General features: G+C 67.1%; 107 protein-coding genes, 2 tRNA genes and 1 pseudogene (1 of these 110 cut by a window edge). 69 read left to right on the top strand and 41 right to left on the bottom strand.

What is annotated here, in order from left to right; genetic code table 11:
* Positions 1–104: 104 nt before the first annotated feature.
* Complete coding sequence (locus tag KV110_RS36530) at positions 105–956, bottom strand: GNAT family N-acetyltransferase (protein WP_218471686.1); 852 nt, start codon at positions 954–956, stop codon at positions 105–107.
* 81 nt (positions 957–1037) lie between these two features.
* A complete protein-coding gene (locus tag KV110_RS36525) occupies positions 1038–1640 on the bottom strand; it encodes a hypothetical protein (RefSeq protein ID WP_218471685.1) in 603 nt (200 codons plus the stop codon).
* A 189-nt stretch (positions 1641–1829) separates the two neighbouring features.
* On the opposite strand from KV110_RS36525, the gene KV110_RS36520 reads away from it, so the two are divergent.
* The 3 genes from KV110_RS36520 to KV110_RS36510 all read left to right on the top strand — a co-directional run bounded on the left by KV110_RS36520 (position 1830) and on the right by KV110_RS36510 (position 4098).
* Positions 1830–2222: a nuclear transport factor 2 family protein gene (locus KV110_RS36520; RefSeq protein WP_218471684.1), complete on the top strand. Its 393-nt coding sequence runs from the start codon at positions 1830–1832 to the stop codon at positions 2220–2222.
* 194 nt (positions 2223–2416) lie between these two features.
* Positions 2417–2875: a MarR family winged helix-turn-helix transcriptional regulator gene (locus tag KV110_RS36515; protein WP_246634190.1), complete on the top strand. Its 459-nt coding sequence runs from the start codon at positions 2417–2419 to the stop codon at positions 2873–2875.
* Positions 2872–4098, top strand: a complete 1227-nt coding sequence (locus KV110_RS36510; protein ID WP_218471683.1) for an epoxide hydrolase family protein — start codon at positions 2872–2874, stop codon at positions 4096–4098. Before KV110_RS36515 ends, KV110_RS36510 begins: the two co-directional genes overlap by 4 nt.
* Positions 4099–4112: 14 nt before the next feature.
* Here KV110_RS36510 and KV110_RS36505 read toward each other — a convergent pair whose 3' ends face one another.
* Together KV110_RS36505 and KV110_RS36500 are read right to left on the bottom strand one after the other, a co-directional pair.
* Entirely contained in the window at positions 4113–4802 is a 690-nt protein-coding gene (locus tag KV110_RS36505) for an HAD family hydrolase (protein WP_218471682.1), read from the bottom strand.
* A complete protein-coding gene (locus tag KV110_RS36500; RefSeq protein WP_218471681.1) occupies positions 4799–6034 on the bottom strand; it encodes a cation:proton antiporter in 1236 nt (411 codons plus the stop codon). Before KV110_RS36500 ends, KV110_RS36505 begins: the two co-directional genes overlap by 4 nt.
* 298 nt (positions 6035–6332) lie before the next feature.
* On the opposite strand from KV110_RS36500, the gene KV110_RS36495 reads away from it, so the two are divergent.
* The 8 genes from KV110_RS36495 (at position 6333) to KV110_RS36460 (ending at position 15988) form a co-directional block, all read left to right on the top strand.
* Positions 6333–7118: an SDR family oxidoreductase gene (locus KV110_RS36495; RefSeq protein WP_218471680.1), complete on the top strand. Its 786-nt coding sequence runs from the start codon at positions 6333–6335 to the stop codon at positions 7116–7118.
* 10 nt (positions 7119–7128) lie between these two features.
* Positions 7129–8307, top strand: a complete 1179-nt coding sequence (locus KV110_RS36490) for an acyl-CoA dehydrogenase family protein (protein WP_218471679.1) — start codon at positions 7129–7131, stop codon at positions 8305–8307.
* Positions 8308–8336: 29 nt separating this feature from the next.
* Positions 8337–9596: a KasA/KasB family beta-ketoacyl-ACP synthase gene (locus KV110_RS36485; RefSeq protein ID WP_218471678.1), complete on the top strand. Its 1260-nt coding sequence runs from the start codon at positions 8337–8339 to the stop codon at positions 9594–9596.
* A 33-nt stretch (positions 9597–9629) separates the two neighbouring features.
* Positions 9630–10832 (top strand): acyltransferase family protein, encoded by a 1203-nt coding sequence (locus KV110_RS36480; RefSeq protein WP_218471677.1) that lies wholly within the window; start codon positions 9630–9632, stop codon positions 10830–10832.
* Positions 10833–11365: 533 nt separating this feature from the next.
* On the top strand, positions 11366–12385 hold the full coding sequence (locus tag KV110_RS36475) for an L-tyrosine/L-tryptophan isonitrile synthase family protein (protein ID WP_218471676.1): 1020 nt from the start codon (positions 11366–11368) through the stop codon (positions 12383–12385).
* Positions 12382–13191, top strand: coding sequence for a TauD/TfdA dioxygenase family protein (locus KV110_RS36470; protein WP_218471675.1), 810 nt, complete (start codon positions 12382–12384; stop codon positions 13189–13191). Before KV110_RS36475 ends, KV110_RS36470 begins: the two co-directional genes overlap by 4 nt.
* An 18-nt stretch (positions 13192–13209) precedes the next feature.
* Positions 13210–15009, top strand: a complete 1800-nt coding sequence (locus tag KV110_RS36465) for an NAD(P)/FAD-dependent oxidoreductase (protein WP_218471674.1) — start codon at positions 13210–13212, stop codon at positions 15007–15009.
* Positions 15010–15049: 40 nt separating this feature from the next.
* On the top strand, positions 15050–15988 hold the full coding sequence (locus tag KV110_RS36460; RefSeq protein ID WP_218471673.1) for a GlxA family transcriptional regulator: 939 nt from the start codon (positions 15050–15052) through the stop codon (positions 15986–15988).
* 8 nt (positions 15989–15996) lie between these two features.
* On the opposite strand, the gene KV110_RS36455 is transcribed toward KV110_RS36460, so the two are convergent.
* Positions 15997–16728, bottom strand: coding sequence for a uracil-DNA glycosylase (locus KV110_RS36455; protein ID WP_218471672.1), 732 nt, complete (start codon positions 16726–16728; stop codon positions 15997–15999).
* Between the two features lie 5 nt (positions 16729–16733).
* Entirely contained in the window at positions 16734–16871 is a 138-nt protein-coding gene (locus KV110_RS36450) for a hypothetical protein (protein ID WP_218471671.1), read from the bottom strand.
* Positions 16872–17061: 190 nt separating this feature from the next.
* Here KV110_RS36450 and KV110_RS36445 point away from each other — a divergent pair, with 190 nt between their 5' ends.
* The 6 genes from KV110_RS36445 to KV110_RS36420 all read left to right on the top strand — a co-directional run bounded on the left by KV110_RS36445 (position 17062) and on the right by KV110_RS36420 (position 23644).
* Positions 17062–17505, top strand: a complete 444-nt coding sequence (locus KV110_RS36445; RefSeq protein ID WP_218471670.1) for a GyrI-like domain-containing protein — start codon at positions 17062–17064, stop codon at positions 17503–17505.
* Complete coding sequence (locus tag KV110_RS36440) at positions 17502–17936, top strand: effector binding domain-containing protein (protein WP_218471669.1); 435 nt, start codon at positions 17502–17504, stop codon at positions 17934–17936. Before KV110_RS36445 ends, KV110_RS36440 begins: the two co-directional genes overlap by 4 nt.
* 712 nt (positions 17937–18648) lie before the next feature.
* A complete protein-coding gene (locus tag KV110_RS36435) occupies positions 18649–20466 on the top strand; it encodes a putative bifunctional diguanylate cyclase/phosphodiesterase (RefSeq protein WP_218479333.1) in 1818 nt (605 codons plus the stop codon).
* Entirely contained in the window at positions 20463–21488 is a 1026-nt protein-coding gene (locus tag KV110_RS36430; RefSeq protein WP_218471668.1) for a GAF domain-containing protein, read from the top strand. Before KV110_RS36435 ends, KV110_RS36430 begins: the two co-directional genes overlap by 4 nt.
* Before the next feature lie 97 nt (positions 21489–21585).
* On the top strand, positions 21586–22713 hold the full coding sequence (locus KV110_RS36425) for a glycosyltransferase (RefSeq protein WP_218479331.1): 1128 nt from the start codon (positions 21586–21588) through the stop codon (positions 22711–22713).
* A 106-nt stretch (positions 22714–22819) separates the two neighbouring features.
* A complete protein-coding gene (locus KV110_RS36420; RefSeq protein WP_246634189.1) occupies positions 22820–23644 on the top strand; it encodes an SDR family oxidoreductase in 825 nt (274 codons plus the stop codon).
* On the opposite strand, the gene soxR is transcribed toward KV110_RS36420, so the two are convergent.
* Positions 23613–24098, bottom strand: a complete 486-nt coding sequence (gene soxR / locus KV110_RS36415; protein ID WP_218471667.1) for a redox-sensitive transcriptional activator SoxR — start codon at positions 24096–24098, stop codon at positions 23613–23615. The genes KV110_RS36420 and soxR overlap by 32 nt on opposite strands.
* A gap of 175 nt (positions 24099–24273) precedes the next feature.
* Between soxR and arcA the strand changes: the two genes are divergently transcribed.
* Positions 24274–25572, top strand: coding sequence for an arginine deiminase (gene arcA, locus KV110_RS36410; RefSeq protein ID WP_246634188.1), 1299 nt, complete (start codon positions 24274–24276; stop codon positions 25570–25572).
* Between the two features lie 6 nt (positions 25573–25578).
* The gene (locus tag KV110_RS36405) at positions 25579–25938 is read left to right on the top strand and encodes a GntR family transcriptional regulator (protein ID WP_218471666.1); all 360 of its coding nucleotides are present in this window, start codon (positions 25579–25581) and stop codon (positions 25936–25938) included.
* On the opposite strand, the gene KV110_RS36400 is transcribed toward KV110_RS36405, so the two are convergent.
* A complete protein-coding gene (locus tag KV110_RS36400) occupies positions 25935–27539 on the bottom strand; it encodes a dolichyl-phosphate-mannose--protein mannosyltransferase (protein ID WP_218471665.1) in 1605 nt (534 codons plus the stop codon). The two genes, KV110_RS36405 and KV110_RS36400, sit on opposite strands and share 4 nt — an antisense overlap.
* A gap of 334 nt (positions 27540–27873) precedes the next feature.
* Between KV110_RS36400 and rsmI the strand changes: the two genes are divergently transcribed.
* Genes rsmI through KV110_RS36385 form a run of 3 tightly spaced genes read left to right on the top strand, consistent with a single transcriptional unit; the run spans position 27874 to position 30098 of the window.
* The gene (gene rsmI, locus KV110_RS36395; protein WP_246634829.1) at positions 27874–28683 is read left to right on the top strand and encodes a 16S rRNA (cytidine(1402)-2'-O)-methyltransferase; all 810 of its coding nucleotides are present in this window, start codon (positions 27874–27876) and stop codon (positions 28681–28683) included.
* A gap of 22 nt (positions 28684–28705) precedes the next feature.
* Positions 28706–29458, top strand: coding sequence for an isocitrate lyase/PEP mutase family protein (locus tag KV110_RS36390; RefSeq protein WP_218471663.1), 753 nt, complete (start codon positions 28706–28708; stop codon positions 29456–29458).
* A 55-nt stretch (positions 29459–29513) separates the two neighbouring features.
* Positions 29514–30098 carry a short chain dehydrogenase gene (locus KV110_RS36385; protein WP_218471662.1) on the top strand — a complete coding sequence of 195 codons (585 nt, stop codon included), beginning with the start codon at positions 29514–29516 and terminating at the stop codon, positions 30096–30098.
* A 22-nt stretch (positions 30099–30120) separates the two neighbouring features.
* Here the strand turns inward: KV110_RS36385 and KV110_RS36380 are convergent, their stop codons facing one another.
* Together KV110_RS36380 and metG are read right to left on the bottom strand one after the other, a co-directional pair.
* Complete coding sequence (locus KV110_RS36380; protein WP_246634187.1) at positions 30121–30762, bottom strand: TetR/AcrR family transcriptional regulator; 642 nt, start codon at positions 30760–30762, stop codon at positions 30121–30123.
* Between the two features lie 651 nt (positions 30763–31413).
* Positions 31414–33012: a methionine--tRNA ligase gene (metG, locus tag KV110_RS36375; RefSeq protein WP_281427708.1), complete on the bottom strand. Its 1599-nt coding sequence runs from the start codon at positions 33010–33012 to the stop codon at positions 31414–31416.
* A gap of 80 nt (positions 33013–33092) precedes the next feature.
* On the opposite strand from metG, the gene KV110_RS36370 reads away from it, so the two are divergent.
* From KV110_RS36370 to rsmA, 4 genes are all read left to right on the top strand, one after another.
* Entirely contained in the window at positions 33093–33920 is an 828-nt protein-coding gene (locus KV110_RS36370) for a TatD family hydrolase (protein ID WP_218471659.1), read from the top strand.
* Positions 33921–34114: 194 nt separating this feature from the next.
* Positions 34115–35242 (top strand): resuscitation-promoting factor, encoded by a 1128-nt coding sequence (locus KV110_RS36365; protein WP_218471658.1) that lies wholly within the window; start codon positions 34115–34117, stop codon positions 35240–35242.
* Between the two features lie 235 nt (positions 35243–35477).
* Positions 35478–36641, top strand: a complete 1164-nt coding sequence (locus KV110_RS36360) for an alpha/beta fold hydrolase (RefSeq protein ID WP_246634186.1) — start codon at positions 35478–35480, stop codon at positions 36639–36641.
* 35 nt (positions 36642–36676) lie between these two features.
* Entirely contained in the window at positions 36677–37558 is an 882-nt protein-coding gene (rsmA, locus tag KV110_RS36355; RefSeq protein ID WP_218471657.1) for a 16S rRNA (adenine(1518)-N(6)/adenine(1519)-N(6))-dimethyltransferase RsmA, read from the top strand.
* Positions 37559–37593: 35 nt separating this feature from the next.
* On the opposite strand, the gene KV110_RS36350 is transcribed toward rsmA, so the two are convergent.
* The 4 genes from KV110_RS36350 to KV110_RS36335 all read right to left on the bottom strand — a co-directional run bounded on the left by KV110_RS36350 (position 37594) and on the right by KV110_RS36335 (position 41905).
* Positions 37594–39813: a heavy metal translocating P-type ATPase gene (locus KV110_RS36350; protein ID WP_218471656.1), complete on the bottom strand. Its 2220-nt coding sequence runs from the start codon at positions 39811–39813 to the stop codon at positions 37594–37596.
* 253 nt (positions 39814–40066) lie between these two features.
* Positions 40067–40273 (bottom strand): heavy-metal-associated domain-containing protein, encoded by a 207-nt coding sequence (locus tag KV110_RS36345; protein ID WP_218471655.1) that lies wholly within the window; start codon positions 40271–40273, stop codon positions 40067–40069.
* Between the two features lie 103 nt (positions 40274–40376).
* Positions 40377–41246: a CPBP family intramembrane glutamic endopeptidase gene (locus KV110_RS36340; RefSeq protein ID WP_218471654.1), complete on the bottom strand. Its 870-nt coding sequence runs from the start codon at positions 41244–41246 to the stop codon at positions 40377–40379.
* 59 nt (positions 41247–41305) lie between these two features.
* Positions 41306–41905, bottom strand: a complete 600-nt coding sequence (locus tag KV110_RS36335) for a TetR/AcrR family transcriptional regulator (RefSeq protein WP_218471653.1) — start codon at positions 41903–41905, stop codon at positions 41306–41308.
* 79 nt (positions 41906–41984) lie between these two features.
* Between KV110_RS36335 and KV110_RS36330 the strand changes: the two genes are divergently transcribed.
* Both KV110_RS36330 and KV110_RS36325 read left to right on the top strand, forming a co-directional pair.
* Complete coding sequence (locus tag KV110_RS36330) at positions 41985–42740, top strand: SDR family oxidoreductase (protein ID WP_218471652.1); 756 nt, start codon at positions 41985–41987, stop codon at positions 42738–42740.
* A gap of 76 nt (positions 42741–42816) precedes the next feature.
* Positions 42817–43752 carry a 4-(cytidine 5'-diphospho)-2-C-methyl-D-erythritol kinase gene (locus KV110_RS36325; RefSeq protein WP_218471651.1) on the top strand — a complete coding sequence of 312 codons (936 nt, stop codon included), beginning with the start codon at positions 42817–42819 and terminating at the stop codon, positions 43750–43752.
* On the opposite strand, the gene KV110_RS36320 is transcribed toward KV110_RS36325, so the two are convergent.
* Complete coding sequence (locus tag KV110_RS36320; RefSeq protein WP_218471650.1) at positions 43753–44601, bottom strand: LLM class flavin-dependent oxidoreductase; 849 nt, start codon at positions 44599–44601, stop codon at positions 43753–43755.
* 268 nt (positions 44602–44869) lie between these two features.
* On the opposite strand from KV110_RS36320, the gene KV110_RS36315 reads away from it, so the two are divergent.
* Complete coding sequence (locus KV110_RS36315; protein WP_218471649.1) at positions 44870–46660, top strand: ABC-F family ATP-binding cassette domain-containing protein; 1791 nt, start codon at positions 44870–44872, stop codon at positions 46658–46660.
* Here the strand turns inward: KV110_RS36315 and KV110_RS36310 are convergent.
* Together KV110_RS36310 and KV110_RS36305 are read right to left on the bottom strand one after the other, a co-directional pair.
* Positions 46657–47544, bottom strand: a complete 888-nt coding sequence (locus tag KV110_RS36310; RefSeq protein ID WP_218471648.1) for an Abi-alpha family protein — start codon at positions 47542–47544, stop codon at positions 46657–46659. The genes KV110_RS36315 and KV110_RS36310 overlap by 4 nt on opposite strands.
* Complete coding sequence (locus KV110_RS36305; protein WP_246634185.1) at positions 47535–48857, bottom strand: DUF445 domain-containing protein; 1323 nt, start codon at positions 48855–48857, stop codon at positions 47535–47537. Before KV110_RS36305 ends, KV110_RS36310 begins: the two co-directional genes overlap by 10 nt.
* Before the next feature lie 264 nt (positions 48858–49121).
* Between KV110_RS36305 and KV110_RS41710 the strand changes: the two genes are divergently transcribed.
* Positions 49122–50015, top strand: coding sequence for an Abi-alpha family protein (locus tag KV110_RS41710; RefSeq protein WP_246634184.1), 894 nt, complete (start codon positions 49122–49124; stop codon positions 50013–50015).
* 150 nt (positions 50016–50165) lie between these two features.
* Positions 50166–50765, top strand: a complete 600-nt coding sequence (locus KV110_RS36295; protein ID WP_218471647.1) for a nuclear transport factor 2 family protein — start codon at positions 50166–50168, stop codon at positions 50763–50765.
* Positions 50766–50790: 25 nt separating this feature from the next.
* Here the strand turns inward: KV110_RS36295 and KV110_RS36290 are convergent, their stop codons facing one another.
* Entirely contained in the window at positions 50791–52410 is a 1620-nt protein-coding gene (locus KV110_RS36290) for a peptide chain release factor 3 (RefSeq protein WP_218471646.1), read from the bottom strand.
* 303 nt (positions 52411–52713) lie between these two features.
* Here KV110_RS36290 and KV110_RS36285 point away from each other — a divergent pair, with 303 nt between their 5' ends.
* Both KV110_RS36285 and pth read left to right on the top strand, forming a co-directional pair.
* Complete coding sequence (locus KV110_RS36285) at positions 52714–53328, top strand: 50S ribosomal protein L25/general stress protein Ctc (RefSeq protein ID WP_218471645.1); 615 nt, start codon at positions 52714–52716, stop codon at positions 53326–53328.
* 22 nt (positions 53329–53350) lie between these two features.
* Complete coding sequence (gene pth / locus KV110_RS36280; protein WP_218471644.1) at positions 53351–53932, top strand: aminoacyl-tRNA hydrolase; 582 nt, start codon at positions 53351–53353, stop codon at positions 53930–53932.
* Positions 53933–54013: 81 nt separating this feature from the next.
* Here pth and KV110_RS36275 read toward each other — a convergent pair whose 3' ends face one another.
* On the bottom strand, positions 54014–55666 hold the full coding sequence (locus KV110_RS36275) for a fatty acyl-AMP ligase (protein ID WP_218479319.1): 1653 nt from the start codon (positions 55664–55666) through the stop codon (positions 54014–54016).
* 134 nt (positions 55667–55800) lie between these two features.
* Positions 55801–56487, bottom strand: coding sequence for a lysophospholipid acyltransferase family protein (locus KV110_RS36270; RefSeq protein ID WP_218471643.1), 687 nt, complete (start codon positions 56485–56487; stop codon positions 55801–55803).
* Positions 56488–56568: 81 nt separating this feature from the next.
* Here KV110_RS36270 and KV110_RS36265 point away from each other — a divergent pair, with 81 nt between their 5' ends.
* On the top strand, positions 56569–57231 hold the full coding sequence (locus KV110_RS36265; protein WP_246634183.1) for a TetR/AcrR family transcriptional regulator: 663 nt from the start codon (positions 56569–56571) through the stop codon (positions 57229–57231).
* A gap of 44 nt (positions 57232–57275) precedes the next feature.
* Here the strand turns inward: KV110_RS36265 and KV110_RS36260 are convergent, their stop codons facing one another.
* A complete protein-coding gene (locus KV110_RS36260) occupies positions 57276–58460 on the bottom strand; it encodes an aminotransferase class V-fold PLP-dependent enzyme (protein WP_218471642.1) in 1185 nt (394 codons plus the stop codon).
* A 223-nt stretch (positions 58461–58683) separates the two neighbouring features.
* Between KV110_RS36260 and egtA the strand changes: the two genes are divergently transcribed.
* The 4 genes from egtA (at position 58684) to egtD (ending at position 63351) form a co-directional block, all read left to right on the top strand.
* The gene (gene egtA, locus KV110_RS36255) at positions 58684–60039 is read left to right on the top strand and encodes an ergothioneine biosynthesis glutamate--cysteine ligase EgtA (protein ID WP_218471641.1); all 1356 of its coding nucleotides are present in this window, start codon (positions 58684–58686) and stop codon (positions 60037–60039) included.
* 113 nt (positions 60040–60152) lie between these two features.
* Entirely contained in the window at positions 60153–61496 is a 1344-nt protein-coding gene (egtB, locus tag KV110_RS36250) for an ergothioneine biosynthesis protein EgtB (RefSeq protein WP_218471640.1), read from the top strand.
* Positions 61496–62383, top strand: coding sequence for a class II glutamine amidotransferase (locus KV110_RS36245; protein WP_218471639.1), 888 nt, complete (start codon positions 61496–61498; stop codon positions 62381–62383). Before egtB ends, KV110_RS36245 begins: the two co-directional genes overlap by 1 nt.
* The gene (egtD, locus tag KV110_RS36240) at positions 62380–63351 is read left to right on the top strand and encodes an L-histidine N(alpha)-methyltransferase (RefSeq protein ID WP_218471638.1); all 972 of its coding nucleotides are present in this window, start codon (positions 62380–62382) and stop codon (positions 63349–63351) included. The genes KV110_RS36245 and egtD overlap by 4 nt, the downstream gene beginning before the upstream one ends.
* On the opposite strand, the gene KV110_RS36235 is transcribed toward egtD, so the two are convergent.
* From KV110_RS36235 to KV110_RS36210, 6 genes are all read right to left on the bottom strand, one after another.
* Entirely contained in the window at positions 63348–64010 is a 663-nt protein-coding gene (locus tag KV110_RS36235; RefSeq protein ID WP_218471637.1) for a DUF2461 domain-containing protein, read from the bottom strand. The genes egtD and KV110_RS36235 overlap by 4 nt on opposite strands.
* A gap of 27 nt (positions 64011–64037) precedes the next feature.
* A complete protein-coding gene (locus KV110_RS36230) occupies positions 64038–65042 on the bottom strand; it encodes a DUF4190 domain-containing protein (RefSeq protein WP_218471636.1) in 1005 nt (334 codons plus the stop codon).
* Positions 65043–65214: 172 nt separating this feature from the next.
* Positions 65215–65475: a hypothetical protein gene (locus tag KV110_RS36225; RefSeq protein ID WP_218471635.1), complete on the bottom strand. Its 261-nt coding sequence runs from the start codon at positions 65473–65475 to the stop codon at positions 65215–65217.
* A gap of 100 nt (positions 65476–65575) precedes the next feature.
* Complete coding sequence (locus tag KV110_RS36220) at positions 65576–66556, bottom strand: ribose-phosphate diphosphokinase (RefSeq protein ID WP_218471634.1); 981 nt, start codon at positions 66554–66556, stop codon at positions 65576–65578.
* The gene (glmU, locus tag KV110_RS36215; RefSeq protein WP_218471633.1) at positions 66553–68043 is read right to left on the bottom strand and encodes a bifunctional UDP-N-acetylglucosamine diphosphorylase/glucosamine-1-phosphate N-acetyltransferase GlmU; all 1491 of its coding nucleotides are present in this window, start codon (positions 68041–68043) and stop codon (positions 66553–66555) included. Before glmU ends, KV110_RS36220 begins: the two co-directional genes overlap by 4 nt.
* A gap of 90 nt (positions 68044–68133) precedes the next feature.
* Positions 68134–68204: transfer RNA gene (locus KV110_RS36210), tRNA-Gln, on the bottom strand.
* Between the two features lie 262 nt (positions 68205–68466).
* Between KV110_RS36210 and KV110_RS36205 the strand changes: the two genes are divergently transcribed.
* The 6 genes and pseudogenes from KV110_RS36205 to KV110_RS36180 all read left to right on the top strand — a co-directional run bounded on the left by KV110_RS36205 (position 68467) and on the right by KV110_RS36180 (position 76769).
* Positions 68467–69081 (top strand): TetR/AcrR family transcriptional regulator, encoded by a 615-nt coding sequence (locus KV110_RS36205; RefSeq protein WP_218479315.1) that lies wholly within the window; start codon positions 68467–68469, stop codon positions 69079–69081.
* A gap of 182 nt (positions 69082–69263) precedes the next feature.
* Positions 69264–69912, top strand: a pseudogene (locus KV110_RS36200) (TetR family transcriptional regulator).
* Between the two features lie 81 nt (positions 69913–69993).
* Positions 69994–73608 carry a transcription-repair coupling factor gene (mfd, locus tag KV110_RS36195; RefSeq protein WP_218471632.1) on the top strand — a complete coding sequence of 1205 codons (3615 nt, stop codon included), beginning with the start codon at positions 69994–69996 and terminating at the stop codon, positions 73606–73608.
* Between the two features lie 137 nt (positions 73609–73745).
* On the top strand, positions 73746–74393 hold the full coding sequence (locus tag KV110_RS36190; RefSeq protein ID WP_246634828.1) for a nucleoside triphosphate pyrophosphohydrolase: 648 nt from the start codon (positions 73746–73748) through the stop codon (positions 74391–74393).
* Between the two features lie 100 nt (positions 74394–74493).
* Positions 74494–75591 carry a glycerol dehydrogenase gene (locus tag KV110_RS36185; RefSeq protein ID WP_218471630.1) on the top strand — a complete coding sequence of 366 codons (1098 nt, stop codon included), beginning with the start codon at positions 74494–74496 and terminating at the stop codon, positions 75589–75591.
* Positions 75592–75815: 224 nt separating this feature from the next.
* Positions 75816–76769 carry a phosphodiesterase gene (locus KV110_RS36180; RefSeq protein ID WP_218471629.1) on the top strand — a complete coding sequence of 318 codons (954 nt, stop codon included), beginning with the start codon at positions 75816–75818 and terminating at the stop codon, positions 76767–76769.
* On the opposite strand, the gene KV110_RS36175 is transcribed toward KV110_RS36180, so the two are convergent.
* Positions 76717–78180, bottom strand: coding sequence for a stealth family protein (locus KV110_RS36175; protein ID WP_218479313.1), 1464 nt, complete (start codon positions 78178–78180; stop codon positions 76717–76719). The two genes, KV110_RS36180 and KV110_RS36175, sit on opposite strands and share 53 nt — an antisense overlap.
* A gap of 647 nt (positions 78181–78827) precedes the next feature.
* Between KV110_RS36175 and KV110_RS36170 the strand changes: the two genes are divergently transcribed.
* The 3 genes from KV110_RS36170 (at position 78828) to KV110_RS36160 (ending at position 80550) form a co-directional block, all read left to right on the top strand.
* Entirely contained in the window at positions 78828–79280 is a 453-nt protein-coding gene (locus KV110_RS36170) for a flavodoxin domain-containing protein (protein WP_218471628.1), read from the top strand.
* Between the two features lie 122 nt (positions 79281–79402).
* Positions 79403–79897 (top strand): pyridoxamine 5'-phosphate oxidase family protein, encoded by a 495-nt coding sequence (locus KV110_RS36165; protein ID WP_218471627.1) that lies wholly within the window; start codon positions 79403–79405, stop codon positions 79895–79897.
* A gap of 77 nt (positions 79898–79974) precedes the next feature.
* A complete protein-coding gene (locus KV110_RS36160; RefSeq protein WP_218471626.1) occupies positions 79975–80550 on the top strand; it encodes a TerD family protein in 576 nt (191 codons plus the stop codon).
* A 43-nt stretch (positions 80551–80593) separates the two neighbouring features.
* On the opposite strand, the gene KV110_RS36155 is transcribed toward KV110_RS36160, so the two are convergent.
* Genes KV110_RS36155 through KV110_RS36135 form a run of 5 tightly spaced genes read right to left on the bottom strand, consistent with a single transcriptional unit; the run spans position 80594 to position 86640 of the window.
* The gene (locus KV110_RS36155; RefSeq protein WP_218471625.1) at positions 80594–82006 is read right to left on the bottom strand and encodes an MATE family efflux transporter; all 1413 of its coding nucleotides are present in this window, start codon (positions 82004–82006) and stop codon (positions 80594–80596) included.
* Positions 82007–82049: 43 nt separating this feature from the next.
* Positions 82050–83084: a PLP-dependent cysteine synthase family protein gene (locus KV110_RS36150; RefSeq protein ID WP_218471624.1), complete on the bottom strand. Its 1035-nt coding sequence runs from the start codon at positions 83082–83084 to the stop codon at positions 82050–82052.
* Between the two features lie 34 nt (positions 83085–83118).
* On the bottom strand, positions 83119–84465 hold the full coding sequence (locus tag KV110_RS36145; RefSeq protein WP_246634182.1) for an alanine racemase: 1347 nt from the start codon (positions 84463–84465) through the stop codon (positions 83119–83121).
* Positions 84456–85466, bottom strand: coding sequence for an ornithine cyclodeaminase family protein (locus tag KV110_RS36140; protein ID WP_218471623.1), 1011 nt, complete (start codon positions 85464–85466; stop codon positions 84456–84458). The genes KV110_RS36145 and KV110_RS36140 overlap by 10 nt, the downstream gene beginning before the upstream one ends.
* On the bottom strand, positions 85438–86640 hold the full coding sequence (locus tag KV110_RS36135; RefSeq protein ID WP_218471622.1) for a TauD/TfdA family dioxygenase: 1203 nt from the start codon (positions 86638–86640) through the stop codon (positions 85438–85440). The genes KV110_RS36140 and KV110_RS36135 overlap by 29 nt, the downstream gene beginning before the upstream one ends.
* A 267-nt stretch (positions 86641–86907) precedes the next feature.
* Here KV110_RS36135 and KV110_RS36130 point away from each other — a divergent pair, with 267 nt between their 5' ends.
* The 11 genes from KV110_RS36130 (at position 86908) to KV110_RS36080 (ending at position 97591) form a co-directional block, all read left to right on the top strand.
* Complete coding sequence (locus KV110_RS36130) at positions 86908–88425, top strand: ABC transporter substrate-binding protein (protein WP_218471621.1); 1518 nt, start codon at positions 86908–86910, stop codon at positions 88423–88425.
* Entirely contained in the window at positions 88422–89453 is a 1032-nt protein-coding gene (locus KV110_RS36125) for an ABC transporter permease (protein WP_343224145.1), read from the top strand. Before KV110_RS36130 ends, KV110_RS36125 begins: the two co-directional genes overlap by 4 nt.
* Positions 89450–90364, top strand: coding sequence for an ABC transporter permease (locus tag KV110_RS36120; RefSeq protein ID WP_246634181.1), 915 nt, complete (start codon positions 89450–89452; stop codon positions 90362–90364). Before KV110_RS36125 ends, KV110_RS36120 begins: the two co-directional genes overlap by 4 nt.
* On the top strand, positions 90361–92043 hold the full coding sequence (locus KV110_RS36115; RefSeq protein ID WP_246634180.1) for an ABC transporter ATP-binding protein: 1683 nt from the start codon (positions 90361–90363) through the stop codon (positions 92041–92043). Before KV110_RS36120 ends, KV110_RS36115 begins: the two co-directional genes overlap by 4 nt.
* 66 nt (positions 92044–92109) lie before the next feature.
* Positions 92110–92847: a lytic transglycosylase domain-containing protein gene (locus KV110_RS36110; RefSeq protein WP_218471620.1), complete on the top strand. Its 738-nt coding sequence runs from the start codon at positions 92110–92112 to the stop codon at positions 92845–92847.
* A 112-nt stretch (positions 92848–92959) separates the two neighbouring features.
* Complete coding sequence (eno, locus tag KV110_RS36105) at positions 92960–94246, top strand: phosphopyruvate hydratase (RefSeq protein WP_218471619.1); 1287 nt, start codon at positions 92960–92962, stop codon at positions 94244–94246.
* 92 nt (positions 94247–94338) lie between these two features.
* On the top strand, positions 94339–95007 hold the full coding sequence (locus tag KV110_RS36100) for an FtsB family cell division protein (RefSeq protein ID WP_218471618.1): 669 nt from the start codon (positions 94339–94341) through the stop codon (positions 95005–95007).
* On the top strand, positions 95004–95555 hold the full coding sequence (locus KV110_RS36095; RefSeq protein WP_218471617.1) for a DUF501 domain-containing protein: 552 nt from the start codon (positions 95004–95006) through the stop codon (positions 95553–95555). Before KV110_RS36100 ends, KV110_RS36095 begins: the two co-directional genes overlap by 4 nt.
* Positions 95552–96499, top strand: coding sequence for a Ppx/GppA phosphatase family protein (locus tag KV110_RS36090; protein ID WP_218471616.1), 948 nt, complete (start codon positions 95552–95554; stop codon positions 96497–96499). The genes KV110_RS36095 and KV110_RS36090 overlap by 4 nt, the downstream gene beginning before the upstream one ends.
* 221 nt (positions 96500–96720) lie before the next feature.
* Entirely contained in the window at positions 96721–97377 is a 657-nt protein-coding gene (locus KV110_RS36085) for a HemK2/MTQ2 family protein methyltransferase (protein WP_218471615.1), read from the top strand.
* Entirely contained in the window at positions 97355–97591 is a 237-nt protein-coding gene (locus KV110_RS36080; RefSeq protein ID WP_343224144.1) for a CDGSH iron-sulfur domain-containing protein, read from the top strand. The genes KV110_RS36085 and KV110_RS36080 overlap by 23 nt, the downstream gene beginning before the upstream one ends.
* A 108-nt stretch (positions 97592–97699) precedes the next feature.
* Here KV110_RS36080 and KV110_RS36075 read toward each other — a convergent pair whose 3' ends face one another.
* Together KV110_RS36075 and KV110_RS36070 are read right to left on the bottom strand one after the other, a co-directional pair.
* Positions 97700–98707 (bottom strand): iron-containing redox enzyme family protein, encoded by a 1008-nt coding sequence (locus KV110_RS36075; RefSeq protein ID WP_218471614.1) that lies wholly within the window; start codon positions 98705–98707, stop codon positions 97700–97702.
* Positions 98704–99171, bottom strand: a complete 468-nt coding sequence (locus KV110_RS36070; protein WP_218471613.1) for an SRPBCC family protein — start codon at positions 99169–99171, stop codon at positions 98704–98706. The genes KV110_RS36075 and KV110_RS36070 overlap by 4 nt, the downstream gene beginning before the upstream one ends.
* 266 nt (positions 99172–99437) lie before the next feature.
* Here KV110_RS36070 and KV110_RS36065 point away from each other — a divergent pair, with 266 nt between their 5' ends.
* The 4 genes from KV110_RS36065 (at position 99438) to KV110_RS36050 (ending at position 103700) form a co-directional block, all read left to right on the top strand.
* A complete protein-coding gene (locus tag KV110_RS36065; protein WP_218471612.1) occupies positions 99438–100904 on the top strand; it encodes a peptide MFS transporter in 1467 nt (488 codons plus the stop codon).
* Positions 100905–100959: 55 nt separating this feature from the next.
* The gene (locus KV110_RS36060) at positions 100960–102459 is read left to right on the top strand and encodes an amino acid permease (RefSeq protein ID WP_218471611.1); all 1500 of its coding nucleotides are present in this window, start codon (positions 100960–100962) and stop codon (positions 102457–102459) included.
* A 110-nt stretch (positions 102460–102569) separates the two neighbouring features.
* Complete coding sequence (locus tag KV110_RS36055; protein WP_218471610.1) at positions 102570–103487, top strand: ribonuclease Z; 918 nt, start codon at positions 102570–102572, stop codon at positions 103485–103487.
* A 139-nt stretch (positions 103488–103626) separates the two neighbouring features.
* Positions 103627–103700 (top strand) — tRNA-Leu (locus KV110_RS36050).
* Here KV110_RS36050 and KV110_RS42140 read toward each other — a convergent pair.
* The 6 genes from KV110_RS42140 to KV110_RS36020 form a co-directional block, all read right to left on the bottom strand.
* Positions 103660–103944 carry a thioredoxin family protein gene (locus KV110_RS42140; protein WP_357939923.1) on the bottom strand — a complete coding sequence of 95 codons (285 nt, stop codon included), beginning with the start codon at positions 103942–103944 and terminating at the stop codon, positions 103660–103662. The two genes, KV110_RS36050 and KV110_RS42140, sit on opposite strands and share 41 nt — an antisense overlap.
* Positions 103945–104097: 153 nt before the next feature.
* Positions 104098–104649, bottom strand: coding sequence for an EF-hand domain-containing protein (locus KV110_RS36040; protein ID WP_218471609.1), 552 nt, complete (start codon positions 104647–104649; stop codon positions 104098–104100).
* The gene (locus KV110_RS36035) at positions 104646–105812 is read right to left on the bottom strand and encodes a cytochrome P450 (RefSeq protein ID WP_218471608.1); all 1167 of its coding nucleotides are present in this window, start codon (positions 105810–105812) and stop codon (positions 104646–104648) included. The genes KV110_RS36040 and KV110_RS36035 overlap by 4 nt, the downstream gene beginning before the upstream one ends.
* Entirely contained in the window at positions 105813–106358 is a 546-nt protein-coding gene (locus tag KV110_RS36030) for an EF-hand domain-containing protein (RefSeq protein ID WP_218471607.1), read from the bottom strand.
* 475 nt (positions 106359–106833) lie between these two features.
* Positions 106834–107862 (bottom strand): TRM11 family SAM-dependent methyltransferase, encoded by a 1029-nt coding sequence (locus KV110_RS36025; protein WP_218471606.1) that lies wholly within the window; start codon positions 107860–107862, stop codon positions 106834–106836.
* Positions 107863–107945: 83 nt separating this feature from the next.
* Positions 107946–108755 (bottom strand): AfsR/SARP family transcriptional regulator, encoded by an 810-nt coding sequence (locus KV110_RS36020; RefSeq protein WP_218471605.1) that lies wholly within the window; start codon positions 108753–108755, stop codon positions 107946–107948.
* Between the two features lie 439 nt (positions 108756–109194).
* Between KV110_RS36020 and KV110_RS36015 the strand changes: the two genes are divergently transcribed.
* The 7 genes in view from KV110_RS36015 to KV110_RS35985 are tightly spaced (at most 1 nt apart) and all read left to right on the top strand, a layout consistent with a single transcriptional unit that may run on beyond the window.
* Positions 109195–110364 (top strand): aldo/keto reductase, encoded by a 1170-nt coding sequence (locus KV110_RS36015; protein ID WP_218471604.1) that lies wholly within the window; start codon positions 109195–109197, stop codon positions 110362–110364.
* Positions 110361–110951 carry a 5' nucleotidase, NT5C type gene (locus KV110_RS36010; RefSeq protein ID WP_218471603.1) on the top strand — a complete coding sequence of 197 codons (591 nt, stop codon included), beginning with the start codon at positions 110361–110363 and terminating at the stop codon, positions 110949–110951. Before KV110_RS36015 ends, KV110_RS36010 begins: the two co-directional genes overlap by 4 nt.
* A gap of 1 nt (position 110952) precedes the next feature.
* Positions 110953–112110 (top strand): glycosyltransferase family 4 protein, encoded by a 1158-nt coding sequence (locus KV110_RS36005; RefSeq protein WP_218471602.1) that lies wholly within the window; start codon positions 110953–110955, stop codon positions 112108–112110.
* Positions 112107–113300 carry a glycosyltransferase gene (locus KV110_RS36000; protein ID WP_218471601.1) on the top strand — a complete coding sequence of 398 codons (1194 nt, stop codon included), beginning with the start codon at positions 112107–112109 and terminating at the stop codon, positions 113298–113300. Before KV110_RS36005 ends, KV110_RS36000 begins: the two co-directional genes overlap by 4 nt.
* Positions 113290–114519 (top strand): DegT/DnrJ/EryC1/StrS family aminotransferase, encoded by a 1230-nt coding sequence (locus KV110_RS35995; RefSeq protein WP_218471600.1) that lies wholly within the window; start codon positions 113290–113292, stop codon positions 114517–114519. The genes KV110_RS36000 and KV110_RS35995 overlap by 11 nt, the downstream gene beginning before the upstream one ends.
* Entirely contained in the window at positions 114516–115316 is an 801-nt protein-coding gene (locus KV110_RS35990) for a PIG-L deacetylase family protein (protein ID WP_218471599.1), read from the top strand. The genes KV110_RS35995 and KV110_RS35990 overlap by 4 nt, the downstream gene beginning before the upstream one ends.
* On the top strand, positions 115313–115343 hold the start of the coding sequence (locus KV110_RS35985) for a carbamoyltransferase family protein (RefSeq protein ID WP_218471598.1). The gene runs 1643 nt beyond the window's last position; only the first 31 of its 1674 coding nucleotides appear in the window; its start codon is at positions 115313–115315; its stop codon lies off the right edge, out of view. The genes KV110_RS35990 and KV110_RS35985 overlap by 4 nt, the downstream gene beginning before the upstream one ends.

Genomic DNA, 115343 nt, shown 5'->3' with positions numbered 1-115343 from the left:
ACCTCCGGCTCGCCGCGATCCGCCGAAGGGTGGACCCGGAGAACCGAATACGCACGGTCCTGCTCAGCTGAATCTCGAACGCACTCAACAGGATTCGATGAAGGCTAGGGGGCTTCGCGGACGAGGAGGGCGCGGACGTAGACGAGTTGGAAGCCGATTGCTTGGACGTTCTGCTGGGATTTCGAGCCGGGCAGGGTGGTTACCACGGCGAGGTCGCAACCTTCGGCGGCGGCGTAGGCCAGGCGGGTCGACAAGAGCGAGGCCTGTACCCCGCGGCGGCGGAAGGCGGGCAGGGTTGTCGCTCCACAGAGTTGGGCGACACCTTCGGTGCGGCGCAGGCTGGCACCGCCGACGGGGACACCGTCGAGGTGAGCGAGGGAACCGGTGAAGCCGGTCGTCGCGGCGAGGTCGCGCATCGCGGCGTCGAAGGCTTCGCGAGGGAACTCCTCGGTGGCGGTGACGCCCTGGGTGTCGGGTGCGGCGAAACCATCGATGAAGACGTTCATCCAGGTTTCGAACTGTTCGGGGCCGACGGCGGAGATCTCGACTCCTTCGGCCGGATTCGCCTGCCTGCCTTGGTCCAGACGCGACGCGAGTACGTTCTCGAAACCGGTCAGCAGGTAACCGCGCCGGGTCAGGCGTTCGACGACGGTGGGGTCGGCCAGGGTCGAGACCTCGAACTGCACCGGCGCGTCCCGCTCGGCGTAAGCCTGCTCCACGGCCTTCAGCTCACTGTCGTCGAAGTCGCCGGTCATGCCGACACCGACGACCTTGTTCAGCGGCGAACCCGCGCCCGCCCACACCGCGAGGCCGCTGCCGATGGGGTGCACGAGCACCTGCTCCTTCGGGTTCCGCCGTGCGGCCGCGCGGGCACCCTCTTCCATCATCGATCGTTCGACGCGCTCGATGCGGGCCGAAAGGTCGGTTCCGGCAAACAAGCTCAGTTCAGGCAGCATGGATGCATTCCTACCAGGGTAGGCGCAGAATTCGAGACGATTTTACTGTGGCCCATCGGTCCGCCCACGGCGCTGGCTCGACTACAACTGGGCGGAGTCCCGGAACGCTCGCGCAAGCGAATCGGATTCGTCACCGGCCCTTCGCAATGGCACCACCGCGGCGAGAATGCCGAGACCCGCCAGCGGAAGCAGATCCAGCGTGAGCACGGGCGCCACGGCGCTGACCGTCATCACGATCGGGCTCCACCAAGGCAGTCGTCCGGCCCGCGCGAGCAGGATGGTCAGCACGACCAAGCCGAGGAAGAACAGCGGCGGCCCGACCGTGTAGAACGCGAGCCGAACACCAGGGGTATCCGAGAACTCATGGCTGAGCCGGGACATGCCCGCCTTGTCCGCGGCCTGTGCGGCGAACACGATGTCGGCGCCGAATTGGACGATTGAGGTAACCAATCCGACCAACGTGACGGTCACCGCGGCGGTCCGCAGGCCGCCGGGGCCGAGCAACTGTCCGAGCCCGAGTACGGCCGGGACGAAGAGCACCATGCCGATCAGGCCGACGATGTGCGCTGCCTGCCAATCGAGGCCCGGCCCGTAAACACCATCCGCCAAACCGAACAGCCGGAGCACTCCGTACCCGGAAACGAACAGGGGCGCGATAAACAGCAGCACTCCAGGGGATTTCACGCTCATAAGCTTGGCAGGGCGGGCGCGCGGAGACCTCCGGGAAAACCCTGGTTCCGGATATCCGGGTGACCGTGGCGCGTGTTGGGCCAACCGATACCAAAGTGTCGCCTTCTTCCGGTCGCGACCGGGCCGACCGACGGTGATGATGTTGGTGTTCAACACGTTTCATCCCACGAGGAGCCCGTTTCAGTGTCACAAGCCAATCTCGACCTGGTCGCGCAGGTGTACCGCGCCTTCGACGAAATCGATTTCACGGCCATCGAGCGACTGTTCGACCCCGATATCGAGATAACGATGACCGCGCAATTACCGTGGGGCGGAAAACACGTAGGACACGAGGGCGCCATCACATTCTTCGGCACGATGCTGTCGAGCATCGAAGCCAAGTCCATTCCCGAACGCAGCTTCGCCGCGGGCGACGACGTGGTCGTGATCGGTCGCGGTGTCGGTGCCACCAGGCAAGGTGTCGCCTTCGACCTCCCCCAGGTGCACGTGTGGCACGTGCGGAATGACCGCATCGCGGGATTCACCACCTACCTCGACACCCCGGGCATGCTCACGGCACTCGGCGAGGCGCGCTAACCGAATCGCCCGAACCACCGCTGGCCCACCGCCTGCCGCGGTCGGCTGGCTTGAAACTGCACACCCTTGAGTGAGCCGCACACCCCGTATACAGGGTGTGCGGCTCACGCCGTAGTCAGGTGTGTTGTCGTGGACGGCGGCGATACTCGCGAAGTAGATAAGTAGATTAAATAAATTGGTGATATATTTTGGGGGTGGCAGGACAGCGGCACGGGCTTGATGTCGACGAGCTGGTCAGGGTGATGGGAGCGTTCACGAGGGCGTCCATCCGGTTGCCCAGCGCTGAGAAGCACACGTTCACGACGCTTTCGGTGTTGCACACGCTGGTCCATCGGGGGCCGATGCGGTTGTCCGCGCTGAAGGTGACCGAGCAGATCACTCAGCCCGCGATCACCCAGTTGGTGAGTCGGTTGGAACGGGACGGGTTGGTCGAACGCCGGCCGGATCCGGCGGATGGCCGGGCGGTGCTCGTCCGGGTGACCGACGCCGGAGCGCGGGTCGTCCAGACGCGACATCGGGAGCGGGTCCGCCGGATCACCGAGCTGGTCGCGGCATTGACGCCCACGCAACGACAAAGCATCAGCGCGGCACTGCCCGCGCTCGAGCGGATGGCCACGCTGATGGACTCGCCTATCTCGGAAGGACATTCATGACATCGCAGTTCCCGCTCGAGGCCGCGCCCATCCACGTCACCGACGACGTACTGGACGATCTCGCGGCACGGCTCCGGCTCACCAGATGGCCGGACGACGCGGGCAACGAGGACTGGTACTACGGCGTCGGCCGCGGGTACCTCCAGGAACTCGTCGAGTACTGGTTGAACGAATACGACTGGCGCACAGCCGAAGCCGCGATCAACGCCTACGAGCACTACCACGTGAGCGTCGAGGGCGTGCCGATCCACTTCTTGCGCAAACCGGGTGTCGGACCCAACCCGACGCCGCTGATCCTCACCCACGGCTGGCCATGGACCTTCTGGCACTGGGCCAAGGTGATCGACCCGCTGGCCGATCCCGCTGCCTTCGGCGGCGACCCGGCCGACGCCTTCGACGTCATCGTCCCCTCACTGCCCGGCTTCGGCTTCTCCACGCCGTTGCCGAAGCACCCCGACATGAACTTCTGGAAGGTCGCCGACCTCTGGCACACGCTGATGACCGATACCCTCGGCTACCGGAAATACGCCGCCGCAGGCTGCGACGTCGGCGCACTCGTCACCGGTGAGCTCGGCCACCGATACGCCGACGAACTGCACGGCATCCACATCGGGTCCGGCCAGAAACTCACCCTCTTCAACGGCGACCGGGCCTGGGATCTCGCTGGCGGCCAACCGATCCCGCCGGATCTGCCCGAGCCCGCTTACCGGCAGCTCCTCTCCTTGGAGCACCGGTTCGCCGTTCACCTGGCGGCGCAGGTCCTCGCGCCGAGCACCCTCGCCTACGGCCTCACCGATTCGCCCGTCGGCCTGCTCGCCTGGATCCTCGAGCGCTGGGTCAAGTGGAGCGACAACCACGGCGACATCGAGTCCGTCTTCACCAAAGACGACATCCTCACCCACACCATGATCTTCTGGGTCAACAACGCCATCGGAACCTCGATCCGCTACTACGCCAACGCGAACCGCTACCCATGGACTCCCGCGCACGACAGAATTCCGGTCATCGAAGCCCCCACCGGCATCACGTTCGTCGGCCACGAAAACCCGCCCGGCGTAACCACTCCTGAGCAACGGGTGCAGAGCTGGCTCGCCAGCGACCGCGCCGAGTGGTACAACCACGTCAACCTCACCGCCCACGAAGCAGGTGGCCACTTCATCCCTTGGGAACTCCCTGACGCCTGGGTTGATGATTTGCGCCGCACGTTCCGCGACCGCCGTTGAGTGTCCGCGACCGGTCAGCCGGGTAGTCGCTCGGCGGGATAGTCGTCCAGTGCGCGGTCCGCGTTGCCGACGATGACCGGATGACCGACCAGATCGAACATCGCGATATCGGAGTGGTGGTCGCCGAAGGCCGCGCAAGCGGCCAAGTCCACATCGGCGCGATCGGCGTAACTACGCAGTGCCGCCGACTTGTCGTCGCCGACCATGGTTGAGATGACTTCGCCTGTGTAACAGCCATTTTCGACACCGAGCACGGTGCACAGGATGGTGTCGGCGCGCAGCAGGGTCGCGATGGGGCGCAGCGCGGCGTCGAAGGAGCCGGACACCAGGACGATTCGGGTGCCGGAACCGGCGAGTTCGTGCAGGCGATGGCGCACTGCGGGATTGAAGAAGCCCGAGGTCGCGATGCGGGAGGTGAACCAGGCGCGGCCGACGCGATGGACCTCCGCCACGTCGCGATTGGCCCAGTGGCGATAGAACCAGCGGTGCGACTGAGCGCGGCTCATGCCTTGCGCACGTAGCGCGTAGAACTCGCGGATCGTCGCCGCGCCGTCGACATCGGTCCGGCCGTTGGCGTCGAATGCGAACAGGGACAGGAAAGTGATCTCCCGGACCAGGGTTTCGTCCACATCGACGAATGCCGCGGGCACCTCGCTGGCCGGGAGATCTTGCGCGGGAAGGGATTCGAGCGGCCCGCTGATCATGACGCCAGCCGCGACGCGCGGGCGGCGGGGGCTGGAAGCTGCCGCACCTCCGACGTCACCCCGAACAGCCGCAGCAGCGGCGAGGTCATCGCGGTGGTCACCAGCGCCATCACGACAAGGATCGAATAGAGCTGCACGCCGATGAGTCCGGTGGTCAGGCCGACATTCAGGATGATGAGTTCGGTGAGCCCGCGCGTGTTCATCAGACTCGCCAGCGCACCGGCCGCACGCGGTTCGATCCCGGTGGCGCGCGCGGCGAAATAGGTACCACCGAGCTTGCCGACCAGGGCGGTCAGCAGAATCGCGGCCAGCTCGAATACCCCGGCCCGGTCGAGCGAGCCGAGATCGACCTGCAGTCCCGCGACGACGAAGAAGGCGGGCAGAAAGACCGAACTCAGCAGTTGCGCACCGGCTTCCACGGCGGGCCGGTGGGTGCGCGGGAAGATGACGCCGAACAGGAAGGCGCCGAAGATCAGGTGCAGACCGATCCATTCGGTGGCCGCACCCCACAGCAGGGCGCCGGAGACGGCAAGGAAGATCATCGTATTGGTGGTGGTCGCGGCGGTGGATCGCGCGGCACGAGCCAGCAACGGGCGCACGATCCACCACATCGCCGCCACCAGCGGTACGAACAGCAGCAGCCGCCACTGATCGCTGACACCCGGTCGGGCGATGCCGATGACGAAGGCGAGCACGATCCAGGCCAAGATGTCGTCGATGGCCGCGCTGGCCAGGCTGAGCTGCCCGATCCGGGTGCCCATCAGGCCGCGATCGTGCAGGATCCGCGCCAGCACCGGGAACGCGGTCACCGCAAGGGCACAGCCGATGAACAGGGCGAAGCCCAGTGCACCGCCGTCCTGGTGTCGTGACAGAACCGCAAGGGCGACACAGCAGCCGAGCACGAACGGGACGAAGTAGGCCGACAGCGACACCGCGGCCACGACGCGCCGGTTGCCGTCGAACGATCCGCGATCGATCTCCAGCCCGGCCAGGAACATGAAGATCATCACGCCGACATTCGCGAACGCGCTCAGATAAGAGCGGATGTCGTGTGGAAAGACCATTCCGGATAAGTGTGCCCCCAGAATTGTGGGCCCCACGATGATGCCGGCCGCTATTTCGCCGATTACCGCGGGCTGACCCAGACGCTCGGCCAGCCTGCCGAGCACGCGCGCGGCCGCCGCGATGAGCACGAGATCCACCAGCAGAAACACCATCTGGTTACTGGACAACGTCAGCTCCGTTCGAAATGGGCGCACGCGGTGGCCGCCCGGTTCCTCCGTCGGAGCCGCGCCGGAAGACCTGTCGATCCAGATTTCCCGGTTAGGACCCCGACTCCCCGGGTACAACGATAACGTGCATCGCTGAGTGCGCGGATCTGTGTGATTCACGGCACACTGTCGTCGATCCGGTCATCCGTGCTGGCGGAAAGTTGCACCTTCTTGTCGCGGATCGCGCTGGTCAGAGGCGGGTCCGAGTGACGATACTTCGAACCTAGGCTCGAGTTGCCCCAGTGAGGGGAGGCACTAGTTGTTCGACGGTAAGACAGTTCTGATCACCGGCGCCGCAACAATTATCGGCACCGAAGTGGCCCGCGTATTCGCCGATCAGGCCGCAGACATTGTGCTCGGGGATATCGATGAAGACGGGGGTCCTCGCGCCGCGGCCGACGTGGGGGAGCGGGCGACTTTCCTACCCCTGGACATTCGCGACGACGAATCCATAGCCCAATTCATCACGAAGGCCGCCGGAAATACCGGCCGTATAGACGCATTGGTGAATATCGCCTGCATTTACGGCGACGACGAAACGACGAACCCGCGAGCGCAATGGCTCGAGGTGCTGAACACGAACGTGATCGGCACGGCACTGATGTGCGAAGCCGCGCGGCCACACCTGAGGGAGTCGGCGGGGTCCATCGTCAACTTCACCTCGCCGAGCGGCCACGTCGCTCAGCACGGCCGCCTGCAGTACCCGGTGAGCAAGGCCGGAATCGCGCAGCTCACCCGCAGTCTCGCGCTGGCATACGCGCCCGACGGGATTCGGGTGAACAGCCTCGCGCCCGGCTGGACCTGGTCCCGGGTCATGCACGACATCACCGGCGGCGACCGGGCGCGCACGAACAGCGTGGCGGCGCCGTTCCACATGCTCGGCCGGGCGGCCGACGCGAGCGAGGTCGGCGAGGTCGCCGCCTTTCTCGCCTCGGCCAAGGCGAGTTTCGTGACCGGCGCGGAATGGGCCGTCGACGGCGGATACACCGCACTGGGGCCGGAGCAGACGTTCTCGGCGATCGCCCTTCTCGTGCAAGAGAATTAGGAACACGACGGTGAACAAAGAAACGTTATCGGCCACCACTCTGCTGGCCGCGGCCCGTTCGGTAGCACCCAAACTGGCCGAGCGCCGCAGCGAGATCGACACGGCACGGCGCATTCCCGACGATATCGTCGAACTGCTGCGTACCCTCGGCATCTATCGCATGTGCTTCAGCACCGAACACGGTGGGCCCGGACTCACCTCGCTGGAACAGCTGGAAATCGTCGAAGCACTCTCCTACGGTGACACCGCGACCGGCTGGTGCGCCATGATCGGCGCGGCCACCGGCATCTACGCCGGATACCTGAACGACAAGGCCGTCGCCGAGCTGATGCCGACACTGGACCTGGTCACCGCGGGCCTGATCTTCCCGGCGGGCCGCGCCGAACGGGTCGACGGCGGCTATCGACTGTCCGGGCGCTGGAAGTTCGGCAGTGCGATCACCCACGCGGACCTGGTGATCGGCGGCGCCTTCGTGCTGACCGACGGCCGGATGGAGACGACACCGGCGGGCAAGCCGGTGGTCCGGATCTTCTTCATGCGCCGCGACCAGGTCGAGGTCTTCGACACCTGGGACACCATGGGTCTGCGCGGCAGTGGCAGCAACGACTATGCGGTCGAGAACCTCTTTGTGCCGGAACATCATTCCTTCAGCTTCAGCGAACGCAAAAGCGGCACAGGTAAATTGGCCGAACCGGAGGCGCTGGCCCGCATCATGCCCGGCGTTCCGCTCGGCACGGCTCGTGCCGCCCTCGACTATGTGCGCGACCTCGCCGCGGGCAAGGTCATCGCCGCGACCGGGCAGAAATGGGCCGACAACTACCGCGCCCAATACATTCTCGGCGAATGCGAAATGGAATACATCGTCGCGCGCAGCGCTGTCGTGGAAACCATTGACACGCTGTGGGGTTCGCTCGACAAAGAGCGTTTCGCGAATCTGTCGCCGGACGCGCGGATCAGCACCGCGCTCGCGCGCACGCACGCGTTCCGCGCCGCCCGCCGCATCATCGCCCGCCTGTGTGAGCTGGTTGGCACGGATTCGATCTACAAGCCGAATCCGCTCGATATCTGGCAGCGCGACATCAACACCATGGCGACCCACATCATCGCCCACGACGCCGTGATCCAGTCCACCGGCGCATTCCTGCTCGGTGGTCAACCCGAATTCCCGTTCGTTCTCGGCCTCGGCTGAGCGAAAAACACGAAAGGACCGCAACCGGCATGCGCGATCTCACGGAGTTCTCGACTCGCAACGGTGGCTTCCGCAGCGTAGTCGTGACTGCGGTCGAGGTTTCCTCCGCACTCGGCGCCGATACGGAGTCGACCTGGAAGGGACTGCTCGCGGGCGAAAGCGGGATCACCGCCATCGACGACCCGGAGATCGCCGAGCACAACCTGCCCATCGCCATCGGCGGCCAGTTCATGAGCGACCCGACCGACGAACTCGATCGGGTGCAGAAGCGCCGGATGTCGTACGTCCAGCAGGTCGCGTACGTGATGGGTAAGCGCATCTGGGCCGGCCTCGGTGAGCCGGAGGTAGACAAGGACCGGCTCGGCGTCTCGATCGGCACCGGTCTCGGTGGCGGCGACGTCATCGTCGAGTCGCACGACAGGATGCGCGAACTCGGTTACCGCAAGGTCTCGCCGTTCGCGGTGCCGATGAGCATGCCGAACGGGCCTGCCGCGGTGCTCGGGCTGGAGATCGGGGCGCGAGCGAGCGTGGTCACCCCGGTGTCGGCGTGCGCGTCAGGGTGCGAATCGCTGGTGCACGCGTGGCGCGCGCTTATCCTCGGTGAGGCGGACATCATCGTCGCGGGCGGCGTCGAAGGGCATATCAATGCCCTTGCGCTGGCAGGCTTTTCGATGATGCGCGCGCTGAGCTCCCGGGTCGCGGAACCGGCGCGGGCATCGCGCCCGTTCGACCGGGACCGGGACGGCTTCGTCTTCGGCGAGGCCGCCGCACTGCTCGTGCTGGAAACCGAGGAGCACGCGCTGGCCCGCGGCGCGAAGCCGCTGGCCCGGCTGCTCGGCGCGGGCTTGACCGCGGACGGCTACCACATGGTGGTGCCCGATCCGGAAGGCAACGGCAATGCGCGCGCCATGCGCCGAGCCCTCGAAACCGCCGGTGTCGCAGGCTCGGAGGTCGATCACGTCAACGCGCACGCGACCGGGACCCCGATCGGCGACGTGGCCGAGGCCAAGGGCATCGCCGCCGCGATCGGCAGCCACCCGGCCGTCTACGCACCCAAATCCGCACTCGGCCATTCGGTGGGTGCGGTCGGCGCACTGGAGGCGGTGATCTCGGTGCTCAGCCTGCGCGACGGGGTGATCCCGCCGACGCTCAATCTGGAGAATCAGGACCCCGAGGTCGACCTGGATATTGTCAGCGGCGCCGCGCGCTACACCGATCTGAATTTCGTCATGAACAATTCGTACGGCTTCGGCGGACACAATGCCGCCGTGCTGTTCGGGAAGTATTAGCCGCATGTCCGGCTAAGAGGGGAATGTACTGCAGTGGACGTCGTACACAATCGCCCACGGCTGCCATCGTTGACCGGACTCCGGTTCTTCGCGGCACTCTCGGTATTCATCTTTCATGCCATGCTGCCGAACTCACCCATACCGCCCTTCCTGCCGGTAAATTTCTTCGCGGATCCCCAGCTCGCGCACAACAGTGCGGTCGTGGTCGGCAAATTGGGGTTTCTCGGCGTTTCCTTCTTCTTCATCCTCAGCGGGTTCGTGCTGACCTGGTCGTGGAAGGAGGGGCAGAGCAAACTGCTGTTCATTCGACGGCGCATTGTGAAGATCTTCCCGAACCACCTGACGCTATGGGTGGTGTGCATGGTCTTGTTCGCCGCGGCCATCACGCCGTGGAAGTCATGGTTGCCGAACTTCTTCCTCATCCACGCGTGGTTCCCGCAGAACTATATCAATGCGGGCGTCAATACCCCTTCCTGGACATTGTCGTGTGAGTTTCTGTTCTACGTGCTGTTCCCGTTCCTGGTGCCGCTGATCCTGCGGATACCCGCGAAATACCTCTGGTACGGCGCCGCCGCGATGGTATTGGGCATGGCGGCGGTCGAGTTGGTGAACGTCCATCTGATACCCAGTTCGGAGAAATCCGAGTTGACGCCCATTCCCGTCCTGCAGCTGTGGTTCGGCTATCTGTTTCCGCCGGTGCGACTGTTCGAGTTCTTCCTCGGTGTGTTCATCGCGCGGATCGTGGCGGAGGGCCGGTGGCTCCGGGTGCCGATCTGGGCCACCCTCCTCGGCTGCCTCGCCGGGTACCTCGTGGCCATGTACACCCCGTTTGTCGTGGGGTTTTTCCTCGCCACGGCCATCCCGCTCGCCCTGCTGATCGGTGCGGCGGCAACCTCGGATATCGAGGGTCGGTCGCGATTCCTGTCCAGCCGGTTCGTCGTCTGGCTCGGGGACATCTCGTTCGCCTTCTACATCTGCCAAGGGGTGGCACTGTTCTACGTCCGGCATCAAATGGGTGACGTGGCATTCAGCGCCCCGATCGCGATACTGGTGATTCTCGCGCTGTTCTTCCTGAACATCCTGATGGCTTGGCTGCTGCACACCTTCGTGGAATCGCCGGCAATGCGTCACCTGGCCAGGCCGAAGCGTAAACCGAAACCAGCGGCGCCCGCGTCCGTCCCCGTCGGCGTTCCGGTGAAGCCCGCTATACCGCAAACACACGTTGCGGGGGATTAGTAAGTATTTGTCACGTCGTGTTCGCTGTGCGCGAAACCCGAAGACCCGGTATGCAAACCGGGTCTTCGGCGTTCTCATAATGCCGATTTGCAGAAAGAATCTTGCTTGCAGGCGCACTCGAACAGAGTTACGATGATGATGTTATTCGAGATGAGCGTGTAGAGATTGGGGGGCCGTCTTCCGGCCGCACGCGGGACATGGATCACATCCCGCGCTCCGATGGCCGAAGTCCTAGTTCGACAATTCTTCGGTGCATGCTGTTCAGGCGCTTGCGGAGCTGGGCGAAACTAAAACACCCAGGCAGCGCGATACTCGATGAGCTGGTGCGGACGGTTCCGCAGCGTTCATTTCCATATTGAATGCAGCCGATGTCAGCTTGGGTCCGATATCGATGTAAACGACATGCGGTGGCCAGGCGATCTTTTCAGTACAGGTGCTCGGACGGACACGGGCGGCACGCCGTCAGGCGAGCCGCGAACTTGCTGTGCCGACCGTATTCGTCCGTGCTGTCATAAGTCACCGGAAGGTAGTAAATGAGCACAACCGTCGGTAGCAGTTCAGAATTCGTTCACCAACAATTATCGAAGCCGCCGGCGCCGCCGCTCCCGGTGCCCGCCGAGGCGATCGCCGCGGATGTGCTGCGCCTGGTGTTCGCCAGGCGGCGGTGCGCCGAGCCGGACACGCTCTGCGACGTCGTCCCATGCGACGACTGCTTCGCACCGCATCTGAAGAAGGTGATCGGCTACGTCGAGGCGGGCAAGCCGGTGCATTTCGTGATCCCCGCGTTCCCCGCCAAGTCGCGCAACCGCCGCAAAACCCTTGGGCGACTGCCGGATATGGCCGAAACCCTCGCGATCGAATCGCTGCAGGGGTTCTGCGATCAGGTCTCGGCGGTCTACGCACCCGGCGCGATCGTGACGATCTGCTCGGACGGCCACGTGTTCAGCGATTCATTGGAGATCCCGGATCACCACGTCGACGAGTATGCCGTCGAGTTGCGCCGGGTGATCCGATCCACCGGCGGCGGTTCGATCGGCCTCTACGGATTGCGCGACGCCATGCCCGAGATGACCTGGGACCAGCGGCGTCGTGCCCTGCTGGACGAGTTCGCCACCGGCATCGACGCCATTCGCGAGGCGGTGAAGACCGATCCGGCGATGCGGCGGATGTTCAACGGCATCCACCGATTCATGGTGGAGGACAACGCGGCACTGATGCCGGAACTGAGTGCGACACAGCGCCGGAACAGGTCGAAGGACACCGCCTACGAGGTGGTACAGCGCAGCCAGGCGTGGAGCAGGCTGGTCGCCGGCGTGTTCCCCGACGCGGTGCGGCTGTCCATCCATCCGCAAACCCATCACAGCGACAAGATCGGCTTCCACCTGCTGCGGACCCAGGACAACTGGCTGACCCCGTGGCACGGCGTCGTGCTCGACGACGGCACGAAATACACGCTGATCAAACGCGCCAAGGCGGAGGACCTCGGCGCCCGGCTGGTCTGGCGCAACAGCCGCCCGAGCCATTTCGTACTCGCCAATCGAGGAGCATCATGACAAACACCCTGCGGCCGGCCCCGCTGGATGGTACCGACCTGCAACCCTTCGCCCGGATCGTGACCGCCCCGACAGCCGGGCAGAGCCTGGCCGACGTGCCGATCGACGACCTGCTCGCGACGGTCCTGGCCACCAAGGTCACTGTGCTGCGCGGCTACGGCCTGCTCGACAAGGCGGAGCTGGAACAGTACTGCCGGGCAGCGGGCGAGCTGCTGCGGTGGGACTTCGGCACGATCCTGGACCTGGTGGTCCGCGACGATCCGCAGAACTACCTGTTCGACAAGGGCGATGTGCCGTTCCACTGGGACGGCGCCTTCGCGGCGCAGGTGCCGCGCTTCTTCCTGTTCCAATGCCTGCGGGGTAGCTCGCCCGGCGCTGGCGGGGAAACCGTGTTCTCCGACACCACCCAGGTCTACCGCGAGGCACCCGAGGACCTGCGGAAATTGTGGGCGCAGACCACGATCACCTACCGCACCGACAAGCTCGCTCACTACGGCGGGCTGGCCAAGTGGCCGCTGCTCGGGACGCATCCGGTGACGGGTGCGACGACCATCCGCTACGCCGAACCTCTCGATCCCGCAAAGTATCTCAATCCGCTCTTCCTCACCCTGGAGGGCATCGCGCCCGAGGACGGCGTCCGGGTGATGGAGGACCTGCGGGAGCGACTGCACGACCCGCGCTACTGCTACGCGCATCCCTGGGAGACCGGCGACATCGTCGTCGTCGAGAACCACGCTCTGCTGCACGGCCGCAACGGATTCAGCGGATCCGCCGAGCGCCACGTCCAGCGCATCCAGATCGTCTGATCGTCGAAGGAACGTGTCATGCCAACACCTGTTACCGAAATTGCCACCGAGTACGACGTAGTGATCATGGGCGGCGGTCCGGCCGGGTCGACGCTCGCGGCCATGCTGTGCCGCGACACCGATCTGCGCGTCGCCGTTTTCGATCGAGAGGAGTTCCCCCGCGAGCACATCGGCGAGTCCGGTGCGCATCCGCTGGTGCCGGTTCTGCAGGCCAGCGGGGCGTTGGAGAAGGTGCTCGCGAGCGAGTGCTGGATCCAGAAGTTCGGCGGAATCTACCAGTGGGACAACGATCGTCCGTTCGTGTCGTTCTTCGAACACGCCGACTACCTGGTCGACGGCGTGTACCGCTGGTCGATCCATGTCAATCGGGCCGAATTCGACACTGTCCTGCTCGACCACGCCGAAGACAGTGGGGCGCAAGTCTTCCAGGGCGTGCGGGTCACCAAATTCTTCCCCGGCGACGGACATACGACCGTCGTACTGGAAGACGGCACCGAGATCAGGGCGGGGTACTTCGTCGACGCCTCGGGTCGGGCGAACCAGGTTGCCGCCCGCGGCTCCCGGCGCGACAAGCAGTGGCTCTCGGAGTACCGCAATATCGCCATCTGGTCGCACTTCCGCAATTGCCTGCCCGCGCAGCAGGCGGCGGGCGAGTGGAATATGTTCCGGGAGAACAATTTATCGCCCATCTACGCGGTGGCGTTCGAGCACGGCTGGGTGTGGTACATCCCGACGCCGCGGCTGGTGGACGGGGTGCGCGAAACCGTGTGGTCCATCGGCATCGTGACCAACCCGGACTCGCTGGCCAGGGTGGATCTTCGGGACGCGGAGATCTTCCGCAAGACGATCCACTCGATCCCGGTGCTGCGGGAGCTGATCGCCGACGCCGAGCCGATCCGCCCGGAAATGCTGACAGCGACCAACTATTCGCGGATCAGCGACTGCTTCGGTTCCTACGACGAACGCTGGCTGGCGGTCGGCGACGCGTCCTACTTCGTGGATCCGCTGTTCTCGTCCGGGATGTCGTTCGCGGTGACCCAGGCGTGGGCGGCGGCACTGGTGCTGCGCAAGAGCTTCGACACCGCAGTCGACGAGCAGACCAAGCGGGATCTGTGGCGCGACTACGACGTCGAGTGGCGCGGGATGGCCGAGACCTGGGCGCTCGGCATCGACCAGTGGTATCACGAGATCTCGCGCACCCACCCGGACAGCATGTACTGGCAGCGTCAGAAGCGCGGCACCGCACTGGCGAACGCGACCGAGGGCACCTTCCAGGCGCTACTCAACACGGCGCTGGTCCCCGACCTGCTCAATGTGATGACCAACGGCAGCCGCGATCCGCGGGATCTGGCGACCGAGGGTCCGTACCTGACCGCGCTCACCGCCGCCGACGCGGTGGAACTCGGTGCGCAGGACCGGATTTCGCTCGCGCCGCACACTCGGATCCGGGCTGGGCTCGGCGCCGATATGCCCGGCTTCAAAGGCATGTCGCCGCCGTTCGAGGTGCCGCAGGAGGTGCGCGACGGCCTCGGTCACTATTGGCGTGACCCCATCGCCAATGCCGACGCGGCCCCGGAACCGCTCGCCGACACGGTGCCGTGTCATCGCTTCTACTCCAGCGTCGATCCCGAGATCGAGGTGCGGTGCCTGGAACGCGATGGCGGGCAAGGGCTCTGGGACGCGCTCGCGGGTGGGCCGGTGCGTTGGTCCGAGCTGGCGCCGACACTCTCGGTGCTGCAGGGGCGGGCGCTCAAGCGGTTGCTCCGGGCCGGGCTGGTTGTTATCGAAGCAGCTGGTGAGCGCGATAACGCTAGGTGAGACCCGGAAATTGGTCAGAGGGGAGATCTAGGGTAACCCTATGAGGTCTGTGGCGGTCCTTGCGGTCGACGACGTCATTCCGTTCGACCTGTCGGTCCCGATCGAAATCTTCGGCCGGGCCCGGCTCAGCGATGGCACCGCGGGCTACGACGTTCGTGTTTGTGGCGAGAATTCCGATGTCTCATCGAGGTTCTTCGCGATATCCGCGGTCCGGGATATCGAATTCCTCGACGAGGCGGACACGATCATCGTTCCCGGCTCGCTCGCCTATCGCTCGGCACCGTCACACCGTTTGAAAGCCGCCCTGCGCCGCGCCCATGAGCGCGGCGCACGGGTGGCCTCGATCTGTCTGGGCGCGTTCACCTTGGCCTCGGTCGGGCTGCTCGACGGCATGCGGGTCACCACGCATTGGATGGCGGCCGCCGAACTCGCCGCCGACTATCCGCTGGTCCGGGTGGATCCGGCGGTGCTGTTCGTGGACAACGAAAGTGTGCTCACCTCGGCGGGGGCGGCCGCGGGGTTGGATCTGTGCCTGCATATGGTCCGCCGCGACTACGGTTCGGCCGTCGCGGCGGAAACCGCGCGGCTTTCGGTGATGCCGTTGACCCGCGACGGTGGTCAGGCGCAATTCATCGCCGACCGCCCGCGCTCGGAGGCCGACCACAAATCGATCAACCCCACCCTGGAGTGGGCGGAATCCGCACTCGGCGCCCGGATTACCGTGTCGGATCTCGCCGAACGCGCCGGTGTCAGTCAGCGCACGCTCATCCGGCGATTCAACGAACAGGTGCGTATGACGCCCAACGAATGGCTGCAAACGGTGCGGGTGCGCAAGTCGCAGGAATTGCTGGAGCAGACCGATGCCACCATGGAGAATATCGCCGACCAGGCGGGGTTCGCGTCGGTGGCGGCGCTGCGCAAGGCATTTCGGAAAACCACCGGGGTCACGCCCCAGTCGTATCGGAAAGCCTTTCTCTGACAGCGGAACTAGTCGGCTGTCGGTCCGGTGACTTCGAGCCCGGCCGCCTGCGCCGCCTCGCTGAGCACCGCCTCGACCATCGCGGGCGTGAGTCGGCCGGTGAAGGTGTTCTGCTGGCTCACGTGGTAGCAACCGAACAGATGCAGTGGAGCGCGGTCGGCGCCGTCGGGTGCCAGCTCGATGTGGGTGCCGTGCCCGAACTTCGGTCGCGGGCGCGGAATTATCCAGCCGGCCTCGGCCAGCACGGGCAGCAGTGCCTGCCAGCCGAAGCCACCGAGCACCACCACGGCGCGGACAGTCGGTGCGAGCAAGGCGAATTCGGTGGCCAGCCAGTGCCGGCAGCGATCGCGCTCGCCCGGTGTCGGCTTGTTGTCCGGCGGTGCGCAGTGCACCGGTGAGGTGACGCGGACGCCGTACAGGCGCAATCCGTCGTCACGATGCGTCGCGGTCGGCTGGCTGGCCAGGCCGACCGCGTGCATGGCGGCGTAGAGCACGTCACCGCTGCGGTCGCCGGTGAACATGCGCCCGGTCCTGTTGCCGCCGTGCGCTGCCGGTGCCAGGCCGACGACGAACAACCGCGCGTCATCCGGTCCGTAGCCGGGAACCGGGCGGCCCCAATAGGTTTCGTCACGGAAAGCGGCACGCTTCTCCCGCGCCACCAGTTCGCGCCAGGCAACCAGTCGAGGGCAGGCGAAGCAATCGGCGACGGCGGCGTCGAGCTCGGCAATGGAATGGCACACCGAATTCACCCTAGGTGTGGCAGCAGGGCGCCGGTGAGGTGGTCGCGAGCCACGCCCTCGTGGATCGTGCTGTCGGTCATCAGGACTCCATTCGGTGTCGTCGGTGCGGCCGGTTGATCAGCGAGCTGGACGATCATGTTCACTGTGCATCAGTGTTCATACCGGGGTGTCGGATCCGCCTTCGCAGGTCGTCTGTCCAGTTCAGCACCGTCGTGAGGATAGATAACGACCGGGACATGTGATCGTTACCACGGGGTCTGTGTTGATAGCATGGCCTTTCTGACCGACCGGATGCGGGCTTCGCCCCCGGATTCACCTCGAAAGAGTCTTTCCATGCAGTTTGAAATCGTCGAGCGGGACGAAACGTGGGTTGCCGGGTTACCGGTGCGCAGCCCCAAGCGTGCGCTCGGAGAACTGCGTGACCACGACCTGGAGGCCGCCTGGGCGGCCGTGCTACACCAAGAGCTCGGCGGCCCGCTGGCCAGTGCCTACACCGACTACACCGGTGAGCTCGGCACCTACAACACCCAGATCGTCGGCTACGAGTGCGCGTCCTTCGCTGATGTCACCCGCGGCCACCTGGTGGCCCGGCTGCCGCGCGGCACCTATGCGAGGTTCTCCTCGGTGGGTAACTTCCCGCAGGTGATGACCGACCTCTGGACCCAGATCGCCTACGCCGAGGAGCACAACCAGATCAAGCGGACCTACACCGGTGACTTCGAGTGTTACCCGCACGCCTACAAGATCGAGCTGTACTTGGCGGTAGACGCCCGATGACCTATGCGATCGCAGTGCGTAACGAGGCGATTTACGGCGGCCTGGTGGTGCCGAGGGTGCGTCCGAGTTTCAAGGTCAGCAACAGCGACCTGATCGAATTCCTCAAGGACCGGCTGCGCGACCGCAAGGGCGCGGACCGTCCGATGTACACGGTGTACGTGCCGGACCCGGCGGGCAACTACAACGCCGTGGTCTGCTTCGAATACCACGAGCCCGAGTCGGTGCCGATCGGTGACGTCCTGGTTCGTGTCCCGAAGGGCGTCTACGCCCGCTTCGCGCCGAACGGGGACTATCACGATCCGGTCGAGGACGTATGGGCCCAGGTCGACGACGCGACGGCGTCGGCCGAGATCACCCGCGCCTACCGGGAAGAAATCGAGATCTGGCAAGGGCCGGATTCGGTGGAGCTGTTCATCTCCATCCTGGTCTAGCTAGCTGGAAGTTAGCTGCGCTAGAACCGACCAGTCCCCCCGAAATGCTGTTCGACCGTGAGGTGGGTTCTGACCAGGGGGAATTTGCGAGGGTCCATCCAGTTTTCGGAAGATTAACCAGACGTCTGGTCAATTCTTGCCGGATGACGGATACTGCCCTAGGCAAACTCGTCCGTAAGCGGGATTCGGGTGGAGATGTCGGCCCCGGTTCGACGACCGCGTAAGGATGCGGAGCAACGGAGTAGGAACAGTATGGCTGTCGAGGCGTCGCACGATTGCTACCGGGCCGAACCGATCTGGTGGGATAATCGGCCACGTCGGGCAATTGCCGATGAATTGCAAGGCTCGCCGATTCGAGACGGACAGCACGGGCGCCGAGCGTCGGATACCTACCCCGGAATGGTGGGGTGACGGATGGGTGATGACAGCAGCCGAAAAGCGCGACTCCCCAGCGCACCGGCCACGATTTTCCCGGATTTCGTGGATACACTGGCGTCGCTTCGATTCTCGGACCTACTCGGAGTACCTGAGCATGAGACCATGGCGTTGGTGCTATGCCTGAGCGATTCGGCCGCGACCCGGGTGGGGAACCGGCGGCTCCGTAGCAGGCGGCGTCCGATGCCGGGCGTGGACACCCGTGGATAGCGTGATCGGAGACAAGGTGCCTCGGCGGACGCTCGACTCATTGGTGACCCAGGTCGCCTCCGAGCTGATGGGCGTCGACGCCACCACCATGGCCGAGGCGACCGAGCGCGTCCTTGCCCAGCTGGTCGAATACTTCGACGTCGACTTCAGCTATGTGCGGCACACCGACCGTGAGCGCCGGGCTTCGGTACTGATCGCCGAGTGGCCGCACCGGCCGCAGGTGCCTGATCCGGATCCGCTCGAGATCGTCTACTTCGAGGGCGCCGATCCGGTGTTCCGGGCGTTCGAACACGCGACCGAGCCGATGATCGCCCGGCCGACACCGGAGTTCGCCGACTACCAGGAAACGATGCGCCGGGCCTCCGGCATCCCCGTCGTCACCACCGCGGCGGTGCCCTTGCTCTCCCGCGGCGAGTCGACCGGCGTGCTCGGCTTCATCAAAACCGGCGATCGGGAGTGGAGTACCCGCGAACTCAACGTCCTCAAGGCCATCGCCGCGCTGTTCGCCCAGCTGCAGGCGCGGGTCGTCGCGGAGGAGCGGTTGCGCTACATCGCACTGCACGACGACCTCACCGGGCTGGCGAATCGCCGCGCGCTGCTCGAGCACATGGAAGAGCGGCTGCGCCCGGGCAGCCCGGGGCCGGTCGCGGCGTTCTTCCTCGACCTGGACCGGCTCAAGGCGCTGAACGACTTTCTCGGGCACACCGCGGGCGACAACTTCATCCGCACGCTCTCGTCGCGGCTGCGCGAGCATCTCGATCCGGACGACATGATCGCGCGCCTCGGCGGCGACGAGTTCGTCATCGTGCCCGCCAAGCCGATGGACGCGGTCGCGGCCGAGGAGGAGGGCACCCGGATCCAGCAGCTCATCGGCCGCCGGGTCACCGTGGGCGGTGAATCGGTGAGTCGCGCGGCGAGCATCGGCGTCGCCGTCGGCATCCCCGGCGAGACCACCGTCGCCGACGTGCTGCGCCGGGCTGATCACGCGCTGCTCTCGGCCAAGTCGGGCGGCGGCAATGGCGTCGCCGTGTTCACCGACGCCATGCGGGCCCAGTTCGAACTGCAAGACGATGTGGAGCTCAATCTGCGCGGCGCCGTGTCCGACGGCTCGCTGCTGCTGCACTATCAACCCGAGGTCGATCTGCGGACCGGCCGGATCGTCGCGCTGGAGGCGCTGGTCCGCTGGCTGCATCCGACCAGGGGCCTGCTGCCGCCCGCGGCGTTCGTCACGGTGGCGGAGGCAACCAACCTGGCCGGTGAGCTCGGGCGCTGGGTGATCAGATCGGCCTGCGCCCAGTTCGCCGAGTGGCGCAGGCGTGGGCTCGCCGCGAACGTGGTGATGCGGATCAATGTCTCGCCGGTGCAGCTGGTCAGCCTGGACTTCGTGGAGCGGATCGAAGACATCCTGCGGCTGTTCGGCATCGACGGCAGCTCGATCTGCCTGGAGATCACCGAGCATGTCGTCGTGCAGGATCTGGCGCGTACCCAGGTCACGCTGCGCGGATTGAAGCGGATGGGCGTGCAGATCGCGATCGACGATTTCGGTACCGGTTACAGCTCGCTGTCGCATCTGAAGGCGCTGCCGGTGGACGCGGTGAAGATCGACCGCGGCTTCGTGCAGCGCCTCGGTGCCAGCACCGACGATCTCGCGATCGTGAAATCCATTATCGGACTTGCCGGTTCGTTCGGCCTCGGGGTGGTCGGCGAGGGCGTCGAGACGGCGGTGGCCGCGCGCACCCTGGTCGGGCTGGGTTGCTATCGGGCACAAGGCTTTTTGATCGCCAGGCCGATGCCCGCCGATGAAGTGGAAGCGCATTTGGCGGTGGGCCGCATCCCACTCGATCTCGATCTGCCGCGGGCGAGCCGGGGTACCGCGGGGATATGACCGGCGGCGGTGTGCCCGAACACAAGCTGTCCGAACATGATTGGCTATTGATCGAGGCGCTTGGCCGCACCCGGACCGGGCGATCCGAGGTACCGACGGTGGTTGCCGACGGGCCCAAGGTCAAGGACTGGGCAAGTCTGCTGCGGGTCCGCCGGGAACTGCATGCCGCCGCGCCGCAGCGCATCGTCGAGGTGGTGCAGAGCTGTGCCGAGACCGGCGAGTTCGTTGCCCATCGCGAGTCCGGGCTGGTGGTGGTCGGCGTGCCCATTCGGTGCGCGTTCGACGAGGTGCACGGGGTGCAGGTGTGGGCGGGGCCCGACGACGTGCGGTTGCCCGAGCGTCCTCGGGTCGCCGCATGGGACTGGCAGGCCGATACCGAATTGGCGCACCACGGCCCGGGTTTGGAGGAATTGGTGTTCGCGCGGGCGCCCGAGGATGTTCGGGTGATCCGGACACCGCCCGAGGCGTTCGGTCGGATGGTCCGTTTCGAGGGGCGGATCGACTATTTCGAGATGGTCGGCACCCTCGACGGCAGGCACCAGAGCGCCGTCGACATGATCGGCGACGACGACCTGGTGCGCAGCTTCCAGATGGTGACAAGGGCCGATCCCGTCGCCCGCCGGATCAGGGCGCTGATGCGCGAATTCACCGATGCGGTACCGGCGCAACCCGATGTCGACATGACGATGCTGCGTGCCGTGTCGCAGCGCGCGGACGAAGGGGTCGGCTTCATCTGGCTGAGCTCCGGCCTCATCTACGAATGGACTCGGATCCCGACGCCGCCGCTGGACCGCTGGGGTATCGAACGTCCGACGGTGCATCCCGACGACCTCGCGGACTTCCGCACCGCCTGCGCCGATCTGGCCGAGGAACGCGCGGCCGACGCCGCTGCCAGACACCTGCGCCTGCGCGTGCGGTTCACCGATACCGACTGGATTCCGGTGCGCGCCGAGCTGCTGCCGGTGCTGCCCGCCGAGAGTGGGCACGGGCTGATCAGGGTGTGGCGCGAGCTCGCGAATTGACCCTGGAAACCCGGTTTTCCGGGTCTTTCACGGCTGTTCATGCCGCGTTCGGCGCATCGGTCCCGAAGATAACCCGATGGGCTGCACCATCGGCGAGGTGCGCATAGTTCAGCTTGCGAACTTCTACGGCCCGCGCTCGGGTGGGTTGCGCACAGCCTTGCATCATCTCGGCGAGGGCTATGTGGCGGCCGGGCACGAGGTGGTGCTCATCGTGCCGGGCGCGCGCCGATCCGAGGAGTTGCTACCGACCGGTGTTATGCGAATAACCTTGCCCGCCTTGGCTATTCCGTGGACCGGCGGCTACCGCGCGGCGGACCCGCGGCGGGTCGCCGACGTGCTGACCGGGCTGCGTCCCGATGTGCTCGAGGTATCGGACCGGCTGACCCTGCGCGGATTCGGCCGCTGGGCCCGGCGGCGCGACGTGGCGGGCGTGATGATCTCGCACGAACGGCTGGACCGACTGCTCGGTCAGTTCATGCCCCGCCAGGCCGCTCGCCGCTGCGCCGACGTGGCCAACGGCCGCACCGCCGCCGACTACGACATCGTCGTCTGCACCACCCCATTCGCCCGCGAAGAATTCCTGCGCATCGGTGCCCCGAACGTCGAGCTGGTGCCGCTCGGGGTGGATCTGGAGCTGTTCAGCCCGCGCAGGCACGACGGCAGGCTGCGCGCCGATCTCGGTGCGCCGGGGCATCCGCTGCTGGTGCACTGCGGCAGACTGTCGGTGGAGAAGCGGGTGGAGCGCAGCATCGAGGCGGTCGCGGCATTACGCGAGACCGGCACCGAGGTCCGGCTGGTCGTCGCCGGGGACGGGCCGCGGCGCGACGCGCTGGAGCGCCGGGCAAAGGCGTTGCCCCCGCTGACCGGCGGACTGGCTCCCGTGCACTTCACCGGATTCATCTCCGAACGCGCGATGGTGGCGAAACTGCTTGCCACCGCGGATGTTTCGCTGGCCCCGGGTCCGCACGAGACCTTCGGTCTCGCCGCGCTGGAGGCCCTGGCGGCGGGCACGCCGGTGGTGGCGAGCCGGTCCTCGGCGCTGGCCGATATCGTGACCGCCGAGTGCGGCGCGGTCGCCGACGACCGAGGGTCCGCGTTCGCGCAGGCGGTCACCGACGTGCTCGCGCTGCCGACGGCCGGACGCAGGCGAGCGGCCCGCACCCGAGCCGAGCAGTACACCTGGCCGCGGGCGGTGGCCGGAATGCTCGCAGTACTGGGCCGCTGAGCGTCGTCCAAGTACCCTGCGGTGAGCCGATTCGAGCAATTCGAGATGGGGATACGCAGTGCGAGGTAGTGGGCGACCGGGCCGCAGGACCGTGCGGGACGCGAAGGTGCTGATCACAGGTGCCGCCAGCGGTATAGGCCGGGCCACCGCGCAGGCCGCCGGCGCGGCGGGGGCGAAACTGATCCTCACCGATATCGATGCCGCCGGGCTGGACGAGACGGTGGCGGGCATCCGGCGCGACGGGGGCGTCGTGCTGGCCGCCGAGGCCTTCGACATCACCGACTACGACGCCGTCACCGCCTTCGCCAAGAAGGTGCACGAGGCGCACGGCAGCCTGGACGTGGTGATGAACATCGCGGGCACCTCGGCCTGGGGCACGGTGGAGAACCTGGAGCACAAGCACTGGCAGCGGATGGTCGACGTCAACCTGATGGGCCCGATCCACGTGATCGAGAACTTCGTGCCGCCCATGGTGCGGGCGGGCCGGGGCGGATCGCTGGTCAACGTCTCCTCGGCGGCCGGGCTGCTCGCGCTGCCATGGCACGCGGCCTACAGCGCGAGCAAATACGGCATCCGCGGCGTCTCCGAGGTGCTGCGATTCGATCTCGACCAGCACGGCATCTCGGTGCACCTGGTGGTGCCCGGCGCGGTGGACACGCCGCTGGTGCACAGTGTCGAACTGGTCGGCGTCGACCGGGAGTCCCCGAAGATCCGCAGGCTGACCGAGTCGTTCACCAAGCACGCGGTGTCGCCGGAGCATGTGGCGGCGTCGATCCTGCGCGGCATCGAGCGCAACCGGTTCCTGATCTACACGTCGTTCGACATCCGATTCGGCTACTGGTGGGCGCGGAAGTTCGCGCTGCCCTACGAGATCGTGATGCGGCGTGCCAGCGCCCGATTCAGCAGGTTGCTGGCCGCGCAGCACAGTTGAGCTGCACGTCGAGCACGCGCGCGCCGGGCCCCTCGGTGCCGAGCCGGTCGTGCTCGTTGACCAGCTTGCAGCTGCCGAGCGACAGGCAGCCGCAGCCGATGCAGCCGGTGAGGTTGTCGCGCAACCGAATCAGCTGGGTGATGCGGTCGTCGAGATCCGCGCGCCAGGTGGTGGACAGGGTCTCCCAGTCGCGCCGGGTGGGGTTGCGGCCTTCCGGCAGCTGATCGAGGGCGGCGCGAATCTCGCTGAGCGGGATGCCGACCCGCTGGGAAATGCGGATGAAGGCGACCCGCCGCAGCGTCTCTCGCGCATATCTGCGCTGATTCCCGCTGGTACGGCGGCTGGTGATGAGTCCTTCGCGTTCGTAGAAGTGCAACGCGGAAACTGCTACTCCGCTACGCTCGGAAAGCTGACCGGGGGTCAGCTCCTTTGCTCGCCAATCGGCTGTCGACATGCACGCTCCTCCATTCCCCTCAACAATACTTGAGGTTAGGGTGTGCTGGGGGAGGAATCGCCGCAACGGCACGTCGGCCCGGGAAACCGGGCCGTGCGAGGCCGTTGCGCGGCAAGAACGCATCGAAGGCGATGAATTACGTGCTCTTGTGGCCGCGGCGAACTACGGTCTGAGCATGGGAGCAGACGCTGTGCCCGCACGGCACGGAGAGGACTCGGACGCGGACGGGTTGGACCCGGACAGTTCGGATACCCGGTTGCGAGTGACCTCGGAGGTCGGCACGCTGCGCACGGTGCTGCTGCACCGGCCCGGCGACGAACTGCGCAGACTCACCCCGCGCAACAACGACCAGTTGCTGTTCGACGGCATCCCCTGGGTCGAGCGGGCGCAACAGGAGCACGACGCGTTCACCGGCGTGCTGCGCGCCCGTGGCGTCGAGGTGCTGCTGCTGGCCGACCTGCTCGCCGAGACCCTCGCGGTCAGCGGCGCCGCCCGCATCCAGGGCATCTCCGCCGCCGTGGACGCGCGCAGGCTCGGCCACTCGCTGGCCGACCAACTCGCCGCCTTCCTGCGCGGTGTGCGGGCCAGGGACCTGGCCAATATCCTGATGGCCGGGATGACCTTCGACGAACTGCCGTTCGGGCCCGACGCCACCTCGCTGGTGCGGCGGATGCACCACGGCGCCGACTTCGTCATCGACCCGCTGCCCAATCTGCTGTTCACCAGGGACTCCTCGTTCTGGGTCGGCCCGAGGGTGGCGATCACCTCGCTGGCGCTGCCCGCCCGGATCCGGGAGACCTCGCTCACCGATCTGATCTATGCCTTCCATCCCCGGTTCCTCGGGGTACGCCGGGCCTACGAATCACACACCGCGCCCATCGAGGGCGGCGATGTGCTGCTGCTTGCGCCCGGTGTCGTCGCGGTGGGCGTCGGCGAACGCACCTCGCCGGCCGGCGCGGAAGCGTTGGCGCGCAGCCTGTTCGACGACGATCTCGCGCATACCGTGCTGGTCGTCCCGATCGCGCAGAACCGGGCCACGATGCACCTGGATACCGTCTGCACCATGGTGGACGCCGATGCGCTGGTGATGTATCCCGCGGTGCGTGACTCGTTGTGCGCGTTCACCATTCAACGCGAGGACGACTACGGCGGCCGCAACGGCGACGGCCGGGTGGCGATGAGCGGACCCGATCCGTTCCTGGTCGCCGCGGCCAAGGCCATGGGTATCGACAAGCTGAGGGTCATCGACACCGGGCTGGACGGCGTCACCGCCGAACGCGAACAGTGGGACGACGGCAACAACACCCTCGCGCTGGCGCCGGGCGTGGTGGCCGCCTACGAACGCAACGAGATGACCAACGCACGCCTGGAAGACGCGGGCATCGAGGTGCTGCGCATCCCGGGCTCCGAATTGGGTTCCGGTAGAGGGGGACCCCGTTGCCTGTCCTGTCCGCTCTCTCGGGATGACTTGTGAGACAAAATGTTCAATATCAGCGTGTCGCATGAGTCGACCGTGCCGCCCTACGAGCAGTTACGCATGGGGATCATCGCCAAGGTGCGCTCCGGCGAGCTGACCGCGGGCACGAAGATTCCCACCGTCCGGGCGCTGGCGGCCCAACTCGGCCTGGCCCCCAATACGGTGGCCCGCGCCTACCGCGAGTTGGAGGCGGACGGGGTGGTCGAAACCCGGGGCAGGCAGGGCTCTTTCATCGCCTCGTCCGGCGATCCGACCCGCGATGTCGCGGGTCGCGCCGCCACCGCCTATGTCGCCACCGTCCGCCGTCTCGGCCTCGACGACGCGGCCGCGCTGCGTTACGTCAAGGCGGCGCTGGAGGGTTAGCGCCAGCTGGGCAGCCAGAGGTGGTCGTGCCAGTTGGCGGGTGTGATCGGCAGTGCGGTGAGGATCGGCCAGAGCCAGATGAAGTTGGCGATCACCAAACCGAGGTAGAGGCATACCGCGAGCAGGCCGAGCGCGTGCCGTTCGTCGGGCGCGACCGGTAGATAGGTTCCGACGGGACTGCGCGGCACCGCTATTCGCCGGGACGGGCCGAGAATATCGCCGAGCACCAAGGCCATTCCCATCACCAGGAACGGTGCGAGGGCAACCGCGTAGAAGTAGTACATCTGCCGGTCCAGGGTCAGGAACCAGGGCAGCAGCGCCGCGCCGTAGCCGACGAGCACCGCGGCATAGCGCCAGTCGCGGCGAACCACGCTGCGCCACAGCATCCAGGCGATCACCGGGAGGGCGAGCCACCAGATCGCCGGCGTGCCGATCAACATGACGGCCTTGACGCACTGGTTCTGTCCGCACCCGGTGACCCCGGTGTCCACGTAGTGGTAGAGCATCGGCCGCAAACCCATCGGCCAGGTCCACGGTTTGGATTCCCACGGATGGTGGTTGCCCGCCGCATTGGTCAGACCCTCATGGAATTTGAGCGTCTCGCCGCTGTAGTACCACAGCGAGCGCAAGGGCGCGGGGACCCACCCGAACGGACCACCGGTGCCCACCTGGTTGCCGACCGCGTACCGATAGACGCCGGTTTCGCTGCTGAACCAGGCCCAATAGGTGGCCAGATACACCCCGAGCGGCACCAGCACCAGCGCGTACAAGGCGGGTCCGACGTCACGGATCGCGGTCCCGAACCACGGCCTACGGACGCCGTACGCACGCCGCGCGGCCACATCGAAGCACACGCTGAGGATGCCGAAGGCGACGATGAAATAGACGCCGGACCACTTTGTCCCGCAGGCCAATCCGAGCAGCACCCCGGCGCCGAAACGCCACCAGCGCACCCCGAGCCGTGGACCAAAGGGGCTCACCTCGACCCGGCCTTCGGCATCGACCCGCGCCATCCGGGCCCGCACCTCGTCGCGGTCGACGATCAGACAGCCGAAAGCCGCGGTGACGAACAGCGCGACGAAGATGTCGAGCATGCTCATCCGCGACGAGACGAAGGTGAGCCCGTCGGCGATCAGCAGGATGCCCGCGATCGCCCCGATCAGGGTGGAGCGCGCCATCCGCCGCACGATGCGGATCACCAGCAGCACCAGCACCGTCCCGGCCGCCGCTGAGGCGAAGCGCCAGCCCCAGCCGGTGTAACCGAACATCGCCTCGCCGATCGCGATGAGCTGCTTGCCGACGGGCGGGTGCACCACTACCCCGTAACCGGGGTTGTCCTCCAAGCCGCCATTGTGCAGCATCTGCCACGCGTGCGGCCCGTAGTGCTTCTCGTCGAAAACGGGAGTTCCGCCAACCGTCGGATAGTTGAGCATGGTGAACCGGGTGACCGCCGCGATCGCGGTGAGGAACGCGGTGACCAGCCAGCCACGCAAGGTGTCGGTCGGCCCGAAATCGGGTGCGGGGCGCAGCGGCGCGGGGCTCGACCTGGAGGGCACGGCCCCGAACGAAGGGGTCACGCGCTGGTCGGTCACCTGTGTCACGCCCCGATCGTATGCTGTGCGCGTCGCCCGGCCCCGCATCGGTGAACGCGACACCGCCTGAATCACATACCACGCCGCAGACTCCCGCGTTATCACGATCACATATCGACCCACCTAGCCGCCGGAGCGGCACCGCCGCGCACCTCTCGGATAGTCGCGCACGGAACCGCCGAGGAATTCGGGTGCGTGCCGCGGGTGGGGCCGCGGCCGAGGGTGCGGGCGGCGGGGCTCGATAGGCTGCGAAGGTTCGGTGGTTGCCGGGCATGGTCGAGACGGGAGTGCGGTGGCGGACGAGGCGACAGGACCGGGCAGGTTGGTGCTTGCGGCGACGCCGATGGGGGACATCGGTGACGCGTCGCAGCGGCTGCGGGATGCCCTCGGGTCCGCCGATATCGTCGCGGCGGAAGACACGCGGCGCACCAAGTCGCTCGCCAAGTCACTGGGCGTGGAGATCACCGGACGGGTGGTGAGCTTCTACGACCACGTGGAGATCGCGCGGATTCCGGCGCTGCTCGGCGATATCGAGGCGGGCCGCACGGTGCTGTTGGTGACCGACGCGGGCATGCCATCGGTCAGCGACCCCGGCTACCGGCTGGTCGCGGCCTGTGCGGAGCGGGATCTGCCGGTGACCTGCCTACCGGGACCGTCGGCCGTCACCACGGCGCTCGCGCTGTCCGCCCTTCCGGTGGAACGGTTCTGCTTCGACGGCTTCGCGCCGCGCAAGGGCGGTCAGCGGCGAGAGTGGTTGCGCACCTTGGCCACCGAGCCGCGCGCCTGCGTCTTCTTCGAGGCGCCGCACCGCCTGGCCGACTGCCTGGCCGACGCCGTCGAGGTGCTCGGCCCGGACCGCCGCGTCGCGGTCTGCCGCGAACTGACCAAAACCTATGAGGAGGTCATCCGCGGCACCCTCGCCGAGGTCGCCGCGTGGGCGGTGGACGGCGCCCGTGGTGAGATCACCGTCGTCCTCGCGGGCGCGCAACCGAAATCCGCCGATCCCGCCGACCTGGTCGACGAGGTCGAGGCGCTGACCGCCGAAGGCATCCGGCTCAAGGACGCCTGCGCGCAGATCGCCACCGCCAACGGCGCCTCGCGCAACGAGCTCTACGACGCCGTGCTGACCGCTCGCCGCAGCGGCGAGGTCTGATCGAACCAGGCATGATCGTCCTATGACTTCTCTCGAAAGCAAGGCAAAGGCGTTCCTCGCATTGCATCGCCCCGGCGATCCCGCCGTGCTGCCGACGGTGTGGGATGCGTGGTCGGCGAATGTCGCGGTGGCGGCGGGGTTTTCGGCGCTCACCGTGGGCAGTCATCCGGTCGCGGATTCGATCGGCCGTACCGACGGCGAAGGGATGACCTTTGCCGAGTCGCTCACCAGGGTGCGGCAGATCACCGCGGCCGTCGAGGTGCCGGTGTCGGTCGATATCGAGTCGGGTTATGGCCTGGAGCCTGCCCAACTGATCGAGGGACTGCTGGCGGCGGGTGCTATCGGTCTCAACATCGAGGACACGGTGCATAGCGAGGGTGGCCGGTTGCGTGCCCCGCAGGAGCACGCCGATTTCGTGCACGGCCTGCGCGAATTCGCCGATGCGACCGGTGTGCACGTGGTGGTCAACGCCAGGACCGATCTGTTCCTGCGCAAGGACGGCGACGACGCCGACCGAGTCGACCGCGCCATCGAGCGGCTGCGGTTGGCCGCCGCGGCGGGCGCCGACGTGCTCTTCCCCGCGGGTGCCCAGGGCGACGCCGACGTGCGCCGCCTCACCGGTGAACTGCCGCTGCCGATCAGTATGGTCGGCCTCCCCGACAAGTCCGACAAGGCCGTGCTCGCCGACCAGGGAGTAGCCCGCATCAGCTTCGGCCCCTACCTGCAGCGCGCCCTCACCGCCGAAATCGACCGCCTCCTCGCCCGCTGGAAGTAGCGCGACCGACGAACGCCGGGTGCACCTTGTCGGAGTCGCCTGCGATGATCGACGGATGAAGGTACTTGTGATCGGGGCTGGTGGACTGCTCGGCGGTGCGGTTGCCGAGGCCTTGGCAGGGTCGCACCAGGTGGTGCGGGCGGCGCGAAGCGGGCCGGTGCGGGTCGATCTCGAGGACGCGGCCTCGCTGGACGCACTCTTCGCCGAACTGCCCGACCTGGACGCGGTGGTGTGCTGCGCGGCGAGCGGTCCGCTCGTCGATCTGGCAACGGCCACCGACACCGACATCGCCGCGGGTATCCAAGGCAAGCTGCTCGGCCAGGTCGCTTTGGCGCAGCGCGCGATTCGCCATCTGCGCGAGGGCGGGTCGATCACGCTGACCGGAGGTACCTTCGATTCCCCACTGGCGGGCGGATCACTGGGCGCGCTGATCAACTCGGGCCTGGAAGGATTTGTCCGCAATGCCTCCGCCGAACTGCCGCGCGGCCAGCGCATCAACCTGATCAGTCCAGGCTGGATCACGGAGACGTTGGCAAAGCTAGGCATGGACGAGTCCGGCGGCACACCGGTCGCCGACGTCGCCAAGGCTTATGTGCATGCCGTGGAAGGTGATTCGCAGGGCCAGATCGTCCGTTTCTGAGGCGCTACCGCGGGAAAGCTGTTCAAGCGCTGGTGGGTAGGCCGAGGGTGGTGGTGACGAAGTGGATGAACAAGGGGGCCAAGGCGGGGACCTGTTCGGGGCCGTCGGAGACGATGACTCGGCGGGTTCGCTCACCGATGGCGTCGGGGAGCAGGGCGATCAACTCGTCCGACACCTTCGGTAGTGCGGGATTCGCCTGGCGCGCTTGGTTATAGAAGATGCGGTACAGCTCTGCGAAGCGGTCGACGGCGAGATCGCGGTAGTCGACGGCGGCCTGGTTCACCTTGAAGGATTCGACGAGTACTAATCGGGCGAAATCCGGTTCGGTAGCGACGGTTTCGCAGAACGTGACGACGATCGACTCGATTCTGGCGTGCACGTCGGCGTCCGGCGCGAGCTGTGCGAGCTCGTCGACGATCCGGGCGGCCACGATGTCGACGCCGGTGTGCACCGCCTCGATGAAGCACTCCTCCTTGTTGGCGAAGTGTTCGTAGAAGGTGCTGCGCGAGACCCGCGCTCGGGCAACGATATCGGTGAGCGTCGTGCCGGGATACCCCCTGCTGTCGACGCATTCGACCATGGCTTCGATGAGTCGTCCCCGTTGCGAGACGAGAACGGCGTCGCGCGCTGCCCGATGCCGGTCGGCGAAACTGGTCCGCGGCATCGGTGTAGGTCCTGGCGTCTGCTCTCCGCGCATGAGTGCCCTCCCTGGTCAGCGATCATGAGCATGCGTAACCCTGCATTATCCTGCTGTGCGCCAGGTGATTACCCGCCGGTGGGCAACGATGGCCGTTTCGGTCCGCGACCGGACTGTGCGATGTACCTTCTGGAAGGTGTTCAGTACGTGGCGGTACACGGGGTTGGTCGATGGGCGGGGTATCCGAGAGCTGCTGCGGCACGCGGTAAGAGTCGTGCGTTCGCTACTGGCGCGCTTCGTCTCGGTCGGCCGCACCCGTCCCGCCGATCCGCACCGTCCGGGATTCGGGCGGACGGTGCCGCGCCCGGCCTACGCCACAACCAGACAGTGCGTACCGGCCCGCAGCAGTCTGGTGCGGCGTCGTCAACGCGGCACGGGCGCAGCGTGATTCGGTAGCGGTGGAGTTCGGATCGAGCGCAGCCCATTTCGACACCGGTGCAACCTGTTTCGGCGCCGGATCAGCCTGTTTCGCACCGGCGCGATCTGATCCGGCGCTGGGTCAGCCTGATCCGGCACCGACGGAGCCTGTTTCGGCACCGACGCAGTCTGTTTCGGCACCGGCGCAGCCTGATCCGGCGCCGGTCAGCTTGATCCGGCACCGCCCCGCGGACCAGTACGTCAGTCCTTCGGCTCGATGTACTTGGGGTACACCGGTTCCGGTGCGGGCAGTACTACGCCCGGTACGATCGGCGTCGCGATATCGGCGAAGGTGCGATTTTGCTGGCCGAGCTGATCGAGGATTTTGCTCGCCGAACCCGGCATCACCGGCTGCACCAGGATCGCGACTATCCGCAACACCTCGAGCGTCACGTACAGCACCGTCGCCTCGCGGGCCAGATCCTCCGGCGTGCCGGACTTGGCCAGCGCCCACGGCGCCTGCGCGGAGAAGTACCGGTTCGTCTCGCCGAGGGTCAGCCAGATCGCTTCGAGCGCGAGATGCATTTGCTGCGCGTCGTATTCGGCACGGCAGCGATCGAGCAGCCCGTTGGCGAGGTCCAGCAGCGCCCGGTCGTCCTCGGTGAATTCGCCCGGTGTCGGCACCACCCCGCCGCAGTCGCGCGCGACCAGCTTGGTGCTGCGCTGCACCAGGTTGCCGAACTCGTTGGCCAGGTCGGTGTTGATCCGGCCGACGATCGCGTCGTGGCTGTAGCTGCCGTCCTGGCCGTAGGAGATCTCGCGCAGCAAGAAGAAACGCACCGCGTCCAGGCCGTAGGTGTCGACCAGTTCCAGCGGGTCGACCACATTGCCAACCGACTTGGACATCTTCTCGCCCTTGTTGTACAGAAACCCGTGCACGAACACGCGTTTCGGCAGCTCGACGCCGGCCGACAGCAGGAAAGCGGGCCAGTACACGGTGTGGAACCGGGTGATGTCTTTGCCGATGATGTGCACGTCGGCGGGCCAGAACCGCTGGAACGCAGCGGATTCGGTGTCCGGGAAGCCGACGCCGGTGATGTAGTTGGTGAGCGCGTCTACCCACACGTACATCACGTGATCGGGATGGCCGGGCACCGGCACACCCCAATCGAAGGTGGTGCGCGAGATGGACAGATCCTTCAGCCCCGCCTTGACGTAGCTGACGATCTCATTGCGACGCGTTGCGGGCGCGATGAATTCAGGATGCTCTTCGTACAGCGCGAGCAGCTTGTCCTGATAGGCGGAGAGCCGGAAGAAGTAGTTCGACTCCTCGGTCCAGGTGACCGGCGTCTTCGTCTCGGTGGAGATCCGGGTGCCGTCATCGAGCAGCGTGGTCTCTTCCTCGGTGTAGAACGCCTCGTCGCGCACCGAGTACCAGCCCGAGTAGTTGCCCAGGTAGATATCGCCGTTGGCGAGCATCCGCTGCCAGATCTCGACGGAGGCCGCCTGGTGATCCTCGTCGGTGGTGCGGATGAACCGGTCGAAGGAGACGTCGAGGGTCTTGTCCAGCGCCTCGAACACGTCGGAGTTGCGCGCCGCGAACTCCTGCACCGGGATGCCCTCGGCGACGGCCGTCTGCTGCATCTTCTGACCGTGCTCGTCGGTGCCGGTCAGGAAGAAGACGTCGTACCCGTCGAGCCGCTTGAACCGGGCGATGGCGTCGGCCGAGATGTACTCGTACGCATGCCCGATGTGCGGCGCACCGTTCGGGTAAGCGATGGCCGTGGTGATATAGAAGGCGGGGCGGTCAGCTGCGCTCATGGTGTGTCTACTGTAATGCGCGTGGTTTCCAACGCTCACGCGAATATCCGCCGTGCCGTTTCCCGGGTCGCCGCGGCCATGCCCGCCTGTGCCGATACCGCTGTGTCCGGCGGTTTTCGATGAGCGGGAAGCGTCCGGCGCGGGATTTGCCCGAACCGCTGGCGCCGATTGTCGATGCGCACACCCACCTCGACGCCTGCGGCGCGACGGACGCGGCGTCGACGGCGGTGATCGTGGATCGCGCCGCCTCGGTCGGTGTCGGTCAGGTGGTCACCGTCGCCGATGATCTCGCCGCCGCGCAATGGGCGGTGCGGGCCGCGCATTGGGACTCGCGGGTGTACGCCGCCGTCGCGCTGCACCCGACGCGCGCCAACGCGCTAGACGATGCCGCGAAGGCCGAACTCGAACGGCTCGGCGCCGACCCGCGGGTGGTCGCGATCGGCGAGACCGGACTCGACTACTACTGGCCGGGAAAACTCGACGGTTGCGCCGATGTCGAGACGCAGATCGAGGGTTTCCGCTGGCATATCGACCTGGCGAAGCGGCTGCGCAAACCGCTGATGATCCACAATCGCGAGGCCGACCACGATTTGCTGACGGTGCTGCTGGACGAGGGCGCGCCGTCGACCGTTATTTTCCATTGCTTCTCATCGGACACCCATATGGCGTTGGCTTGCGTGGCAGAGGGTTACGTGTTGAGTTTCTCCGGCACGGTGAGTTTCAAGAATGCCCATGAGTTGCGCGAAGCCGCCAAGGTGGTGCCCGACGAGCTGATTCTGGTCGAAACGGACGCGCCGTATTTGACCCCGCATCCGTTCCGTGGTGCTCCCAACGAACCGTATTGCCTGCCATACACCGTGCGCGCGCTGGCAGAAGTGCGCGAACAGGACCCCGCCGAATTGGCGAAGATCACCACGGCCAACGCGCGCCGGGTGTACGGCATCTGAGCGTCGCCCGCTATTTTCCGGCACTTGGCATACCCGTAAGGGGGGCTGGATATGCCCAGTGTGTCCTACATCACTACGATGGTCACATTTCGGCATTAACCTGCGGCGTCGATATCTGTTCGTGATATTGATAGCCCCAGCTGAAGCTAGTGAAGGTTGTCGACCCTCTACCCCCTCGTTATCGTACTGTGACCATGTCCCCATTTACGAGGATCAACCAGTCGCGCTCCCCGCTGCTGTACGTGGCGGTCGGTGCGCTGCTGATGACACTGATCGTCGGCGCCGGCCTGGCGATCGTGAACCGCAAGACGGTGACGGTCGTCGTGGACGGCGAAAAGCGGGTCGAGACCACGATGTCGCTCAATGTGCGCGGTGTGCTGCGGGCCGCCGGGTTCGCCGTGACCGAGCGCGACAAGGTGGCCCCCGCCCTCGCGGCGCGGATCGGCGACGGTGCGACCATCACGCTCAACCGGGCGCGTGAGGTCGAGCTGATGGTCGACGGCCAGGCGCGGAAGGTGTGGACCACCGGTCTGACCGCGGGCGAGGCGCTCGAGCAGCTGAGCCTGCCCAGCGAGGTCTACGTATCGCCCGCGCGCACCGAGAAGCTGCCGCTGGAAGGTGCCGCGCTGAAGGTGGCGACGCCGCGGTCGGTCTCGCTGCTCGACGGCATCGGCGCACCGGTCGACGTCCGGCTCGCCGCGCCAACGGTCGGCGAATTCCTTGCGGTGGCGGGCATTCCGCTGATCGAGCAGGACACCGTGGAGCCCCCGGCGTCCACCCCGCTGACCGACGGCGTGCGAATCACGGTGACGCGCAAGCGGACCGAGACCCGGATGGAGACGCTGCCGCTCGACCCGCCGGAGAACGTGATCGAAGACCCGACCATGAACATGAGCCGCTCGGTGGTGGAGACCCCCGGTGCGCCGGGCGTCCAGGACGTCACCTTCGCGGTCACCATGGTCAACGGCCAGGAAGTAGAGCGAAAGCCGGTCAGCTCGACGGTCACGGTGACCGCGCAGCCGAAGACCATTCGCAAGGGCGCCAAGCCGGGCACCGAGGTGCCGCCGGTGCGCGACGGCGCGATCTGGGACGCGCTGGCCCGCTGCGAATCCACCGGCAACTGGAGCATCAACAACGGCAACGGTTATTACGGTGGCATCCAGTTCGACCAGAGCACCTGGGAACGCCAGGGCGGACTGAAGTACGCGCCCCGTGCCGACCTGGCGACCCGCGAAGAGCAGATCGCCATCGCCGAGGTAACCCGGGCGCGGCAGGGATGGGGCGCCTGGCCCGCGTGCACCAGCCGACTCGGTCTCAGCTGAGCGCGGTAGACGGCGCGGGTTTCCGGCCGCACAGGTTTTGACTTCCCGCATACGGATTCGCTTGAGATTCCGTATGCGGGATTCAGGCGTGCGTGGGGGAGATGGGGATTGTCCAGCGAGATTCCTAGGTGTTGCCTCTGATTCGCTGACTCGTCATGAGGGGCGGGCAGCATCACGCTGATCTGTACACTCGTCCAGGTTTGTGACGGTGCGGGTCGGGTCTGTGAGGTGTTCGGTGCGAGTTGTCCAGGTGTGCCTGCGAGCAGTGGCGGTGGCCACGGTGTCGGCCAGTGCCGCGTTGTTCGTGAATGTTGCTCCCGCGCAGGCGGCGGCGCCGGGGTCGGTGATCTCGGTGGCCGTGCAGGCGGACGGTTGGCACGGAACATCGGGCGGCTCGGTGGTCGAGTACTGGATGCGCGGCTCGGACGGCACGCCACGGCAGGCCAGCGGGGCACTGTTCGTTCCGCAGGGCACGCCGCCCGCAACCGGCTGGCCGGTCATTGCCTATGACCACGGCACCAGTGGACTCGGGGCGGGCTGCGGGGGGCAGTCCGATCCGGAAGGTCATCCGTACCAGCAGATTCGGACTAAAGAATCGCAGCTGATCCAGCGTCTGGTCGGGCAGGGCTTCGCCGTGGTCGCGCCCGACTACCTCGGGCTCGGCCGCTTCGACACCGGTCCGCACCCGTACCTGGAGATCGCCACCGAGGCCACGGCCACCATCGATCTGCTGCGCGCGGCCCGCGCTACCCATCCCGAGCTGTCGCGGACCTGGGCGGTGCTCGGGGTGTCGCAGGGTGGTCAAGCCGCGCTCGGCACCGGCCACCTACAGGCCACTTACGCGCCCGAGCTCGATTTCCGCGGCACCATCGCGATCGATCCCGAATCCGATGTGGAGAAGGTGCTGCCGCTGGCCGGGCCGAACCTCCCCGCCGTCCGCGGCGGTGACGGTGCGATGAGCTTCTTCGTCAGCATCCTGGCGGGCCTGCGCGCGGCCCGCCCCGACGTGCACGTCGACGATTACCTCACCCCGCAGGGCCGCGCGGTCCTGGACAGCATCGGCACGTTGTGCCTGGACGGCATCACCGATCGCGTGAAAGGCCTCGGCGTCAGCGATCTGCTGGCCCGACCCCTCGCCGACGAGCCCATCCGCGCCGCCCTCGACGCCTACCTCACCGTCCCCACCTCCGGCTACAACGCCCCGATCCTATTGCTGCTCAACATCACCGACACTGTCGTCCCATCCCCGCTACACGCCGCCCTCGCCACCCAACTGGCCGCCAACGCCGTCGACTTCCACACCGTCACCGGCACCGGCAGGCACACCCAACTCAACCCAGCCATGTACGCCGCCATCGACGCCTTCCTGAACCGCATCAAAGCAACACCCCAGCAGTAGCCGGGTCGGTGCCGGGGGGTTGATAGGTTCTTCAGGTGTCCGAACCTGAAGTTGCCGCTCGTGGGAGTGCCGCGTTGCTGGGGCCCGCTGAAGTGCGGGTGCTGGCGGAGCGGCTGGGGGTGCGGCCGACCAAGCAACTCGGGCAGAACTTTGTGCACGACGGGAACACGGTGCGGCGGATTGTCGCGGCGGCGGGGGTGGGGCGTGACGATGTGGTGCTGGAGGTCGGGCCGGGGCTCGGCTCGTTGACGTTGGCGTTGCTCGACGTGGTGGATTCGGTGGTCGCCGTCGAGATCGATCCGGTGCTCGCGCGGCATTTGCCGGTGACCGTCGCGGACCGAGCGCCGGAGTTGGCCGACCGGTTGACGGTGGTCGAGGCGGACGCGTTGCGGGTCGCCGCCGCGGACCTACCCGTGCGGCCGACCGCGTTGGTGGCGAACCTGCCGTACAACGTGGCGGTGCCGGTGCTGCTGCACCTGCTCGCCGAATTGCCCAGCATCACCGTCTCTTTGGTGATGGTGCAGGCGGAGGTGGCCGATCGGCTCGCGGCCGCCCCCGGCAGTCGCATCTACGGCGTGCCCAGCGTGAAAGCCGGATTCTTCGGCACCGTCCGCCGAGCGGGGGCGGTCGGCACCCAGGTCTTCTGGCCGGTCCCGCGGGTGGACTCCGGCCTGGTCCGCGTGGACCGCTACTCCGAACCGCCCTGGCCGATGGACACCGACCACCGTCGCCGCGTCTTCGAGGTCGTCGACGCCGCCTTCGCCCAACGCCGCAAAACTCTCCGCGCCGCCCTGGCGGGCTGGGCAGGCTCACCCGCCGAAGCCGAACGCCGCCTCCTCGCCGCCGACATCGCCCCGACCGCCCGCGGTGAAACCCTCGACACCGCCGCCTTCGTCCGCCTAGCCGCCCAGGGCTAGCGACCGGGTCTCGCTGCCACCGAAATCAGGTCGGTTCAGCGGAATGAGCGCAGGCGCAGGCTGTTGGTGACGACGAAGATGCTGGACAGGGCCATGGCTGCGCCGGCGAGCATGGGGTTGAGCAGGCCTGCGGCGGCTAGGGGGATGGCGGCGATGTTGTAGCCGAAGGCCCAGCAGAGGTTTCCCTTGATGGTGCGCAGGGTGGCGCGGGAGAGTCGGATGGCGGCGCCGACGGTGCGCAGGTCGCCGCGAACGAGGGTGATGTCACCGGCCTCGATGGCGACGTCGGTGCCGGTGCCCATGGCCATGCCGAGGTCGGCGCGAGCCAGGGCGGCAGCGTCGTTGACGCCGTCGCCGACCATCGCGACCACCTTGCCGTCGCGTTGCAGGTTCCGTACCGCCTCGAGTTTTTCGCTCGGCAGCACTTCGGCGATCACCGTGTCGATGCCGACCTGCTCGGCGACGGTGCGTGCGGTGGCGGCGTTGTCTCCAGTGAGCAGAATGGGGGTCAGGCCGAGGTCGCGGAGTTCGGTAATCGCCTGAGCGCTGGATGATTTGATCGTGTCCGCGAGGACGAGAATGCCGCGCGCCACGCCGTCCCAGGCAACGGCCACCACGGTGCCACCGGCCTGTTCGGCGGCCGTCCGCGCCGCGACGAGTGGGTCGGGCAGTGAAATCGACCGACTGGCAAGCAGTTCGGCGCGGCCGACCAGTACGTCGCGTTCCTCGACGGAGCCTTCGACACCTTTGCCGCCGTGACTGACGAACCGTCGAAGCGGTTTCAGAACCTGCCCACGTTCGGTCGCGCGAGTGACCACCGCCCGCGCGATGGGGTGCTCGGAACCGCGCTCAACCGATGCGGCGATCATCAGCAACTCGTCCGCGTCGGTCCCCTCGGCAGGCACGATGTCGGATAGCGCCATCCGCCCGGAAGTCACCGTTCCGGTCTTGTCCAACACCACGGTGTCGATGCGCCGAGTGGACTCCAGCACCTGCGGACCCTTGATGAGGATGCCGAGCTGCGCGCCGCGTCCAGTGCCCACGAGCAGCGCGGTCGGCGTCGCGAGTCCTAACGCGCAGGGGCAGGCGATGATCAGCACCGCGACCGCCGTGCCGATGGCGACGGCCGCTGGTGCGTCGGTGCCGAGCCAGTAGCCGAGGGTGATGGCGGCGATGGCGAAGACGATCGGCACGAACACCCCGGCCACCCGGTCCGCGAGACGCTGCACCGGCGCCTTGCGGTTCTGCGCGTCCTCGACCAGCGCCGCCATCCGCGCCAGCTGGGTATCCGCGCCGACCCTGGTGGCGCGCACGGTGAGCAGGCCGCCCGCGTTCACGGTGGCACCGACCACCGGATCGCCGGGTCCGACCTCGGCGGGCAGTGACTCGCCGGTCAGCAGGCTTTGGTCGAGGGCCGAATTCCCCTCGACCACAACACCATCCGTGGCAACCTTCTCGCCGGGCCGGACCAGGAACAACTCACCGATCCGCAATTCCGCTACCGGAACCAAGGTTTCGGTTCCGTCGCGCAGCACCGAGACGTCCTTGGCGCCGAGTTCGAAAAGCGCCCGCAGCGCCGACCCCGCCCGCTCCTTGGCCCGTGTCTCGAAGTACCGTCCCGCCAAAATAAAGACGATCAACCCGGCAGCCACCTCGAAATACACGCTCGACGCCGCATCCGAGCGCTGGATCGCCAGGCTGAACGAGTGCTTCATCCCGGACATGCCGGCGTGCCCGAAGAACAGCGCGTACACCGACCACCCGAACGCGGCCAGGGTGCCGACCGAGACCAAGGTGTCCATGGTGGCGGTGGCGTGCCTGGCATTCGTCCACGCCGCTCGATGGAAGCCTGCCCCACCCCAGATGACCACGGGTGTGGTGAGCGCCAGCGAAACCCATTGCCAGTTCTCGAATTGCAGCGCGGGAATCATCGCCAGCACGAGCACCGGCACCGCGAGCGCGATGCTGATCAGGAGCTTGCGCCGCAGAGTGGTCAGCTCTGCGTACTGGTCGGTTTGTGTTGCGCCCGAGGCGGATACGCGCGCCGCATACCCCGCGTCGGCAACCTGTTCTACCAGCGAATCCGGCGAAATCGATTGTGGATAACGAACTTTTGCCTTCTCCGTGGCGAAGTTGACGGTCGCGGTGACGCCGTCGATTCGATTGAGCTTCTTCTCGATCCGCGCGGCACAGGAAGCGCAGGTCATCCCGTCGATCGCCAGCTCGATCGAGCGCAGGTCGGCGGGTGCGGACATCAGTGCCCGCCACCCGGATGCGGTGCGCCGCCGGATGTGGATGGGCCTGTGGATGATTCGACCATAGCTGCTTCCATGGTGAACTCGGCGGTGTGTACCGCGCCGCCGTGCGAGAAGTTTAGATACAGCCGATCCGCGCCCGCACTCGGGGCCTGCCCATGGAGCGCGACCTCGGGTCCCGGCAACGGGTGGTGCCGGATCCGGAACCGGACGGCTGGTGCGCCGTCCGGTCCGGTGATCCGACGGTCCGGCATCAAACGGCGACCTCGTAGCCTGCCTCGTCCACGGCGGCGGCGATATCGGTAGCGGCGATCGGCGCGGTGCTGTCGACTGTGACCGCGCCGGTGGCCAGATCCACGTCGACGCTCGTGACGCCGTCGATCTTGCCGATCTCCGTCTTGACGGAGCTCACGCAGTGCCCGCAGGTCATCCCCGTGACGGTGTAGGTGGAACTGGGCATCTCCGACTCCTTCGCTCGTTACCTCATCATACGGGCCGGGGGTACCCCGACGCGACCGAACATACCCCCTAAGGGTATATAGTGCAAGTGTGCGATTCGTCGCTTATCGCGCGCGCCGCGCTCGTACCGCGAGCGTCACCGCGGCAACGAAAACCGCTCCAAGCGCGACGAACACGACCTGCGGCCGCGCCAGCGTCTCGTCGCCCGCCGTCAAATAGATCCCGACGTTGATCAACCAGTGCCCGACCGCGGCGACCAGCACCCGCTGCCAGTAGCTGCCGTTGCCGAGCGCACCCAACAGCACCGCGAACGCCATCGCCGAGACGAAGAACGACACCGCGACCACCGGGCCCGCACCGAACGCCTGCACATGCCACAGCGCCCACAACGCTCCGGTCAGCGCGATCGCGACGAACCGCCGCACCCGCGTTTCCAGCAGTGGCTGCAGGAAACCGCGCCAGCCGATCTCCTCGCCGGTCGCGCCGATCAGCTGGATGACGAAGAACACCGCGAACGGCACCCCACCGACCACCGCGGGGCCGACCAGATCGTGCCCGGTCAGTGCGGTGGCCCCGGCGATCAGCGACCCGAGCAGCAGGCACGCCGCGACGACGTAGCCGAGGTTCTCGCGAACTCGCCGAGCCGGAACCGGCGGCGGAAACAGGGGTCCGACAATCGTGCGGCCGACGAGCCAGGTCGCCAGCGCGCCGAGCGCCGGACCGAACTGGACCAGCGACAGCGCCGCCGGATCGATGCCCGAAACCGGTTGCACCGCAAGCATTGCCGCCGAGCCGAGCAGGGTGGCCAGGACGTAGATCCCGATGATCGTCCAGAAGATTCGGGCCGCGGGTGCCGGGCCCGGCTGGTCGGTCCGCGCCGCATCGGAGGCGGTGCCGATGGCTGATGTGGAGGGAATCTCCGGCTGAGCTATCACCGGCCGATAGTGGCATGCCGTCGCACTGTTGCTGTTCATACCGCAGTGCCATTGATCGAGCAGTGTCGTTCATACCGCAGTGCCACACATAGTGGTCGCTATCCCGTCCGGCCCCAGCCGTGCATGGCCAGCTCGGCGACCTTCTCGAGTTCCGCGCGGCTCGCGCCGTCCCTGGCGGCCTGCGACATCCCCTGCATGACCGTGCCGATGTAGCGAGCCAGCGTCGGCGCGTCGACCTCCGCGCCGAGCAGGCCCGCGTCGATATCGGCCTGGATCCGTTGCGTGAACAACCCTAAATTCCGGTTGCGCAGCTCGCGCAGCTGGTCGGCGACGTCGCCGCTGGTCGTGTTGACGCCCGCGCTCATCACCAGGCAGCCGTGCGGGCAGTCGGGCCTGGTGTACTCGAACGCCGCCTCGCGCAATGAGCGCCGCACCGCGGCTTCGGCCGTCGGCTCCTCGGCGAAGGCGCGCGCGACGAATTGGCCGTAGCGTGCGCCGAAGTTCTGCACCACCTCGCCGAACAGCGTCGCCTTGTCGCCGAACGCCGCGTAGAGACTCGGCGCGCCGATGCCCATCGCCGCGGTCAACTCGCCGATCGAGGTGGCCTCGTAGCCGCGCGCCCAGAACAGCCGCATGGCCTTGTCCAGCGCGGCCTCCCGGTCGAACGAGCGCGGCCTGCCGCGAGTCGGGGTGCTCATGGCAGTCATTCTATAGCGATCGCTAGAGAATGTGCTAGTGTCCCAGTTCTGTAGTGATCGCTAGAGAAAGGGGCCCACGATGGGCGCACTGACAGGTAAGACCGCGCTGGTGACCGGAGGCAGCCGGGGGATCGGCCGCGGTATCGCCGAACGGCTCGGGCGGGACGGGGCCCGCGTGGCGGTCCACTACAACGGGAACGAGCAGGCGGCCAAGGAAACCGTGGTTGCGATCGAGGCCGCGGGCGGCTCGGCCTTCGCCATCCGCACCGAACTGGGCGTGCCCGACGATGCCGCGGCACTCTGGGCCGCCTTCGACGCGCACGCCGACGGGCTGGACATCCTGGTCAACAACGCGGGCATCGACGGCATCCGCCAGCCGATCGCGGGCACCGACGAGGCCGCGTTCGACCGGGTCTTCGCGGTCAACACCAAGGCGCCGTTCTTCGTCACCAAGCTCGGCCTCGACCGGCTGCGTGACGGCGGCCGGATCATCAACATCTCCACCGGCCTCACCCACGGATCTCACATGCCGCAGCTCATCGCCTACACCATGACCAAGGCGGCGATCAATGCCATGACCAGCGTGCTGGCCAAGGAGGTCGGGGCGCGCGGCATCACCGTGAACGCGGTGGCGCCCGGAGTGATCGACACCGATATGAACGCCGAGTTCTTGCGCGACAACGACGAGATGGCGGAACTGGTGGCGAGCTGGTCCCCGCTGAACCGGGTCGGCCAGCCCGCCGATGTGGGCGATATCGTCGGGTTTCTCGCCTCCGACGACGCCCGCTGGGTCACCGGGCAGTGGATCGACGCCACCGGCGGCGCGCTGCTGTAACCGAATGATTCACATCGAGTGAAAGGCCGATATCGACACGAGCGACCGTCAGACCCACCGGTTAGGCTTGGGCACCGTGCTGTCAGTTGTGCCAAGCCCCATCACCGTGCGCGCGCCGTCCAAGGTGAACCTCCATCTCGGAGTCGGTGACCTGCGCGCCGATGGGTTTCACGACCTGACAACGGTGTTCCAGGCGCTATCGCTCAGCGACGACCTGGAGATCGCCCCGGCGGGCTCGCTGGCCGTGCGGGTCTCCGGCGAGGGCGCCGCTGAGGTGCCGACCGACCGGACCAACCTGGTGTGGAAGGCGGCCGTCCGGCTCGCGCATCTGGCGGGCCGGGCGCCGCTGGTGGAAATCGCCATCGCCAAGGGCATTCCGGTGGCGGGCGGCATGGCCGGTGGTAGCGCGGATGCCGCCGCGGCGCTGGTCGGCCTCAATGAACTGTGGGATCTGGGGCTCAGCCGCGACGAACTGGTCGCCGTCGCTGCCGAACTCGGCAGCGACGTCCCCTTCGCCCTGCACGGTGGCACCGCGCTCGGCACCGGACGCGGCGAACGGTTGCTCCCGGTGTTGTCCCGCAATACTTTTCACTGGGTGCTCGCGCTGGCAAAGGGCGGGTTGTCCACGCCAGCTGTCTTCGCGGAGCTCGATCGGTTGCGTGCGCACGGCACCCCACCTCGGCTCGGTGAGCCGCAGCAGCTGATGCAGGCGTTGGCCTTCGGCGATCCGAAACAACTCGCCCCGCTGCTCGGCAACGACTTGCAGGCGGCCGCGCTGTCGCTGAAGCCGGAGCTGCGCCGTACTCTGCGTGCCGGTGTCAACGCGGGCGCGCTGGCGGGCCTGGTCTCCGGGTCCGGGCCCACCTGCGCATTCCTGTGCGAGAGTGAGGAATCCGCGGTATCGGTGGCCGCGGAACTGGCCGGCGCGGGGGTGTGCCGCAGCGTCCGAACGGCGAACGGCCCGGTCCCCGGCGCCCGCGTCCTCAGCGGCGAGACCCCCGGCAAGCGGTGATCAGGCGATGACGTCGGCCAGTCGGTCGACCTGCTCGGCATCGCGGCCGTAGCAGTAGAGCATGACTTCGTCGGCGCCCATGTCATCGAATTGTTTGATGGCCGAGCGAATTTCGCCGGGTGTGGTGAGCATCCCGTCGAGCATGTAGTCGGCGCGGCCGCTGAATTCGTAGTAGCCTCCCATCGAGGCGCGCGCATCGTCGATCAGGTCTTGATCGCCGAGTGCGACATTGACCTGGGCGACGATGCGTGGCGCACCAGCGCGGCCGTTGGCCGTCCAGGAACGGCGAACGGTATCGAACAATCCGCTGGCCCAGGACGGTGCGGCGGCGGCGAGAAAGCCACCGCCCCAACGACCTACGCGTTCGAGCGCGGCGGGCTGGAAACCACCGAAGAGCAGTTCGGGGCCTTCGGGACGCAGTGGTGCTGGGCCGATCGGGCCGCAGTCGGTGCTGTACGGCTCGCCGGACCACACGCGCCGCATGATCCGCAGTTGTTCGTCCAGCCGACGGCCGCGGGTGCGGATGTCGGTGCCGGAGGCGAGGTGATCGTCCTCGCGGCCGCCGACGCCGACGCCGAGCACGAAGCGCCCGCCGGACATCCGGTCCAGCGTCGCGGCCTGCTTGGCGAGCAACGCGGGCTCGCGCAGCGGCGCGATCAGCACCTCGGTCTGCACCTTGATGCGGTTCGTGGCGCCGGCGACCAGGGCGAGCGCGACGAGCGGTTCGGGATTGTCGTAGACCAGCCGGTCGAGCAGGCCGAGGGTGCTGAACGGACCGGCATCGGCGCGGCGGGCCCAGTCGAGCAGGACGGTGGAATCGGAAATGGGCAGGCCTAGACCGACGTGCATGGGAGAACCTCCAAGAGGAAAGCGAACTCGATGGCGCCGCCCGTTGACACCTCACTAGATTCCGAGGTGGGGCTCCCATTCTGCGGCTGTACTTCCGGGGAGCGCCTGACTGACTAACTTCGTTCGTAACGAACATCGTTCGTTGATGCCAATTTAGACGAACATCGTTCGTTGCGCAAGTGATGGGCCGGAGCAGGGGGATGTGGGAGCTCAGTACGCTTGCTCAGGGCACGCACGTAGCCCGCCGCCGTAAGGACCGGAAGGATTCATGTCCAACCTGATCAACCTCGAGCAGGTCTCCAAGAGTTTTGGGATCACGCCGCTACTAGAGAACGTATCGATGGGCGTCCACGCGGGCGAGCGCATCGGGGTCGTCGGTCTCAACGGCGGTGGCAAAACCACTCTGCTCGAGGTGCTCACCGGTCTCGAGCCGCCGGACAGCGGGCGGGTCAGCCGCGTCGGCGGCCTGCGACTCGCGGTGGTGACGCAGCGTGGTGTGCTGCCGCCGGGCTCGACCGTGGGTGAGGTCGTGCTGGCCGGGCTGGCCGATGACTCGATGACAGTGGACGTCGCTGAACACGAGTGGGCCGCCAATCCGCGCATTCGCGGCGTCATGGAGGGGATCGGGATCGCCGGGCTCGGCTTGGAGACCTCGATCGACAATCTGTCCGGCGGGGAGCGGCGTCGCGTCGCCCTGGCCGCCGCGCTGGTCCGCGACCTGGATCTGCTCGTGCTCGACGAGCCGACCAACCACCTCGACGTCGAGGGTGTGCAGTGGCTGGCCCAGCATCTGCTCAACCGCCGCAGCGCCCTCGTGGTCGTCACTCACGATCGCTGGTTCCTCGACACCGTCGCCACCAATACCTGGGAGGTCGTCGGCGGCAAGGTCGAAACCTATGAGGGCGGCTACGGCGATTGGATCTTCGCCCGCGCCGAACGCGCCAGGCAGGCCGACGCTTCCGAGGCGCGGCGCGCGAACCTGGCTCGCAAGGAACTCGCCTGGCTGCGCCGTGGGGCGAAGGCTCGTACCGCAAAGCCGCGCTACCGGGTGGAGGCGGCCGAGGCGCTGATCGCCGATGTGCCCGCGCCGCGCGACAGTGTCTCGCTGGCCGCGTTCGCTCGAAAGCGCCTCGGGCGGGTGGTGATCGAGCTCGAGGACGCCACCCTCACCACCCCGGACGGCCGGGAGTTGGTGCGCGACTTGACCTGGCGCCTCGCGCCGGGCGAGCGGGTCGGTCTGGTCGGGGTGAACGGTTCCGGCAAGACGACCCTGCTGCGCACGCTGGCGGGTGAGACCGAGCCCGCTGTGGGCAAGCGGATTCAGGGCCAGACGGTGCAGATCGGTTGGCTGCGCCAGGAACTCGACGATCTGCCGACCGATATGCGGGTGCTGGAAGCGGTTCAGCAGGTCGCGCAGCGAATCATGCTCGGCGACAAGGAGATCTCCGCGGGACAGCTGGCCGAGCGGCTCGGCTTCACCCCGGCCAGGCAGCGCACCCCGGTCGGCGATCTGTCGGGCGGTGAGCGGCGCAGATTGCAACTGACTCGCATCCTGATGGCCGAGCCGAACGTGCTGCTGCTCGACGAGCCGACCAACGATCTGGACATCGACACCCTGCAACAGCTGGAGGACCTGCTCGACAACTGGGCGGGCACCCTGGTCGTCATCAGTCACGACCGCTACCTGATCGAGCGCATCTGTGATTCGACCTGGGCACTGTTCGGCGACGGCAAGCTCACCAACCTGCCCGGCGGTATCGACGAGTACCTGAAAAAGCGCGCCGCACAGGGTGATGTGGCGATTCGCTCGGGCGGCGCCGACGCGAAATCGGCGCCCGTGACCGATGCCGCGGCCCAGCGCGCCGCTCGCAAGGAGCTGTCCAAGCTGGAACGGGCCATCGAGAAGTTCGACGAACGCGAGCAGCGCCTGCACGCGGCGCTGGCCGAGGCTGCCACCGACCCGGACAAGCTGGTCAAGCTGGGTGCCGAGCTCAAGCAGGTGGTCGCGGAAAAGGAAGCCGCCGAGGAACGGTGGATGGAATTGGCGGAGGGTAACTAGTGCCCGGCGGCGCGGTCGTCTTGGATGGTCACCGGTAGGCAGGTCCGCACGAAGTCACCGCCGAATCCGGTGAGTGCCACGCTGCGGTAGATCACCTTGGTGCCGAACCCGGACCGCTTCAAGAGTTCGCGCACCGGCCCCTGTGCCTCCAGCAACTGATAGCGGTGCGGATTGCCCACCGGCTCGCGCAGGTGCTCGACCAGCCCCAACCGGCGCAGGTTGGTCAGGTACTGCTGGATCCGGTTCGGGAAGCGCAGCCCGGCATGCTCGCCCACCAGCGTCAGCATCGACCCGACCCGTTCGGCGCCGAGCGCGCGTGGGCGTCCGGTCCTGATATCGATCGAGGGTTGCGCGCCGTCCAGGTGTAGGAAGCGCAGGATCCGCGCCTCGTCGGGCGTCAGCTCGGCCAGCATGCCCGCGAAGGCCGGATGGTGCTCGTCCTCGCCGTGCGTGCTCGCCGACAATCGCAGCAGCGCCGCGCCCTGCTCGCGCAAGGTGGGAACGGCATGCGCGGCAGGCTCATTCGGGGCTTCCGGAAAGCCGAGCGCCCGGCGCACTCGGTCGCGCACCTCGGATTCGGCCTCGGCCAGCACTTCTCGCGGCGGCACGCCCTGGATGCTGCGCTGCACGACGGTCGAGGTGACGCCGACCGCGGTGCCGACACCCCACGCCGTCACACCGGTCATCGCGGTCCAGGCCACCCGGGCCACGCCGGTGGCAGCGCGCACGCCGGCCACGGGATAGGGCACCCGCGTAGCGGATTCGTCGCGGCGGGCGACCGCGCTGTCCGGCCACCGGGCGATCTCCGTCGACGGCGCGGCGGCCTCGGGGGAGTGCTCGGCGGCCCCGGCATCGTCGCCGGGATCGGATTTCGCTACAGCCATGTCGTCGCCACTCCTGTTCCGAAAATCAGGATATGAGCGTATCCGGCGAACAGGCCCAACACGCCGCCATGGAGAAAAAGCAGCCACTCATCTTGTTTGATGGCCGAGCGCAGCATGTCCACGAAGTCCGGTGGCTTCAGCGCCGCCATCTGCTTGGCGATGTACTGGTTGATGTGCCTGCCCTGGCGGACGTTGAACTCCGGGTCGGCGAAGGCGATCGGGGCGATGGCCATCGCCTCGGCGGTGAAGGTGTCCTGCAGGGTGTCGTAGTCGCGGCTGCCGAGCATGAACTTGACGGCGGGGCGGGCGGGGCCGAGGGCGCGGTCCGCGGCCGGGCGCAGGGTGTCCTCGAGCATCTGGATGGTCCGGTCCGAACGCGGTCCGTTGAGCAGTTCGTCGCCGAGATTGGCGACCGTCATCACCTGACTCGACACCAATTCGGCGTAGCCGTCGGTGATTTCGGACTGGCGTTTGATGAGCAGACCCTGCCGCCACGGGCACCACCACTTCGGGTAGGCGGGCGCGAAGATCATGTTGATGCCGACCCAGTTGACCACCCAGCCGATCACCACGCCGCCGAGCGGCAGCACGACCAGGCTCGACCAACCGGTCAGGTGCAAGATGGCGACCAGCACGGCGCCCATCGGCGCGCCGAAGTAGAAGCCGAAGTTGATCATGAACCGCAGTTCTTTCGCACCGAGCACCTGGAACAAGGTGTTGAGCAGTTGCGGCCGGGCTTGGAAGTAGCGAATCACCATCTGCTTCACATCGAGCAGTTGATCAATATTCGCACCTAATTCATCTGTCAGCTCGCGCAGAATATCCGGTAGTTGCTGACGAACCCGCGCGTGCACCATGTCCCGCACTTGGCTCGGCAGGTTGTACCAGAGCTGTGGATGTTCGCGTTTGAAAATATCTTCGACGATGGTCTGGATCTGTTCGTCGGCGATGCTCGCGAGATGTTCGGCGAGCTTGTCCGGCTCCAGTTCGCGATAGAAGTCCGCGACACTGCCGAGTTTGGCCAGTCCCTTGTCGACCGCGATGCTCGCCATCTTGTCCGCGCGCGACGGAACGATGCCCTGCCAGCCGAATCTGCCGTCGTAGCTGAGTAGCGGAAGCACTTGAATTCGTTTGGGCAGGAAGGGGTACAGCGCGCGAAGTCCGGGTAGTCGGAAGCCATGGAAGGCGATCGGCCGAAACAGCATGAGCACGCCGGTCCAGTTGGTGATGTAACCGATGGCCCCGGTGAAAAGGGGGATTGTCAGAAGCTCGAGGAGGATTGTGGGGTGGATTCCGAACACACTCTCTAACACGACACCCTCCTGCCGATACACCGGTGACCGCCGCCTCACCGGCACCTCAAAGTAGCACCCCATCGGCATCCGGACTCTATTGTGATCAGAGGCACTTGATCCATCCCGGAGCGCGCGGTGCCGCGGTGCCTGGTGCGGAGATATCGGTCACAGTGCTTGTCGGGAATGCCGCATCCGCCGAGCCCGACGGCGAGAATGACCAGCGACACAGGGGGCAGTAATCTGTGGGGCGGATTCGTTCACCTGGCGATATCGGAGTATGACGTGGCAGACGACAGGACCGGACAGGACATCACCCGAGCCGGTTCCCGCGCCGTAGAGCGCAGTTCGGATGTCGAACAGCGGCAGATCAGCAACGAGGCACGGTTGATTCGCGGGGTTTTCCGCGCGGCCGGACTCGCTGCGGGCAGCGTGGTGCGCGGCGGGCAGTGGGCGGTCGGCACCACGTTCGAGGTCACCAAGGAGATCACCCAGGCCGCGCTGGACGGTGAGTCCTCCGCCGATATCGCCGAGCGGACCGGAAATGCGTTGCGCTCCATAGCCCGTAGCGCACTCGGCGTCACCGAGGGCTCGGTCCGCGAGATCGTCAGCTACGTGCCGACGCCGAACGGTCCCGGTCCCAGCGGCGGCGCGCAACAACAGGCGCTTGCCGTCGGCTCCTATCTCCGCTCGGCCAGTACCGATGAGCTGCGCCGTCGCGGCGACGCGCTGCTCGCGCGATCCGCGGATGTCTACTTCACCGAGGACGTGCACCCGGCCTACGACCGCATCCTCGATGAATTGGCTCCCGACGAGGCGCGCATTCTGCGGTTCATGGCGCAGAACGGCCCGCAGCCGTCGGTCGATGTTCGCACCAACCGCCCCCTCGGCATCGGCTCCGAACTGGTGCAGGGCGATCTGACCTCGGTACCCGAGCAGGCCGGCGTCCGCTACCCGGATCGGGCGCGCCCCTACCTGATCAACCTCAACCGGCTCGGCCTGACGCTGATCTCCGACGACCCGGTGGTGCTGAGCCGATACATGGTGCTCGAGGTGCAGCCGTTGGTCGAGGCGGCGCTGAAGAAGGCGGGCCGGGCGCCGAAGATCGTGCGCAAGAGCCTGCGACTCACCGAGTTCGGCGAGGACTTCTGCCGCACCTGCTTCACGCTCGGAAACTAGATTCGCAGTTCTCCGCATCCACCGCCCACAGCGCGGTGTCGACGGTTCCCGTTGCTGCACTGGATCGAAATATCTCCCGAACAGTGATAGCAATCTGATACAAATCTCCCAAATCGTGAAGCCGTAGGGCTTCAGATGGGATTGTTAAGTATGGATCAGGGAACCGGCGGGCAGGGCCGCGGCGACCCGAGTGCGGGTGGTGGCGGGCAGGAGCGGAGACTCGATGATGTCACCGCCATCAGCAGACTGAAGTTCAGATACTTACGCAGCCTCGACACGAAATCCTGGGATGACTTCGCGGACACCATGATTCCCGAGGCGACTGCAACCTACAGCGAATACCTGCAGTTCGAATCGCGCGACGCGTTCCTCGCGTTCATGCGCAACACGCTCGGCCCGCACGTCATCACCGAGCACCGCTGCGACCACCCCGAGATCGACGTCGACGGTGACTCCGCGACCGGCACCTGGTACCTCGCCGACACCGTGCTCATTCCCGGCCACAACATGCTGCTGCGCGGCGCGGCCTTCTATTCGGACGAATATGTGCGCTGCGACGATGGCCGCTGGCGCATTTCGCACACCGGCTACGAACGCACCTACGAAGTGGTGCTCTCGCTCAGCGACCTGCCGAGCCTGCGCCTGACCTCCAGCCGCTGGGGCCTCATCTCCAGAGAAGACGGCATCATCTCCTCCGTCGAACGCAACCCCGGGACCCCGCCGGGACGGCGCGAACCGGAAGCGGGCTGAACCCGGCGGTCCCGATGGCGGTCGGTCAGTCCGCGGTCGCGACCAAGGGCTCCAGGGTCAGCTTCGGGAATTCCTTCTCGATGTACTGCAGCCGCCACTTGTCGCTGAACAGTGCGAGCAGCGCGCCGTCGCTGCGGGTGAACACTTCGACTCCGCGCTGCCTACCGAGTTCGTCGGCCGACGCGGCATCGGTGCGCCTGGCCAGCGTGTAGGGCAGGTGCTCCATCCTGGTCTCGACATTGAACTCGGTCAGCATGCGCGCGGTGACCACCTCGAACTGCATGGGGCCGACGGCCGCGAGCACGGGTGATGCGTCGCCGCGAATGTCATTGCGCAGCACCTGCACAACGCCTTCGGAGTCGAGTTGGTCGATGGCCTTGCGGAACTGCTTGTACTTGCCCGCGCTCTCCGCTCGCAGCACCGAAAAATGCTCCGGCGCGAAGGACGGGATCGGCGGGAACTCCACCTTCTTGTCCACGAACAGCGTGTGACCCGGCGCCAGCGCCGTCGCGTTCACCAGGCCCACCACGTCGCCGGGGTAGGCCGTGTCGACGGTGTTGCGTTCCCGGCCGAACACGGTCAGCGCGTACTTCGTCGCGAACGGGCGGCCGGTCTGCGCGTGCGTGACCACCATGCCGCGCTCGAACTCGCCCGAGACGATCCGCATGAAGGCCAGCCGGTCCCGGTGTGCGGCATCCATGCCCGCCTGCACCTTGAATACCACCGCGCTGAACGGCTCGGTGATCTCGCGCGCACCGCCGTGCACATCGGGCCGCGGGCCGGGCGGGGGCGCCAGCGCGACCAGCGCCTCCAGCAGCTGCCGCACCCCGAAGTTCAGCATCGCCGAGGCGTAGATGACCGGCGAGGTCTGCCCCGCGAGGAACATTTCCTGATCGTGGTCCTGGCCGGTGGCCGAGAGCAGCTCGCTTTCCTCGACCGCGGTCGTCCACGCCTCGCCCTCGCGCGCCTCGGCCTGCGCCGGGGTCAGCGACTCCTCCGGTGCGATGGTCGCGCCACCGGCGGTGCGGGTGAAATGGATGTATTCGAGCGGGGCGCCGTCTGCGCCGCGGCGCAGCAGGCCGCGGAAATCGCCCGCGATGCCGACCGGGAGGAACAGCGGGGTCGGCGTGAGGCCGATCCGTTCGTTGATCTCGTCGAGCAGTTCCAGCGGCGCCTGGCCGGGCCGGTCCCACTTGTTGATCACGGTGATCACCGGGATGCCCCGGTGGCGACACACCTGGAACAGCTTGAGCGTCTGCGGCTCCAGGCCCTTCGCGGCGTCGATCAGCATCACCGCGGCATCGACAGCGGTGAGCACCCGGTAGGTGTCCTCGGAGAAATCGGAGTGGCCGGGGGTATCGACGAGGTTGATCACGCTGTCGACCTCGGCGCCCTCGGCGCGGTAATTGAACTGCAGCGCGGTCGAACTGACCGAGATGCCGCGCGCCTTCTCCATCTCCATCCAGTCCGAGACGGTGGAGCGGCGTCCGGCCTTACCGTGGATCGCGCCCGCCTCGGAGATCATCCTGGCGTGCAGCGCGAGCGCCTCGGTGAGCGTCGACTTGCCCGCATCGGGGTGCGAGATCACCGCGAACGTGCGCCGTCGGGAAACCTCGGCGGGCAGTCCCTCAGGGGAGGCGGTCAACGGAACAACCTTTCACAGACGACCGATCGGCAACCGCTCTAATCTACGCGATCGGCATAACCGCGACACCACGCCTGCCTGGCCACCCGATTCCAACCGTGCATAACCATTGCGGTATGGTGTCCGGGTTGTCTCGGCGAGGGTGACCGCAGACCAGATTTGCGTTCACCGTGATCGACGCGGCTCGGCTTCCGGCCGTCCTCGTTCGTTCTTCGCCCGACGAGTAGACCAACCAGCCAGGGCGGATACAGACCCTGGCGCACTGTTGACAGCCCGGAACAGCCGTAGGGAGTAGATCCAGTCATGTCCGACGCCAACCTTCTCGAAGCCGCCGTCCGCACCGAGTTCGGTAAGGGTGCCGCCCGCCGTACCCGTCGGGCCGGCAACGTTCCCGCCGTACTGTACGGCCACCAGGCCGACCCGCAGCACCTCTCGGTCGACGCGCGGGCCTTCTCCGCCATCCTGCGCGAGCACGGCACCAACGCGGTGCTGAACCTCGTCATCGACGGCAAGAAGCAGCTCGCGCTGACCAAATCCGTTGTCGTGCACCCGATTCGCCGCTACATCGAGCACGCCGACCTGCTCATCATCAAGAAGGGCGAGAAGGTCACCGCCGATGTGAACGTCATCATCACCGGCGACGCCGCCCCCGGCACCCTGGTCACCCAGGACGCCACCACCATCTCCATCGAGTCCGACGCGATGAACATCCCCGAGTCCATCGAGGTCTCGGTCGAGGGCGTCGAGGCAGGCACCCAGATCAACGCGGGCGAGCTCGAGCTGCCCAAGGGTGTCACCCTGATCGTCGATCCGGAGACCCTGATCGTCAACGTCATCGCCGCCCCGCAGTCCGAGGCCGAGGTCGAGGAAGCCGCCGAGGCCGCCGAAGCCGCCGCCGAGGCCGCGAGCGCCGAGTAAGAACATCGGAATCGGTTAGTAGATGACCGAATCCACGACCGGGCCCGCGCTCGTGGTCGGACTGGGAAACCCAGGACCCGAATACGAGCGCACCCGGCACAACGTGGGGTTTTTGGTCGCCGACGTGCTGGCGCAGCGCGTCGGCGGCCGTTTTGCCGTGCACAAGAAGTCCGGCGCCGACCTGCTGCAGGCCCGCCTCGACGGCCGCCAGGTGCTGATCGCCAAACCACGGACGTTCATGAATCTGTCCGGCCGCCCGGTCGCCGCGCTGGCGAAATTCTTCTCCGTGCCGCCCACCGAGGTGATCGTCGTGCACGACGAGCTCGACCTGCCCTTCGGCGAGATCCGGCTCAAGCGGGGCGGCGGCGAGGGCGGCCACAATGGGCTTCGCTCCATATCGAGCGCCATGACCACCAAGGACTACCTGCGCACCCGCATCGGCATCGGCAGGCCGCCCGGTCGGCAAGACCCGGCCGACTACGTGCTCAAGCCGTTCGCGGCGCCGGAGCGCAAGGAAGTGCCGGTGATCGTCGAGCAGGCCGCCGACGCCGTCGAGCTGTTGCTCCGCGTCGGCTTGGAAACCGCGCAGAACCAAGTGCATTGACTTGCTGCGTGGCGAATTCGCCACGCAGTCAGTGACTCCGAGTTGCGGCGCGGACTCCGCGTTGCCGCGCCGCCGAGCAGGTCAGCCGCGCGGCAGATGGACGGCCGTCGCCGCGCGCCGCAGCTTGCCCGAGGAGGTCTTCGGCAGCGCGCCGGGGCCGAGCACGGCGACGGTGCGCGGCCTGGCGCCCACCTCCGAGAACACCGCGTGCACGATCTCGCGCTCGATCCGCTTGACCGCGTCGGCGTTCTGGTAGTCGTTGCTCTCCACCACCACGGCGAAACTTTCCCGCTTCTGCCCGGCATCCAGGCGCACGGCCACCGCGTTGCCCGGCCGCACCCCGGTCACCCTGGTGGCGGCGCGTTCGATGTCGGTGGGATAGATATTGCGGCCGCCCATGATGATGACGTCCTTGATCCGGCCGCACACCACGATCAGGCCCTCGTCGGTGAAGTAGCCGATGTCGCCGGTGTCGAGCCAGCCCGAGGCGTCCTGGGCCGGGCGGAATCCGTCGACTGTGACGTAGCCGGAAGTGACTGCCGGACCACGTAATTCGATGACGCCGACGGAGCGGGTCGGCAGCACCTGGCGTTCCGCGTCCACGACGCGGCCCTCCAGGTGATCGACCAGGTAACCGAGCGTGGGCAGCCTGCGGATATTGCCGTGATGCCCGTGCTCGTCGGACACCGGGACGGCCTTGCCGATCGCCTCGAGCAGGTCGGCGTCGACCACATCGAGCACCTGGCCGAGGCCGGGATCGGGAATCGACACGGCCAGCGTGGTTTCCGCCATGCCGTAGACGGGGGTGAGCGCCATCGGGCTGAGCCCGAACCGCTTTCCGGCCGCGGCCAGCGCGTCCATGGTGTCCGGGTCGACCGGCTCCGCGCCGTTCCACATGTAGCGGACGCTACTCAGGTCGAATGCGCCGTCGTCGGCCTGCCGCAGTCGGCGAGCCAGCAGGGAGTACGCGAAATTGGGTGCGGCGGTGACTGTTCCGCGGTACTTGGCGATCAACTCCGCCCATAACAGTGGCCGCATCAGGAAGTCGAGCGGCGTCACGCACACCACCTCGGCACCGAATTGCATGGGGACGCTGAGGAACCCGACCATGCCCATGTCATGGAACAGCGGCAGCCAGCTGACCATCACGTCGTCGTCGAGCTGGAATTTGACTCGATCGAACATGGCGTAGGCGTTGACGAAGAAGTTGCCGTGCGTGATCCGCACCGCCTTGGGCGACCCGGTCGAGCCGGAAGTCAACTGCTGCAAGGCGATATCGTCCTCGGTCGTCGGCACCGGATCGGTGTCCGCGCCGTCGCGCAGCTGGTCGATGCGCACCACCGTGATGCCGCGCTCGCGCAGCAGCGGCTCGGCCGCCTCGAACGGGGCGCCGAGCACCACCGCACGTGCCTCGATCATGGTCAGCACGGTCTCGGTATCGCGGGCCCAGACGACCAGATCGGTGCGCGGGGTCGGCTGGTGCAGCATGGTGATCGACGCGCCGCGCATCCAGATGGCCTGGCAGGCGGGTGCGATGTCGACCGGCATGCCCGCGAGCACACCGACAGCGTCACCGTGTCCGATGCCTGCCGCGGCGAGCCCACCCGCCATCCGGCGAGCGATCCGATGGATCTCCCCCCAGGTCTGGCGCAGGGGCGCGTCCGGCTCACCGGTCACCAGCCCCCGGGTCGACGCCTGCGCCGTCGCATACATCTCGTCGGTGAACCTGCTCAACGTCAACTCCCTCATCACCAGCTTCTGGCCGCCTACCGACCTGCAACCAACTATCCCGCCATTCCCGTGTGGCGTTAACCCCTTTCCAGCGTGTCCGCGTTTGCTGGAGTGTCGCGGGTAACGAAATCGAGGGGTCAGTTCCGCGTCGTCGGCGCGGGAAAGGTGGCCGCGTAGTGATCGACGTAGTGGCGGCCGGAGCGGGCGGCGATTTCCCGCATCAGCTCATCGGTCGCGGTCCGCGCGGCGACGTGGTGGTCGTCGCGATGGTGCTCGGCGGGCAGGTAATAGCGCGGTGCGCCGAAGCTGATCCGGACCTTGCCGAAGCGGGGCAGTCGGCGGCCGCGGGGGTTGACGCGGTCGGTGCCGGAGAGCACCACCGGAATCACCGGGGCGCCGGTCGCCATCGCGACGCGCAGGGTGCCGGTGCGGCCGCGATAGATCCGACCGTCCGGCGACCGGGTGCCCTCGGGATGGATGGCCCAGATGCCGCCGTCCTCGAGAATGCGGGTGGCGGCGGCGAGTGCGTCGGCCGCGGCGCTGCCGCCGGTCCGGTCGACCGGCACCTGGCCGGTCGCCGAGAAGAACCACCGCTTGAACCGTCCGCGCGGACCGGTCCCGGTGAAGTACTCCTGCTTGGCCAGGAAGGTGACCTGCCGCGGCAGCACGAGCGCCAGGTACAGCGAGTCGATCACCGCGAGGTGATTGGCCGCGACGATCACCGGCCCGGTCCGCGGAACATGATGCAGCCCTTCGACTTCGGGTCTACCCAGCACCCGCAACAGGGGACCGAGCAACACGTACTTGAAGAGCCGATACCACACGCAAACCTCCCGAAAAGAATCTGTAGACACTGTCTACAGCATTGAGGTAGACAGTGTCTACGCCCAGTGTGAGGAGATTCGATGGTCGTCGTAGACAATGTCCGCATGGTCGCGAACGAACCACTGCGGGAACGGCTGGTCGGTGCGGGCGTCGACCTGCTCGAAGAGGTCGGTGCGGCGCAATTGGGACTTCGCGCCATCACCCGGGCCGCCGGTGTCTCACATGGGGCACCGCGCAGGCACTTCCCGACACACCGAGCGTTGCTCGCGGCCATTGCGGCGCGTGGGTTCGCCGATCTGATCGACCGCTTCGCGGCGGCCGACCCAACCCCGGCGACCGCGCGAGAACGGCTGGCGCGCATGAGCGTCGAGTATGTCGAGTTCGCCGGCGAACGGCCGGAGATGTTCACCCTGATGTTTCGGCACGACCTGCTCGAGGGCTCGGGCGAGAATCTGCGCGCGACCACGCTGCCACTGTTCGAGCGGTTCGCGGCGTTGGTGGACGAGGCCGCTGAGAGCGCTTGCGAGTCGCGCAGGCGCGAGGCCGCTGAGAGCGCTTGCGAGCCGCGCAGGCGCGAGGCCGCGCACGGCGGAGCTGTCAGCGCGGCGGAGCGTGCGATCGCGCTGTGGACGAATCTGCACGGCATAGCCGCGCTGCGAGCGAACCGCAGCCTGCGGCTCGTCGGCCCCGCCACCGATACTCGCGCGCTGGTCGACCGGGCGCTCGAACTCCATCTGGCCTGAAAGGTATTGCCTACCGGCCGATCACGAATCGGCTGCGGCGCTCACTACAGCGCGGCGACAGCTGCGACGAACCGGTCCAACTCATCGAAGCTGACGAAGCAATGCGGCGCGGCGCGGACCACGGATTTCAGCCCGCGGCCGGTCATGTCCAGCAGGGTGGACCCGGCGTGGCTCACGGTCACCGTGATGTTCTGCTCGGCGAGCAGATCGCGCACCGCAACCGAATCGAGGCCGTCGACGGTGAACGACACGATGCCGCTGTGCCGAATGCCGATGTCGCGCACCGTCACTCCGGGAATCTCGGGAAGCGCTTTGCGCAGGTGCTCGGCGCGCGCCGCGACCGCGTTGTAGACGTTCTCCTGGCCGAGTTCGAGCAGGTATCGCACGGCCGCGCCGAGGCCGAGCCGCCCGGCCACATCGCATTCCCAGAACTCGAAGCGGCTGGCGTCGGCCGCGACCTGGTATTCGTCCGGACCGGTCCAGGCGGCGCTGTGCAGGTCGAGCCGGGCGGGCTCGATGGCTTCCACCAATTCCGGCCGGACGTAGAGGAATCCGGTGCCGCGCGGGCCGCGCAACCACTTGCGGCCGGTGGCGGAGAGCGCGTCGACATCCAGCTCGGCCACGTCGATGGGCAGCTGCCCGGTCGACTGACATGCGTCGAGCAACACCAGCGCACCCACCGAATGCGCGATCCTGGTGGCCTCGGCGGCCGGGTTGACCAGGCCGCCGTTGGTCGGTACATGCAGCACCGAGACCAGCTTGACCCGCTCGTCGACCAGCGCCGCGAGCGCGTCCAGGTCGAGCTGCCCGCTGCTGTCGCTCGGAATCCGCTCCACCGTGGCTCCGGTGGCGCGGGCCCGTTGCATGGCCGCGATCGCGTTGCTCGCGTAGTCGGCCTCGGAGATCAGGATGCGGTCGCCCGCGGTCAGCGGAATCGAATAGAAGAAGTCGGCCCATGACCGGGTCGCGCTGTCGCTCAACGCGATACTGGACGGTGCCGCGTTGATGAGCGTGCCGATCGCGGTCTTCACCGCGGCGAGATCGTCGAGGCGTTCGTTGGCGGCGCGGTAGCCGCCGACTTCGGCTTCGCGCCGCAGGTGGTCGATGACGGTGTCCAGGACTACCCGCGGGGGCAGCGACGAACCGGCACTGTCGAGGAAAACCACGCCTGGCTCGGAACCTGACGCGCAACCAGGAGTGTCGGCTCGGACACGATCTTCATCCAGCATGATTCCGACCCTAACGGGTGGTCTCGAGCGGAGTTCGTCCCCAGTCGGCGCCCGGCCGCAGCCCCGATCCAATCCCCAGTTCGGCTTCTTGTCGGTTTCTTGTCGGTCCCCCTCGCTACCCTGGATGGATCGCCGCGAGCGGAACACGGAACGGCAACGTGGCGATAACGGATCGACGGCGGACACGAAACCACAGCGACTCGGACTCACGGTGGAGGTTGGTATGGCGGTCACGCTGGAACAGTCGGAGTTGGTCAGCCGCGTTATTCACGATGGGGAGCTGGGCTCGCGAGCCGCGGCAGAGGCGTATATCGGCGGTGTCTGCTTCAAGCAGGGCCCACCTACGCTGATCGGCGCCGAACTCGAGTGGCTCACCGTGCAGGGTGAGTGTTCGGCGTCAGGCCCCTCGGCCGCCCCGCGTCCGCAATTGACTGCTCTCGCGGATGCCCTCGGACCCTATGCACCACGGTCCATCGCCCCCGACTCCGCGGAACTCGCGTTACCAGGGGGCAGCCGGGTCACCATCGAACCCGGCGGTCAGATCGAACTATCCAGCGCACCGTTCGCTGATGCCGCGCAGCTGTGTACCTCGCTCCGCGACGATGCCCGCCGCTTGCGGGAACTTCTCGAATCCCGGTCCATCCGAACCGTTTCCGTCGCCGCCGACGCGGATCGCCGCCCCAAGCGGCTGCTCCAGCTGCCGCGCTACCGGGCCATGGAACAGACCTTCGGCGGCATCGGCCCGTTCGGCAAGCTGATGATGTGCAATACCGCGGCCACGCAGGTCAGCCTCGACGCGGGAGCCGACCGCGCCGACGTCGCCGCCCGCTGGACCGCGCTCTACGCCATCGGCCCCGCGCTGCTGGCCGCCTTCGCCTGTTCGCCCGCGTTGCGCGGCGCTCCGGTCGGCGACTGGGCATCGCAGCGGATGCGAGCCTGGTTGCGACTCGACAATGCCAGGACCCGGCCGCCGCTGATGGACTGGGCGGATCCCATCCGCGGGTACAGCAGGTGGGCGCTCGACGTGCCGCTGCTGTGTGTCCGAAGACCGGACGAAACCGGTGGCCCGGACCTGCCTGGTCGCGGTGTCGACTCGGCCTGGTCCCCACCGCCGGGTGCGACCTTCGCGGACTGGCTGTCCGGCGCGCTGGACGACGAAGTCGGCCGCAGGCCCGACCGAAATGACCTCGACTATCACCTGACCACGTTGTTCCCGCCGGTGCGTGCGTCCGGTTACCTCGAGGTCCGCTATCTCGACGCGCAGCCCGGCGACAGCTGGACGGTGCCGATCCACGTCCTCGACGCGCTCATGTCCAGCCGCGCCGTGGTGGCCGAGGCGACCGAGGTCGCCGCGCCACTGGCCGGTCATTGGCTCGATGCCGCCCGTTATGGGTTGGCGGACCTGGACATCAGGTCGGTAGCGGTCGAACTGCTCGACCTGGCCGCCGCCCACGCGGCGAGCGCCGAGGCGGGACGCGAGATCGAATCCGCCGCCGAGCGATGTCGTGGCGGACGAAGTCCCGCGGCGGTGTCCGCGGCGACCGGTGCCGGGGCGGGCGGGCCCGGAGTCGTTTCGTGAGCAGGCCGATCGATCGGCACTGTACGGGCAGAGCGCTGCTACGTCGCCGATCCGGCATTGACGGCGTACCCATACGCGCCGCAGTCGACAGGAATCAACCCCGGAGAGCTATCGTGACCATTCAGCATCCCCCGGCCACCGACAACGCCGGAACCGAGCAACTACGCGACCGGATCGCCGAAGTACTCACCCGCGCGCGGCAGCGCACCCTCACCCTCACCGACTGCATCGACGAAGCCGAACTGGTGGCACAGCATTCGCGGTTGATGAGTCCCCTGGTGTGGGACCTCGCGCACATCGGCAATCAGGAAGAACTGTGGTTGGTTCGCGACGTGGGTGGCCGCGAGGCGGTGCGCGCCGACATCGATGAGCTGTACGACGCGTTCAAGCACGCCCGCGCGAACCGTCCCACGCTGCCGCTGCTCGACCCGACCCAGGCACGGGGATATGTCGGCACGGTGCGCGACAAGGTGTGGGATGTGCTGGACAGCAGCGATTTACGTGGCTCGCCGCTGGTCGACGGCGGGTTCGCCTTCGGCATGATCGCCCAGCACGAGCAGCAGCACGACGAGACCATGCTGGCCACTCACCAGTTGCGCACCGGCGCACCGGTGTTGTCGGCGCTCGCCGTGCCGACCACCGCATCGCCCGTCACTGGTGAAGTCGTCGTTCCCGCAGGTGAATTCACCATGGGCACGTCCACCGACCCCTGGGCACTCGACAACGAACGCCCGGCGCACCGAGTTACCTTGCCGGGCTTCGCGATCGACGCCGCGCCGGTGACCAATGACCAGTACCTCGCCTTCATCGACGACGGCGGCTACGACCGGCCCGAGCTGTGGTCCGACCGCGGTTGGGCGCACCGGAAGGAGGCGAACCTGGTCGCGCCGCAATTCTGGGAGCGCGATCCGGCCGGACGCTGGTGGCGCCGCGTCTTCGGGGTGATGACCCCGCTGCGCCCGCACCAACCCGTGGTGCACGTGTGCTGGTTCGAGGCCGAGGCCTACGCGAACTGGGCGGGCAAGCGATTGCCCACCGAGGCCGAGTGGGAAAAGGCCGCGCGCCACGACCCGGCCACCGGCGCCTCGCGCCGATTCCCTTGGGGCGACACGGAACCCGACGCCAGTACCGCGAATCTCGGCCAGCGGCACCTGGAACCGGCCGACGTGGGCGCCTATCCGGCGGGTGCGTCCCCGGCCGGTGTGCACCAGCTCATCGGCGACGTCTGGGAGTGGACCGCATCCGGTTTCGATCCATACCCGGGTTTCCGCGCGTTTCCGTACGCGGAGTACTCCGACGTCTTCTTCGGCGGTGACTATCGCGTGCTGCGCGGCGGCTCGTTCGGCACCGACCCCGTCGCCTGCCGCGGCACCTTCCGCAACTGGGACCACCCGATCCGGCGGCAGATCTTCTCGGGATTCCGGCTCGCGCGTGATCTTCTCGAAGGAGAGGGCTGATGTGCAGGCACCTCGGTTATGTCGGGCCGGTGGTGAGTGTCGGTGACCTGCTCACCGGTGGTACGCATTCGCTGCGTACCCAGGCATGGGCGCCGCGCGATATGCGCGGCGGCGGCACCGTCAACGCCGACGGATTCGGCGTCGCATGGTGGCGCGCGGTCGAATTGGACGCCCCTGGTAATCCGCTGGCCGCCAGCGCACCGTCCGGGGCTGGGGCGAACGGCAGCCTGATCGCGAGCCGGTACCGCAACGCCGCGCCCATCTGGACCGACCCGGCAGTGGAAGAAGTACTGTCGCAACTGCATTCGTCGGCCGTGCTGGGGTCGATCCGGTCCGCCACCGTGGGAATGCCGATCGAGCGGGCCGCGTGTGCGCCGTTCACGAGCGAGCGGTGGGCCTTCAGCCACAACGGCTCGGTGCCGAACTGGCGGCCGGTCGTCACTGCGGTGTCGTCCGACTTGGACACGGCCGCAACCCAGTTCGGCGCGACCAGGTTGTTCGAGACCATCCGCTTGCTCGATGCGGAATCGGCCACTGATGCCGCGATGCTGTGGGTGTTGTTGCGGCAGTTGCTCACCGCGGTGGAACCGGGCGGTTTCGTCGACTCCCCGGCGGCGGCGCTGGGCATGCTCGTGTCCGGCGTGCTGAAACACGCGCCGAACGCCCGACTGAACTTCCTGCTCGGCGACGGCGAAACCGTCTGGGCCACAACCGTGCACCACTCGCTGTCGGCGCTGGTCTCCGACACCTTCGCGGTGCTGTCCTCCGAACCCTATGACGACGACCCCGGGTGGCAGTCGATTCCCGACCGCAGCCTGGTGATCGCCCGCCCCGGCGAGCTCACCATCGATCCTTTGCCCAACGGCACGAAAGGCTCTTCACTATGACCGCACCGACGCTGGAGATCCACCTATCCGACGACGACCTCACCTCGGCGTTGCGCGCGGACGCCCGCCTCGGCCTGACCGCCGACCCGAAGTGGCTGCCGCCCAAGTGGTTCTACGACGCCCGCGGTAGTGAACTGTTCGAGCAGATCACCGAGCTCCCCGAGTACTACCCGACGCGCACCGAACGGGCACTGCTGGAGCGGGTGGTCGGCGAGATCGCCCGCGTCGCGCAGGCCGAGGTGCTGGTCGAGCTCGGCGCGGGTTCGGCCGCCAAGACCCGGCTGCTGCTGTCCGCCTTGACCGCCGAAGGCCCACTGAAGACCTATGTGCCGCAGGATGTCTCGGCGACGGCATTGCGCGCCGCGGCGGACGAGATCGCGGCCGAGTTCCCCGGGCTGGCCGTGCACGGCGTGGTCAGCGATTTCACCGACACCCTGCACAACCTGCCCGGCGGCGGCCGCCGGATGATCGCCTTCCTCGGCGGCACCATCGGCAATTTGGTCCCCGCTGAACGCGCCGAATTCCTCGGCAGCATCTACGAGGTGCTGGAACCGGGCGAGCAGCTGTTGCTCGGTGCCGGTCTGGTCATCGATCCGGCCGTGCTCGTGCCCGCCTACGACGACGCGGCCGGCGTCACCGCCGAGTTCAATCGAAATGTGCTACACGTATTGAACTCTCGACTCGGCGCCGACTTCGCCCCGGACAAATTCGAGCACATCGCCCGTTGGGACACTGACAACGAGTGGATCGAAATGCGGCTGGCGGCAACCGAAGACATGACCGTCACGGTGCGCGACCTCGACCTCACCGTGCGGTTCGCCCGCGGTGAGCAGATGCGCACCGAGATCTCGGCCAAGTTCCGGGTCGATGGCTTGACCGCGGAACTGGGCGCCGCGGGGTTCACCACCGAGCAGGTGTGGACCGATGCCGACAATCGCTTCGCGCTCGTCCTCGCGGCCCGCGACTAGGCGAGCAAGGGCGACCGGGTAGTCGCGCCGGTCACCACTGCGGCGAGCCAGTCGACCAGGGGCCGCATCGTCTCCCAGGCGGTGCGGATCTCCTTGGCGGCTCGTGGTTTGTCCAGCCAGGGCGGTGCCCCGAAGTCCTTGTTGCAGACCAGGGCCTTGTGGCGGAGCAGGTCGATCCGCGGATGGTCGGCGTCGTAGCCCTTCGGCTTGGTCTTGAGCTTTTCGCCGCCGATCGTGTAACCCGCTTCGGTCAGCTTCGCCAGAATCGCTGCCAGCTCCGGGCCGCGCACATCGTGATCGATGGTGGCGCGCAGCTGGGCGATCTGCTCGGACGAACCGCCGTAGAAACCACCAGCGACGTACAGTCCCGCCGCGCCGACCTGCACATACCAGCCGGTGCTCGGCGCAACGGACACATACGCGCCCTGGTGATCCTTGTACGGCGTCTTGTCCTTGGAAAACCGCACGTCGCGATACGGCCGGAAGATCTTGGCCGCACCGAAATCCGGCTCCAATTCGGCGGTGAGGGCGACCATCGGCGCCTTCACCGCCGATTCGTACACGTCCTTGTGTGCCGTCCAGAACGCCTTGGAGTTGTCGGCCTCGAGATCCTCGTAGAAATCCAGCCCCGCCAGCGGAAAGCCGCTGAACTCGGTCATGACTGTGCCTCGCTCATACCGAGCAATCTACGTTCTCAGGTCTCCGTTGAAGATGAGGAACCCCACCAGGAAGCCGATGATCATGCCGACGCCCGAGGTGATCGCGGCCCACTTGCCCAGCGGTTCGCCCTTATTGTGGCCGACGATGCCGAGGACGATCCCCGCAGGACCGAACAGGATGGGGCAGAACAACACCGAGATCACCGCGCAGACGAAACCGATGATCGAGAACACCTGGGTGCCCGACCGCTGCGGTTCGGTGCTGTACGGCTGATAGGACTGCTGGGGGTATTCGCCGTAGCCGGGTGGCGTCGGACCTTGTTCGCCATAGCCACCAGGTGGCGGATAGTTGTAGACGCCGCCTTGCGGATACTGCGGCGGGCTTCCCGGTGCACCCGGTTGGCCGCCGCCCGGATACTGCGGGTACTGCGGCGTTCCCCATTGCTGTTGACCGCTCGTCGGCTGATCAGGGGGCGCGCCCCACGCCTGGTGACTACCAGACGGTGCCGCAGGTTCTGCACCCCATGTGGGCTGGTTGCCCGATGGCCCGGCCGGACCACCCTCCGAAGACGGTTGGCTCATCGACGGCCCAGCAGGTCCCGAGCCCCGAGATGGCTGACTGCTCGACTCTCCCGCCGGTCCTTCGCCCCATGCGGGTTGCCCGGTGGATGGACCGGCAGGCCCCGTACCCCACGGTTGCTGCTGTCCACCCAACGGTCCGGCGGGGGCCTCGGTCGGCTGCCACCATTCACCGACCGGTGGTGGCGGTGCGGTGTACGGCTGACTCGAAGGTTCCGCCGCACCAACGCCTTTCGACAACGACGGCGCGGCACCGGAGTCTTCGCTCGGAGTCTTCGCGGACTCATCCGCTCCGGTTTCTCCGGACGACGCCGCAGCGCCGGAGTCGGGCGAGGACTTCGCGGGCTCGCTCGCCCCGGTCGCTCTCGATGACGACGGTGCCGGTGCACCGGTCTCCGCGTCCGCCGGCTCCGGCGCACCACCGGTGGGTTTCGGATCCTGTGGCGTGCTCATCGCGCCCTCCTCCGTCTCGTCCGGCGGCGCCCGTTTGCGTCCCTGGCGCATTCGCTCCGACAATGCGTGGTCGGAGGACGGACCGCGTCCGGCTGCTCCGTTATGCGTACCACGCCGGACGAGCCGTTATAGCCGATTGCGCAAGGCGGCGCGTCCGTCGCGGGGCCGCTGGTCAGAGATCCGAGTCGTCGACGATTTCTACGGCCGCCACCTCGGCGGGCCGCTCGTCCTCTGCTACTTCCTCGGCGCGCTGCTCGCGCGGGGTCGCCTCCTGGGCCAGTTCGTCCGCGATGCCAAGCCTGCCGTCGTCTTCGTTCTCGTGATAGCGAATCCGCAGGTCATCCGGCGGATCCTCGACATTGCGCTGATAGGCGCGGATCTCGTCGGCTTGGTCGTCGTCTCCCATATCTGTGTCCAACGGTTCACGGTCCATACTGTTCAGTATCCCCGCGTATCGCCACAGCTAACGGAACCAGCGCAAAGAAATGGCGGCCCGGACCGAAGCCCGAACCGCCATTTGCGCAGTCTGAAAGCTAAGCGTTCCCGTTGAAAAGGCCCGTTACCGAGCCGTTCTCGAAGACCTCGCGGATGGTGCGGGCCAGCAGCGGGGCGATGGACAGCACCGTCAGCTGCGGGAACTTCTTCTCTTCGGTGATCGGCAGCGTGTTGGTGACCACGACCTCCTTGGCGCCGCAGGCGGCGAGCCGCTCCGCGGCGGGGTCGCTCAGCACGCCGTGCGTCGCGGCGATGACCACGTCACCGGCGCCCGCGTCCTTGAGGACCTTGACCGCGCCCGCGATGGTGCCACCGGTGTCGATCATGTCGTCGATCAGGATGCAGGTGCGGCCCTCGACCTCACCGACCACGCGGTTCGCCTTGATCTGGTTGGGCACCAGCGGGTCGCGGGTCTTGTGGATGAACGCCAGCGGCGAGCCGCCGAGCGAGTCGGCCCACTTCTCGGCGACGCGCACGCGGCCGGAGTCGGGGGAGACCACGGTGATGTGGTCGAGGGTGTAGTTGTTGCGGATGTACTCGGCGAGCTGCAGCTGCGCGTGCATGTGATCGACGGGGCCGTCGAAGAAGCCCTGGATCTGGTCGGTGTGCAGGTCGACGGTGATGATGCGGTCCGCGCCCGCGGTCTTGAGCAGGTCGGCGACCAGGCGAGCCGAGATCGGTTCGCGGCCGCGGTGCTTCTTGTCCTGGCGGGCGTAGGGGTAGAACGGCAGCACGGCGGTGATCCGCTTGGCCGAACCGCGCTTGAGCGCGTCGATCATGATGAGCTGTTCCATCAACCATTGGTTCAGCGGCGCCGGGAAGCTCTGCAGCACGAACGCGTCGGAGCCGCGGACCGACTCCTCGAAGCGGACGAAGATCTCACCGTTGGCGAAGTCGCGTGCGGTCTGCGGCGTGACGTGGACGTCGAGTTCCTTGGCGACCTGCTCGGCCAGCTCAGGATGAGCGCGTCCCGAGAAGAGCATCAGGTTCTTCTGGTTGTCGATCCATGACGCGGTCACTGCTGTTTGCCATCCTTTTGCTCGATTGCCTGACCCGACATCTCTTTGGCGGCGTTGGCTTCTGCCGCCGCGCGCGCCGCGGCCGTCCCGGGACGGTGCCGTTGCACCCAGCCCTCGATGTTCTTCTGCGGCCCGCCGGATACCGCGAGTGCGCCGGGCGGAACGCTTCTGCGCAGTACAGTACCCGCCGCCGTATACGCGCCGTCACCCACCGTTACCGGTGCGACAAACATCGTGTCGCTTCCCGTTCGCACGTGTGAGCCGACAGTGGTGTGATGCTTGGTCACTCCGTCGTAGTTGACGAAAACACTGGAAGCGCCGATGTTGCTGTGCTCGCCGATCGTCGCGTCGCCGACGTAGGTCAGATGCGGCACCTTGGAGTGCGCGCCGATCGAGGCGTTCTTGGTTTCCACGAAGGCGCCGAGCTTGCCGGAATTGCCGACCACGGTGCCGGGACGCAGGTAACTGAACGGGCCGATGGCCGCGCCGGGGCCGATCATCGCGCCCTCGCCGTGGGTGCGGACAACCCGGGCACCGTCGCCGACGACCACATCGGTCAGCGTGCTGTCCGGCCCGATCTCGGCGTCCTCGCCGATCACGGTGTCGCCGAGCAGTTGCACGCCGGGGCGGAGCACGGCGTCGCGGCCGATCCGCACACTCGCGTCCACCCAGGTCGAGGCGGGATCGATGATGGTGACACCGGCGCGCATGTGCCGTTCCAGGATGTAGCGGTTGAGCCTGCTGGTGGCATTGGCCAGCTGCACCCGGTCATTGACGCCGGTGACCTTGGCCGCGTCGACCAAGCGGGCGCCGTGCACCGGATGCCCGGCCTCGTGCGCCAGCCGCAGTACGTCCGTCAGATACAGCTCGTGCTGCGCGTTCGCGGTGGACAACCGGCTGATCATGGTGCGCAGCACGGCCGCGTCGAAGGCGTACACACCCGAGTTGACCTCGGTGATCGCGGACTGCTCCGGCGTGGCGTCGGCGTGCTCGACGATCTCGACCACCTGGCCGTTGGCGTCGCGGATGATGCGCCCGTAGCCGTTCGGGTCGTCGGGCACGAAGGTCAGCACGGTGACCGCGGAACGTTCGGCGTAGCTGCGATGTTCGTCGAGCAGCGCGGACAGCGTGTGCCCGTCCAGCAGCGGCACGTCGGCGGAGGTGACCAGCAGATCGCCCTCGAAACCGACGGGCAGTGCGGCGAGTGCGCACTGCACCGCGTGACCGGTGCCGAGCTGTTCTTCCTGGATGGCCGGGGTGATCTCGCGCCCGAGGTCGGTGGCGACCGCGTTGACCGCGGCGCCGACCTGCGCACGGTCATGCCCGACCACGGTGATGAGGTATGCGGGGTCGATCTCGTTCGCCGCATGCAGCGCGTGCGCGAGCATGCTCCGACCGGCCAGCGAATGCAGCACCTTGGGGGTCTTCGACCGCATTCGCGTCCCGGCACCGGCTGCGAGAACGACGACGGCGGTCTGCTGTGGCATGGATCTCCCTCGGCTGCCTGTCATCGTGCTGGGGCTCTTGCTGTGCTGGGCGCAGATGTGCGGGCCAACGATAGTCATCGTGCTGCCGAGCTCCGCCGCCAGGACTCGAACCTGAACTATCTGAACCAAAATCAGAGGTGCTGCCATTACACCACGGCGGATTGTCACATCGGCGGATCGGGAACACCCGCCGCTGTGCCACGGCACGGGAAAGATCCTCGCATACTGGCCCGCCTCTCCGCGATTCTTGCCGGTCGTTGGTGCGTTGAGCGTGCCGTCGCGCGAGAAGATCGGGGGCGCGCCCGGGGTTGACGGGGCGTTTGACCGAGCTGTCTGGAACAGTTATGGCACCGGATGGTCGTTTGGCGAAGGGAGGCGGGTGCGATGTCGTCCAGTGAACCGCCCCGGGTGCACCGGCCGCGGATGACGGGTACCCAGCGGCGGCAGCAACTGATCGAGATCGGTCGCGCGCTGTTCGCCGAACGCGGATATGACGCGACCTCGATCGAGGAGATCGCGCAGCGCGCCCAAGTCTCCAAACCCGTGGTGTACGAACACTTCGGCGGCAAAGAGGGGTTGTACGCGGTCGTGGTCGACCGCGAGATGTCGATGCTGCTCGACATGATCGTCTCGTCGCTGACCCAGAATCGGTCCAGGGTCCGGCTCGAACAGGTCGCGCTCGCGCTGCTGACCTATATCGAGGAACGCACCGACGGCTTCCGGATCCTGGTGCGTGATCAGCCGACGGGCAATGCCGAGGGCCGCTACTCCAGCCTGCTCAACGAGGCCGTGAACCAGGTGGCGCACATCCTCGCCGGGGATTTCGAGCGTCGCGGTTTCGACACCAGCCTGGCCACCCTCTACGCCCAGGCGTTGGTCGGGCAGGTCGCGACCGCGGCCACCTGGTGGCTGGACGAGCGCAAGCCCTCGAAAGAGGTTGTCGCGGTCCACTTGGTGAATCTGTGCTGGAACGGGCTGAGTCATCTGGAGGCCGACCCGCAACTCAGCTCGGAGTGGCCCGCCGGTATCGAGGAGTGACTCGGGTTGTTAACCAGTGAATTGCGAAGTGGGTCCGGTCGAATGCTCGAATTGGCTGCCGGGCGCGCGCCTGGTGGTACGGTTCACCCATCCTTTGGGTGCTGTTCGGGCGGTAAGTCGGTCTACTTCGTGATGTCGGTCTACTTCAGGATGGCTGGTTTTTGGGATGACAGGCGGATCTGATGGCTAGGCAAGCGCGCGCGGAGATCACCCGCGACTCCGTTCTTGCGGGCGCTGCCGATGTCTTTCTGCGCTTGGGTTACGCGAACGCGAGTCTGAGCGAGATCATCGCGCAGTCCAATGTGACCAAAGGGCGCCTTGTACTTTCACTTCGGCTCGAAAGAAGAGCTGGCGCGTGCGGTGGTCGACCAGGGCAACGAGCGGCTGGTCAGCTCGTGTCAGGGTTTCTTCGATCCCCGGGTGCCCGCGCTCGAGGCGTGCATCGGCATCACCTACGTCGTGGCCGATCTATCGATGAACGATCCGATGGTCGGCGCGATGCTCAAGCTCACCCACCAGATCGGTGACTACCGCGGCGCCCAGGGCGACAATATCGCCAAGACCTGGGGCGACACTTACCGCGTTCTCTCCGAAAGGGCCATCGCCCAGGGCGATTTGCAGCCGGAGCTCGACGCCGAGGTGATCGGGATGCTGCTGCAGGAGATGACCGCGGGCGTGCACATCATCGCGGTCGGCACCGAGTCGATCGATCAGATGGCGACCCGGATGGAACGCGTCTGGTACTTCCTGCTTCCCTCGATCGTCCCCAGCGAGAAGCTCGCCTACTTCCGCGAGTTCGCGGCCCGGCGGCTGCGCCGCTACGTCCCATAGCATCCCCGGCTCGACGTGTCACCGGCGCTGGCTAGACTCGCCCCTGCCGCTCGAAACACCCGCTTGAGCTCAGGAGTTGTCATGTCGACCCATCGTCCACCGCTGGCGGGACTCGCGGCGGTAGCCGGTGCCGATGTCGCGTTGCGGACCGTCGCCGAGTTGGTCGGCAAGACCTCGATCGAGCTGGTCGCGCCGTCCGCGGTGCGCCCGTTCGTGGCCGCGACCATCGCCGCGACGCGGCCGCTGGTGGTGGTGACCGCGACCGGTCGCGAGGCGGACGATCTGTCGGTCGAGCTCGAGGAGATGCTCGGCCCCGCGGTCGCGCAGTTCCCGTCCTGGGAAACCCTGCCGCACGAGCGGTTGTCGCCCGGCGCCGACACGGTCGGGCGCCGGCTCGAGGTGCTGCGCAGGCTGGCCCACCCCGAAGACCCGGCCTTTCCCGAACCGCTGCGCGTCGTGGTGACCACCGTGCGCTCGCTCATGCAGCCGATGGCTGGTGGTCTCGGCGATATCGAGCCGATCGTGCTGCGCGTCGGCGCCGAACTCGATTTCGACGAATTGCTCACGCGCCTGGTCGAATTCGCCTACACCCGGGTCGACATGGTTGGCAAGCGCGGTGAGTTCGCGGTGCGCGGCGGCATCCTCGACCTGTTCCCGCCGACCGCCGATCATCCGGTGCGGGTGGAGTTCTGGGGCGACGAGGTCACCGAACTGCGGCCGTTCGCGGTCGCCGATCAGCGCTCGCTGGCCGAGGTGTCGGTCGATGCCGTCATCGCGCCGCCCTGTCGCGAACTGCTGCTCACCGCCGCCGTGCGGGAGCGGGCCGCCGCGGTCGCCGTCGACTACGCGGCCGACGCCGCGCTGGTCGAAATGCTGGAAAAGCTGTCCCATGGCGTCCCGGTCGACGGCATGGAAGCGCTGCTTCCGGTGCTGCAGCCCGGCGAGCTGCGGCTGCTGACCGAGGTGCTGCCCGAGGGCACCCATGTGCTGCTGTGCGATCCGGAGAAGATCCGCACCCGCGCCGCCGATCTGGTGCGCACCGGCGAGGAGTTCCTGGAGGCGTCCTGGACCGCGGCCTCGTTCGGTGCCGCCGCGCCGCTCGGCGCGCACGGTCTCGACCTGGCGGCCTCCGGTTATCGGGCGCTGCCGGTCGTGCACGCGAGCGCGGACGAGCACGAACTGCCCTGGTGGACGCTGAGCCCGCTCACCTCCGGCGCCCCGTCCGAGGTGGTGCTTCCGGTGCTGGCCGGGCCGACCGCCCGCGGCTCCGACGAACTCGTCGCGACCATCTTCGCCTCGCTGCGCGCGCACGTGGCCACCGGCGGCCGCGCCGTGGTCGTCGTTGCCGGACACGGTACGGCGCAACGCATTCTGGAACGGCTCGCCGACGCCGAGGTGCCCGCCGGATTGTTGGAACCCGGTGCCGAACCGGGCAACGGGGTGGTCGGCGTGCTGTGCGGTTCGCTGCACGACGGCCTGGTGTTCGATGACGCCGGGCTGGTGGTCGTCGCCGAATCCGACCTCACCGGCAACCGGGTCACCGCGCCCGGCGAGGGCAAGCGGCTGCCCGCCAAGCGCCGCAACCAGGTGGACCCGCTGGCGTTGAACGCGGGCGACATGGTGGTGCACGACCAGCACGGCATCGGGCGCTTCGTCGAGATGATCGAACGCACCATCGGCGGCGCGCGTCGCGAATACCTGGTGATCGAATACGCGCCAGGCAAGCGCGGCCAGCCCGGCGACCGGCTGTTCGTGCCGATGGAGTCGCTGGATCAGCTGTCGCGTTACGTCGGTGGCGAGATGCCGAGCCTGTCCAAGCTCGGCGGGTCCGACTGGGCCAATACAAAACGCAAGGCGCGCAAGGCGGTTCGGGAGATCGCCGGTGAGCTGGTGCAGCTGTACGCCGCGCGCCAGGCGGCGCCCGGCCACGCCTTCGGCCCGGACACCCCGTGGCAGCAGGAGATGGAGGACGCGTTCGCGTTCACCGAGACCGTCGACCAGATGACCGCCATCGCCGAGGTGAAGTCGGACATGGAGAAACCCGTCCCGATGGACCGGGTGGTGTGTGGCGACGTGGGCTACGGCAAGACCGAGATCGCCGTGCGCGCCGCGTTCAAGGCGGTGCAGGACGGTAAGCAGGTCGTCGTGCTGGTGCCGACAACCCTGCTGGCGCAACAACATCTGCAGACCTTCACCGAACGCGTCGCGGGTTTCCCGATCACCGTGAAGGGCCTGTCCCGATTCACCGACCCGGCCGACGCCCGCGCGGTGCTGGAGGGCATGGCCGACGGCAGCGTCGACATCGTGGTCGGCACCCACCGGCTGCTGCAGACCGGCGTGCGCTGGAAGGACCTGGGCCTGGTCGTGGTCGACGAGGAGCAGCGGTTCGGCGTCGAACACAAGGAACACATCAAGGCGCTGCGCACCCACGTGGACGTGCTGACCATGTCGGCGACGCCGATTCCGCGCACCCTGGAGATGAGCCTGGCTGGCATCCGCGAGATGTCGACCATCCTCACCCCGCCGGAGGAGCGGCATCCGGTGCTCACCTACGTCGGCGCCTATAACGACAAGCAGGTCACCGCCGCCATCCGGCGTGAACTGCTGCGCGACGGCCAGGTCTTCTATGTGCACAACCGGGTGTCCTCGATCGAAAAGGCCGCCAAGCGCATTCGCGATCTGGTGCCCGAGGCGCGGGTCGCCGTGGCGCACGGTCAGATGAACGAAGACACCCTCGAATCCACCGTGGAGGGCTTCTGGGAGCGGGAATTCGACGTGCTCGTCTGTACCACGATCATCGAGACCGGCCTCGACATCTCCAACGCGAACACCCTGATCGTGGAACGTGCTGATGCCCTTGGCCTTTCGCAGCTGCACCAGTTGCGTGGCCGGGTCGGCCGCAGCCGGGAACGCGGCTACGCCTACTTCCTGTACCCGCCGGAGAAGCCGCTCACCGAGACCGCCTACGACCGGCTGGCCACCATCGCCCAGAACTCCGACCTCGGCGCGGGCATGGCGGTGGCCATGAAGGACCTCGAAATCCGCGGTGCGGGCAACGTTCTCGGCGCCGAACAGTCCGGCCATGTCGCCGGTGTCGGCTTCGATCTCTACGTCCGCCTGGTCGGCGAGGCCGTCGAGGCCTACCGCGCCGCCGCCGACGGCAGGCCCATCACCTCCGAGGAACCCAAGGAGGTCCGCATCGACCTGCCGGTCGACGCGCACATTCCGCCCGACTACATCGCCAGCGACCGCCTGCGGCTCGAGGCGTACCGCAAACTCGCCTCCGCCCAGGAGGATTCGGCCCTCGCCTCGGTCGTCGAGGAGCTCGTCGACCGCTACGGGCCGCTGCCGGTCGAGGTGGGCAGGCTGGTCTCGGTCGCGAAACTCCGGCTGCTGGCCCGCGAATACGAGGTCACCGAAATCGCGGTCACCGGAACGACGCTCAAGGTCTCGCCGCTGCACCTGCCCGACTCGAAGCAGATGCGGCTCAAGCGGATCTACCCGAGCGCCAACTACCGTGCCGCCAGCGGGGTGATCTCGCTGCCACTGCCGCGTGTCGAAGACAGCGTCGGCGCCGAACGCGTCCGCGACGTAGTGCTCCTGCAATTCGTCGCGGATCTGCTGCTCGCCCTGGACGGAAAAGCCCAGGGCGCGGTGGATCTCACCACGGCGACCGAAGTCTCGGCCGCGCGATGAGTGGGGACCGCGACGAAGCTGTCCTGCGCGCCGCCCGGCACGCTGCCGCCAGCCAGGCAACCGGTGCTCCGGAAACCGCCGAGCCGCCCTCCGACACCGCGGTCGTGGCCGCGGGTCTGACCGGCGCCGTCGAAGTGATGGACCGCCTTTGGAATTTCGGCGGCTGGGAGGTCACCCAAACCCACGACTCCCTGCGCCCCTACCTGCTCGAGGAAACCTACGAGCTCCTCGACGCCATCCAGCACAACGACGCCGAAACCATCAAGGAAGAACTCGGCGACCTGCTGCTCCAGGTCCTCTTCCACTCTCGGATAGCCGAGGACGCAGGCGAATTCACCGTCGACGATGTGGCCGCCGCCCTGGTGGCCAAACTGGTCAATCGCAGCCCCTACCTCCGCGACACCCAATTCGCCGCCGACACCACCCTCGACGAAAAGATCGCCGCTCAGGAAAGGGCCTGGGAGGAACGCAAATCCGCCGAGAAGTCCCGTCGTTCCTGCCTCGACGGCATAGCCATGGCGCAACCGGCCCTGGCGCTGGCCGAAAAGATCCGCGCCCGCAGCACCAAGGCGGGGCTCCCGGATGACCTGATCCCCGCCGCGCTCCGGGTCGTCCACCTCGGTGGCCAGGACAGCGCCGAAGAGCGCCTGCGCAAAGCAACCCTGAACTTCGCCGCCACCATCCACGCCACCGAAGACGCCGCCGAAGCTGCCCGCGGCGAGCGGCTTCCGCTTTCCAGCCACGAATGGCGCAAGTACTGGGTCGCCCAGACCAGCGCGGACTGATTCCGGGCAGGTTGTCGCCCTGCGCCTGACTCGCCTGTCGGCCCATGCCGCTAGCGGTAGCGTTGTCGGGTACGAACGTCGGCCGGATCGGAGGTGTCGGATGCTGAGTGTGTTTTCTTCGCCGGGGCATTACGTGCAAGGGCGGGAGGCGACCGCGCAACTCGGTGCGGAGATGACCCGGCTCGGGCTCGGCGGGCCGGTCATGATCGTCGCGGGCGGTAGTGCGCAACGGTTGTTGACCGAGGCGTGGGACCGGTCGTTGAGCGACGCGAAAATCGCTTACGCCGTGCACCATTCGAGTGGGGAGTGCACCCGCGCGGAGATCGCCCAGATCACCGCGGCCGTGCAAGACAGTGGCAGCACAGTCGTTTTGGGCGCGGGCGGCGGCAAGGTGCTCGACTCGGCGCGCGCGGTCGCCGACGATCTCGAACTGCCGATGATCAGCTGTCCGACCACCGCGTCGAGTGATGCGCCGTGCAGCGCGCTGTCCGTGATCTACACCGACGCAGGGGAAGTCGAGACCTATCAGCTGGTCCGCCGCAACCCGGCGCTGGTGCTGGTGGACACCTCGGTCATCGTGCAGGCCCCGGCCAGGCTGCTCGCCTCCGGCATGGGCGACGCCCTCGCCACCTGGTTCGAGGCGCGCACATGCACGCTGGCACAGGTGCGCAATATGCGCGGCGGCGCGTCCACCCGCAGCGCCACCGCGCTCGCCGAACTCTGCTACCACACCTTGTTGGCCGATGGGCCGCAGGCATTGGCCGCTGTGCGGGAGCACGCCGTCACCCCCGCGGTCGAGCGCATCGTCGAGGCCAACACCTTGCTGTCCGGGCTCGGCTTCGAATCCTCGGGACTGGCCGCCGCGCACGCCGTGCACAACGGGCTGACGGCTGCCCCGCAGACCCACGCGTATCTGCACGGCGAAAAGGTCGCGTTCGGCGTCTTGACTCAATTGGTCCTCGAAGGCGCCCCGTCCGCCGAGGTCGACACGGTCCTCGACTTCTGCACGGAGGTCGGCCTTCCCACCACCCTCGCCGCTCTCGGCTTGGCCGACGCCGATGAAAAGACCTTGTCCGCGATCGCAACCCGCGCCACCGCACCGGGCGAAACAATCCACAACGAACCCTTCGCCGTGGACGCCGCGATGACCCTCGACGCGATCCGCACCGCTGACGCCCTCGGCCGCCGATCGCAGTAGCCCCGAGCGGCACATGGCCGCGGCAAAGGTATGAGCCGCGTCACTCGGTACCGGGCGCTGGTTAACGTCGGACCACCTCGGCGGGATTTCGACATGAAAACCTCACCTTCCCGCAAGCATGTCGTCACCGTCTGGCGGGAAACCTGTCGGTAGGCCTTCGCTATCCTGGCGGTGGAACCCGGAAGCCAATGGCGGGCAAACCGCCGGGGAGGACGTTCGGTCCGGTGCACATCAGCAGAGTCGCGGAGCACCCGCGACCCGATCATGTGTTGTTCCACTTCAGCGACACCCATGTGATCGCCGGTGACGGCGATCTATACGGTGACGTCGATGCGGACCAGCGGTTATGCCAGTTGCTCGAACAGGCTGCGGCCAGTCGGATCCAGCCGACCGCGATCGTGTTCACCGGCGATCTCACCGACAAGGGTGAGCCCGGCGCGTATGACAAGCTCAAGGCGCTCGTCGAGCCCTTTGCGCGGAGTTTGCCAGCGCCCATTGTGTGGGTCGCCGGAAACCATGACGACCGTGGTCTGCTGCGCCGCAAACTGCTCGGCGAGCGGGCCTCGACCGCCCCGCTGGACCGCGTGCATCTGATCGACGGTCTGCGCATCATCGCCCTGGACACCTCGGTCCCCGGGCACCACTACGGCGAGATCTCCGACGACCAGCTGGATTGGCTGCGTTCCGTGCTCGCCGAACCCGCCCCGTTCGGCACCATCCTGGCCATGCACCATCCGCCCGTGCCGTGCGTGCTCGACCTCGCCGTCACCGTGGAGCTGCGCGACCAGCGCAAGTTGGCCGACGTGCTGGACGGCAGCGATGTCCGCGCCATCCTGGCCGGTCACCTGCACTTCTCCACCAACGCGACGTTCGCGGGCATCCCGGTCTCGGTGGCCTCGGCGACCTGTTACAGCCAGGATCTCGGCGTCGAGCAGGGCGGCCTGCGCGGCCGGGACGGCGCACAGGCCTTCAACTACGTGCACATCTATCCGGGCACCGTGGTGCACTCGGTGGTTCCGATCGACCGCGGCCGCACGGTGGGTTCCCCGTCAACCGCGGCACAGACCCGGCGGACGCTCGAGCGGGAGGGCATCGTCATCCCGCCCGCCGCGCGCATCCCGCACGTCATGCGGCGCCGGGCGACGACTCCGGAATCGGATGACGAGACGGTGCGCTGAGCCGCTCCCACGGCGCCGGATCGGGGAAGTAGCGCGACAAGAACTTCGAAACCGCCCGCACCCGTTCGGATTCGGAGATCTCCGGGAAACTTCCGTCGTTCAGGCAGAAGAAATCGACATTGCGCTTCTTGGCGATCCCGTCCAGTAGTGCGAGCCCCTTGTGGCTGGTCGTGTCGACGTAGCGCACCTTCGCCTTCTCCTGCGGCACCGCACGCCCGGTCAGCAGCGCGTAGTAGTGATACAGCGAGTTGGTGACGGAAATGTCGGTGGCCGAACGGAATCGGCTGGTCCTGGTGCGCGCGAAGTCGGCGGCGAACTCCTCCTCCATCTCCAGTAGCACGCTGCGGCGCAACGGAACCGGCGTGTGCTCGAGATGCCGGGTGATGATGTGCCCGAACCGCTGCGCGAGCAGTTCCCGGTTCACCCGGGCGGCGTTCTCGAAACCACTGCGGCGCTCGTTGTTCCGGCCCGGACCGATCCTGGTGTCCGCCTCGATGAACCGGCTCACCCCGGCCGCGGTGAAGAACATCGACGGGCGCACCGGACGGGCGAAGAACATGTCGTCGTTGGAGTACAGGAAGTGCTCGCTGAGCCCCTCGATGTGCTGCAATTGGCATTCCACCGCATGCGAATTGAACGTCGGCAGTCCGCTGGTGTCCGAAAAGTGGTCCAGCGCACGGACAACCGTCACCTTGGGGTGCTCGGCAAGCCAGCCGGGCACGGTGGAGTCGGTGGCGATGAAGATCCGCCGGATCCACGGCGCGTTCTTGGCCACCGAGCGCAGTGCGTATTTCAGCTCGTCGATCTGCCGGATACGGGCATCCGCGTCGTCACCCTCGCCGACGACGACCTGCGCGAGCATGCCCGCGCGACGGGCACGGAACTCCGGGTCCGAGCCGTCCACCCAGGAGAACACCAGGTCGATGTCGAAGTTCACATCGGTGGCCTGCGGGGCGAACATGTCGACCAGGGTCGGCCAGGCGCGGTCGAACAGCAGCACCTGCGTGTGCTCGACATCGGCCAGGTCGAACACGTTGCGGGTCAACGCGTTCGGGCGCGGGCACTCGACCGTGTCGCCGTGGTACTCCCACAGTTCCAGGTCGACGTGATGCGCCGGATCGCTGTCGCGGCCGAGCCGGAAAACGTTGCGCTGCACCTCATCACACGCGAAACCGGCCGCCGTCGCAGCGGCCGTCACCCGGCGCACCATCAGCTGGTGTGCCGCATCCGTGGCCAGCACGAGGCGCTGGCCGCTGTCGCGGACCAGCAGGAACGGCACCTCCGCCGCCGCGAGCTCACTGCGCAGCCACCCGAGATCGGCGATCATCGTGGCCGAGACCAGCAGGTTGCCCGCCATCGGCCGGGCCGCCATCTCGACCGCCGCCGGGTTCACTGCCCCCATGTCCATCATCAGTTTCTTCTCCACATCCATCCGTGCACTGTTGGGTCCCGTCACCGAGGCACCGCGCCGGCCGAGCGGCGCTACGCCGACGTCGTGACGTCGGCTGGGCAGCACCGCGCCCGGCGCGGTCGCATTCAGAAGTGGGGCACGATGCCGTAGCGCGGGCACGAATTGATCACGCGGATTCCAGACGATCGGTAAACCATTCGTTTTCACCTCACTCACGGCAGGACGCACAGCGTCGGATGGGTGTGCTGGATCCGTGCGCGCGGCGAGCTGACGACCGAGCGTGCGCACGGGAGACAGCACGCTGGACCGGACAGTCATCGGCCGGCAACAAAGAGAGATGTCCCAGACAACAATGGGGACTGTACGAATGATGCATCGACGGTGACATTTCGTCAATCGGGACACTCCGTCCCACCCACTGCCGTTCCGCTGCCTCTGGCGTGGCCCTTTGCCCCGCTGGTCATCCGTGGCCGGTCGGACGCGGTGTCCTTTGCCTGGTCGGGCGGGGCGTACGCCTGCCGCGCCGTGCTCGCATCGTGATGGTCATCATGACCGGCCAGCTAACCGAGAACCAAGGGTAGCGCCGCTTGGGACAATTAATTAGGCTAGCCTCACCAATCTTTAAAGTGCGAAGGGAGACCAACGCTGTGCGCGTCGTCATTCTGTTCGGATCGGAGATGGGCACGGCGGAGACCGTCGCGGACAGCGTCGCCGACGCGCTGTCGGCGCACGACGTGTCGGTCTACGACATGAGCGACTTCGCCGTCGACGACCTCGACGTGCACGACTTCCACGTCATCGTGTGCTCCACCTACGGCGACGGCGATCTGCCGACCGGCGCGGAGCCGTTCTTCGACGAGCTCGACGCGTGCGCCCCCGATTTGTCCGGACTGCGCTTTGCCGTGTTCGGCCTCGGCGACAGCATCTACGGCGACACCTTCAATCGTGGCGGTGAGATCGCGGCGGAGAAGCTCGTCGCTCGCGGCGCCATTCAGGTCGGCGAGCACGCTCGCCACGACGCGTCGACCGAAATCCGCCCGAAGGAGATGGCCCGCGACTGGGCGGCAACATTGCCCGTCCCGGCGCTCACCTCGGCCTGATAGTCCACTGAGAGCACTACGGACATCGGGTGCAGCGTCAGCGGGCAAGCGGCCCAGCACTTTAGACTGCTATCAAAGCGTGGCACAGCCCGCCGCGCTCGACGATCCATGAGGTGACGAAGATGGCAGCGGAAGCGAGCCCCGCGCAACGTCAAGACCGCTCGACAGCTCATCACGAAGATCATCCCGAGCTGGCCGTGCTACCGGAGTGGCCGCAGGAAACGATCGCCGTGCTGGTGACCACCGACCCGGCACCGCACGCGATCCCGGTGTCCTGGCCGGTGCGGGCAGGCGATCGGCGCATCCTGCTCAGCCTGAAGTCCGACCGAGGGTCGCTGGCCCGGCTGCGGGAACGACCGCAGGTGGCGCTGCTGATCCTCGGCGGCGGCAATGTCGCGCTGTGCGCGCGGGGAACCGCCAAGGTGATCGCCGAGGAGATGCCTGATGCCGCCGACTATGTGGCGGTGCGCATCGATGTCGAGGCGATCGATGATCATCGGCAGTCGGCCTTCGCGGTAGCCAAGGGTATCCAGCGCACCGTGCTCGACCCGAGCGAATTACACGCGCTGGAGCGTCGCGTGACCACGTTGCGTGCCTGGGCCGAAAACCAAAACTGAACCGGCATAACAGTTCCGGGACCCATGATGATAATCGGGAATGAAGGCGGCGCGAACGGGCCGCGTGGAAGGGATTCATGAGTGTCACACTGGCCAAAGGCGGAAACGTATCGCTGTCGAAGCAGGCAGCCAACCTCAACAAGGTCGCGGTGGGTCTCGGCTGGGACGTGCGCACCACCACGGGCGCCGACTACGACCTCGACGCGAGCGCGCTGGCCACCGGCCCGAACCTGAAGGTGCTGTCGGATCAGCATTTCATCTTCTACAACAACCTGCGTTCACCCGAGGGCTCCATCGAGCACACCGGCGACAACCTGACCGGCGCGGGCGAGGGTGACGACGAGGTGATCAACGTCGACCTGACGGCCACCCCGCCGACCATTACCAACATCTTCTTCCCCGTGTCCATCCACGAGGCCGACGCGCGCGGCCAGTCGTTCGGCCAGATCCGCAACGCCTTCATCCGCGTCGTCGACGCGGCGACCGGCATCGAGCTGGCCCGCTACGACCTGACCGAGGACGCGTCCACCGAGACCGCGATGATCTTCGGCGAGCTCTACCGGCACGGCAACGAGTGGAAGTTCCGCGCCATCGGCCAGGGCTACGCCTCCGGCCTCGCTGGCATCGCCCGCGACTACGGCGTGCACATCTGACTGTTCGCGCGCCCCGCCGCGAAGCCGGGCGGGGCGCGGCCGATCAGCTTGGGCTGCTGAGGCTTTCCGGCGCCTCGGGGATGAGCTGTGGGTGGTCGCGGTTTCTGGCGTCGAGCAGGGCGAAGTAGCGGCGGAGCATGAGGATGGCCGTGGTCGCCAAGCCCGCCGTCAGGCCCCACCAGACGCCTGCCGCACCTAGGCCGAGGGGGAAGGCGAGCAGCAGGGCGACGGGGAGGCCGACGACCCAATAGCCGACCAGCGACAGGCGGAAGCCGGCGTTGGTTTCCTTCAGGCCGCGCAGTAGGCCGGTGCCGATGTTCTGGGCGGCGTCGAAGAATTGCAGCACGATGCCGATCAACAGCAGCGTGTGCGCGATCTGAATGGTGTTGCTGTCCGACGAGTTCAGGAAGGGGAGCAGCACCAGGTCGGGCGCGATCACATAGATCGCGCCGGTGAGCGCGGCGACGACGGCCACATGCCGCAGCGCGAGCCAGGCCAGTGCCCTGGCGTGCTGGTACTGGTCGCGGGTTACCGCGTGGCTGACCAGGATCGAAGCGCCGTGCGACAGTCCGATGGCGACCTGGAACACGATGTAGATGATCTGGTAGACGACATTGTGCGCGGCCAGCGCCGCCGGACCGATACTGCCCATGACCAGGGCGAGCACCGAGAACATGCCTGCCTCCGAGCCATAGGTGAGCGCGATCGGCCCACCCAGCCGCAACTCGGCCAGGACGGTCGAGCGCCGCACCGGCCACGGCCGCAGCGGCAGCGTCGCGCCGAGCCGGGCATCGCGGCGCACCATCGCCAAGAACACGCCGAAGGTGATCAGGAAGACCAGCGAGGTCGCCACCCCGATACCGGTCAGGCCGAGCTCGGGCAGTCCGGCGCGGCCGTGGATGAAGCCCAGTGCGAGAACAAGATTCAGCACCACCGACCCGAGGGTGACCCACAGCAGCGCCTGCGGGCGTTGCATGCCGACGGTGTATTGGCGCAGCACCTGGAACCACAAGCACGGCAACAAACCTGGCGCCAGCGCGACCATCAACGGCCGCGCGTCGGCGAGCACCCCCGCGTCCTGCCCGAGCCATTGCAGGGCCCAGCCGAGTCCGATGAGCACTGCGCCACCGGCGATTCCGGCGACCGTCGCGATCAGGAAGCTGGACCGCAGAATGTCTTTGATCTCGTGATCCGGCGACTCACCACGTTTACCGGCCGAACTCACCGCGCTGGCGATCTGATTGCCGCTCGCGGTGATCAGCCCGACGCACATGGTGCGAATCTGATTGAACAGCGCGATCGCCAACCCGCCCGCGGCCACCTGCTGCACGCCGAGCGTCCCCATCAGCACGACATTGGTGGTCGACACCGCGATCTGCGCCAGCTGCGTCATCGCGATCGGCGTCGCGAGCGCGGTGAGCCGACGACTGTCGGCCCGATAGCCCGACAAATTCACCGGGCCACCCCCGTCGGGGGCAGTGCAGCGCGCACGGAGTGCTTCATCGTGCCTCCGCGAGTTCGGGGCGGCGGGCGGCGGGGGCGTAGCGGTGCAGCATTTCGCGGACTTCGGCTTCGGCGGTGAGGTCGAGCAGGTCGCGCTCGATCATCCAGTTGTCGTCGAAGACGGTATCCAAATACTTTTCGCCGCCGTCGCAGACGAGGGTGACGATGGTGGAGCCGGGCGGGAATTCGTCGAGCCGGGTGAGGGCGGCGTGCACCGAGCCGCCCGCCGAGCCGCCGATCATCAGCCCGAGTTCGGCGGCGACCGCGCGGGCGGTGGCGAAGGCCGCGACATCGGAGACCTTGACGCCCTCGTCCAGCAGGGAGTAATCCACGGCCGTGCCGATGGTGGCGCCGGGCGGGGTGCCGGTGCCGGACTGCCAGTACGGGCCGCCCTCGCCGCCGAAGGCGATCGAACCGACCGGCTCCACCCCGATCACCCGCGGCGGGCAACCGAGTTGGCGCAGCCGGGTCGCGGTGCCGAACAGCGAACCGCCGGTGCCGACCGAGGACAGCAGGATGTCGACCCGCTCCACGTCTTCCAGCAATTCCTCGGCGACCGCGTAGTAGCCGACCGCGTTGGCGTCATTGTTGTGTTGCTCGGTGAAGTAGGCGTCCGGCCGCGCGGCGGCCATCGCCTCGGCCAGGTCCTCCCGGGCCGAGGTGGCCAGGTTGTCGTCGCCGTCGTCGGCCACGAACACCAATTCCGCACCCATTGCTCGCATAGCGCGCAGCTTGTCCTTACATGCGTGATGATCGACCACCGCGGTGAAGCGATACCCACGTTCGGCAGCTACTACCGCGAGACCGAGCCCGGTATTCCCGGATGTCGACTCGATGATATGCCCGCCACTGGCCAGCAAACCGCGCCGCTCCGCATCGAGCACCATCTCGCGGGCCATCCTGATCTTGGCCGCGCCGGTCGGGTTGAACTGCTCGAGCTTGAGCAGCAACCGGGTGCCGGTCGAGGTGGCCGCCAGTTCGAACAGCGGCGTGCGGCCGATCAGATCCGTCACGCGCGTGACGAGCGGCATGGGTTTTCTCCTCGTTCGGGGTAGTGGGTGGGTGTCAGCCGTCGAGCGTCCAGCGGTACCGGTCGCCGGGCGCGTCGTGCAGCACCACCTTCGGCGGTATCGGCAGGTCATGGAAGGCGGACTCGTTCGAATCCATTTGGTACCCGGCGGTGTTCGGGTAGATCAGCAGGTCGCCTACCTCGGCGGCACGCGGCAGCGGTACCCGCCGCCAGCTGAGCAGGTCGGAGTCGAGACAGGTGGCGGCGCCGACGCTGGTCGGCGTGGTGGTGCCCGGCCGGGCGGGCCACAGCAGGGGATCGGGCAGATATTCGCTGTCGAACCACTGCTCGGACAGGCTCAGGCTGGTGCCGTCGACGGTGACGAGGCAGTACGGCTCGCCGTTGGCGTGCCGGACTTTGCTGCCCTGCACCCGAAAGACGGTGAATCCGGCGTTGGCGAGCAGTGCCCGGCCCGGCTCGATCGCCAGCCGGATGTTGTTGTCGCGCAGTCGCTCGGCGAGCCCGTCGTGCGTCAGGATAGCGGTGAGCATGGCGGGGCCTGGCGCCGGAAAGTGGTAGGGGTAGTACGACTCGAACGACTTGCCCGAGTGGAACCACTGCCGGTCGACGTGTTCGGTGAACTCGGCCCATGCGGTCGCCGGGACGTAGTCGACACCGAATCCGCCGCCGATCGACAGCGTCGTGGCGGGGTGGCCGAGCGTCCGCGTGTGCAGGCAGCGGGCGATCAGCGCACCGGCCAGCTCGGCGCGCGCCGGTGCGTCGTAGCCGGAGAGATGAAAGCTGAAGCCCTCCAGACGAATCGAGTCGCAGCCGTCGAGTGCGGACAGCGCCCGGTCGATCTCGGCATCGGTCATCCCGAACCGGCTGGCGGACGCGGCGGGCAGCACGCGAAGCAGGACGCGGGCCGGTGCGGTCGAGGTGCCAAGTGCGGCAAGCCGATCGAGCTCACCGGGGTCATCGACGGCGATCAGTGCGCCGTGCCGGGTGGCCAGCCAGAGCAGATCGTCGGACTTCGCGGGTCCGGTCACCATCAGCTCGGCGCCGCGAATGCCATGTGCCAGCGCCGCCGTCAGTTCGCCGGTGCTGGAAACATCCACGCCCACACCGTGTTCCGCACAGGCGCGCACGACGGCAGCGGACTTGTTCGCCTTCTTGCCGTAGTAGATGAGGCCGTCGACATCGGCCTGCGCGAAGGCCGCGCGGAATCCTTGGATATTGCGGCCGACCCGGGGCGGGTACATCACGTGAAACGGCCCGCCCAGTGTGAAGGCGATGTCGCCGAGCATGTTCGGGTCACCCAGCGCGCGCTGCTCCCACTCGTCGAGGTGCGCCGGAAGGGGAGTCGCGCAGCTGGAACTTCGCGTCGGGGCCTCTAATCCCACAGCGGCACCTCCGTGCCTCGTCCCTCGGCGATGGCGCGCTCGGCGAGGGCGTGCGCGACGGCGATGTCGGTCAGCACGAGCCCGCTGTTGTAGACGAAGATGCGCTCGTCGTCCGAGCGCCGTGCGACCGCACGGCGGCTCAGGATCTGCGGCAACTCGGCGTCCACCGCGCGCAGCTTCCCGTCCGGCCCGACCATGTCGGTACCGGTCAACGCCATTTGCTCGGCGCTGGTTGCGACGACCCGGTCGGCGTCGATCAGCGTCGAAGGAGCCAGCCCGTAGCCGACCAGCACCGCCGTCGAACCCGGTGCGAGATCACTGGATTCGAGCGCCACCTCGGTGCCCGGACCCGCGGTGGCCAACACCACATCGGCGGTGGCCGCGGCGGCCCGCGGATCTTCCACGGTTTCGAGCAGCGCGTGCGGGTAGTACTCGGCAAGCTGGCGGTGCACCGCGTCCAAACCTTCGGGATGGGTGCCGTACAGCATCAGCTTGCGCAGCTGCGGATTCGCGGCGAGCAAGTGCGGCAACGCGTTTCGCCCTTGCGTGCCGGTACCGATCAACAGCACGCTCTCCGCGCCGCGGCGAATGGTCTCGCGCACCAGCAGCGCCGACACCGCCGGCGTGCGCAGCGCACCGACCCTGGAGCAGTCCATCATCGCGATCGGCGCGCCGGTGCTGTCGTCGTAGAGCGTGATGGTCGTGTAATAGCGCTTGGTGCTGCGATCGTGACCGGGATCGAACTTGTACGAGGTCTTCATCGCGACCACCCGGCGGCGTCCGTCGCGGCCGAGCATCGCGTAGGACACCGACCAGCCGTCCGGGTTCGCCACGCTGAGTTTGCGCGGGTTGTCCGAATCGCCCGCGGCGAAAGCCAGATACGCGTCCTCCACCGCGCGGACGACATCGCCGGGCGTGATCGGCACGCCGGCCAGGTCGCTGCGGCTCAGCACCCGCAGGGGGGTGGTCCGGTCACGAGTGTTCAAAGGGTCCTCGATCATGTGCTGCTTCCCGCTCTGTTCCCACCGGATCGTTCTCCCGGTGTCCGTCCGTGCGGGCGGGTTCGACGCCGCCGGACCCGAACGCGGTGCTGCCTGCCGCTCGGAACGGGGCGACGATCCGTTGCCCGTACCCATTCTCGTCGGCCTCTTCGGCCCGCCGCGGTCGTTCGGGCAGGCGCACGTTCACCCGCTTCAGCCAGCGGTCGGTGCCGTCGTAGCGCGCGGTGAACGGTACTCGACCGTGCACCGCGACGTCATTGTCCACCAGCAGCACCTCACCGGGAGCGAGCGCGGCCGTGACGCAGACCCGCTCCAACTCGGCGGTGAGCCTGGCGTAGGCGGCGCGGAATTCGGCGTCTGCGTCGTCGAGCGGGGTGTAGGCCGGGTCGTAGCGCAGCGTCGCCTCGTCCGGTCCGGCCGGGGTCCACAGCGTCGGCAGCGGGGGAGCCGAATACCGTTCGTGCCCGGTGCCGTAGGAGACGTCGGGCAGGATCGGCAGGGTCGGTACGCTCAGCAGCCGCCGCTGCTCGGCGGTGAGTTCGACGCGCCGCACCGATGACACGGTGGTGCCGACCATGTCCGGATTGCGCAGGCAGGCGAGCATCAGCAAATGGGCGCGCGCCGGGTGGAAAGCATCCTCGCTGTGCGGGCTGAGCAGCGTCTTGCTGCTCGCACCCGACTGCTCGTGCTCATGGCCGGGGGAGGGCAGGATGTTGTTGACCAGCCGGCCGCCCTGCTGGCCTTGCCAGCCGAACGGCTCACCGGCGGACCGGGCCAGCAGCAGCATGACCAGGTCGAGTTCGAACGAACTCGCGCGGCGGGTTGCGCTGCCGCTCCACTGGGCGGCCTCGCGCCAGCTCGGCGGGGTCGGCCCGCATTCGTCATCGGTCAGCGGAAGCCTGCTCACGATGGTCGCACCGGCCGCAGTGGCGGGCGGGCGCATGGTGCGCCGGACATCGGCGGGCAATTCGCCGACCCTGGCGTCGATCTGCGCGATCAAGGCCGGATCGGTCAGCGTGTCGGCCATGGTGGCCGGGTCGTGCGGCGTCGAATCGAGTGTGGTAGATATCTCCCGCGCGAGTTCACGCACCGCACGCCCGGCGGCGGCGGGGAGCTCACGGCGCTCGATATCCTGCGGGTGAAGCGTCTTACGTTCGGAGAGAACGCCTTTCACCGAGGGTTTCCCTTCTTCGCATCGTTCGAAAAAGCAGGAGTGACGTCGATCTGCGAAGCTATCCGGTCTGACCGCGTTAAGCAAGGCTTACCTAAGCGAGTCGGTCAAAAATAGCAGAAACACATAAATCAAGTGAAGTCCGGCTTCAGTGCCCCGGCGTGGCGAAAAGCCTATTAGGCTAGCCTTTCCTGATCGCATCGGCGCCTTGCCCTCCACAGGACCGCCGACCGCGGGTACCGGATGTTCGTCCAGGAAGAAGGCAGCGCAATGGGTTTGAATCGGCGGCAGCTGTTGCAGTCGAGTCTCGGTGTGGGAGCGGTGCTGCTGCTCGCCGCGTGCTCGAAGGACACGGACTCGTCCGGGCCCGCGCGGCGCGGCGGCACGCTACGGGTCGGTGCGCTCGGCACCGCGGCCCGGATCGAACGCGATCCGCACGCCAATCTCAGCAACGACAGCGACTTCCTGATCACCTCGCTGGTGTACGACGCGCTCACCGTACCCGGCGCCGACCCGAATGTGGCTCCGCGCTTGGCCACTCGGTGGGAGCCGGACGTGGAACGGCGCCGCTGGACCTTCACCCTCGCCGACGGCGCGACCTTCCATGACGGCACACCGGTGACCTCGGACGACGTGGTGTGGTCGTTGCGCAGGCTGCGCACGGTCGGCGGCGCCTCGAAAATGCCGGTCGCCGTGGAAGACATCGCCGCGGACGGGCCGAACCGGGTGGTGCTCACCGTGCCCGAGCCGAACACCCAGCTGCCGCTGCTGGTGCGGCTGATGACGTTCACCGTCAAGAAGGACACCACCGACTTCACCAAAGCCGTTGGCACCGGCCCGTTTCGGCTCGAGTCGTACCAGGGCGGCAATGCCAGGCTGGTCCGCAACGAGCGCTGGCACGGCGAGCCGCCGCTGCTCGACGCCATCGAGGTCACCATGTTCGAGAGCGCGACGGCGCTGGGCAATGCCGTGCTCGGCGGACAGATCGACCTGGCCTCCAATGTCGGTGCGATCGCGGGCCGCACGGCCGAGGGGCGGGCCGATCTGCGAGTGGTGCGGCGCGCCGACGACACCATGCTCGGCGTCGCGATGCGCGCCTCGGACGGGCCGTTCGCCGACGCCAGGGTGCGCACCGCCGTCCGGCTCGGCGTCGACCGGAATGCCCTGGTGAACCAGGTGCATTCGGGATACGGCAAGGTGGCCAACGACATTCTGGGCACCGGCGACCCGATGTACGACAAGTCGATCGCGCAGCGCACCCGCGATGTCGATCGCGCGCGGACGCTGCTGCGCGAGGCAAGTTTCGATACCGGCCGCAGTTATCCGCTGCTCACCAAGGCGGAGGCGCCCGGCGAGGTCGAATCGGCGAAGGTGATCGCAACGCAGCTGGCCGATATCGGTGTCCGCCTCGAGGTGGTGACCCAGGACGCGAACGCCTTCTACGACCAGACCTGGTTGAAGGCCCCGCTCTACACCGTCTCCTGGGGCACCAACGATTCCACGCTGTTCTACGCGAACAAGCTGATGTCCAGCGGCTCCAACCGCAACGAAACCGACTTCAAGGACGCCGCTTTCGACGCCGCCACCGCGAAAGCCCTGGCGGCGCAGAGCGACTCGGAGTACGGGCAGGCCTGTCGCGACGTGCAGCGCATCCAGCACGAGCGCGGCGGCTACCTGGTGTGGGGTATGGCCGATGGCATCGACATCGCGTCCGCCCGGGTGCACGACCTGCCGACGCTCGGCGGCTACGCCAGGGTCCAGTTGGAACGAGCCTGGTTGGCGGAGTGATCCCGTTCGCGCGCCTACTCGTCCGGCGCATCGCCCTGCTGATTGCCTTGCTGGCAACGGTCTTCGTGGTCGTGGATTTGTTGCCGGGCAGTACGGCACGGGCGGTGCTCGGGCGGGACGCGACCCCGGAGCGGGTCGCGGCGAAGGAGCGCGAACTGGGGCTGGATCGTCCACTGCCGGAACGCTTTTGGAGCTGGATCTCCGGTGTGCTGACCGGCGATTTCGGTAGCACGGCGCGCGGGCGTTCGATCAATGAGTTGCTTGCCGACAAGTTTCCGCCGACGCTGCTGCTCGGCGGGCTCGCCCTGGTGGTGACGGTAGTGGTGTCGCTGGTGCTCGGTGCTTGGTGGGCGGCGCGACAGAGCCTCGCGCCGGGAGTGGGTGTCGGGCCTGGCGCGGTGACCGCGGGCGTCGTTCCCGCTCGGCGCGGTGCCGACACGCTTCGGAGGTCGACGGCGGTCATCCGGCAGAGCACGGTGCGAATCCTGCAACCCGCGACGACCGTCGCCGCGGCGATACCCGAATTCGTGGTCGCGACGCTGTTGATTCTGGTGTTCGCGCTCGCCGCGGGCTGGCTACCCGCCGTCACGATCACCGACCGCTCCGGCTTTCCGGCGAGTCCCGACATGCTGATACTTCCCGTGCTGGCGCTGGCGATCCCGCAGATCGGGTGGAATACCCGGGTGGTGCGCGCCGCGCTGGTCGACGCCGCGCAGGCACCGCACGTGGAAAGCACGGTGCTGGACGGTATTTCGGCCCGCACCGTGCTGGTCCGGCATGTGCTGCCCTTCGCGCTGCCCACGATCGTCGCGAGTTTCGCGACCACCGTCGGCATGGTGCTGGGCGGTTCGCTGGTGGTGGAGACCATCTTCAACTACCCGGGCCTTGGTGCGGTGCTCGCCGGTTCGGTGGCGGATCGCGACGTGTCGGTGGTCGCCTCGGTGGTCGCGCTGTCCGGCGCGGTCATCATGTGCGTGCTCGCGGTCGCCGACGGAATCCGCGCTTGGTCATTACGGGGGCACGGATGAAACGACTACGTATCCGCGGAATGCTTCCCGCCGATGGTGCGCCGGGGGTGGACACCGTCGCAGCCGAGGTCGACGGCGCCCCAGGCGACGTGGTCGATGGACAGCGGAGGAATCGCCGTCGCGTGCACCGCCTGCGGGTGTTGACAGTGCTGCCCGCCGTGGTGGTGACGCTGCTCGCCGTGCTCGGCCCCGCACTGGCCCCGCACGCGGCCGAGACCCCGATCGGAATTCCGTTCGGCGACGCCGGGACCGATGCCTGGTTCGGTACTGACCGGCTCGGCCGTGACGTCCTGAGTCAATTGCTGTACGGCGGTTGGGGTCTGCTGCTGCTGGCCGCGGTGATCGCGCTAGCGGTGACGGCGCTGTCCTGTGTGCTCGGCGCGGTCGCCGCGCTGCGGCCCCGCATCGGCACGCTGATCGAACGCGCGACCGACTTCGCCATGCTGCTTCCGGCCGTTCTCGGCATCCTGCTGGTGCTGACCTCGTGGCCGGACGCGGGCGCGTACGGCTTGCTCGTTGTCGCGCTGCTCTTCGGCACGCCGTACTGTGCACGGGTTTTCGCCGCCGCCGCGGCGGGTGTCGCGGCGTCCGGGTACGTCGAGGCGGCCCAGGCCAGCGGTGAAACGCTGCCGCACTTGGTCTTCCGTGAAGTGATCCCGAACCTGCGCGAGGTGATCACCGCTCAGCTCGGGCTGCGTTTCGTGGCCGCCGTCTACCTGGTCAGCACGGCGTCGTTCCTGCAACTGCCGACCACCCTCGGCGCGAGCAACTGGGCAGTCATGGTGCGCGAGAACTCCTCCGGGATGCTGCTCAATCCCTGGGCGGTGCTCGCGCCGAGCCTGGCGATCGCGGTTGTCGCGGTGAGCGTCAACCTCGCCGTGACGGCCTTCGGACGAGGGGAGTCGCGGTGAGTGACCCCGTGCTCGATGTGCAAAGGGCGGCCAAGGCCCCGCGTGGCGTCGCTGGCGGACACTGCGACGAGGCGAACAACCCCGCGCGGGAACTCGGTAGCGCTCGGTCTGCCGCGAGCGTGCCGGTGGTAGTCGAGGAGTTGTCGGTGCGTGGGTCCGCCGGGCAGGAGTTGTTCGAGCCCACCAGTTTTCAGATCGCCGCAGGCAGTATTTCCGCGCTCACCGGACCGTCCGGATCGGGTAAGACAACGCTCATGCGGGCACTGCTCGGACAACTGCCGTCCGGTGCCGCCCGCCGCACCGGCTCGGTGTCGGTCGCGGGCCACGATGTGTTCGCGCTGGATCCCGTTGCCCGGCAGCACTTCCGGCGCACTCACGTCGCTTACGTAGGGCAAGACCCCGGGTCGGCGCTCAACCCCTTGATGCGGGTGCACGGCCTGCTGCACGAGGTCGCCGGGCACGCCTCGCGTGACACCGTCATCGAGACATTGGAACTGGTCGGCCTCTCGGCGGAACATCTGCGCCGCAGATCCGGCGAACTCTCCGGCGGCCAGCAGCGCCGAGTCGCCTTGGCCCGCGCCCTGATCCGCCGCACCGGCGTCCTGATCCTCGACGAGCCGCTGGCGGGCCTGCACGGCTCCCTGCGCACCGACATCGCGCGCCTGCTGACCGAGATCGCCGTCGAGCGCGCCACCGCCATCCTGCTCTCCGGCCACGACACCGCCACCGTGCACGCCATCGCGGACAACGTGATCGAGCTTGGTGCCGGGTCGGCGGCGCTGCTGGCGGCGAACCGCCCGATCGTCGAGCGCGATAGCACGAGCGATCTGCTGGGCGAGAGCTCGTCGGGTGGGCACCGCACGACGGCTGCGCGCACCACGGACGACGGGTTAGCTGACACTACGGGTACCTCAGTGCCCGGCTCGGTAGCACAGGTTACTGAACCATTTCTGCTGCGCGCCAAGGGAATCGGTACCGCGATTGCCGAACGTGAGGTGTTGGCGGGGGTTGATTTGGAATTGGCACCAGGCTCAGCGCTCGCGGTGGTCGGTGCGTCAGGCGCAGGCAAAACGACACTGGCCAGGGTGATCGCGGGTCTGCATCGCGCTGCGACGGGAACACTCGAGCTGCGCGGAACCTCGGTACCGGTCACCACCGGCAGACGAACCGCCCATGGCCGCAACGGCATTCAGCTGGTCACCCAGAACCCGCGGTCCGCGCTCAATCCACGGCGCACCGTCGCGCAGACCCTCGGACGCCCGCTACGCCGCATCGGCAAGGTGCCGAGACGCCAACTGGGGCAACGGGTCGCCGAACTACTCGCCTCGGTAGAGCTGGCCCCCGAATTGGCCGCCCGCTATCCGCACGAGCTGTCCGGCGGGCAGCGACAGCGTGTCGCACTGGCTCGCGCCCTCGCCGCGGAACCCGCCGTCCTCATTTGCGATGAGATCACCTCCGCCTTGGACCACGCGACCGCCGCCTCGATCATGACCCTGCTGGATCGGATTCGCGCGGACCGCCGGATGGGCCTGCTGGTGATCAGCCACGACATGGGCGTCGTCGCCGCGCATTGCCCGCGCCTGGTGGTCCTCGACCACGGCCGAATCGTCGAATCCGGCGATACCAGCGCCATCCTCGCCGCCCCCACCCATCCGGCCACCCGCGCACTGCTCGGCTGACCCACCCGACTCGCCCCATTTACTCCGGCGACCAGCGAATTCCCGGAGCTGCCCCGCCGGATCTGGATGATAGGTGGAGTGCTCTTGAAGAAGACCGGCGCTTTGGTCGCCGTCCTGGTGACCCTCGTGCTCGCCGGGTGTGGGATCGACAGTGATCTCACCCCGATTCCCGAGGGCATTCCGCCCGGCCCCGGCACGCCGCTGCCGCTGATCGACCTGGACGGCCCCGGCCGCACCGCGCTCCAGTTGCGCGGGTGGGCCGAGGAACAGGCGGATCGCATGGCGATTCCGTCGGTCGCGCTGGAGGCGTACGGCTACGCGGCGGCGGTGCTGGTGCGGTCCAGGCCGGGCTGCGGCATCGCCTGGACGACGATCGCGGGGATCGCGAGCGTGGAGAGCAAGCACGGCACCCATCGCGGCTCGCGCATCGATGCGGACGGCGTGGTTCGCCCGCCGATCATCGGCATCCCGCTCGACGGTGCCCCTGGCGTCGCCCTGGTCAAGGACACCGACGGCGGCGCGCTCGACGGTGACCCGGTGTTCGACCGGGCGATCGGTCCGCTCCAGTTCATCCCGGAAACCTGGCAGCGCTGGGGTGTCGACGCCAATGGCGACGGCGTCGCCGACCCGCAGAACATCGATGACGCGGCGCTCACCGCGGCCCGCTACCTGTGCGCCAGTGGCGGCGACCTGACCTCCGAACACGGCTGGCAGCGGGCGCTGCTCACCTACAACCAGTCCACCAGGTACCTGCACACCGTGCGCGACCGCGCCGCGGCCTACAGCGTCGGGCGGCGGGTGTGACCTCGTCGACCGGAGTGCCGGTTACCCGCCCAGCTCGGCGGACGCTAGGCTCGCAACGCACGGCAATTCCCGTGAGACCTACCGTGCCTGCAGCCGAAGGAGTGTCGTTTTCGTGGCCATCATCGAACAGGTCGGAGCTCGTGAGATCCTGGATTCTCGCGGAAACCCCACTGTCGAGGTCGAGATCGCCCTCGACGACGGCACCCTGACCCGGGCGGCCGTGCCGTCCGGCGCGTCCACCGGCGAGCACGAGGCAGTAGAGCTGCGTGACGGCGGCGACCGCTACGGCGGCAAGGGCGTGCAGAAGGCCGTCGAGGGTGTCCTCGACGAGATCGCACCGGCCGTCATCGGCCTGGACGCGGTCGAGCAGCGCACCGTCGACCAGGTGCTGCTGGATCTGGACGGCACCCCGGACAAGTCCCGTCTCGGCGCGAACGCCCTGCTCGGCGTCTCGCTTGCGGTGGCCCGCGCCGCCGCCGAGTCCTCGGGCCTGGAGCTGTTCCGCTACCTCGGTGGGCCGAACGCGCACGTGCTTCCGGTGCCGATGATGAACATCCTCAATGGTGGCGCGCACGCCGACACCAGCGTGGACGTTCAGGAATTCATGGTCGCCCCGATCGGCGCGCCCACCTTCAAGGAGGCGCTGCGCTGGGGTGCCGAGGTGTACCACGCGCTCAAGGCGGAGCTGAAGTCGAAGGGCCTGGCCACCGGCCTCGGCGACGAGGGCGGGTTCGCCCCCGACGTGGCCGGCACCCGTGAGGCGCTCGACCTGATCAGCACGGCCATCGGCAAGACCGGTCTGAAGCTGGGCAGCGACGTCGCGCTCGCGCTCGATGTCGCGGCCACCGAGTTCTACACCACCGGCAGCGGCTACAAGTTCGAAGGCAGTGTCCGCAGTGCCGCCGAGATGACCCAGTTCTACGCCGAGCTGCTCGCCGCCTACCCACTGGTCTCCATCGAAGACCCGCTGTCCGAGGACGACTGGGACGGCTGGGTCTCGCTCACCGACGAGATCGGCGAGAAGATCCAGATCGTCGGCGACGACCTGTTCGTCACCAATCCGGAGCGGTTGGAAGAGGGCATCGCCAAGGGCGCCGCGAACGCGCTGCTGGTGAAGGTGAACCAGATCGGCACGCTCACCGAGACGCTGGATGCGGTGGAACTCGCGCACCGCAACGGCTACAAGACGATGATGAGCCACCGGTCCGGCGAGACCGAGGACACCACCATCGCCGATCTCGCGGTCGCGGTCGGCAGCGGCCAGATCAAGACGGGTGCGCCGGCGCGCAGCGAGCGGGTTGCCAAGTACAACCAGCTGCTGCGCATCGAGGACGCACTCGGTGACTCCGCGCGGTACGCAGGCGACGTCGCGTTCCCGCGCTTCGCATTCGAGGGTTAGTCATGGCGGTGCGAGCGATGGGCCCGGAGGCGGTAGCCTGCGTAACCACGCAGGGCCCCGGGAGCACCGCAGATTAGATACAGGGGTTCGCTATGACGGAGCGACGTGCGCGTGGATCCAGTCCAGCCGGGCGTGGGGACCGCCGCACGTCGCGTTCCGCCAGATCGCGGCCCAAGGCCGGATCCGATACGGAGACCGCGGCCCGGCCTGCCGCGGTAAAGCGCACCGCGCGCAGGCGGTCCGACGACAAGAAGGCTGGGCCGCAGAAGATCGGGCTGCGCGCCGAACACGGCACGGACAGACACGAGCGCACCATCCTCGGCCTGTCCACCGGCAAGGCGGTGGTCCTCGCCATCGTCGTGTGCGCGCTCGCGCTCACGCTGGCCGTGCCGATGCGCACGTACTTCACCCAGCGGGCCGAGGCGGCGCAGTTGGCGCAGCAGCGGCAGGAACTGGAGTCCGATCTCGCGCGGTTGCGGGATCGCCGTGCGCAGCAACAGGATCCGGCCTACATCAGGTCCGAGGCGCGGGACCGGCTGCGGCTGGTGCTGCCCGGCGAGACCCCCTACATCGTGCAGGTGCCCGGCATCGAGGCACCCGCCGCACCGACCGCCGCGACCAAGTCCAGGGAACCCGACCCCTGGTACACCGAGCTGTGGCGCAGCATCTCCGAACCCCAACCAGACCCCGCGGCCGACCGGACACCAGCACCTGGTCCGCCGCCGGCCGCACCGCCGCCAGGACCGGAAGGACCCAGGTGACACCGAACGACCAGGATCTCGCGATCATCGCCAAGCAGCTCGGCCGCGAACCACGCGGCGTGCTGGCCGTCGCCTATCGCACCCCGGACGGGACCCCGGCCGTCGTGAAAACCGCGCCCCGACTGCCCGACGGCACCCCGTTTCCCACCCTGTACTACCTGACCGACCCGCGGCTCACCGCCGAAGCGAGCAGGCAGGAATCCGCGGGCGTGATGCGCGAGATGACCGAACGGCTCGGCAGCGACCCGGAATTGGCCGCCGCCTACCGTGCCGCGCACGAAAGCTATCTGGCCGAGCGCGATGAAATCGAGTCGCTCGGTACCGATTTCACCGGCGGCGGGATGCCGGAGCGGGTCAAGTGCCTGCACGTGCTGATCGCGCATGCGCTGGCCAAGGGGCCGGGGGTGAACCCCTTCGGTGACGAGGCGGTGGCACTGGCCGCCGATAACGGCTTGCGCGGCACCGCGATTCCGGCCGACTGGCCGAAATACGAGCGGGTCGGCGTTCGCGAAGACATCGGCGTCGGAGAAAACGGAGCACAGTCATGAGTGATCGGGTAGCTGCCGTCGATTGCGGTACCAACTCCATCCGACTATTGATCGCCGACGTGCTCGGCGACGGCCGGCTCGCCGACGTGCATCGCGAGATGCGAATCGTGCGCCTCGGCCAGGGGGTCGACGCGACCGGTTCGCTTGCGCCGGAAGCGATCGAACGCACCAGGGTCGCGTTGGCCGACTACGCCGCGCTGATGCGGGAGACGGGTGTCGTCCGGGTACGGATGACGGCCACTTCCGCCACCCGCGACGCGGCCAACCGGGACGACTTCTTCGCCATGGCGCGTGCCGAACTCGGCACCGTGGTGCCTGGCGCGGAGGCCGAAGTGATCACCGGTGATGAGGAGGCACGGCTGTCCTTCGCCGGTGCCATCGGCGAACTGTCCAGCGAGGCAGGGCCTTTCGTCGTGGTCGACCTCGGCGGCGGATCGACCGAGCTGGTTTTCGGCGACAGCGACGGTGTGCAGGCCGCCTACTCGGCCGATGTGGGCTGTGTCCGGATCACCGAGCGCTGCCTGCCCGGCGACCCGCCGAGCGCCGAACAAGTCGGCGCGGCAAAAGAATTCGCGGCCGAACGACTATCCGAGGCCTTCGCCCGAGTTCCGGTCGAAGGCGCGCACACCTGGGTCGGCGTCGCGGGCACCATGACCACCCTGGCCGCCGTCGCCCTCGACCTGCCCGAATACGACTCGGCGAAGGTCCACCTCACCCGGCTCAACCAGGATCAATTGCGCGAGGTGTGCGATCGCCTGATCGGCATGACGCACGACGAGCGCGCCGCCCTCGGACCCATGCATCCCGGCCGGGTCGACGTCATCGGCGGCGGCGCCGTCATCGCCGAGGTTCTCGCCGATGAGCTGTCTCGCCGCGCGGGCATCGCCGAGCTCGTCGTTTCCGAGCACGACATTCTGGACGGCATCGCCCTCTCCATCGCCTAATGGACTTCAGCATCGCCTAGCGGTTTCAACACCAGTGCGAGAAACCGTTCGGTTCAGCCTGAGCTAACGGCGGCAAACCAGGTGCCCAATCGCGGGACCGCGGCCTCGTGCCCCTCCGTCCGTTGAGTCGCCCCGGCGCTCTTGGCATCGCTGCTGGTGGCTGCGGTGTGAGGTTAACGCGTGCCTGTTTCGAGTCGGTGCGGCGAGGTATTCGATCTCCGATGCGACTCATACGATGCCCCGGCGTATACCGCCCGCAAACCGACACCTGGCTGCTGGCCCGTGCCGCTGCCGGTGCCGCGCTGCCCCGGCAGCCGCGGGTACTCGACCCGTGTACCGGTACCGGCGCGCTCGCGATCCGGGCCGCCCGGATGGGCGCCTCCTCGGTCACCGCCGTCGACGTCTCCCGGCGCGCGATCGCGACGGCCTGGCTGAACAGCCGCGCCGCTGGTGTGCCGATCGAACTGATCCATGGTGATTTCACCCAGGCGGTGCGCGGCCGCACATTCGACGTGGTCCTCGCGAACCCACCGTATGTGCCGTGTGCGGACCCCGACGCCACGCGCGGCCGCAAACGCGCGTGGGACGCGGGTTGCGATGGTCGGGTGCTGCTCGACCAGCTGTGCGGGATGCTGCCCGAACTGCTTGCCAAGGGTGGTGTCGCGCTGATCGTGCACTCGACCCTGTCGGGCGAGGAGCTGACCCTGAACCACTTGCGGGACAACGGATTGAAGGCATCCATTGTCGCGCGCCAGACCGTCCCGTTCGGCCCGGTGCTGCGTCGCCGGGCCGAATGGCTCGAAGCCGCAAAGCATATCGAGCCGGGGCAACGCTTCGAGGAATTGGTGGTGATCCGTGCCGACCGCATCGAACGCTGAGGAACCGAGTACCGGCCGTCCGGCCGCCGACTACCGCAGGGTCATCCTGGTCCCGGGAGGTCCCGCGCTGATCGAGGGTCCGGTGGAACTGGTGTCGGAGGACGGCACGGTGGTGCGGTCGGATCGATTCCAGGTCGCGATGTGTCGATGCAAGCGCAGCAAGACTTTTCCGCTCTGCGATACCAGCCATCGCAAGAAGGCTCGTCGCGACTGACCGCGACAGCTCGGACGGATGCCGCGACTCATGGGGAGCCGCCCCCGCGCACACAGCGGCAGCCGAACTCGCACAGCGGCTGCCGAACTCACACAGCGGCTGCCGAACTCACACGGCGGCAGCGATTTCCTCGCGCAACGAGCTACGCCCGGCTCGCCAGCTGTCCAGAACATGTTGCGCGAAGCGATCTTCCAGCAGATCCGTCACCTGGATACCGAAGACGACCGATTCGGTGAGTTCCGGCTCCCGCGCGAGCAGGTTGCCGATCACATCACGGCGCATCACCTGCTCGTGTACGGCGTCGGCCTCCACGTGTTCGGTGTAGAACAGCAGGCAGGCCGGGTCGGCATCGAATCGTTCCAGCGCCTCCACCATGCGCCGCGCACCGGGCGGCGAGGTGATCTCGACCGTCGCGAAATGCCCGACCAGCGCACCACGCCGGACGCGGTGCAAACCGAACAGCGACATCATGTTCACGATGGCCAGCATCGGGGCCGGGACGGCATCGAGGTAGTGCAGATATCCCGGATCCAGCCTGGCACCGGCGAGTAGGTCCGCGTACAACTGCGCGTGCACGCGTTCCCCACGGCCGCCACCGAATTCGTCGAATTCGACCGCGACCAGCGACGCTTTCGCCTGACCGCGCAGCCGCGGGATGGCCCACGCGTACGGGTCGGCCTCCTTGTGGTGGTAGATGGAACGCTGCACGAAATACTCACACAGCTGCCACCATTCGCCGTTCTCGCGCAGGTACTGACTGACCCCCGTCGGCTCGGCGGGCTCGACGAGTAGTTGCGCGAGTTCGTCCTCGATGTCGGCGCCGCCGGGCACGTCGCGCCGCAGCGCGGCGAGAAACGGTTGCTCCATCGCCGCCCGCAGCCGCAACAGATCCGGATCCCACTCCCACTCAGGGTCTACCGAATCCATTCCGTGGTAATGCAATTCGTAGCAGGTGTGCAGCGCGAGCTGCAGGTCGTCGCCGTACGGATCGGCGTCGCCGACCGCGGGCAACGCGCCGCCGCGTCCCGGCTCGGTGCGCAGCAGCTCGAGCACGGCGGCGGAGAGTTCGCCGCGTGGTTGCGGTAGCGGGATCGGGGCGATGTCGTCGCGACTCATGGGCGCGGGGTCTCCTCCTCGGTCTTGCGTGCCCGGCCGACGACCAGATCTGCCAGCCTCGACAGTGATTCCTTGTTGCGCGGCACCAGCAACAATTCCTGGACCCCGTCGGGCACCAGGGTCGCGGGCCCGCTGATCGCGCGTTCGTACATGCTGACCCGGGTACTGTCCGGCGTGATCTCGGCCAGTTCCAACCGGATCCACGCCGAACCGACCGGCCACAGCCGCGCCTCCAACTCCAGCATCCGCGGCGGGTCCACGTCGTGCACCTTCGTGGTGTCGGACAGAGTCAGCGGCCACGGGCCGACGCTGTGGTGGATGCGGGTCCCGACCGCGGGCCAACCGGCATCGACATCGCGAATGTGCGAGGCGCCGACCACCCAGAGCGCGTACAGCCAGCCGTCGGCCAGCACCGCGAACGTGTCCTCCACCGAGGCGGTCACCGTGATCTCCACAGGTTCCATTCGTGCGTCACTTTCCATCGTCAGGGTGGGCCCGCTGCGGTGGCTGAGTGTTCGCCACCGCGACCCGGTGTCTCTCGGATGCCCAGCCGGGACCGGAGGAAACGCCTCGCCTGGTGGCGGGACCGATGCTCCGTCGGGCGGCGATTCTGCGGATTCGGTACTGATTCGCAGTCTTGCATGTCGCGTAATCCGCTGCATGCTGCGAGGATGTTCGAGATTTCGGTGTTGATGCCGAAGAATCGAGCGAAACATGGGATGGTCTGAGGATGTCGGAAGCAACAACGGCTGAGCAATCGGTCGCGGGACGGACTCTCTTCGGCCACCCGATCGGCCTGACCAACCTGTTCGGAGTGGAGCTCTGGGAACGGTTCTCCTACTACGGGATGGTCACCATCCTCGGCTACTACCTGTACTACTCGACGACCGAAGGCGGGCTCGGCCTGTCGCAGAGCACCGGTGTCGGCATCGTCGGCGCGTACGGCGGCCTGGTCTATCTGTCCACGGTGCTCGGCGGCTGGATCGCGGACCGGCTGCTCGGCATGGAGCGGACGGTGTTCTACGGCGGCGTCGTGGTCGTGGCGGGTCACATCGCGCTCGCCGTGCTGCCCGGCCTGGCCGGTGTCGGCGTCGGTCTGGTGCTGGTCGCACTCGGCAGCGGCGCGCTCAAGGCCAACGCCTCCTCGCTGCTCGGCACGCTGTATCCGAAGGGTGACGCCCGCGCCGACGGCGGGTTCACGCTGTTCTATCTCGGTATCAACCTCGGCGCGTTCAGCGGTCCGCTGATCACCGGACTGCTGCAGAACCACGTCGGCTTCCACTACGGCTTCGGCGCGGCGGCGATCGGCATGGCGCTCGGCCTCGCCCAATACGTGGTCTTCCGGCACAACCTCGGCACCCACGGCCGTGAGGTGCCGAACCCGTTGCCGCGCAGCGCGATCGGTCCGCTGATCGGGCTGCTCGTCGGTGCCGCGGTCGTGGTCGCGGTGGTCTGGGTGACCGGCCTGGTGACGCTCGACAATCTGCCCGAGGTGACCACCGGCGTCATCGCCGTCGCGTCCGTCATCTACTTCGTCGTCATGCTCACCAGCGCCAAGGTGCTGCCGATCGAACGCAGCCGGGTGCGCGCGTTCATCCCGCTGTTCATCGCCAACGCGGTGTTCTGGTCGCTGTTCCAGCAGATCTTCACGGTGCTCGCGGTCTACTCCGACGAACGGATGAACTGGAGCGTCTTCGGCTGGACCGCGCCGTCGAACTGGATCGGTTCGGTCGAGCCGGTCTGGATCATCGCGCTGTCGCCGCTGTTCGCCCTCATGTGGACCAAGCTCGGCTCACGCGCGCCGAGCACGCCGCGCAAATTCGCGCTCGGTGTGGTCGGCATGGGCCTGGCGTTCCTGCTGTTCGTGCCGCTGTCCGCATTCAGCGGCCAGACGGTTCCCGCACTGCTCGTCGTCGCCGTCATGGCCGGGTTCGCGGTCTCGGAGCTGCTGCTCTCACCCATCGGACTTGCGGTCACCACCCAACTCGCGCCGGAAGCTTTCCGGGCACAGATGATGGCGCTGTATTTTTTCTCGGTTGGCATCGGCACGTCGATGTCGGGTACTTTGGCTCGGTTCTATGACCGAGACCACGAAATCGCCTACTTCGGTATCACCGGCGCCGTCGCGGTCTGCGCCGGACTGATCGTGGCCGCCATCGCACCGCGGATCAGCAGGCACATGGCGGGCGTACATTAGCCTGCCTGCCGGGCATAGACAGTTCGACAGCATGACCCAGAGGTGAGGAGAAGGTGTGGCGATCCGCGAGCCGGACGACGCGACGGAACAGGTGGCTGCTCGATGGGGCGGATTGTTCCGCACCAAATCCGTCGAACAGTCGATCCGAGACACCGACGAGCCGGATTCGAAACTCCGCAAGGACCTGACCGCGTGGGACCTCACGGTCTTCGGCGTCGCGGTGGTGATCGGCGCGGGCATCTTCACGCTCACCGCGCGGACCGCGGGCGACGTCGCCGGACCGTCGGTCTCGCTGGCGTTCGTCTTCGCCGCGATCGCCTGCGGACTGACCGCGCTCTGTTACGCGGAGTTCGCGTCGACGGTCCCGGTGGCGGGCAGCGCGTACACGTTCTCCTACGCCACCTTCGGTGAACTCGTCGCCTGGATCATCGGCTGGGACCTGATCCTGGAATTCGCGCTCGCCACCTCGGTCGTGGCCAAGGGCTGGTCGCAGTACCTCGGTGAGGTGATGGGCTCGACGCCGGTCGTGCACATCGGCTCGCTGTCCTTCGACTGGGGCGCGGTGCTGCTCATCGCAGTTCTGGGCGTATTGCTCGCGACCGGCACCAAGGTGTCCTCGCGGGTGTCCGCGGTGGCGGTGGCCATCAAGCTGGCCGTGATCGCGCTCGTGCTGATCGTCGGTGTCACCTACTTCAAGTCGGAGAACCTGACGCCCTACATTCCGCCGTCGCAGCCGGGGGAGGAGGGCGACGGGCTGCGCCAGTCGCTGTTCTCCTTCCTGACCGGCGCCGGGCACAGCAGCTTCGGCTGGTACGGCCTGCTCGCCGCGGCCAGCCTGGTGTTCTTCGCGTTCATCGGCTTCGACGTCGTCGCGACCACCGCCGAGGAGACCAAGAACCCGCAGAAGGCGGTGCCGCGCGGCATCCTCGGCTCGCTGCTCATCGTCACCATCCTGTACGTCGCGGTGTCGCTCGTCCTCACCGGCATGGTGCCCTACACCGACCTCTCCGGTGGAAATGCCACGCTGGCAACGGCTTTCGCGATTCACGGGGACACCTGGGTGAAGAACATCATCTCGATCGGCGCGCTCGCCGGGCTCACCACGGTGGTCATGGTGATGTTCCTCGGCCAGACCCGGGTGCTGTTCGCGATGTCGCGCGACGGGCTGATGCCGCGCAAGCTCGCGCACACCGGCAAGCACGGCACGCCGGTGCGGATCACCGCCATCGTCGGCGTCGTCTGCGCCCTGCTGGCCGGCTTCGTCGACTTCGGCACGCTCGAGGAAATGGTCAACATCGGCACGCTGTTCGCGTTCGTGCTGGTCTCGATCGGCGTGCTGATCCTGCGCCGCACCCGTCCCGACCTGCCTCGCGGCTTCCGCGTCCCGCTGGTTCCGCTGATCCCGATCCTCGCGGTCCTCTCCTGCCTCTGGCTGATGCTGAATCTGTCGGTGGAGACCTGGCTCCGCTTCCTGGTCTGGATGGCCATGGGCTTCGTCATCTACTTCGCCTACAGCCGCCGCCACTCGCTGCTGCGCACCACACCCCTGGAGTAACGCGCGGGTGCGCCACTCGCGCTTCGCTGAATGCGCTCCTGGGGCAACTCTGCCTCAGGGGCGCATTTCGTGTGTCCGGGCGGGCAGGGTGCGCGAGTAGCGTGGCGGTGGTGTCGCAGCGGGAGCTCGTAGTCCTCGGGACTGCCAGTCAGGTGCCTACCAGGCAGCGCAACCACAATGGGTATCTGCTGCGATGGGATGACGAAGGCGTGCTGTTCGATCCGGGGGAGGGGACGCAGCGGCAGATGATGTTCGCCGGGGTCTCGGCCACCGACATCACCCGGATCGCGATCACGCATTTCCATGGGGATCACAGCCTCGGGCTCGCCGGTGTGGTCCAGCGGATCAATCTCGACCAGGTGCCGCACGCGGTCGACGTGTGCTTTCCCGCCTCCGGCGCGGAGTATTACGACCGGCTTGTCAACGCCACCTCCTACTACCATCGGGCCGAACTGCGGCCAAGGCCGATCGATCGAGCGGGGGCGGTGGACTTCCCCGGCGTGCCTTTCGAGGTTTCCGCGGTTCGGCTTTCCCACCCCGTCGACACCTTCGGTTATCGGCTGACCGAGCCACCCGGGCGCCGCATGCTGGCGGACCGGCTGCGTGCCTTCGGACTGAGCGGGCCGGTCATCGGCGAACTCCAACAGCGCGGTCGCCTCGAAATATCCGGCCGCACGGTTAGTCTCGACGAGGTCAGCGAACCGCGTCCGGGCCAGAGCTTCGCCTTCGTGATGGACACCCGGCTCTGCGACGGCGTGCACGAACTCGCCGCGAACACCGACATGCTCGTCATCGAGGCCACCTTCCTCGACGTGGACGCGCACTTGGCCGCGGAATACGGCCACCTCACCGCGGGCCAAGCCGCGCGGGTAGCCGCCGACGCGGGCGTCCGCACCCTCGTCCTCACGCACTTCTCCCAGCGCTACCGCGACCTGTCCGACCACCTCGCCGAAGCGGGCAAATACTTCACCGGCGACCTGCACATCGCCACCGACCTCAGCCGAATCCCGCTGCCGCCCAGGCGATAACATACCGGCCTTTTCGTCGTCTACGGCCGGTGCTCTTTGGTCAAGTGCCCGACTTTTTTCCGGATGGCCCCGACACTTTGCCCAGGTTCAACACTCGGAATTCCGGTACACCCGTACGACTCGGTACGCTGTCCCGGACGCCCCCATAGCCCAATTGGCAGAGGCAGTGGACTTAAAATCCATCGAGTGTCGGTTCGAGTCCGACTGGGGGCACGTACAGCATCCACACAAGTACCGTTGACTGTGCTGACGAGGCGGTTCCCGGGTAGCGATCACGGAGCTGCTGATCGACGCTGCGGCGTGCGCGACTTGGGGCGGCGGTCGTCGGATTCCTGTCGATGTCGAGGTTGACGATCTCGATCTGGTCGCGGTGCTCGGAGTAGATCGCTTCGAGACTCGGGTCGACCTGCCGAGATTCCGAGCTCCAATCTGCCCTGAAATGGGCCAGGACAGGCAGATCGCTTTGGCGGTGACGGCGTCTTGGTCGCGGCGTGGGCAGGTTGTTAGCTTTGTAGTCGTCATTGATCTGTCCAGTTCGCCCGGCCGCGCGATCGGCCCCTCATGGTCGCGAAGGCGGCCATGGCGGCGGGATTGTATGAGCTGGCCAATTTTAGAAGTCGCCGAAGAGCCAATTTCCGGGGGCGTCGGGGTCTGGGGAGCAATAGAATTGGCGGGTTGCCTCGGTGAACTGGTCGAAGGTGATGGTGGTGGCGTTGGCGGGGTAGAGGTGGGCCAGTGATTGGGCGCAGGCTTCGTCGGGGGCGCCTTCGGCGGTGAGGAATCGGCGGAACTCGTCGCGGTCGAGCAGGGCGTTGCCGTCCTTGTCACAGACCTGGCAGATCACCGTGAGGACGGGTTTGATCGCGCGATCGAATCCGTCGGGCCGCCCCAATAGGCTTGCGGCGCTGGTCTGGATGAACTCGTTCTCGTCCACGTGACCGTCGCCATTGCGGTCGCCGTGGCGGTGCATGGCGGCGAACAGGCGGGTGTAGGTGTCGTCGATGGCGTTCGCATTGTCGGACCCCGGCTCGAGGTCGAAATTTTGACGGAATCGTCGCGCGATGGCTTGGTAGTCGCTCAGCTCGAGGACACCGTTGCCGTTGACGTCGAGGAGTTGGAACCGCTTGCGGTACTTGCGTAGCTGAATGTCGTTGGGTGTCATCGCGTCTCCAGGCGCACGGGAAGTCGGTCGAGGCGGCGGGCGACCACACTGGGACGCCAGCTCAGGTCGGTGTCCACGAGTCGGACCCGGGTATAACGGCGGGCCATGCGGGCGAGCAGCGTGAACACGGTGAGGCGGGCGAGGTGCGAGCCGAGGCAGTAGTGGGTACCGGCACCGAACGCGAGTTGCTCGACACCGGGCCGGTTCAGCCACAGCCGGTCGGGGTCGGGGTACCGATTCGGGTCGCGGTTGGCGGCTGCCAGCAGCAGCATGAGTTTCTGACCCGCCCGCAATGTGCCTGCGGGGCAGTCGATATCGGTGAGGATGCGGCGGGTGACGATGTGCACGGGACTGTCGTATCGGAGGAGCTCGCCGACCTTGGCGGGGTCCGGATCGTCGCGCAGGACAGTGAACTGATCGGGGTGGGGGGTCAACGCCATCAGCGCACAACCGAGTTGGCCCACAGTGGTGTCGAGCCCAGCCATCAGCAGCATCACGATATTGGCGACGCCGTCAGGGTGGTCGAGTCCGGAATCCGCGGACAGCAGATCGGCCGCCAGACCGTCGGGATGTAGCTGCCCAGCACGCCACGCCTCGTCGACGAACGCGCGGAATTCTCCTACGGCGCGGCGGAGTTCGCCCCGCACCGAGGTCGAGGTGAGTGGGTCGCTCATCCGAATGATGGCGGCGCTCCACCGGGTCAGGTTGTGGTCCTGGTCGGCAGGTAGGCCGAGCGTGTCCCGAACGAGCGTCGTGACAACGGGTTCGGCCACGTCCCCGATGAAGTCGATCACGGTGTCGGACGGCAGTGACCGCAGGGTGCTGTCGATCAGGTTTGCCACCTTTCCACGCCGCTCGGCGATCGCGCCGGGCATGAACCGGCGTGACATGATGCGCCGCAGCGTCCGGTGCGAATCGCCCTCGTTGAACAGAAGCCATCGGCCGCCGAGTGCACCGGCATCGCCACGGCGGGCCTGCCAATGGGATTCGGCGGAGAAATCAGCGGAGACTCGGTCGCTTTTGAGAAGCGTTGATACTTCGCGAAATCCGATGGCAACCCACGGGCCGTTCGCGCTGCGGAACAACGGCCCGTGTTCGCGCATACCGCGATAGACGGGGTACGGATCCCGAAAGAATTCGGGATCCGTCAGGTCGAGTTCCACTCAGGCAACGATCGATCCGAACAATCGGCTTCCCGGCGCTTGCGGATCGCCGCTGCCGTAATAGTCGTCGATGATCCTTGCCCAGGATTCCCGATCCAATCGGCCGTCCGAATCCACCGCGCGCGCAACGGCATCGCGGTCCATGGGTGCGCCCATGACATGCAGGAGGTCATCGAATTCCGTCGCGCTGAGGTGGTCGTCGTGGTCGGTGTCGGCCGTGGTGAAGACGGCGTGGGCCACCGCGCGCATGGCCTTACCTCGGGATTTGGCGACGCTCCTGCCCACGGATTCGAGGAACTCGGCCTCGCTGACGCGGCCGTCGCCGTCGGTGTCCATGCGTTCGACGAGCTTGTCGAACAGCCGCAGATACTGATGTCGGAGGTTCATGGCGGTGGGACTGTCGGCGGCGACTCGGAAAGCGACGAGTAGGCGGTCGACCATGGCGTTGTAATCGTCGCGTTCGAGATATCCGTTGCCGTCGAGATCCAGCGCCCGGAATTGCGCTGCGGCCTTACGTTGCTGGTAAGTCAATCCGGAAGCACGCATGATATCGCCTTCTTCCACATGGGAGAGGATCACGTGTGAGAGTCGATCAGCAGCTCCCCAATGCTACGACTGGTCAAACGATGTGCGGGTGGAATCCCGTTAATTCTCGGCACGACAGCGTTTTTCGCGCCGGAAGCGATCAAAGCGCCACAGGAACGACGTGTGGTTCAAACGGTACGGTCGGCCACGGGACGAATCGCTGCTGATCATCGACGGCGAACTCGACACGCATCGCCCTCGTACGAACTACTCATCCGGCGGGGCTGTCCGCCACGAGTCGCGCCGCCCATCCCACTGATGCCGTCGGCAGCAACCAATCAGGAAGGCGCTCGGTGGGACCGGCATGCCGCGCCGGGCGCGCCGAAGCGGCTGGATGCATCGAAGGGCGACCGACTAGTCGCACCTCCCCGTCGAACCGGCATGAAAGCCCCGCCCGGCGATCAACGCCGACTGGGTGCGCTGCGGGATGAAGTTGTCAGCCGGAACTGACGTCGGCCTCCCGGCGGTCGCCTATGAGCACGCTGGCCGGGTGTCCATTCACGAGTATCCGATGTGTCGCCGACACGGCAAGGTTGTGCTTGGACAGTGCCTCGCCCAGTACGTCCTCTTGACGTCGATTGATCAGGACCACGAATCGGCCTGTGGGTTTCAGTACGCGCGCAAAGTTTTCGGCGACGTCGGCTATGAATTCGTCATAGGGTGTGTCGGTTTCGTCATATTCCCCCCATGGCGGATCGGTGACGATCGCATCGATCGAGTTGTCGGCGACAGTCGGAAGTCGTCGTGCATCTTCGGCGGTGAACTGGACCTGCTTGGCCCGGACGAGCTCCGGTTGGAAATCCTTCTTCAAGGTTCGATATTCCGTGTCCGAGTAGATTATTCGGCCAGCGGGATACTTCGTGCGCGCCAGCACGAGTGACCCCCGGCCGCCGAAAGGATCGAGAAAGACATCGTTCGCGGCAGGTTTGGAGGCGCGTACCAGCATCTCGGACAACTCGGGACCCAGGGCGCCTTTCGGCGTGCCGGTGCCCTTTCTTCTGGGCATCTTGAGAGTGAACAGAAATGAGTTCAGATCTCGGCGTCCGATGATCCAGTATTCGACCCCCGAGCCACGAGCCTCGACACGGCCTGCGGTTCGTGTCGCGATGGAGTTTTCGAGACGCGCTTTGGCGTCACGCGGCAATGGCGCCAATTCGCCATCGACCGAAGCCATGATTCTGAAGGGTCGCTTCTTGGGCGCCAATCGGCCGAATTCGGGCCGTTTCAATTGCCCGGTAAGCGCACTCATTGCTCCGGGCAGACCGTTCGACCGATCGGCTTCGCCGAAGACGATGAAAACATTCTTGAGGTATGTGGTAGCGGCTACGTCCTCGGACCTGGACCCGCAATCGAGTAATGCGGAGCTGTCGTCCAGGAACACGATCTTGACTCGTTTCAGATCCTGTCTGAGTGAGCTTGTAATCAGTTCGCCGAGACCAGCATTGAACTGGACATAGTACCGCATGACCGCATGTTAGCACATTGCTCGGAGGTGCTTCTGTCCGGCAGCTTCGGGCGTTTCCACCGCATTATGCCTTTTGGTTCAGTTCATACTTCTTGCAACAGTATCTGTTGAAATGTCCGCTGCAGATCGGGGCCGGGGCTCAATCCGAGTTCTTCGCGAAGGCGGTCTCGTATCTCTTCGAAGAGGCGGACGGCGGCGGCCTGTTGGCCGCTGGATGCGAGGGCGAGCATGAGGCAAGAATGCAGGTTCTCGTGCAATGGGTCGCATTGGATCGCTTTGGTGAGGGCCGGCACCACCTCGAGGCTTCGCCCCAGCTGACTCGCTACGTGGGTCAGGTCGACGAGCATTGCGTTGTACTGTTGTCGAAGCATTGGCGCAATAGAGTGCTCGCTAGCCGCGGGTGGCACATCCTCGGCGACTCCGCCGGACCAGAGCTCGGTGGCGCGCTGCATCACCTCGAAGCTCTCCGCGAAATGTCCTCTGGCAAGTTTTTCTTTGGCGATGATCGAGAGTCGGTTGAACTCCAGTAGGTCGAGCTGATCGGCCCCGGCCTGTAATAGGTAGCCGGTCGGAGTGGAGACGATGAGCCCGCTGAGTTTCCGGCTGGAGCGACCCGGATCGAGTATCCGGCGAAGCCGGGCAACATAGGTGTAGACCAAATTTACCACCGAGTTCGGCGTCTCCCTGTGCCACACCGATTCGATTATTTCTTCTCTGGAAACCGGATTGTTCGCCTTCAGAATCAAGGCCACGAGTAATCGGCGTTGTTTGAGCGGACCGAGGTCCAACGGTTGGCCTCGATATGTCGCGCGTAGCGGGCCCAGGACGTGTAGCTTTACCTGCTCTTCAGTTTCTTCGAGTTCAGAGGCGTCGAGGAAATGTGCGGAAATCAAATCAACTCCCACTACTGTGTCGGCTACCAGCTGAGCCGTATGTCATTCATAAAAATGGCTTATACGTCTGCCGTATGTCGGCCTGCACAAACTTTTCCTACCCCCTTTACAGCCCCTACTCTTTCCGCGGTGAACCAAGTCGCCGCTAATTTCAGTTGAAAGTAAAACAGGATGTCCGGTACTAGTCAAGCTAGTAGCGGGCGCTTAGCAGACTCGTTGGTCTGGTTCGGCGAAACGGCTGTGCGGCAACCGATCTCGTACCGCCAACCGGTGCGCACACCCGGTCGGACCAGCGCATTGGAGATCTGATCCAGATTCGTTCCAGGTCGGCTTGTGAGGCTCGATGTCGGGAAACAACGTGCTGGTGAGGATGGAGATGGCTGGATCCGACTCGAATACTTCTGCCCCGAGCGCTGCGAGTTCTGTCGATCGGGCCTGGATGACGGCGCTGAGCCGGTGGCTCGGCTTGCTGCGGTCCCACGCCGATCGTTCCGATCCGCTGGACGAGACGGTGGTGTGCCTGCTCGAAGCGACGGTCGCGGCGGCGACCGCGATCGAACACCTGCGTAGCGGCAGTACCGACCATGAGGTCAGGGCCGACCTCCAGGAGGTGCTCGCCTCCGCGCGAGCGGCGGTCGTCACCGCCACCTATGCACTTGCCGAGCCCCGACTTCCGATGTCGGCGGACTCGAACTCGAGGGGAGGAAATGTCTTGTCGGACAGCGGGAAAGACAGCGTTCATCGAATCGTCCTCGGTGGCCGCTTCGGCGAGGAGGACGAACGCGTCTCGATGGCGCGGCTGGACCGATTCGCCGAAGCAGGTGGGCTGTTCATCGACACCGCCCACTCCTACGCCGGTGGTGAGGCGGAGCGGGTGATCGGTCGTTGGCTGCGAGTCAACCCCGGGACGCTCGCGGTGGTGGACAAGATCGGCCATCCGGATGACCGCGGTCGGCTCGATCTGAGCCGATCGCGACTCGAGACCGAACTCACCGACTCGCTGCGCCGGCTGGGTGTGCTGACCCTCGACATTGTGCTGCTCCATCGCGACGATCCGGCTCGTCCGGTCGCCGAGTTGGCCGAAACGCTGGCCGATTTCGTGCATTCCGGGCGCGCACGCCAGGTCGGCGTGTCGAACTGGTCGCCGGATCGGTTGGCACAATTGGTCATTGAACTCGGCGAGCACGGTGTCGTGCCGGTGGTCAGTTATCAGTACAGCCTCGCCGTTCCGGCCAAACCACTGTGGCCGGGTACCCGACATGCCGATGCCGCCCTGCTGGCGGTGATCAACGATCATGAACTGCCCCTGTTCGGCTGGGCCGCCCAGGCGCGCGGTTTCTTCGCCGGCCGGGTCGAGCCGACCGCGGATTCCGGGCTGGATCCGTTCGACACCGAGGAGAATCACGCTCGCCGGCGGCGTTGCCGGGAACTGGCCGAGCGGTTGGGCACCCGACCTGAGACGGTCGCGCTGGCGTGGTCGCTGCGGGCCGGCCGGAGTTATCCGATCGTCGGCCCGCGCGATATGGCCGAGCTTGACCATTCGCTGGCCGCCAGCCGACTGGTGCTCGACGACAGCACCGTGGAGTGGCTTGCCCGAGGTGCCGCGTGACGCCGCCATCGCGGCCGGTGCTCGCGGTAGATCTGGACGATGTGTGCGCGGACCGGTTGGGCGTCATCGCGCGCGATCTGCGGGCACAAGAGCGGCCGGTCCCCAGCGACCGCCCGACGCGATGGGATCTTCGGGACTGGGGCGTACGCGATCACGACGACTACGACCGTTTGCACTACGGCGCCTTCGTCACCGGTGACGGATACCGCACCATGGCGCCGTTGCCGGGTGCGGTAGAGGGACTGCGCACGCTGCACGAGTCGGGATTCCGGATCCGGGTGGTGACCGGACGGCTCTGGACCAGTCAGATCGTCGGGTCCGTCCTCGCGGCGACGGGCGCCTGGCTGGACACCCACGGTATCCCGGCCGAGGACGTGGTTTTCGTCTCGGACAAGACCGCGGTCGAGGCGGATGTCTATCTGGAGGACGCCCCGCATTTCATTCGAGACCTACGTGCGCTGAACCGCGCCGTTCTGGTGTTCGACCAGCCCTACAACCGCTCGTTCGAGCAACCTCGCACGACCGATTGGGCGATGGCCGTGACGTGGTTGACCAACGCGTATGCCGCCGGGCAAGTGAGGAATTGAGATGAGTCTGACCATCCTGCATGTGCTGGTCCCGGAGCCGCCGGGCGAGCTCGGCGGCGCCGATATGCATGTGCTCGACCTCGCCGTCAGTCAACGTGCCGCGGGGCTGCGTCCAGTGGTGATCGAGCGCGGGTCGGAAGAATTCGCCGCGCGCGCAGGCGATCTCGGCCTCGAGGTGGTCAGCGTCACCGGGGCCGGATTCGGCACGGCGGTGCGCCGGCTCGGCGCGACGATCGCCGACGTCAAAGCCGATGTCGTGCACGCCCATGGTTACGACGCCGATTACTGGGCGGCCGCGGCCAAACTGTCCTTTCCCCGCCTTTTCCGCACGCGGCCGCTGGTGTTCACCCAGCACGGGATCGTCGAGGATTCGCTGTGGCACAAGGCGAAGACCTACCTCGACGTCGCCTGCACCCGGCTCGCCGACGGCGTGGTGGTATGTGCGGAGGGCTTGTTGCCGCGCATCCGGCGCTGGTGCCCGAACGGGCACGTCGCCTACATCCCGAACGGGGTGAGCGCACCGCGGCTTATGGACCGATCCGCGGCCCGCGCGGAACTGGCCGAGCGATTCGGTGTACCCGCTTCCGCGGTACTGGTCGGCTATGTCGGACGACTGTCACCGGAGAAGCGTCCGGATCGCGTGCTGGATCTGGTGGCCGCCGCGCGTCGGGAAGATCCGCGTATCCACGGAATCCTGGCGGGCAGTGGCGGATTGGCCGACTCCCTGCGCGAGCGTGCCGTGGAATTGGGGATCGCCGAGGCCGTGACGTTCACCGGCCTGCTACCGGACGTGGGTCCGGTTTACGCGGCCCTGGACGCCTTCGCGCTGCTCTCCGACACCGAGACCACCTCCAGGGTGGTGATCGAGGCGATGACGAGCGGCGTTCCCGTTCTCGCATCGGCCGTAGGCGGTCTGCCCGATCTCCTGGACGCGGGACGCGTCGGTGAACTGGTTCCGGTCGGTGACGGCCCGGCGGCGGTACGGGCGCTGCGCGCGGTGCTGGCGGACCCGGAACGATACCGTGCGTCGGCCAAAGCCCGTGCGGCACAGCTGTTTCACACCGATGCGATGCGTGCGGAAGTAGGCCGTTTCTACGATCGCCTGCTGCAGGATCGCAGCCGCTCGCGCGCGATCGTGAGCAGCGCGGAGGACCGATGACCACAAGTGAACGCCTGCGCGTGCTCTATCTGACCCATCACTCGCCGTGGCCGGCAGCCAGCGGTGGCCGTCTCCGCGATGCGGCCCTCATACCGCAACTGGCTCGGCACGCCGATCTCGAGGTGTGGGCGGTGTCGCGGCGGTACGAAGAGGATGTCGCGGCGGCCGCCGCGCACACCGATATCCCGGTGCGGGTATTCCGCGACGAGAGTCGCCAACGAGCATTCCCGACTCGGCACTCGGAGACGGTGCGCCGACTGTTGGCCGAGCGGGAAGCCGGCGATCGGCCTTTCGATGTGGTTCATGTGGAAGGGCATTACCTCACCCATCTGCTGCCCGATCGCCTGGCCGCCCGCAGCGTGCTGGTCGAGCACAATATCGAGTCCAGCCTGGTGGAGCAGAAAGCGTCGTTCGGCGGTCTGGCTCCGGAGAATTTCGACGACTTCGCCAGCGTTCGGACGGCCGAATTGCAAGCCTGGCGCCGGGTGGCGCGGGTGGTGACGTTGTCCGAGGAGGACCACCGGCGGGTACGAGACCGAGCGTTCGACGTAGATGTTCGGGTGGTGCCCAACGGATCCGATCACACGCCGTTGCACACGCCCGCCCCGCGCCCCGCGGACCAGGTCGCCGCCCGGCCCCGGCTTGGCTTCCTGGCCAATTATGCGTACTCGCCGAACCAGGATGCCGTCGACTGGATGCTCGATGAGGTCTTCGAGCGTATTCGCGCCGAACTTCCGGGGGCCCAGCTGATCCTGGCCGGATCCAATGTGGACGTCGTCGCCCAGCGGGCAGCCGCGAAACCCGCTGTCACCGTGGTGGGTTGGCTGGACCGGGTCACCGCCCTCTGGGACATGGTCGATGTGGTCATCTGTCCGCTGCGGATCGGCGGCGGCGTCAAAGTCAAGATGATCGAGGCCATCCGCGGCGGCTGCCTGATCGTGTCCACCGGACTCGGGCTGGAGGGATTGCCGCCAACGAGTCGGGCCGCTGTCCTGCGTGCGGACGACGCCGATCGGTTCGCGGCCGCGACAGCCCGCTTGTGCACCGATGGCGAGCTGCGGCGCAAACAACGAGAACGGGTCGCTACGGCGCAATTGCTGCAGCCGACCTGGACGGAGGTGGCGCGGATGCTGCACCGGCATTGGCGTGACGTGCATTCGATGGCAGTAGGGGAGATAAGTGTCCACTGATCGTTACTTCGTTCCGTATCTGCCGACCGGCTCGACCTTCGGACAAGATGAGATCGACGCCGTCGCCAGGGTGCTCAGGTCGGGCGCCAAACTTTCCTGCGGCCCGGAACGGGACGCATTCGAGGCCGAGTTCGCCGCCTATACCGGTGCTCGCCACGCGTTGTCGCTGACCAACGCGACGATCGCGCTGGAGTTCGCCACCTATCTGCTCGGACTGCAGCCCGGTGACGAGGTGATCGCGGCGACGCAGACATATCAAGCCAATGTCACTCCGCTGCTCGGGCTTCCGGTGGTGGTGCGGTTCTGCGATATCGATCCCGACACCATGAACATCTCGCCCGAGGCGTTCGCCGCACTGGTGACCGAACGGACCCGGGCGGTGTATCTGGTGCACCACGGCGGGAACCCCGCCGATCTGGATCCGATTCGCGCCATCGCCGATCGGCACGGCATCGCCGTCGTCGAGGACTGTGCCCATGCGCTGGGCGCCTGGTACCACGGTCGGTCGCCGGGCACGATCGGTGATCTCGGGTGCTGGAGTTTCCAGTCGTACAAGAACATCTCCACGCTCGGCGAGGGCGGCATGCTGACAGTGTCCGACGATCGCTGGGCCGAGGTAGCCGGACGAATTCGCGCCATCGAACCGGATGCCGATTTCGTGCCGCGCGCCGATCCGCAGCTGGGTGAGTATCGCGCGCCGGCGGACGATCTCGAGCGGCACGCCAAGAACGCCTATCGGGAAGATTGTGTCGCCCTGCGTCATCCGGGCACCAACTCCAGCTTGTGCGAACCGGCGGCGGCCGTCGGCCGAGTCCAGTTGGCTCAACTGGACAAGCTGGTGGCTCGGCGCCGTGAGATCGCCGAGATGCTCGACCGGGGGCTGGCCGCCGTCGACGGTATCCGCACGCAGCGCCGGGTGCCCGGGATCGACAGCGCGCACCATCTGTACACCTGCTTCCTGGACCCAGAGACCGGAATCGAACGGGACCAACTGATTCGGCGCCTGGACGCGGCCGGGATCCAGATCCAGCTCCGCTACTTCCCGGTGCACCTCCTGCCCGAGTGGCGGCGCCTCGGCCACGGCGTCGGCGAATGCCCTACCGCGGAACGGGTGTGGTTCCGGGAGCAGATCAATCTGCCGATCTACCCCCAGCTCACCGATTCTCAAGTGCATTTCATGGTCGAGACCATGGCGAACACGTTGCGAGAACTGGCGTGACCAGCAACCGCGACGCGCCGGTTCTGGTCTTTTCGCCGCATCTGGACGACGCGGTACTCGGTGTCGGCGCTTCCCTGGCCGCACTGACCGAGCAGGGCCGATCGGTCGTGGTATGCACGGTGTTCGCCGGGGCCCCGAGCGGTCCGAGCTCCGCCATCGCCGCCGAATTCCATCGCGAGTGCGGGTTGACCCAGGCGCCGGTGCGAACGCGGCGGGCCGAGGATCAGGACGCATTGACCGAACTCGGCGTCAAGCCACTGTATTTGGAATTCCTGGACGCCTTGTACCGCCGACACGGCGACGAATGGCTGTGCCGCCGTTCGGATTCGGTCTTCGACCCGGCGCTGCCGGACGAACCGCAACTGGCGACGGCACTGCTCAACACCGCGCGTGCGGTGATCCGGGAGCACCGGCCGGCGGCGGTATGGACTTGCCTGCCCACCGGCAATCACGTGGATCACCGCCATACCGTCCTGACCGCGGCCCTGGCGTGCGCGGCCGAAGGCATCGACCTGCTGCTGTGGGAACCGTTGCCCTACGCCCTGACCACGACCATCCACCCACCAGGAGCGCCCGGCCCCAATCCGGTGAACCCGGGCCCGCGACACCTGGCACGCAAATTGTCCAGCGTCGCCCGGTATCGCTCGCAACTGAACATGTTGTTCGGCGCTGACTGGGCCGAACAGATCTGTCGATACGCACACCACCGTCGACGGGCGACCGGTGCCGCCGAACCACTGTGGCGGCTCGGCGAGCGCACCGCAACGACCACCAAGGACTCGAGGAGACTCCGATGACGAAAAAGACCTGGGTCGCCGGGCTCA

It is taken from the genome of Nocardia iowensis (genome assembly GCF_019222765.1).
GTDB classification, from domain to species: Bacteria; Actinomycetota; Actinomycetes; order Mycobacteriales; family Mycobacteriaceae; genus Nocardia; species Nocardia iowensis.
Note: the sequence above shows the minus strand (reverse complement) of the source record. Positions and strands in the feature narration are given on the sequence as shown.

Coding starts and splice junctions, on each gene's coding strand:
- KV110_RS36430 (WP_218471668.1), top strand. CDS start 20,463: ATGACCGGCGGCGGTGTGCCCGAACACAAGCTGTCCGAACATGATTGG.
- egtA (WP_218471641.1), top strand. CDS start 58,684: ATGGCGGTCACGCTGGAACAGTCGGAGTTGGTCAGCCGCGTTATTCAC.
- KV110_RS36330 (WP_218471652.1), top strand. CDS start 41,985: ATGGGCGCACTGACAGGTAAGACCGCGCTGGTGACCGGAGGCAGCCGG.
- KV110_RS36340 (WP_218471654.1), bottom strand. CDS start 41,246: ATGAACAGCAACAGTGCGACGGCATGCCACTATCGGCCGGTGATAGCT.
- KV110_RS36025 (WP_218471606.1), bottom strand. CDS start 107,862: ATGCGGTACTATGTCCAGTTCAATGCTGGTCTCGGCGAACTGATTACA.
- KV110_RS36485 (WP_218471678.1), top strand. CDS start 8,337: ATGCGCGATCTCACGGAGTTCTCGACTCGCAACGGTGGCTTCCGCAGC.
- KV110_RS36120 (WP_246634181.1), top strand. CDS start 89,450: ATGAAACGACTACGTATCCGCGGAATGCTTCCCGCCGATGGTGCGCCG.
- KV110_RS36365 (WP_218471658.1), top strand. CDS start 34,115: ATGTCCCCATTTACGAGGATCAACCAGTCGCGCTCCCCGCTGCTGTAC.
- KV110_RS36320 (WP_218471650.1), bottom strand. CDS start 44,601: ATGCACGTCGGTCTAGGCCTGCCCATTTCCGATTCCACCGTCCTGCTC.
- KV110_RS36245 (WP_218471639.1), top strand. CDS start 61,496: ATGTGCAGGCACCTCGGTTATGTCGGGCCGGTGGTGAGTGTCGGTGAC.
- glmU (WP_218471633.1), bottom strand. CDS start 68,043: ATGCCACAGCAGACCGCCGTCGTCGTTCTCGCAGCCGGTGCCGGGACG.
- KV110_RS36150 (WP_218471624.1), bottom strand. CDS start 83,084: ATGCCGCTCGTCACGCGCGTGACGGATCTGATCGGCCGCACGCCGCTG.
- KV110_RS36160 (WP_218471626.1), top strand. CDS start 79,975: ATGAGTGTCACACTGGCCAAAGGCGGAAACGTATCGCTGTCGAAGCAG.
- KV110_RS36070 (WP_218471613.1), bottom strand. CDS start 99,171: ATGGAACCTGTGGAGATCACGGTGACCGCCTCGGTGGAGGACACGTTC.
- KV110_RS36230 (WP_218471636.1), bottom strand. CDS start 65,042: ATGAGCACGCCACAGGATCCGAAACCCACCGGTGGTGCGCCGGAGCCG.
- KV110_RS36295 (WP_218471647.1), top strand. CDS start 50,166: ATGGATCAGGGAACCGGCGGGCAGGGCCGCGGCGACCCGAGTGCGGGT.
- KV110_RS36235 (WP_218471637.1), bottom strand. CDS start 64,010: ATGACCGAGTTCAGCGGCTTTCCGCTGGCGGGGCTGGATTTCTACGAG.
- KV110_RS36040 (WP_218471609.1), bottom strand. CDS start 104,649: ATGACACCCAACGACATTCAGCTACGCAAGTACCGCAAGCGGTTCCAA.
- KV110_RS36380 (WP_246634187.1), bottom strand. CDS start 30,762: ATGCCGCGGACCAGTTTCGCCGACCGGCATCGGGCAGCGCGCGACGCC.
- KV110_RS36310 (WP_218471648.1), bottom strand. CDS start 47,544: ATGGCTGTAGCGAAATCCGATCCCGGCGACGATGCCGGGGCCGCCGAG.
- KV110_RS36475 (WP_218471676.1), top strand. CDS start 11,366: ATGAGCACAACCGTCGGTAGCAGTTCAGAATTCGTTCACCAACAATTA.
- KV110_RS36140 (WP_218471623.1), bottom strand. CDS start 85,466: ATGATCGAGGACCCTTTGAACACTCGTGACCGGACCACCCCCCTGCGG.
- KV110_RS36510 (WP_218471683.1), top strand. CDS start 2,872: ATGACATCGCAGTTCCCGCTCGAGGCCGCGCCCATCCACGTCACCGAC.
- KV110_RS36130 (WP_218471621.1), top strand. CDS start 86,908: ATGGGTTTGAATCGGCGGCAGCTGTTGCAGTCGAGTCTCGGTGTGGGA.
- KV110_RS36265 (WP_246634183.1), top strand. CDS start 56,569: ATGGTCGTCGTAGACAATGTCCGCATGGTCGCGAACGAACCACTGCGG.
- KV110_RS36345 (WP_218471655.1), bottom strand. CDS start 40,273: ATGCCCAGTTCCACCTACACCGTCACGGGGATGACCTGCGGGCACTGC.
- KV110_RS36090 (WP_218471616.1), top strand. CDS start 95,552: ATGAGTGATCGGGTAGCTGCCGTCGATTGCGGTACCAACTCCATCCGA.
- KV110_RS36315 (WP_218471649.1), top strand. CDS start 44,870: ATGTCCAACCTGATCAACCTCGAGCAGGTCTCCAAGAGTTTTGGGATC.
- KV110_RS36390 (WP_218471663.1), top strand. CDS start 28,706: ATGACTTCTCTCGAAAGCAAGGCAAAGGCGTTCCTCGCATTGCATCGC.
- KV110_RS36505 (WP_218471682.1), bottom strand. CDS start 4,802: ATGATCAGCGGGCCGCTCGAATCCCTTCCCGCGCAAGATCTCCCGGCC.
- egtD (WP_218471638.1), top strand. CDS start 62,380: ATGACCGCACCGACGCTGGAGATCCACCTATCCGACGACGACCTCACC.
- KV110_RS36335 (WP_218471653.1), bottom strand. CDS start 41,905: ATGAGCACCCCGACTCGCGGCAGGCCGCGCTCGTTCGACCGGGAGGCC.
- arcA (WP_246634188.1), top strand. CDS start 24,274: ATGGGAGCAGACGCTGTGCCCGCACGGCACGGAGAGGACTCGGACGCG.
- KV110_RS36175 (WP_218479313.1), bottom strand. CDS start 78,180: ATGATGGACATGGGGGCAGTGAACCCGGCGGCGGTCGAGATGGCGGCC.
- KV110_RS36530 (WP_218471686.1), bottom strand. CDS start 956: ATGCTGCCTGAACTGAGCTTGTTTGCCGGAACCGACCTTTCGGCCCGC.
- KV110_RS36260 (WP_218471642.1), bottom strand. CDS start 58,460: ATGCTGGATGAAGATCGTGTCCGAGCCGACACTCCTGGTTGCGCGTCA.
- KV110_RS36005 (WP_218471602.1), top strand. CDS start 110,953: ATGAGTCTGACCATCCTGCATGTGCTGGTCCCGGAGCCGCCGGGCGAG.
- KV110_RS36110 (WP_218471620.1), top strand. CDS start 92,110: ATGATAGGTGGAGTGCTCTTGAAGAAGACCGGCGCTTTGGTCGCCGTC.
- KV110_RS36100 (WP_218471618.1), top strand. CDS start 94,339: ATGACGGAGCGACGTGCGCGTGGATCCAGTCCAGCCGGGCGTGGGGAC.
- KV110_RS36440 (WP_218471669.1), top strand. CDS start 17,502: ATGACCTATGCGATCGCAGTGCGTAACGAGGCGATTTACGGCGGCCTG.
- KV110_RS36065 (WP_218471612.1), top strand. CDS start 99,438: ATGTCGGAAGCAACAACGGCTGAGCAATCGGTCGCGGGACGGACTCTC.
- KV110_RS36190 (WP_246634828.1), top strand. CDS start 73,746: ATGGACCGCCTTTGGAATTTCGGCGGCTGGGAGGTCACCCAAACCCAC.
- KV110_RS36405 (WP_218471666.1), top strand. CDS start 25,579: ATGTTCAATATCAGCGTGTCGCATGAGTCGACCGTGCCGCCCTACGAG.
- KV110_RS36370 (WP_218471659.1), top strand. CDS start 33,093: ATGAGCGGGAAGCGTCCGGCGCGGGATTTGCCCGAACCGCTGGCGCCG.
- KV110_RS36030 (WP_218471607.1), bottom strand. CDS start 106,358: ATGCGTGCTTCCGGATTGACTTACCAGCAACGTAAGGCCGCAGCGCAA.
- rsmI (WP_246634829.1), top strand. CDS start 27,874: ATGGGGGACATCGGTGACGCGTCGCAGCGGCTGCGGGATGCCCTCGGG.
- KV110_RS36435 (WP_218479333.1), top strand. CDS start 18,649: ATGGGCGTCGACGCCACCACCATGGCCGAGGCGACCGAGCGCGTCCTT.
- KV110_RS36470 (WP_218471675.1), top strand. CDS start 12,382: ATGACAAACACCCTGCGGCCGGCCCCGCTGGATGGTACCGACCTGCAA.
- KV110_RS36460 (WP_218471673.1), top strand. CDS start 15,050: ATGAGGTCTGTGGCGGTCCTTGCGGTCGACGACGTCATTCCGTTCGAC.
- KV110_RS36165 (WP_218471627.1), top strand. CDS start 79,403: ATGGCAGCGGAAGCGAGCCCCGCGCAACGTCAAGACCGCTCGACAGCT.
- mfd (WP_218471632.1), top strand. CDS start 69,994: ATGTCGACCCATCGTCCACCGCTGGCGGGACTCGCGGCGGTAGCCGGT.
- KV110_RS36185 (WP_218471630.1), top strand. CDS start 74,494: ATGCTGAGTGTGTTTTCTTCGCCGGGGCATTACGTGCAAGGGCGGGAG.
- KV110_RS36385 (WP_218471662.1), top strand. CDS start 29,514: ATGAAGGTACTTGTGATCGGGGCTGGTGGACTGCTCGGCGGTGCGGTT.
- KV110_RS36465 (WP_218471674.1), top strand. CDS start 13,210: ATGCCAACACCTGTTACCGAAATTGCCACCGAGTACGACGTAGTGATC.
- KV110_RS36075 (WP_218471614.1), bottom strand. CDS start 98,707: ATGAGTCGCGACGACATCGCCCCGATCCCGCTACCGCAACCACGCGGC.
- KV110_RS36015 (WP_218471604.1), top strand. CDS start 109,195: ATGACGGCGCTGAGCCGGTGGCTCGGCTTGCTGCGGTCCCACGCCGAT.
- KV110_RS36225 (WP_218471635.1), bottom strand. CDS start 65,475: ATGGACCGTGAACCGTTGGACACAGATATGGGAGACGACGACCAAGCC.
- pth (WP_218471644.1), top strand. CDS start 53,351: ATGACCGAATCCACGACCGGGCCCGCGCTCGTGGTCGGACTGGGAAAC.
- KV110_RS36445 (WP_218471670.1), top strand. CDS start 17,062: ATGCAGTTTGAAATCGTCGAGCGGGACGAAACGTGGGTTGCCGGGTTA.
- KV110_RS36000 (WP_218471601.1), top strand. CDS start 112,107: ATGACCACAAGTGAACGCCTGCGCGTGCTCTATCTGACCCATCACTCG.
- KV110_RS36350 (WP_218471656.1), bottom strand. CDS start 39,813: ATGTCCGCACCCGCCGACCTGCGCTCGATCGAGCTGGCGATCGACGGG.
- KV110_RS36205 (WP_218479315.1), top strand. CDS start 68,467: ATGACGGGTACCCAGCGGCGGCAGCAACTGATCGAGATCGGTCGCGCG.
- KV110_RS36285 (WP_218471645.1), top strand. CDS start 52,714: ATGTCCGACGCCAACCTTCTCGAAGCCGCCGTCCGCACCGAGTTCGGT.
- KV110_RS36085 (WP_218471615.1), top strand. CDS start 96,721: ATGCGACTCATACGATGCCCCGGCGTATACCGCCCGCAAACCGACACC.
- soxR (WP_218471667.1), bottom strand. CDS start 24,098: ATGTCGACAGCCGATTGGCGAGCAAAGGAGCTGACCCCCGGTCAGCTT.